An 86,916-nucleotide genomic window follows, 5' to 3' on the forward strand; every position below is an offset into this window, starting at 1 on the left:
CACCGGCACGCCGGCCAATTCGAAATCGACCACATAAAGCCCGGCGGGACGTGGCGGGGTGAACGCCCGACACATCTCGCTGTAGGCCTGACGCAAGCCGGGGAGGCTGGCGTCAGTGCTGTTGAAGCTGACGGTTTTCTCGACGAACGCCGTCATCTGCGCGGATAAAGGATAAGCCGTCATCAGGGTTTCAAACTGGCCTGAACGGTGGCGACGCCATCCTTGCCATCGAGACTGGTGACACCTGACAGCCAGCGCGAAAGATCTTGCGGATGATCGCGTAGCCACTGCTTTGCAACGTCCTGAGGCGTCTTGCGCTCCATGATCGGCACCATCAACTGGCTTTCCTGGGCGGCGGTGAAGGTCAGGTTTTCCAACAGTCGATACACGTTCGGGCAGCGTTGGGCATAGTCCGGTGCGGTCACGGTGGAGACCGTCGCGGCGCCTTCATTCGGGCCATAGACGTCTTCGCTGCCGGTCAGGTAGGTGATCTTCATGTTGATGTTCATCGGGTGCGGGGTCCAGCCGACGAACACCACGAATTCCTTGCGGTTGACCGCCCGTTGCACGGCGGCAAGCATGCCGGCCTCACCGGACTCGATCAGTTTGAAATCCTTCAAGCCGAAGTGATTGGTCTCGATCATGGTTTTGATCGTGGTGTTGGCGCCACTGCCCGGTTCGATGCCGTAGATCTTGCCGCCAAGCTTGTCTTTGAACTTGGCGATGTCGGCAAAGGTTTTCAGCCCCGCCGCCGCGACGTAATCCGGCACAGCGAGCGTTGCCTGGGCGTCGGCCAGGCTCGGTTTGTCCATGACCTTCAACTGATTGGCGGCCACGAACGGAGCGATGTTCTTGTCCATCGCCGGTTTCCAGTAGCCCAGAAAGATATCCAGGCGCTTGTCGCGGATGCCGGCGAAGATGATTTGCTGCACGGCACTGGTTTGTTTGCTTTCGTAGCCCAGTCCGTTCAGCAGCACATCGGCCATGCCACTGGTCGCGATGACGTCGGTCCAGTTGACCACGCCCATGCGCACAGCCTTGCAGGAGGCGTCGTCGCTGGCCAGGACGCTGGTGCTCAGCAGAGCGGTGCCGCAGAGGATCGAGAGACAGCGGGTGAACAGTCTTTTCATCGGTAGGATCTCGTGCGGCAGATTATTGTGAGGTCGGTGTCTTCATGCACCGTGCCCAGAACATTACGCAGCGTCGAGAGGAGAAAAGCGAACTGTGGCGACCGAGATTTGCACGGTGGCGACTGTTCCATGTGGGAGCGAGCCTGCTCGCGATAGCGGTGGGTCAGACAACACTTGCGTCGACTGACACCCCGCCATCGCGAGCAGGCTCGCTCCCACAGGGGTTATGCGTTGTAGTGCTTCTGGCCCCAGGCTAGCAGACCTTGCAGCAATTCCTTGAGCACCACTTGCGTGGGCTCAGCCAGATCCGGGCGATAACGGAACGGCTCGAATTCTTCCATGTACGTGCACTGACCCAGTTCCAGCTGCACCGCGTGGATGTTTTCAGCCGGGTTGCCGTAATGCCGGGTGATGTGGCCGCCCTTGAAGCGACCATTGAGCACGTGGCTGTAATCGGTGTGCCTGGCGCAAATCGCTTCCAGTTGAGTGGCCAGCTGAGGATCGCAACTGGCACCGTTGAAGGTGCCCAGGTTGAAGTCCGGCAGCTTGCCGTCGAACAGGTGCGGGATGATCGAACGGATCGAGTGCGCATCAAACAGCAGCGCGTAGCCAAATTCGGCTTTCAGTCGCGCCAACTCGTTCTGCAGAGTGCTGTGATACGGCGTCCAGACCTGCTCCAGATAGGTCGCACGCTCAGCCGCCGACGGCTCCATGCCCTCGCGGAACAACGGAATGCCGTCGAACAGCGTCGCCGGGTACAGGCCCGTCGTCGCGCCGACATACAAAGGCTTGTCGTCGGACGGCCGGTTCAGGTCGATGACAAACCGTGAGTATTCGGCAGCCAGCGTGCTGGCGCCGAGTTCGGCGGCAAATTCGTAAAGCTTCGGGATGTGCCAGTCAGTGTCCGGCAGGCTTTTCGCGTCGGGGATCAACCCGGCTTCGACCGCAGGAGTCAGACGCAGCCCCGCGTGCGGCATGCTGATCAGCAGCGGCACGCGGCCTTGTTTGAAGTTCAGAACCTTATCCACAACTGTTCTCCTAAACGCTCGTTTCGACGCCGTGACGCACGACGCGTTTTTCCAGGTCGCCGCCCAGCCAGTACGACAGGTCGGCGGGACGATCGATTTGCCAGGCGACGAAATCCGCGACCTTGCCGACTTCCAGCGAACCGTGAGTGTCGGCCATGCCCAGCGCGGTGGCGGCATGAATGGTTGCACCGGCCAGCGCTTCTTCCGGGGTCATGCGAAAACAGGTGCAAGCCATATTGAGCATCAAGCGCAACGACAGCGCCGGCGAGGTGCCGGGATTGAGGTCGCTGGCGATGGCGATTTTCACGCCGTGCTTGCGCAGGGCCTCCATCGGCGGCAATTGCGTTTCACGCAGGAAATAGAATGCACCGGGCAACAACACCGCAACGGTGCCGGACTTGGCCATCGCGATGGCGTCGTCTTCGGTCATGAATTCCAGGTGGTCGGCGGACAGCGCGTGGTAACGCGCCGCCAGGCTTGAACCGTGCAGCGACGACAGTTGCTCGGCGTGCAGTTTGACCGGCAAACCGAGTTCCTGCGCGGTGATAAACAGTCGCTCGACCTGCGCCGGCGAAAACGCCAGGTATTCACAGAACGCGTCCACAGCGTCCACCAACCCTTCGGCGGCGAGGGCCGGGAGCATTTCAGCGCAGATGTGTTCGATGTAGGCGTCGGCGCGATCCGCGTATTCCGGCGGCAAGGCGTGAGCGGCCAGGCAGGTGCTGCGCACGCTGACCGGCAACTCGGCGCCGAGACGACGAGCGACCCGCAGCATTTTGCGTTCGTTGGCCAGGTCCAGGCCGTAACCGGACTTGATCTCAACCGTGGTAACACCGTCGCGCATCAAGCTTTTCAGGCGTTTGGCGGCGCTGGCGAACAGTTCATCTTCGCTGGCCGCGCGAGTGGCGCGCACGGTGCTGGCAATGCCACCACCAGCGGCGGCGATTTCTGCGTAGCTGACACCTTGCAGGCGCTGTTCGAATTCACCGCTGCGGTTACCGCCGAACACCGTGTGGGTGTGGCAGTCGATCAGGCCCGGAGTGACCCAGGCCCCTTTCAAATCGTTGACGGCCGGGTATTCGCCCGCCGGCAATTTATCGCGCGGGCCGACCCACTCAATGTGCGCACCGGACGTCACGATGGCCGCGTCCTCGATGATCGAGTAGACGCCTTGCGCCATGGTTGCGACGTGGCAGTGTTGCCAGAGAGTTTTCATCCCGAATTCCTCGTCTTTGATCGTTCCCACGCTCCGCGTGGGAATGCCTCTAGGGACGCTCTGCGTCCAGTGACGCGGAGCGTCACGGGCTGCATTCCCACGCAGAGCGTGGGAACGATCGGTGTGGTGGGGTTTAGAGGCTAGGCAGCAACTTCGCCGTAACCAACTCGCTCAGGCAGCGCGTAGCCAGCAACTCGGTCGCCGCATTGATGTCCGGCGCAAAGAACCGGTCCTTCTCATAGAACGGCACTTCATTACGCAAGATCGCCCGGGCCTTTTCCAGTTTCGCCGAGGTCTTCAGGCCTTCGCGCAGGTCCAGCCCTTGTGCTGCAGCCAACCACTCCACCGCGAGAACGCCGCGAGTGTTTTCGGCCATTTCCCACAAACGCTTGCCGGCGGCCGGCGCCATCGACACGTGGTCTTCCTGGTTCGCCGACGTCGGCAAGCTGTCCACCGAATGCGGATGGGACAGCGCCTTGTTCTCGCTGGCCAATGCCGCCGCCGTCACCTGGGCAATCATGAAGCCGGAGTTCAAGCCACCATTGGCCACCAGGAACGGCGGCAGTTGCGACATGTGCTTGTCCATCATCAGCGAAATGCGGCGCTCGCTGAGGGAACCGATTTCAGCGATGGCCAGTGCCATGTTGTCAGCGGCCATGGCCACGGGCTCAGCGTGGAAGTTGCCGCCGGAGATCACGTCGCCTTCAGCGGCGAATACCAGCGGGTTATCGGAAACGGCGTTGGCTTCCACCGCCAGCACTTCGGCGGCCTGGCGGAACTGGGTCAGGCAGGCGCCCATGACTTGCGGCTGGCAGCGCAGGGAGTACGGGTCCTGGACCTTTTCGCAGTTCTGGTGCGAATCGGACACTTCACTGCGCTCGCCCAGCAAATCGCGATAAGCAGCAGCGGAGTCGATCTGGCCTTTCTGGCCACGGGCGGCGTGGATGCGCGCGTCGAACGGGGAGCGCGAGCCCAGTACCGCTTCGACCGTCAGGGCACCAATCGCTACAGCACCAGCGAACAGGTCTTCGCCTTCGAACAAGCCACGCAACGCGTAAGCGGTCGACACTTGTGTGCCGTTGAGCAGCGCCAGGCCTTCTTTCGCGGCCAGGGTCAGAGGTGTCAGGCCGGCGATTTTCAGCGCTTCGGTCGCTTCCATCCATTCGCCCTTGTAGCGAGCCTTGCCTTCGCCCAGCAGCACCAGCGACATGTGCGCCAAAGGCGCCAGGTCACCGGATGCACCGACCGAACCTTTCAAGGGGATGTGCGGGTAAACCTCGGCATTGATCAGCGCGATCAGCGCGTCGATCACGACGCGACGGATGCCGGAGAAACCACGGCTCAGGCTGTTGACCTTGAGCACCATGACCAGGCGCACCAGGGCGTCACTGATCGGCTCGCCGACACCGGCGGCGTGGGACAGCACCAGCGAGCGCTGCAGGTTTTCCAGGTCTTCGCTGGCAATGCGGGTCGAGGCCAGCAGGCCGAAACCGGTGTTGATGCCGTAGGCGGTGCGGTTTTCGGCGAGGATCTGTTCCACGCAGGCAACGCTGGCTTCGATCTGGGCCGAGGCGCTGTTGTCGAGGGTGATTTTGACCGGGTGCTGATAAACATCACGCAGTTGGGCAAGGCTCAGTTGGCCGGGAATCAAATTAAGCGCAGTCACATCATTCTCCTTTTGAGAGTTTTTATTAACTAACCAGACGCTCCGGAGATTTCCGTTGTCCGTCGCTTCCCGACTTTTTGAGAGGGGCTGGCGCCTTGGCACGCTGGTGTTGTGGATTTCAGTTCAGGTTCGGTAACGCTTTGTGCAACAAAATCGGGTCTTTCAACACGCCGGCCGCAGCGGCGATATCGGGCGCCAACCAGCGGTCCTGGTCGTAGGCCGGAACACGCTCGCGCAGCAGACGCCACGCCGCATCGGTGCCAGCGCCGAAGCGTTGCTCTTTCAAGAATTCAAACGCCTGGGCCGCCAGCAGGTACTCGATGGCGAGGATCTGCGTGCAGTTTTCCAGCGCGCGATGCAGCTTCAGCGCGGCGTTGGTGCCCAGGCTCAAGTGATCTTCTTGCAGGCCCGAGGTGACGTAGTTGTCGAGCACGGCCGGTTGCGCCAACTGGCGGTTTTCCGCGCACAGAGAAGCGGCCACATACTGGACGATCATCATCCCGGAGTTAACCCCCGGATTGGCCACCAGGAATGCCGGCAAACCGCTGACGTGAGGGTTGATCAAACGGTCGAGGCGGCGTTCGGCGATGGAGCCGATTTCCGCCATGGCGATCGCCAGCAAGTCCGCCGCCAGCGCGACCGATTGGCCGTGCGGGTTGGCCTGGGACATCACGCGGAAGTTGTCCGGCGTGCCCAGCAGCAAAGGGTTGTCGGTGCAGCTGTTGAGTTCGGTTTCGATCTGTTGGGTCGCGTGCGCAAGCTGATCGCGAGCAGCGCCGTGAACCTGCGGGATCGAACGAATGCTCAACGCATCCTGCGTGCGGATGCCTTTGCTCGTCGCAATCACTTCACTGCCATCGAGCAGCGCGCGCAAATTGATCCCGACTTGCTGCATGCCCGGATGCGGCTTGAGCGCAATGATTTCGGCATCGAACGCCGCGATCTGACCGCGCTGGGCTTCGAAACTCATGGCGCCAATCACGTCGGCCCACTGCACCAGGCGCGTGGCGTCGGCCAGTGCCAGGCAGCTCAGGCCGGTCATGCACGGTGTGCCGTTGACCAGGCACAGGCCATCTTTGGCGCCGAGCTGAACCGGTTGCAGGCCTTCTTCAGCCAAGGCTTGTTGCGCAGAAACGATCTGCCCGCGATAGCTCACATTGCCGACACCCAGCAAGGCGATGCTGATGTGAGCCATGTGGGTCAGGTAACCCACCGAGCCCTGAGACGGCACTTGCGGGGTGATGCCGCGGTTGAGCAACGCCAACAGGGCTTCAACCACCCGACGATGAATGCCGGATTTGCCGTGACTGTAATTGCGGATCGCCGCACACATGATCGCGCGGGTCTGCTCATCGGCCAGTGGAGCACCGACGCCACAGGCGTGACTGAGCAGGGTATTGCGCGACAGTTGGCTGAGTTGTTCGTCCTTGAGCGAGACGTTGCACAAGGCACCGAGGCCGGTGTTGACGCCATAGGCACGCTCGCCGCTGACGACGATGCGCTGGACAATGGCCTGCGCATTGTCGATCCGCGCCCAAGTCTGGGTCGACAGCTCAAGCTGTGCGCCATGACGGGCGACGGCCACCACATCCTGCCAACGCAACGGGGCGTCGGCGATAACGATTTTTTCAGCCTGGGACATCATTGACCTCTTGAAGTTGATCGTTCCCACGCTCTGCGTGGGAATGCCGCCTGGGACGCTCCGCGTCCCGTTGTCAGCGCAAGGCTCAAGCCCTGCGCATGGGTGACGCGGAGCGTCACGGGATGCATTCCCACGCAGAGCGTGGGAACGATCGACTGTTAAACCACCGCAGCCCGACGCTGCACGAACCGATCGACATACTCATCCGCTGGCGAATGCAGAATCTCTCGTGGGGTGCCGACCTGGATCAGGCGCCCGTCCTTGAGGATCGCAATGCGATTGCCGATGCGCACGGCCTCATCGAGGTCGTGGGTGATGAAGACGATGGTCTTGTGCAGGGTCTTTTGCAGCTCCAGCAACTGGTCCTGCATCTCGGCGCGAATCAGCGGGTCGAGGGCGCTGAACGCTTCGTCCATCAGGATGATGTCGGTGTCCGCTGCCAGGGCGCGGGCCAGGCCCACACGCTGACGCATGCCGCCCGAGAGCTGATGCGGGTATTTGTTTTCGTAGCCTTTGAGGCCCACGGTGTTGATCCAGTGCAGCGCGCGCTCCGAGCACATTTGCTTGCTCTCGCCACGCACTTTCAAGCCATAGGCAACGTTATCCACCACGGTCTTGTGTGGCAGCAGGCCGAAGCTCTGGAACACCATGCTGATTTTATGACGGCGAAATTCGCGCAGGGCTTCCATGTCGTATTGCAGGATGTCCACGCCATCCACCAGGATCGCGCCGCTGGTCGGGTCGATCAGGCGATTGAAATGGCGCACCAGGGTCGATTTACCGGAACCGGACAGGCCCATGATCACGAAGATCTCACCGGTACCGATGCTCAGCGACAGGTCGTTCACGCCGACCACGCAGCCGGTTTCGGCCAGCACCTGATCCTTGGTCTTGCCCTGGCCAATCATGCCCAGCGCTTCCTTGGAACGGTTACCGAAAATCTTGAAGACGTTTTTGACTTCGATTTTGCTGATGGCTTGGTTGTTCATTTGCTCACCTCATGCCGTGGCCGACCATACGCCTGAGTAATGCGGTCGATCACCACTGCCAGAATCACGATCGCCAGACCGGCTTCAAGGCCACGTCCGACGTTGAGGGTCTGAATCCCCACCAGTACGTCTTCGCCCAGGCCACGCGCACCGATCATCGAGGCAATGACTACCATCGACAGGGCCATCATGGTGGTCTGGTTGATCCCGGCCATGATGCTCGGCAGGGCCAGCGGCAATTGCACGCCGAACAGTTGCTGCCAGCGGTTGGCACCGAAGGCGTTGATGGCTTCCATCACTTCACCGTCAACCTGGCGAATACCCAGGTCGGTCAGGCGAATCAGCGGTGGAGCCGCGTAGATCACCGTGGCGAAAATCGCCGGCACCTTGCCCAGGCCGAACAGCATCAGCACCGGGATCAGGTACACGAAGCTCGGCATGGTCTGCATGATGTCCAGCAACGGCATCAGCACCGAACGCAAGCGATTGCTGCGCGCCGAGAGGATGCCCAACGGAATGCCGATCAGCACCGAAATGACCGTCGCCACCATCATCAGCGCCAGGGTCTGCATGAGCTTGTCCCAGAGGCCGACTGCACCTACTAAAAACAGCAGGCCGACGATTACGGCGGTGGTCACGACTTTGCGGGTCGCGTGCCAGGCTACGCCCGCCACGATTGCCAGCATCAGCCACCAGGGCGCTGCACGCAGCAAACCTTCAAGATTGACGATGGCCCACAACAGGGTGTCGGAGATGTGCCGGAACACATCGCCATAGTTGGTGACCAGCGAATCGACCCAACCGTTGACCCAGTCGGCGATGGAAAAGGTAAAGCTTTCGGGAAACATAAGAGACTCTCAATCAAGGGGTTGCGATTCAGCGTGCGACTGCCGCTGACGGCAGTCGCAGAGGCTCAACCTACAAGGCCGCGTCGATTTTCTTGGCTGCGTCTTCGCTCACCCATGCGTGCCAGACTTCAGGATGTTCCTTCAAGAAGATCTTGGCCAGTTTTGGCGACTCGATCCGCTCTTTGGTCATGCGCCCAAGGTTCTGGTTCAGCAAGTCGATCGGCAGGTTGACCTTTTCCAGCACCGCCACCAGTTCCGGGGCTTGCTCGTGGAAGACCTTGGACAGGCCGACCTTGATGGTCACGGTCTTGTCCACGCCTGGTTTCTCTTCGAGTTTGACGGCGTCGATCTGACCCATCAGCGGAGTTGGCGACCAGTAGTAGAACAGGATCGGCTCGCCACGCTTGTAGCTCGACAGCACGGCCGCATCCAGCGCCGGACCGGTACCTGGGCGGAAGTTGGTGTAAGTGCTTTCCAGACCATAGCTTTTCAGCATTTCGCTGTTGTCCAGCTCACAGGTCCAGCCGGCCGGGCAGTTGTAGAAACGGCCCTTGGATGGCTCTTCCTGATCCTTGAACAAGGCGGAGTATTTAGCCAGGTCGGCAATGTTTTTCAGGTCCGGCGCCTTCGCTTCCAGCTTGCGCTTGGCGTCGCCTTCAATCACGTAGCGCGGCACGTACCAGCCTTCGACTGCGCCAACAACCGGAGCACCAACGCCGACGACTTTGCCGGCCTTCTCGGCCTTGTTCCAGACTTCGCTGCGCCCGACCCACTCTTCGGCAAACACTTGAATGTCATTGCTGCTCAGGGCGTTTTCCATAGTGATGGAGTTGCCCGGCAGGCTGTCGGTCTTGCAGTCGTAGCCTTTCTCCAGCACGACTTGCAGCACGTCAGTCAGCAGCATGGCGCTTTCCCAGTTCAGACCGGCAAATTTCACCGTTTTGCCCGACTCGCACCAACCGGCAGCCTGAGTGGCGCCGGCACTGGCCAACAGGCCCATGGAAAGCAGTGTGGTCAGCAGGGTCTTGTTCGATTTCATTGTTGTGACGCTCCTAATCATGAATTGGCTTACGGCAGTCAAGAGGCATCCAGCCCTGTCCACGTCCAATCAGGCCTGCGCAGCAGTTGCGCGGCCAGCCCCACTTGTTTTTGGTGCTGTGACGCTGTCCTGCTCGATTGGCAGAATCAAGCGATCGGGTACGGCGCTGTGCCATTTTTTTGCGCACACGTAGTACACGGCTGCGGGAAGCACCAGGCCGATGATCCAGGAAATATCCACATCGCCCAGGGCCGCCACCATCGGACCGGTATAGAACTTGGTAGAGATGAACGGCAGCTGTACCAGCACACCGAACACATAGACGCTGATACCGAGGATATTCCAACGGCCGTAGCGACCGTTCGGATCGGCCAGCGCCGGTACGTCATAGCGCTCGCGAGTGATGCAGTAGTAGTCCACCAGGTTGATCGCGCTCCATGGCGTAAAGAACGCCAGCAGGAACAGGATGAAGGACTTGAACGCACCGAGGAACGAGTGCTGGCCGAGCAACGCCATCAGGGTCGCAGCCCCGACGATGACCAGCACGAACACCAGACGCTGCAAGCGCGATACTTTCAGGTCTCCACGGAAACCGCTGATGATGGTCGCGATGCACATGAAGCTGCCGTAGGAGTTCAGCGTGGAGATGGTGACCTTGCCGAACGCGATGCTGAAGTACAGCAACGCAGCGGTGGCACCGGTACCGCCCAGACCCACGATATAGGCCACTTCGTGACCGGCGAATTGCCCATTGGCCGAGGCCGCGGCAAATACACCGAGGACCATCGCCACTTGTGCGCCAATGACCGAACCCGCGCCTGCGGCGAAAAAGGTTTTCACCGAGGAAATCTTGCTCGGCAGGTAGCGTGAATAGTCAGCCACGTAGGGGCCGAAGGCGATCTGCCAGGACGCCGCGAGCGACACTGCAAGCAGGAAGCTGCTCCAGCTGAAGTGACGGATTTGCAGCAGTGCGCCAACGTCAGTCTGACTCATCAGACGAGCGAACAGATAGACGAAGGCAATCACACCGATGACGCTGGCGATACGGCCAATCCAATGGATTACCCGATAACCGAGCACTGTCACCAGTACGATGACGCTGGCAAAAATAAGGATACCGACGCTGTCGCTGACGCCAAACAACTGGCCCAGCGCCTGGCCGGAAAGCACGGTGCCCGTCGCGGTAAAACCCAGGTACATCAGGCAGACCAGTACGATCGGGATGGCCGCGCCATAAACGCCGAACTGCACGCGACTGGAGATCATCTGCGGCAGACCGAGCTTGGGACCTTGCGCGGCATGCAGCGCCATCACGCCGCCGCCGAGCAATTGACCGATCAGCAGACCGATCAACGACCAGAACACATCACCACCCAACACCACGGCCAGGGCCCCGGTGACAATTGCGGTGATTTGCAGGTTGGCACCCATCCACAGGGTGAACTGGCTAAACAGACGACCGTGTCTTTCCGCTTCCGGGATGTAGTCGATCGAGCGTTTCTCGATCAACGGTTTACTGCCTGCACGATCGCTGTTAACAGCCATGATTCAACCTCTGTGGATTGTTAATGAAATTACTGTCTGCATGAGATCCCTGTGGGAGCGAGCTTGCTCGCGATGAGGTCGGCACATCCAACATCTACATTGGCTGACACATCGCTATCGCGAGCAGGCTCGCTCCTACAGGGCAAGCATTACTTGCCGGTAATCATCGGCAGGTTCAGACCCTGTTCCTTGGCGCAATCAATCGCGATCTGGTAACCCGCATCGGCGTGACGCATGACACCGGTCGCCGGGTCGTTGTGCAGCACGCGAGCAATACGCTCAGCCGCTTCATCAGTACCGTCGCAGACAATCACCATGCCCGAGTGCTGGGAGAAGCCCATGCCGACACCGCCGCCGTGGTGCAGGGAAACCCAGGTCGCGCCGCTCGCAGTGTTGAGCAGGGCGTTGAGCAGAGGCCAGTCGGACACAGCGTCGGAACCGTCCTGCATCGACTCGGTTTCGCGGTTCGGGCTGGCTACCGAACCGGAGTCCAGGTGGTCGCGGCCGATAACGATTGGCGCGGACAATTCACCGCTGCGCACCATTTCGTTGAACGCCAGGCCAAGCTTGGCGCGCAGACCCAGGCCAACCCAGCAGATACGCGCCGGCAGACCCTGGAAGCTGATGCGCTCACGGGCCATGTCCAGCCAGTTGTGCAGGTGGGCGTCGTCCGGGATCAGCTCTTTGACTTTGGCGTCGGTCTTGTAGATGTCTTCAGCGTTGCCCGACAGTGCAGCCCAACGGAACGGGCCGATGCCACGACAGAACAGTGGACGGATGTAGGCCGGTACGAAACCTGGGAAATCGAAAGCGTTTTCCACGCCCTCTTCCTGAGCCATCTGACGGATGTTGTTGCCGTAGTCGAAAGTCGGGATGCCCATTTTCTGGAATTCGAGCATCGCTTTGACGTGCACAGCCATCGATTGCTTGGCGGCTTTAACCACGGCAGCAGGCTCGGTCTTGGCACGAGCGCGGTACTCTTCCCAGGTCCAGCCAGCCGGCAGGTAACCGTTGAGCGGGTCGTGGGCGCTGGTCTGGTCGGTAACCATGTCCGGGCGCACGCCGCGCTTGACCAGTTCCGGCAGGATTTCAGCCGCGTTGCCCAGCAGCGCGATGGAAATCGCCTTGCCTTCTTTAGTGTATTTGGCGATGCGGGCCAGTGCGTCGTCGAGGTCGGTAGCCTGCTCGTCGACATAACGGCTGTTCAGGCGGAAATCGATGCTGACCTGCTGGCATTCAATGTTCAGCGAGCAAGCGCCGGCCAGGGTGGCAGCCAGTGGTTGAGCGCCGCCCATGCCGCCCAGGCCTGCGGTCAGGACCCAACGACCTTTCAGGTCATCGTTGTAGTGCTGGCGACCGGCTTCGACGAAGGTTTCGTAGGTGCCCTGGACGATGCCCTGGCTGCCGATGTAGATCCAGCTGCCGGCGGTCATCTGGCCGTACATGGCCAGGCCTTTGGCGTCCAGTTCGTTGAAGTGTTCCCAGCTCGCCCAGTGTGGCACCAGGTTGGAGTTGGCGATCAGTACGCGCGGGGCGTTGGTGTGAGTCTTGAACACGCCGACCGGTTTGCCGGATTGCACCAGCAGGGTCTCGTCGTCGTTCAGGTTGGTCAGGCTTTCGACGATCTTGTCGTAGCATTCCCAGTTACGCGCTGCACGACCGATACCACCGTAAACCACCAGTTCTTTAGGGTTCTCGGCAACTTCCGGGTCGAGGTTGTTCATCAACATGCGCAGCGGCGCTTCAGTCAGCCAGCTCTTGGCGGTCAGCTTGTTACCACGTGCGGCACGGATTTCTACGTTGCGGTACTTGGTAGGTTTCTGGGTATTGTCAGTCACGAAAAAGACTCCTCAGCGATCAATTCAAACCAACCCTGGCGGTGGGCAAGCCAGCCTGTGCGCGTCAACGCGCCACAAGCGAATCAGTGGACGCTGCGGAGAGTCTCGATCAACTCATACGCATACGTCTTTACTTGTACATACAAGCATATGCAATCAAGCGGCCAACTTGCTGGATGGGTGTTCAAGAAAAATTCTTGAGCGGGGTGGAAAGCCTGTAGATCAAGGGTTCTGACGCAGAGGAAATTTTTCAGAGGGGATTTGCGGGGTAGGTTGCAGGAGCGTGGCGGCTGTTACTTGAGCGTGTTTTTGCGCCACGCTGGGGCGTTCGGTAACAAATTGGTGCGCATTGGGGAACGCATTCACGGCAACGAAAAGCATCGCGGGCAAGCCCGCTCCCACAGAATCTTCACTGGACCTGTGGGAGCGGGCTTGCCCGCGATAGTGTCGCTTGAGTTCTGGATCAGCGTGCAGTCAGTTCAATCACACAGCACGGGCCATTAGTGGAGACTTCCAACAGGCCAGCATTACCGTCAAGTTGCAGGCAATCGTGACGCCCCAGTTGCGCGTCACTGTTACCGGCCTTCACTTCAAGCCGCTCGGTGACACTGAACACCAACACCGTACCCGCCGAACTGAAAAACCGCTGCTCGCCGTCAAGCCACTGCAGCCGCGCGTTGTAGCGCAGTGGCGCATAAATCAGGTTGAAGTCGCGAATTGGTCCGCCGAGCAACGTGCAGGACACCTGGCTCTCACCGCTGAAGGCAAACGGGTCCAGCGGTAACAACGGCCGCGTGTCCTGGCCATCAACGCGCAAGGTCATGCCCTCGCCTTGCAGCACGGTAATCACTCGCTCGTAACCGGCGAATGTGGAAAACCCGCCCGACTCGCCAATATCGGCAATCGACAGGCGCCAGCCGAACCCTTCCAGGCCAGTGCCTGCATCACGGGTGATTTCTTCAGTGCTGCCACCGCCGTTTTTCCACGGCATGCGTGGGTAGTCTTTTGCGCGTAGAACCTTCGTTACATTCATTTATGGCTCTCTATTTATGAAACCGACCTTCCAGACGATGACGGGAACCGGGGTGGATCAAACGGGCGGCGGTCACCGGCTGACGGCCGGACCAGGTGCGGCGGCGAATCAGCAGGCACGGCTCGCCCTTTTCAATCTGCAGCAACTTGCACTCGGACGCCTCGGCCAGAATCGCCTCGACCACGTGCTCGCCTTCGGTCAGCGGCGCGACCTGATTCAGGTAGGCGTACGGCGTTTGCAGGGTGAAATCCTGCTTGAGGTAGTCCGGCGCCACCAGCGCATTGACGAAACGGTCTTCGATTTGCACCGGGATGTCGTTTTCGAAATGCACGATCAGCGAGTGGAACACCTTCTGGCCTTCGCGCATGTCCAGGGCCAGTGCGCGCTCCGAGCCGGCAGCCTCTTCTTCGAGGGTGATCACCTTGCAGGTGTGGCGATGGCCGCGGGAGGCGATTTCGTCGGCGATGTTGTGCACTTCAAACAGAGCGGACTGGCTTTTAGGCTCGGCGACGAAGGTGCCGACACCCTGCATTCGCACCAACAGACCGTCGGCGGTCATCTCCCGCAAGGCACGATTGATGGTCATGCGACTGAAACCCAGCTGGTTGACCAGTTCACTTTCCGACGGAACGCGGTAGTGCGGCGGCCAGTTTCCACTGTCGATTTGCTGGGTGATCATCTGTTTGACGCGGGCGTACAAGGGCGCCGGACTGTCGCCCATGTTCGCGGCCAACGGTGACACTGGGGGCGGAGTCGGCACGGTTAATCCTTGGTCGTTTAGTAATAGTTGCTAGCTTGCCGGAGTTTACCGAGCAGGCAAACGTCTGTATATGTATATACAAATAACACACGATGGGGTGCTGAACCATGTCCGCCTTCTTTGCCGAACGCGCACTGCTGCCTAGTGGATGGGCCAATAATGTACGTCTTGAAGTCAGCGCCGACGGCGTCTTGACCCAAATCCAGGCCGATTCTCATGCAGATGGCGCCGAACGGCTAAGCGGTCCGCTGCTGCCGGGCATGCCCAATCTGCACTCCCACGCGTTCCAGCGGGCGATGGCAGGGCTGGCCGAAGTGGCGGGTAATCCGAACGACAGTTTCTGGACCTGGCGCGATTTGATGTACCGCCTCGTCGGAAAAATCAGCCCGGACCAACTCGGCGTGATCGCGCGTCAGCTGTACATCGAAATGCTCAAGGCCGGTTACACTTCGGTCGCGGAATTTCATTATGTGCATCACGACATCAACGGCCAGCCTTATGCAGATCCGGCCGAACTGGCGCTGCGCATCAGCCAGGCCGCCAGTTCCGCCGGTATCGGCTTGACCCTTCTGCCCGTGCTTTACAGCCACTCCGGTTTCGGCGGCCAGGCCCCGAACGATGGCCAGCGGCGCTTTATCAACAGCACCGAAAACTACCTCAAGCTTCAGACGCGTTTGCAGCCGATCCTGGCGCAGCAACCGGCGCAATCGCTGGGCCTGTGCTTCCACTCGTTGCGCGCGGTCACACCGCAGCAGATCAGCGAAGTGCTGGCCGCCAGCGACAAGCAGTGCCCGGTGCACATTCACATCGCCGAACAGCAGAAGGAAGTCGATGACTGCCTGAGCTGGAGTGGCCGCCGTCCGCTGCAATGGCTGTACGAAAATACCGAAGTCGATCAGCGCTGGTGCCTGGTCCACGCGACCCACGCCAACCCGGAAGAAGTCACGCTGATGGCCAAGAGTCGCGCCATCGCCGGCCTGTGCCTGACCACCGAAGCCAACCTTGGCGACGGGATTTTCCCGGCGGTGGACTTCCTCGCTCAGGGCGGGCGTATGGGCATCGGTTCCGACAGCCATGTGTCATTGAGCGTGGTCGAAGAATTGCGCTGGCTGGAATATGGTCAGCGTCTGCGCGATCAGCGGCGTAACCGTTTGTATGGCGCGGATCAGCCGATGGTTGGGCGCACACTGTTTGACGCAGCACTGGATGGCGGCGCTCAGGCGCTGGGGCAACAGATCGGCGCGCTGCAAGTGGGCAAGCGTGCGGATTGGCTGGTGCTGGACGGCAACGATCCGTATCTGGCGACCGCCAGTGGCGACGGGATTCTCAATCGTTGGCTGTTTGCCGGCGGCGACCGTCAGGTTCGCGACGTGCTGGTCAATGGTCAGTGGGTCGTGCGGGATGGGCGTCATGCCGGCGAAGAGGAAAGCAATCGCGCATTCACCCAAGTCCTGCGCGATCTCCTGGGCTGACGCAAACTAAATGACTGATCGTTCCCACGCTCCGCGTGGGAATGCCTCAATGGACTCTCTGCGTCCGCTTGGGACGCGGAGCGTCCCGGGCTGCATTCCCACGCGGAGCGTGGGAACGATCATGCAGTGTCGTCAGTTAGAAGTCTTGGCCATCTGTTTATCCGATGCGCGCCAGATCAATCGCGTCGTGTCGTAACCCTGCTGACGCGCCTTGCTCAGCAGTTCTTCACGCACCACACCATTAACCGTCGGCGTGCGAGACAACAGCCACAGATACTTACGGCTTGGGTCACCGACGATGGCGGTCTTGTAATCGTCGCTGACGTACAGCACCCAGTATTCCCCCTTCGCCACGCCTGGCAGCAATCGCGAGAACCAGGTATCGAACTCGACCCACAATTTGTCGGTCTTGCCCGGTACCTGTGGATAAGCCGTGCCCTTGGCCTCTTCCCACTCCCAGTCCGCCGTCAGGCAGCGATTCAACACCTGGATGTTGCCATCAGGCTTGAGCGTGTAATGAGCTTCGGATTGCGCACAGTTGCGCTGAAAATACATCGGCAGGCGGGCCAACTCGTACCAGGTGCCCTGGTATTTCTTGAGATTGACGCTGTTGACGGTCTTCGGTGCCAGTGGATCTTCGCCAGAAGTGGCGCAGCCGGCCAATACCAGGCCGGCAAAAAGCAGGATCAATAAACGCTTCATTATTTTTCTCCCGTGGGCGTATTGCCCCGGTTTACTTCAGGCCTTGGCCAGAAAACATAAGCACTTTGTCACCGGCGTACTGCACGCTGATAAAGCTGTTCTTGTCACCCCAGGTGCAACTGGACATGCCGAGCGCGCCCGAGCAATCAGTGGCTTTACCCAGCAAGGCTTCAACCTCTGCCTTGGGCATGCCGGCCGACAGCTTCGAGTAGTTTTCCTGATTAATCTTGCTGCAAGCGGCCAACAGCACGCAGAACGAAAGCAAGGCGATAGATCGCAGCGACATGGTGTAGCTCCTGGAACGAAGGGGGATGGCATAGCTGCCAAGCAGAAGCTTAGAAGAGAAAACCCCTATCTGGTTCCCCGAGCTCTTGCCTATTTATCGAGCCGCTCGTCTGCCTGTTTTTTTTGAAAAATCAGCCACTTTCTCTGGCTATTGGGTATTTCGTCGGCTTTCGCAAAAAGACCCCTAATCTTTGGCGCTGCCCAGTCGACATAGAAGCAGCGCAAAGCCCCTAGTGTGGCAAATTGACGCCCCCTCGCTGACCAGCCCCTCCGCGGTAGTGCACTCAATGACCAGAAACATGAAATTCAGCCACAAGATCCTGCTGGCAGCCGCCCTCGTGGTCGCCGTTGCGTTCGCCTGCTTTATCTTGTTCAACGACTACCGCCAGCGCCAGACCCTGCGCAGCAGCACCGAGTCTTCGATGCAGGAACTCGGCAGCCTGACCACCAGCAACATCAAGACCTGGCTCGAAAGCCGTATTCAGTTACTGCAATCGCTGTCCCAACAGATCGCCGTGGACGGCAGTGCCCAAGCCAACCTCAAACGCGCCATCGACTTGCCGGCCTACACCAGCAACTTCCAGCTCAGCTATTTCGGTGGCACTGATGGCGTGATGTTCTCGGTCCCGGCCGGCAATCGCGCCGCGGATTACGATCCCCGCGCCCGTGGCTGGTACAAGGCCGCCAACAGCGCGCAACAGACCATCGTTACCGAGCCGTACATCGCCGCCTCCTCCGGCAAACTGGTGATCACCGTGGCCACACCGGTGCAGCATCAGGGCCAGATGATCGGCGTTGCCGGCGCGGACATCGACCTGTCCAACGTCAGCGCGATCATCAACTCGTTGAACTTCGGCGGTCACGGTCACGCATTTATCGTCAGCGCCGACGGCAAGATCCTGATCCACCCAGACAGCAAACTGGTGCTCAAAAGCCTCGCCGATGCCTATCCGAACGGCGCACCGAACGTTAGCCCAGGCATGAAAGAAGTCGAACTCGACGGCAAGACGCAATTCATCTCCTTCACCCACGTCAACGGCGTGCCGTCTGCGGACTGGTACGTGGCACTGGTGCTGGATCAAGACACTGCATTCTCGATGCTCAGCGAGTTCCGTACTTCAGCGATCATCGCCATGGTCATTGCCGTGGTCATCATCATTGCGCTGCTGGGCATGCTCATCAGTTTCCTGATGCAGCCGCTGCTGACCATGGGTCGCGCCATGCATGACATCGCCGAGGGAGAAGGCGACCTGACCAAGCGCCTGACCATCCATGGTCACGATGAATTCGGGGCGTTGGGCATGTCGTTCAACCGCTTTGTGGAGCGTATTCACACCTCGATCCGTGAAGTCGCCTCGGCCACCGGCCAGGTCAATGAAGTCGCGCTGCGCGTGGTGGCTGCGTCGAACTCGTCGATGTTCAACTCTGATCAACAAGCTTCGCGCACCAGCAGCGTGGCAGCCGCCATCAACGAACTGGGCGCCGCGGCTCAGGAAATCGCCCAGAACGCCGCCCTCGCCTCCCAGCATTCGAGCGACGCCCGCGAATTGGCCGAAGATGGCCAACAAGTGGTGGATAAAACCATCGCGGCGATGCACCAGCTCTCGGCGAAGATCAGCGATTCGTGCGGCAACATCGAAACGCTCAACAGCAATACCGTGAACATCGGGCAGATTCTGGAAGTGATCACCAGCATCTCGCAGCAGACCAACCTGCTCGCGCTGAACGCTGCCATCGAAGCGGCCCGCGCCGGTGAAGCCGGCCGTGGTTTTGCCGTGGTGGCGGATGAGGTGCGCAACCTCGCCCACCGCACTCAGGATTCGGCGCAGCAAGTGCAGAAGATGATCGAGGAACTGCAAGTCGGCGCCCGCGAAGCGGTCAGCACTATGACCGACAGCCAGCGTCAGAGTGAAAGCAGCGTTGGCATCGCCAATCAGGCGGGCGAGCGCCTGAGCAGCGTGACTCAGCGCATTGGCGAGATCGACGGGATGAACCAGTCGGTGGCCACCGCGACCGAAGAGCAGACCGCTGTCGTGGAGTCGATCAACGTCGACATCACCGAGATCAACACGCTGAACCAGGAAGGCGTGGAGAACCTGCAGGCGACCTTGCGGGCGTGCTCGGATCTTGAGCAGCAGGCGGCGCGGTTGAAGCAGTTGGTGGGTAGTTTCCGGATATAAGCTGCTTTCACTGACCCCATCGCCAGCAGGCTGGCTCCCACAGGGGATTTGTGAACCACACAAACCAAATGTGGGAGCCAGCCTGCTGGCGATAGCGGCATCAGCTACAGCAGAAAACTAAAAGCGAGACCCAGGCCCCGAAAGAAACTCGATTTCCTCAGCCGTAGACTCCCTTCCCAACACCGAATTGCGATGCGGAAACCGTCCAAACTGCGCAATCACTTGCTGATGCTTCTCGGCATAGTTCAGGTAATCGGTAAACAGCGCCTGATCGGCCTCAGGCTGCTGCGCCACCAGATCGATAAACCGCGAAACGGCCTCGTTCTGCACCGCCAGATTCTCGCAATGCTCAAACACCAGGTAGATAAACACCCGCTGAATCGGCCGCAACTGTCGATCGAAATCCGCAGCAATGCCTTGCGCCACGAGCTTTTGGGCTCGTAGATCACCAGAGAACGATGTGGGAGTGTCGCGATAGATCATGCGCGGGAGCTGATCGAGCAGCAGCACCAGGGCCAGCCAACCTTCGGGGCGTTGCGCCCAGTCAGTCAAACCGCCGGCCAGTGCCTGCTCGACCCAGTCCCCGAAACGCTCGCGCGCTTCGAGGTCCTGGCTGTCGCGCTTGCCGAACCATAACCTGCCCTTTTCTGCCGCTATCTCGCTGGGGGATTCGAAGTTTCCGAACCACCAGTCGAGCAACGGCTGCCAGGGCGCGGTCATGGTTTATTCCTTGTGGTAAGCCGTGATGCGTGCGACTTCTTCTTTCGAGCCGAGGAATACCGCGACACGCTGGTGCAAGCCATCAGGCTTGATGTCGAGGATGCGCTGATGGCCATCGGTGGAAGCGCCGCCAGCCTGTTCCACCAGGAACGACATCGGGTTGGCTTCGTACATCAAGCGCAGTTTGCCCGGCTTCGACGGCTCGCGGCTGTCGCGTGGGTACATGAACAGACCGCCACGGGTCAGGATACGGTGCACGTCGGCGACCATCGCGGCGACCCAGCGCATGTTGTAGTTCTTTTTCAGCGGACCTGCATCGCCCGCCAGCAGTTCGCTGACATAGCGCTGTACTGGAGCTTCCCAGTGACGCTGGTTCGACGAGTTGATCGCGAATTCCTGCGTGGATTCCGGGATCGTGATGTCTTCATGAGTCAGCACGAAGCTGCCCATTTCACGGTCGAGGGTGAAGCCTTTCACGCCATTGCCCAGGGTCAACACCAGCATGGTCTGTGGACCGTAAATCGCATAACCGGCGGCAACCTGCTGAGTGCCTGGCTGCAGGAAGGCCTTTTCGTTCAAAGGCTCGTTCTGGGTCAGGTATTCATTCGGGCAACGCAGTACCGAGAAGATCGTACCGACCGGCGCGTTGATGTCGATGTTCGACGAACCGTCCAGTGGGTCGAATACCAGCAGGTAGGCGCCTTTCGGGTATTTGCCCGGAATCTGGTAGGCATTGTCCATTTCTTCGGACGCCATGCCGGCCAGGTGACCGCCCCATTCGTTGGCTTCGAGCAGGATGTCGTTGGACATCACATCAAGCTTCTTCTGCACTTCGCCTTGGACGTTTTCAGTGCCCATGCTGCCCAGAACACCGCCCAGGGCGCCTTTGGAAACGGCGTGGCTGATTTCCTTGCAAGCACGCGCCACCACTTCGATCAGGAAACGCAGATCGGCAGGGGTGTTGTTGCTGCGGGTCTGCTCAATCAAATAGCGACTCAGGGTAACGCGGGACATGGAAGGCTCCGGTGGAATTGGGGGCTAAAAAACCCGCGCAGTTTAACGCGAGTCGAGGCGCATTTCCTCCTATCAGACGTGATCCGCCCAATAGAGTTCATGCGCCCGGTTGAGCGTAGTTCGAAACGGGCATTTTTACCGTCAGCTATACCGCTATCGCGAGCAGGCACGCTCCCACAGGAGTTCGCATTCCCCTGTGGGAGCGAGCCTGCTCGCGATCGGGTGCGCAGCACCGGCTTTCAGGGTTTTACGGGTGGCTTGCGCAGCAAACTGAACGCCATCGCCGCCAGGAAAAAAACGCCCAGCAACAACACCGCCCACAACCCGAACTTCTTCCAGTTGGGGTCAGTCGTCGCTGCCGCTGTCGCCGTGGAGGTGCTGTTCACCACTGCCGCGCCTTCAACCGAAGCCTTGCCCAACGCAGCAAACTTCGCGGCGCTGTAATCGGGAACCAGTGTCGACAACGGCAGGTTCGCGGCCTTCACCGTCGCGTTGCCCAGCGCCAGCGTGTAAGGCCCGGCGCCACGAGCCAGGAACACCACCTGCGTCGAGCGCACGGCAAACTTCAACGTTGGCGCTTGTGCACCAAAGCCACCGCCGCGTTCGTCCACGTCTAGCTTCAGTTGCTGTACGGTTTGCCCCGACAGCTGCAATTCGTTCTGCACCACGTCCTGGCCATTCTGGGTCAGGCGATAGAGCAATCCGCTGCTCAGGGACTGCCACGGCAGGCTGCTCTCGCGCCGCCCGGACAACGTCACCGGCGCCAGGCTGTTGGGCTGACTCACTTCGACCTGCACGCGCTCGACATTCAGTCCCATCGGCAATTGCCAGGTGTATTCACCGCTCTTCACGCTGCTGCCGGCCAACGGTTGCGACCAGACCAACGGCAGCGGCAGGCTGCGGATACTGGCACTTTCCAGTTGCGCCGACGTCAGCGTCGGCGCCGATTGCGATGAATTCCACAGCAAGCGCAGATACCGCGCCGATTGCCCCGGCAGGCCCACCTCATGTTGCTCAACCCGTTCGTCGGCAAACGTCAGGCGCGCCACCTGCCCTTCGCCCCACGACTGCCAATGCTGCAAGTCGTCGCTGGCTTCGATGCTGAAACGCTGGAAGCCATCGCGCTCGCTGGTCCAGTCAAGGACCAACTGCTGCAACGGCGCCTTGATGCCGCTGGCGTCGAGCAACCAGCCGCGCAGCACTTCCTCGCCCGCCTCCAGCTCAGTGGAGGGCTGCACTTCGACCAACGTGCCGTTCGCGTTCGATTGCACGCGTATGCCCGGTGCGCGCTCCGTGGCGTCCGCTGAGTTGTACAGCGGGAACCATTTCACGTCGTTCAGTGTGCGGCTCTCGCGGGTTGACGCTATTTCGCGGGCCAAGGCGTAGGCCTGGGCCTCGCCAGCGGCGTTGAACACGCGAACATCGCTGAGATCCGTTTGCCGCGCATTGAGCTGCACGGCCAAGGGCAATTCAAGGCGATACCACGGCCCTTCGCCACTCACCGACAACGGCACTTGCGTGGCGAAGTCCGCCGGTTTGTCCTGGGCGTTGGCCGACAGCGCCACACCCAGCGCAACAGCGCCCAACCAGCCCAGGTTCAGCTTATGACTCAAGACGACACTCCTTCGGTTTGCGGGGCCGGTTTTTCAGCATCCGGTGTAGCCTCGGCACGCTTGGGCGGCAGCGGAGCGAAATAGCCCACCACCAGCAGCAAGACGCCGACGCCGATAAACGACACGATCCGCGCCAGGCCGCCGCGGTTACTCAGTTCGACAAAGAACAGTTTGGCCACCACCACGCCGATCAGCGCGGCGCCGATCAGCCAGACTTCGCGGCGATGACGCAGATGGCCGCCGATCATCAGGCTCAGCGCCATCAGGGTCCAGACGATCGACAAACCGGCCTGTACCAGCATCGATTCGAGCAAGGCATCCAGCTCGAACGGCACGCCGCCCCAATGGTGGGCGGTGCGCATCACCAGCGCGGTGAAGAAGGCAAACAAAGAGACACCGGCGATCAGTTGCGTGGCCTGTTCGGCGTAGTCCTTGCGTATCGCCAGTTGCGCCACGGCACTGCGGGACCAGACATACACACCGAACAGGGCAAACAGCAGGCCCAGCTCCAACGGGTTGATCAGCGGCACATAGGGCAGCGGCTCGGCGGTGCCGTCACTGGCGATGTTCGCCAGCCAGAACCAGCCAAGCATCAGCAACGCCAGCGGTGCCGCAGCGTAGACACGATACTCGCGGGCGTAGGTCGACACCGGCCAAGGCCAATTGCGCGGCGCAGCCATCAGCACCAGATACAGGCTCGGCAGGATCGCCCAGCCCAGCCAGCGCCAGGCGTTGTACTGCTCGGACAACAGCAGCAAACCGTAACGCAGCTCCAGCGCCAGCACGCCGATCAACAGCCAGGCTCCGAGCACATGGGCGGTGCTCAGAGCGCGCGCCGGCAGCATTGGCGCCAAGCGTCGCAGGGAGACGAAATGCACGGCGAATACGGCCGTCCACACCAGCCAGCCAAAGTCGGCGGCCGGGTGATAACGTGAATGCCACGCGGCGAGCAGCACAAGCGCGGCGGCGGGTATCAGTAAGGTGCAGAGCAGGCCGAGGGACGGCCATTTCAGGCGCAATGCCAGCGCCGCCCACAGCGCCACGCTCACGGCCGCGACCGCCAGTAGCAACGTCGCTTGCAGATTCAACGGCGCAAAGCGCAACACTTCGCTGATCCACGCCAGCGCCCACCAACCCGCGCCCCACACCAGCAACACTTCAGATAAGCGCTGCAAACTCAGCGCATCGAACGCCGAGCCGTGATTGCCAAGTTGCAAGCGCCAAGCCCCGACCAACGCTGCCAGGCCCAACACCAATGGCGTCCAGAAACCGCTGTGCGCCAGCGGCCTCAGACCTTCGCTGGCCAGCGGGCCGAGCAGTTCCGGCCCGGCCAGCAGAAACGCGCCGCCGCCGATAACCTGCAACAGCAAGCCGAAGACAAAACTCACCCGCTGCTTGAGGTACAGACTGAGCCAAATGATGAACAAACCGCTCGCCGCCCACACCGCACTCGCGGTTTGCCAAGGCAGCACGAACAGCACGGCCAGATTGATCAGCACCAGACCGGCAAGCAGCACCACCGACAGGCCACGCAACAGTCGAACGTCGTTGCGCACCATGTCGTCACGCGCGGCGAGCAACATGCCGGCGATCAGTGCCAGGCCGATCAGGGACGCGCTGAGCAAGCCGCTCCAGCCCGCGCTGAACACGGCGCCGGACTCACCGCCAGCGCCCTGCAATCGCAGCAGGAACAACGCACCGCCGAGCAACTGCACGGCGAATGCGGTGAACAGGAACGTGCGCGATTGCAGACGCAGGCCGACAAACAAGGTCGCCAAGCCCGCCAGCGCCCAACTGATTGCAGTGCCTTGGGTGAAAAAGAACAACGGCGCCAGCAAATAGAGGAACGTCAGACCAAGACACGCCAGGACCGGCAATCCTTTGCGCTCCCAGTCCGACGTTTGCTCGGGCAAGGCTTTGCGCAATTGGTAGAAGCTAAACAGCAAGGCCGCCCCGAGCATCAACGCACCCAGCGGAGCGCCGTCGAGCAGGCTGCCTTCGCCCGTGCGCAGTTCACTGAGAAACGCCAGCGCCGAACCGAGTTGCAGCAGTAAGGCAAATGCACGGGCCAGCGGTCGATGCTGACGCAGGCCAAGCCAGAAAATCCCCGCCCCTTCTACAGCCCAAGCGGCTGAAGTCCAGCGAGCGTCGAGCCCCAGTGGAATCGCCAGGCTGGCGAAGATCACGCCCAGCGCCAGACAGGTTTCCGCCAGCAGCAACGCCCGTCCGCCCATCAGCAGACGAGCGAGCCCCATGTAGATCATGCCTAACGCCAATGCGCTGAACGCCGCGGTAAATTCCAGATGCTGAACCAGTGCGAACTGCAAACCGAAGCCCACCAGCGGCGGGCCGAACAACATGGTTCCGTCGACGTAATCACCCTTGCGCGCCGACCAGCGCAGCAGCGCCTCGCGGCTGTCGTCCTCGGGCGCATCGCTCATTTCCAGCAGTTTGCGCCGGGTGAACAGCAGGCCGATGGCCAGGTACATCAGGAAGAACAGAATCAGGAACGGCTCGGTGCTCCATAGCAATTCCGGCGTGTAGGAGCGCAGCCCCCAGGCTAAGCCGATGCCGAAGGTGCCGACAAAGCCGATCAGGTTGAGCAGCCGCCAGGCCTTGAACCAGGCGATGGCGAGGATGCCGGCATTGAGCAAGGCGAAATAGCTGAACAGCGCAACATGGTTGCCGGCGCCGGTCGACGTCAGGATCGGCGCAGCGAAACCGCCCAGTGCGGCGACGCACGCCAGCGCCAGGGAATCCTGGGTGATTGCCAGAATCGCGGAGAACACGGTCACCGCCACCAACAGGCCCAGGGCTGCCGTGGGATCGAGCAGCGGATGCAGACGCATGGCGGCGAACACCGTCAGGTACAACACGGCAATCCCGGTGCCTTGCAGCATCAGTGCGTAATTATTATTGCGATGGCGCAGCCACCAGCCCAACCCGAGCAAGCCCAGCGCAGCCGCTGCCACCCCGGCGTAACGCAGTTCGATCGGCACCACCATGCCTTCAGTGGCGTAACGCAACAGGAAGGCCAGGCCGAGAAACAACAGCACCACGCCGACGCGCAGCACGGTGTTGCCGCCGAACAGCCAGTTACGGGCGCCGCTGATGGCTCGGTCAATGAAATTGGGGCCACGGGGGATGGCGGGTTGTTGCGGCTCGCGTGCGACCGGTTCGGGCTTCCAGACATCGACTGGCAGCGGGCGACTGGTTTCAGTGGCTGCGGCAGTGATCGGCTGGAGTTCGGGTGGGAGGTCCCAGATCAGCTCCGGGGTCTCGACGGGGATTTCGTCGAGTGTAAATTCAGCTGTCGGGGCCGGTTCGCTGACCGCCGAATCGCTGGCCTCAGGCGCCTTGACGCCAGACACTTCGAGCAATGCCAGGCGTTGCTGCACGGCATTGAGCGCAACCTGTGCCTGCTCCAGAAGAACGCGCTGCTCGGCGGTTTGTGAGCCCAAGCGAGCGATACGGATGGCCTGGCCAATACCCAACCCGAGCAACGCGCCCAACAGCGCATCGCTGAACGACTCGTCAAGTATCCAGCCCAGCACCAGCCCAATCAGCATGAAAATCCATTGCATGGTCGATATCCCTAAGCGGCCCATTGCCTTGTAGCGCCTACGCTGACGCCATCGCGGGCAAGCCACGCTCCCACAGGTCATATGCGATCTTGCGACCCATAAACATCCTGTGGGAGCGTGGCTTGCCCGCGATTGAGCGCGCAGCGCTCACTGAAACTGGTGCTTAGTATATCGATCAGGCCCAACAGCCGTCGGGCCTTACTCGCAATTATTGCTAAAAGTTACTCCAGAGCTTTCCAAATCTCCGTGGCGTACTCGCGAATGGTCCGGTCGGAAGAGAACCAACCCATCCGCGAAGTGCTCAAGACTGCCGAGCGCCACCAAGCCTGGGAGTCGTGCCAATGGGCTTCCACGCGCATCTGCGCTTCCCAATAGGAGTCGAAATCGGCGCAGACCAGGAAGCGGTCGTAGTCGATCAGCGAATCGATCAACCCTGTGTAACGGGCCGGATCATCCGGCGAGAACACCCCGCCACGAATCGCTTGCAGCACATCGTTCAGACGGTGGGACGCGGCAATATCTGGCGTCGCGTTGAACTCGTGGTTCTGCTTGCGCGCCTCAACCTGCTGGGCGCTGAGGCCGAAAATGAACATGTGCTCGGCGCCAATGCGCTCACACATTTCCACGTTGGCGCCATCGAGGGTGCCGATGGTCAGCGCGCCGTTGAGGCCGAACTTCATGTTGCTGGTGCCCGAGGCTTCGAAACCAGCGGTGGAAATCTGCTCCGACAAATCCGCCGCCGGGATGATGCTCTCCGCCAGGCTGACGTTGTAGTTGGGCAGGAACACCACTTTGAGCAAACCACGCACAGTCGGGTCGTTGTTCACCACACGCGCAATGTCATTGGTCAGTTTGATGATCAGCTTGGCCTGGTGATAACTGGCCGCTGCCTTGCCGGCGAAGATCTTCACCCGCGGCACCCAGTCGATTTCCGGCTCGGCGCGAATCGCCTGATACAACGCCACGGTGTGCATCAAGTTGAGCAACTGGCGTTTGTATTCGTGAATCCGTTTGACCTGCACGTCGAACATCGCCGCCGGGTTGACCGCGATACCCAGCCGTTCATGAATCAGGTAAGCCAAGGCTTTTTTGCTGTGCAAACGCTGTTCGGCGAACGCCTTGCGGAACGCGGTTTTTTCGGCGAAAGGCTCCAGGCCCGCCAAGCCTTGTTCCGGGTCGTCCAACAGTTCCGGGCCAAGGGCGTCGACCAGCATCGACGTCAGTTCAGGGTTGGCCTGGTAGAGCCAGCGGCGGAAGGTGATGCCGTTGGTCTTGTTGTTGATCCGCTCCGGGTAGAGCTTGTGCAGTTCCGAGAACACGGTTTTGCGCATCAACTGCGTGTGCAGCGCGGACACGCCGTTGACGCTGTGGGAACCCAGGAACGCGAGGTTCCCCATGCGCACCCGGCGGCCGTTGTCTTCTTCGATCAGCGACACCGCGCGCAGCACGTCAAAGTCGTGAATGCCTTTGGCGCGCAGCGAGTCGATGTGCTGGGCGTTGATCAGGTAGATGATCTGCATGTGCCGCGGCAGCATGCGCTCCATCAAACCGACCGGCCAGGTTTCCAGCGCTTCGGGCAGCAACGTGTGGTTGGTGTACGAGAGCGTGTCGACGGTGACTTGCCATGCCGCATCCCACGCGACGTCGTAGACGTCAACGAGTTGGCGCATCAGCTCGGCCACGGCAATCGAGGGGTGAGTGTCGTTGAGCTGGATTGCGGCGTGATCGCCCAGTGTCAGCACGGAGGTGTGCATGTTGCGGTGGCGGCGCAGCAAGTCCTGCAAGGACGCGGCGACGAAGAAGTATTCCTGGCGCAGACGCAGTTCCTGGCCGGCTTCGGTACTGTCGGCCGGGTAGAGGACGCGCGAAATACTTTCCGCCCGGGCAACTTCCGCTACCGCGCCCAAGTGGTCACCGGCGTTGAAGCGCTCCAGGTGCAAATCTTCCACCGCCCGGGCACGCCACAGGCGCAACGTATTGACGCTCGCTCCGCGCCAGCCGACCACCGGTGTGTCGTAGGCAATGGCGCGAACGGTTTCCACCGGCGTCCAGACCTGCTTGGTCTTGCCGGCTTCGTCGGTGACGGTTTCAACACTGCCGCCAAAACCGATCGGGTAAACGACCTCTGGCCGTTCAAATTCCCATGGGTTACCGAAATCCAGCCAGTGCTCGGTTTGCTCCTGCTGCCAGCCATCGACGATGGCCTGACGGAACAAACCGTGTTCATAACGAATGCCATAGCCATGGCCGGCGATACCCAGGGTCGACATGCTTTCCATAAAGCACGCCGCCAGGCGACCGAGGCCACCATTGCCAAGGGCCGCGTCGGGCTCCAGCAGGCGAATGCGTTCAAGGTCGACGCCCAGTTCGGTCAGGGCTTCGCGGGCGACATCCAGCAGGCCGAGGTTGCTCAGGCTGTCGTAGAGCAGCCGGCCGATGAGAAATTCCAGGGAGAGGTAGTAAACCCGTTTCTGACCTTTGCGGTAGATCTGCCGGGTGTGATCCATCCAGTGCTCGACCATGTGATCGCGCGCTGCCAATGCAATCGCTTCGAACCAGTCGTGGTCAAACGCGTGATCCGGGTCTTTGCCCACCGCGTAGGTGAGTTTCGTCAAGACGGCATCGCGGAATGCGGCCACCTCTGCTTCGCGAACAAGTGGTTCTTGAGTCATCGATAGGACCTCGAGCGAGCGTGAAGTTGTTGAGCCTAGACGGTCTGACCGGCCGCGGGGGCTCTGGTTCGGCAGTTTTTCCTGATAGTGCGAGATAGGTCGACATTACATTGTCATGTGCCTTAATCAATGCAGGGCCCGTGCCGGATTAACGGTGCCATCGGGCGGTTGTCGAAAAAAACTGGCGAAAGGTTGTTCAAAAATCCACCAGTCCCGGTATGATCGCGCGCCCTGATGCACACGCTGGTAACAACCGATGATGAAGTCCAACCTGATCGCTGCCGCCGAGATCGATCGCCTCGACACCTGGGCCAAATATTCTGCGCCAATGTGCGGCTCCTGTGTGTCCAGCTGCTGCACGCTGCCGGTCGAGGTCAAGATCAAGGATCTGATCCGTATCGGCATCGTCGACGAGTTCGAGCGCGGCGAACCGGCGAAAAACATCGCCAAGCGCCTGCAGAAGGAAGGGATCGTCGAGCGCTATAACCAGAAATCCGAAATTTTCACGCTCCAGCGCATGAGCAACAACGATTGCCTGTACCTGGATCGTAAAAGCCGTCTGTGCACTATTTATGAAAAGCGCCCGGACACTTGCCGCAATCACCCGAAGATCGGCCCGCGTCCGGGTTACTGCGCTTACAAGCCTAAAGAAGTGGCGCGTGAGAGCAGCGAGAGCCGCCGGCCGCTCGATAAATTCTGATCCGCAATCTCGTTGCCCTATAGGGCCTCATCGCGAGCAAGCTCGCTCCCACAGTGGATCTTCAGTGTTTGCACTATCGAGTGAACACCATAAATCCCTGTGGGAGCGAGCTTGCTCGCGATGAGGCCAGCACAAACACCGCACAAACCCCAGACAAACAAAAACGCCCCCGACCTTGCGGTCGGGGGCGTTTTTTTTGCAGCTAACTAAATGACTTAGTTACCAGCTTTTTTCGCAGCGCGGGTACGCTCGCTTTCGCCCAGGATCTTCTTGCGAAGACGGATGGACTTAGGAGTGACTTCGCACAATTCGTCTTCTTGAACGAATTCCAGAGCCTGCTCCAGGGTGAAGCGGATAGGCGGAACCAGAGCGATGGTTTCGTCTTTACCCGAAGCACGCATGTTGTCGAGCTTCTTGCCTTTGGTTGGGTTGACGCCCAGGTCGTTGTCGCGGCTGTTGATGCCGACGATTTGACCTTCGTACACGTCTTCACCGTGACCCAGGAACAGTTTGCCGCGAGCTTGCAGGGTTTCCAGCGAGTAAGTCAGAGCCTTACCGGTAGCAACCGAAACCAGCACGCCGTTCTGACGGCCGGACATGTCGCCGGACTTCATCACATCGTAACGGTCGAAGATCGAGGTCAGGATGCCTGCACCGGAGGTCAGGGTCAGGAACTCGTTACGGAAACCGATCAAGCCACGAGCCGGGATGTTGTACTCAAGGCGCACACGGCCCTTGCCATCCGGAACCATGTTGGTCAGGTCGCCTTTACGGATACCGATCTGTTCCATGATCGAACCTTGCGATTCTTCCGGCAGGTCGATGGTCACGTTTTCGTACGGTTCGTGCTTGACGCCGTCAACCATGCGGATGATCACTTCAGGACGACCAACACCCATTTCGAAGCCTTCGCGACGCATGGTTTCGATCAGTACCGAGAGGTGCAGCTCACCACGGCCGGATACTTTGAACTTGTCGGCGGAGTCGCCTTCTTCAACGCGCAGAGCAACGTTGTAGAGCAGTTCCTTGTCCAGACGTTCCTTGATGTTACGGCTGGTGACGAACTTGCCTTCACGACCGCAGAACGGCGAGTCGTTAACCTGGAAGGTCATGGAAACAGTGGGTTCGTCAACGGTCAGCGGCTTCATCGCTTCGACGTTCAGTGGGTCGCACAGAGTGTCGGAGATGAACAGCTGGTCGAAGCCGCTGATGCAGACGATGTCGCCGGCAGCTGCTTCGTCAACGTCGATACGGTGCAGACCGTGGTGACCCATCAGCTTCAGGATACGACCGTTACGGCGCTTGCCGTCGGCGTCGATAGCCACAACTTGAGTGTTCGGCTTGACGCGACCACGGGCGATACGGCCAACACCGATAACACCCAGGAAGCTGTTGTAGTCCAGTGCCGAGATTTGCATCTGGAACGGACCGTCACGGTCGACTTTTGGAGCCGGCACGTGGTCAATGATCGCCTGGTACAGCGGGGTCATGTCTTCAGCCATGTCGGTGTGTTCCAGACCGGCAATGCCGTTCAGGGCCGAGGCGTAGACGACTTTGAAGTCCAGCTGTTCTTCGGTAGCACCGAGGTTGTCGAACAGGTCGAAGATCTGGTCCAGAACCCAGTCCGGACGCGCGCCTGGACGGTCAACCTTGTTGATGACCACGATTGGACGCAGGCCGGCTTCGAAAGCCTTCTTGGTCACGAAACGGGTTTGCGGCATAGGGCCGTCTTGAGCGTCAACCAGCAGCAGAACGGAGTCAACCATCGACATTACGCGTTCAACTTCGCCGCCGAAGTCGGCGTGGCCCGGGGTGTCCACGATGTTGATGTGGTGGCCGTTCCAGTTGATGGCGGTGTTTTTCGCCAGAATGGTAATACCGCGTTCTTTCTCCTGGTCGTTGGAGTCCATCACGCGCTCGTCGTTGAGCTCGTTGCGCTCCAGGGTGCCGGATTGACGCAAGAGTTTGTCTACCAGGGTGGTTTTACCATGGTCAACGTGAGCAATGATGGCGATGTTGCGTAGATTTTCGATCACTTGTGTATCTCGATCAGAGGATTCGGTGTGCTGACAAGTCTTGGCAGCGATTTACAGTAGAGTCAGGCCTTGCCGTTACAGCTTGACGGCAGAGTCGGGGGGCCGGTGACGCAGGCCACAGGCATACAGCCCCGGGCTCTTAGCTCGGTCGATAAACGCGCACATTGGCATGCCCCTCACTGAGCAAATGGTGGGCATGCAGGCGACTCATCACGCCTTTGTCGCAATACAGCAGGTACTGGCGAGTAGGGTCCAGTTCCTTGAAACGAGCGTTCAATGCATAAAACGGCATCGTTTGTACCTCAATGCCAGCAAGCTCCAGCGGGTCGTCTTCAGCGGCATCCGGATGACGGATATCGATGATGATTTGCCCCGCCAGCGCTTCGCTGACTTCTTCGATCTGCAAGTCCTGGCCCAATTCGTCGATCACGCGATCGATCGGCACCAGCTTGGCATTCTCGAGCGCACGCTCAAGGACTGCCATGTCGAACTGTTGTTCTTCGTACTCCACGCGCGGTCGCTTGGCGTGGGTTTTCGGGTTCACCGAAATGACCCCGCAATATTCCGGCATGTGCTTGGCGAAGTCGGCGGTACCGATTTCGTTGGCCAGATCAATGATGTCCTGCTTGTGACTAGCGATCAGCGGACGCAAGACCAGCTTGTCGGTCACGCAGTCGATCACGGACAGGTTCGGCAATGTCTGGCTCGACACCTGGGAAATCGCTTCGCCGGTGACCAGCGCTTCGATCTCCAGCCGATCAGCAATACGGGAAGCAGCGCGCAACATCATACGCTTCAAAACTACGCCCATATGACTGTTATCGACTTTACCGAGAATTTCTCCCAGTACTTCCTCGAACGGCACACTCACAAATAACACGCGTTGGGAGCTGCCGTACTTCTTCCAGATGAAGTGCGCGACTTCCATGACGCCCAGTTCATGGGCACGTCCGCCCAGATTAAAGAAGCAGAAATGGCTCATCAGCCCGCGGCGCATGATCTGGTACGCGGCAACGGTGGAATCGAAGCCGCCGGACATCAGTACAAGCGTCTGTTCCAGGGCTCCCAGCGGATAACCGCCGATGCTGTTGTGCTGGCTGTGGATCACGAACAACCGTTTGTCGCGAATTTCGATGCGAACTTCGATTTGCGGCTCTTTCAGCGAGATTCCGGCGGCACCGCACTGACGACGCAGTTGACTGCCGACGTATTTCTCGACATCCATCGAGCTGAATTCATGCTTGCCGGCGCGCTTGCAGCGCACCGAAAAAATCTTCCCGGCCAGCGCATCACCGAAGTGCTGCTTGCACTTGGCGACGATGTCGTCGAAGTCGCCCAGCGGGTATTCATCGACCTGCAGGAAATGCGCAATGCCGGGCATGCAGCTCAGGCGCTCGGTCATCTCCTTCAGGGCCTTGGGCTCGCTGACGCGGGTTTCCAGCTCGAGATTGTCCCACACACCGTTCACCACCACAGCCGGGTCCAGGTCACGGAGCACGGTACGGATATTTTTGGCCAATTGGCGGATGAAACGCATCCGTACCGGGCGGCTCTTGATGGTGATCTCGGGAAAGACTTTTACGATTAATTTCATGAAAACAGCGCGCGCAGGCCCAGCCGAAAAAGGGGGGCGCGGATTATAGCGGAAATTGCTCAAGGTTTAACCAGTTAATGTGCAGAAGGTTTCGCGCGCACCAAAACAGGTCATTTAGCGAATTAAGCGCTACATTACAGGGCGCAATTTTCGGCTTTGCGCCGCTTTGTACCTTTATAAGCGTGAAATTGGGGCAAAAAACCCATGGTGGGGCACTGGCATGCAATTTGCTCCCTTGTGAGGCAGGTTGCCTTGGCAGAGTATTCGCGCCGGCATCACCCACATTCTAAGGGCATCCACTACTAAGCCCGAAGCCACCCGGAGGACACTATGTCGAAGTCGGTTCAACTCATCAAAGATCATGACGTCAAGTGGATTGATCTGCGCTTCACGGACACCAAAGGCACTCAGCACCACGTGACCATGCCGGCTCGCGACGCGCTGGATGAAGCTTTCTTCGAAGAAGGCAAAATGTTCGACGGTTCCTCCATCGCTGGCTGGAAAGGCATCGAAGCTTCCGACATGATCCTGATGCCGGACGACAGCACCGCTGTCCTCGACCCGTTCACCGAAGAACCAACCCTGATCCTGGTTTGCGACGTGATCGAGCCTTCGACCATGCAAGGCTACGATCGTGACCCACGTGCGATCGCCAAGCGTGCCGAGGAATACCTGAAGTCGACCGGTATCGGCGACACCGTATTTGTTGGCCCAGAGCCAGAATTCTTCATCTTCGACGAAGTGAAGTTCAAGTCTGATATCTCCGGCTCCATGTTCAAAATCTACTCCGAACAAGGTTCGTGGATGTCCGACCAGGACGTGGAAGGCGGCAACAAAGGCCACCGTCCAGGCGTCAAAGGCGGCTACTTCCCGGTTCCGCCGTTCGACCACGACCACGAAATCCGTACCTCCATGTGCAACGCCATGGAAGAAATGGGCCTGGTCATCGAAGTTCACCACCACGAAGTGGCCACTGCCGGCCAGAACGAAATCGGTGTGAAGTTCAACACCCTGGTTGCCAAGGCTGACGAAGTTCAGACCCTGAAATACTGCGTACACAACGTTGCTGATGCATACGGCCGCACCGCGACCTTCATGCCTAAGCCGCTGTACGGCGACAACGGTTCGGGTATGCACGTCCACCTGTCCATCGCCAAAGATGGCAAGAACACCTTCGCTGGCGAAGGCTATGCCGGCCTGTCCGACACCGCCCTGTACTTCATCGGCGGCATCATCAAGCACGGTAAGGCACTGAACGGCTTCACCAACCCGTCGACCAACTCCTACAAGCGCCTGGTCCCAGGTTTCGAAGCTCCAGTAATGCTGGCTTACTCGGCTCGCAACCGTTCCGCTTCGATCCGTATTCCTTACGTGTCCAGCCCTCGCGCTCGCCGTATCGAAGCACGCTTCCCGGATCCAGCAGCCAACCCATACCTGGGCTTCGCTGCACTGTTGATGGCTGGCCTGGACGGCATCCAGAACAAGATCCACCCTGGCGACGCAGCTGACAAAAACCTGTATGACCTGCCGCCTGAAGAGGCGAAAGAGATCCCACAAGTTTGCGGCAGCCTGAAAGAAGCCCTGGAAGAGCTGGACAAAGGTCGTGCGTTCCTGACCAAAGGCGGCGTTTTCAGCGACGACTTCATCGACGCTTACATCGCCCTGAAAAGCGAAGAAGAAATCAAGGTTCGTACCTTCGTACACCCACTGGAATATGAGCTGTACTACAGCTGCTAATCCGGTAGCTCCGCGTCACGCGGCGTGAAAAAGAGAGGCCTCCTTCGGGAGGCCTTTTTTTTGGAGCCATTTCCGACAACGACTTTCCCCATCTCCTCGGGCATTCACAGCATCGTCCGGCATAAACCTTTTTGAGTAGCTCGTAGCCTTGGGGCTTCTTTCACTCAAAGGATGGGACAATGAATAACTATTCGCTCAAGGCATTACTTCTCGCTCTCGTGCCCCTGGCACTGCAGGCATGTACCACTCCCTCCGCACCGACAGGGATAGAACGCAGCCTGTTGCTTCAAAGCAGCACTTCCTGGGACGGCACGCGTTACGCTCACTACCCCGATACCGCGCCAGAACTGTCCCTGCTCAAACTCAAGATACCGGCCAACACCGAACTTCAATGGCACACTCACCCCATCCCTAATGCGGCGTACATTCTTGCCGGTGAGCTGACCATTGAAAGCAGGGACAGCGGCCAGACTCGACGCTACAAGCGAGGCGAAGCATTGGCCGAAATGGTCAACATTACTCATCGCGGGAAAACCGGTGACGAGCCGGTCGAACTTATTGTGTTCTATGCTGGCAGCCAGGGTATTCCATTATCGGAGTAATCCTCGCTGTCCACAGGGAGTCTGAATGCGGCCATTTTTTATGTTTATGCTGCTGTCTTTGGCTTTTCCCGTGATGGCCCAGATTTACAAATACACCGATGCCGACGGCAACACCGCCTATAGCAATCAGCCGCCTGATGGCGTCGCAGCGCAGGCGGTCGAGCTGCCACCGCTTAACAGCGTCGAGCCTCAGCGCCCTTCTGTGCCGCCCAGCGAGGCCTTGAGCCGAGAACAGCCCCATAGCGCTTACGAGGTGCTGGAGCTGACCAACTTGCCCACCACCGAAGCGTTGCGCGCCAATAACGGCACTTTCACCGTCAGCGTCATGATCAAACCGCGGCTTCAAGCGCCGCATCTGCTGAGGTTGCTGCTTGATGATCAGCCCTACGGCCAATCGAGCAACGTGCCGATCCTGCAACTGGTCAATATTGATCGCGGCACGCACAGTCTCGCAGTGCAGGTCATCGACGGAGAAAACATCGTGCAGCAAAGTCCCGGCGTGACCTTCACCGTGCAACGGGTGCACAAGCCGTGAGGTTATGGCTTCTGGTCGCCTGCTTGTGTGCCCTGCCGGCGGCGGCCGAGGTTTTCACCTACGTCGACGCCCAAGGCAATCGTGTCTACACCGACCAGCCAGGCTCCGGCAGCGCCAAACGCGTGCCGCTGGCGACAGGCAACCGTATGTCCGCCAAACCTGGCGGCGGTGCAGCACCGGTGATCGCTGACAAGAAGACTGAAACAAAGGCGCTGTTCCACTACGACATGCTCAGAATACTGGTGCCAGAGCCCGACGCCACGGTTCGCAACAACGCTGGCGAGCTGATCGTCAGCGTCACCAGCGAACCCGGCCTGCAACGCGGGCATCGCTACCGTTTGCTTCTCGATGGTCAACCCACCGCCGAACCGGGGCCGAGCCCGGTTTTCGCGCTGAATAACATCGACCGTGGCAGCCACAATCTCTCAGTGGAAATCCTCGACGAGCAAGGTCGCACTGTCGAACGCACCGCCAACCAGCCCTTCCACATGCTGCGTATCTCCCTGGCGCAAAAACGCCAAGTCAAACCCTGCGTCCTCGCCGACTACGGCCAACGGCCGGAATGTCCGCTCAAGGACAAGCCTGAAGAAGAAAAAAGTCCCTTCTGGCGTTTCTTCTAACCTCGTTCAGGTTTGCGCACTATATTGGTGCAATAGATTGCACCGTACTCACATCGCATCCCATTTTGGTTCGAAACTACCCGCAAAAGCTGGCAGAACGCCACGCAAACGAGCGTCAAACGCCCGTTTCAGGCCTTAAACGCTTCTTTTCGGAGCCTTGGTTTGGTTTTTGCATTTTCCTCGTATCGGCGCGTTATTCATGCGCATGCCCTGCTCCAAAAGAGGTCCTGATGACCATTAGCGACGCACTGCATCGACTGCTACTCGACAACCTGACCACCGCCACCATCCTGCTCGACGCCGACCTGCGCCTCGAGTACATGAACCCGGCGGCGGAGATGCTCCTGGCCATCAGCGGCCAGCGTAGCCATGGGCAGTTCATCAGTGAGTTGTTCACCGAATCCACCGAAGCACTGAATTCATTGCGCCAGGCGGTGGAGCATGCGCACCCCTTCACCAAGCGCGAAGCGATGCTCACCGCCCTCACCGGCCAGACACTGACCGTCGACTATGCGGTGACGCCAATCCTGGCCAACGGCGACACCATGCTTCTGCTTGAAGTCCATCCCCGTGACCGCTTGCTGCGGATCACCAAGGAAGAGGCGCAGCTGTCCAAACAGGAAACCAGCAAGATGCTGGTGCGCGGCCTCGCCCACGAAATCAAGAATCCACTGGGCGGCATTCGCGGTGCGGCGCAATTGCTCGCCCGTGAGCTGCCCGAAGAAAGCCTGCGCGACTACACCAACGTGATCATTGAAGAGGCCGACCGTCTGCGCAATCTCGTAGACCGCATGCTCGGCTCCAACAAACTGCCGTCGCTGGCCATGTGCAACATCCACGAAGTGCTGGAGCGCGTCTCTCATCTGGTGGAAGCCGAAAGCCAGGGCTGCATCACGCTGGTGCGCGACTACGACCCAAGCATTCCCGACGTATTGATCGATCGCGAACAAATGATCCAGGCGGTCCTGAACATCGTGCGCAACGCGATGCAAGCCATCAGCAGCCAGAACGAGCTGCGCCTGGGGCGCATCAGTTTGCGCACCCGCGCCATGCGCCAGTTCACCATCGGCCACGTACGCCATCGCCTGGTGACCAAGATCGAAATCATCGACAACGGTCCCGGCATTCCCGCGGACCTGCAGGAAACCATCTTCTTCCCCATGGTCAGCGGCCGCCCGGACGGTACCGGGCTGGGCCTGGCCATTACCCAGAACATCATCAGCCAGCACCAGGGCTTGATCGAGTGTGACAGCCACCCAGGCCACACCACCTTCTCGATCTTTCTGCCACTGGAACAAGGAGCCACATCGACATGAGCCGTAGTGAAACCGTGTGGATCGTCGATGACGACCGTTCTATCCGTTGGGTCCTGGAAAAAGCCTTGCAGCAAGAAGGCATGACCACGCAAAGCTTCGACAGCGCCGATGGCGTGATGAGCCGCCTGGCGCGCCAGCAGCCGGACGTGATCATTTCCGACATCCGCATGCCGGGCGCCAGCGGCCTGGACCTCCTGGCACGGATTCGCGAGCAACACCCACGGTTGCCGGTGATTATCATGACCGCGCACTCCGACCTGGACAGCGCTGTCGCGTCCTATCAGGGCGGCGCGTTTGAATACCTGCCAAAGCCGTTCGACGTTGACGAAGCGGTCTCTCTGGTCAAACGTGCCAACCAGCACGCCCAGGAACAGCAAGGCCTGGAAGTCCCGGTCGCCCTGACCCGCACCCCGGAAATCATCGGTGAAGCTCCGGCAATGCAGGAAGTGTTTCGTGCCATCGGGCGCTTGAGCCACTCCAACATCACCGTGCTGATCAACGGCGAGTCCGGGACCGGTAAAGAGCTGGTGGCCCACGCCCTGCACCGCCACAGCCCACGCGCGGCGTCGCCTTTTATTGCCCTGAACATGGCGGCGATCCCCAAGGATCTGATGGAGTCCGAGTTGTTCGGCCATGAAAAAGGCGCGTTCACCGGTGCGGCGAACCTGCGTCGCGGTCGCTTTGAGCAGGCGGACGGCGGCACCCTGTTCCTTGATGAAATCGGCGACATGCCGGCCGACACTCAGACCCGTTTGCTGCGCGTACTGGCCGATGGCGAGTTCTACCGCGTCGGGGGCCATGTACCGGTGAAGGTCGATGTGCGAATCATCGCCGCAACCCACCAGAATCTGGAAACCCTGGTGCACGCCGGGAAATTCCGTGAGGACTTGTTCCACCGTCTCAACGTGATCCGCATTCATATTCCAAGGCTGTCGGACCGTCGCGAAGACATCCCGACCCTCGCCAAGCACTTCCTCAGCCGCGCCGCGCAGGAGCTGGCGGTGGAGCCGAAGCTGCTCAAAAGCGAAACCGAGGAATACCTGAAGAACCTGCCGTGGGGCGGCAACGTTCGCCAGTTGGAAAACACCTGCCGCTGGATCACGGTGATGGCATCGGGTCGCGAAGTGCACATCAGCGACCTGCCGCCAGAGCTGTTGAACCTGCCGCAGGATTCGGCGCCTGTGACCAACTGGGAGCAAGCGCTGCGCCAGTGGGCTGACCAGGCATTGGCTCGCGGTCAATCGAGTCTGCTCGACAGCGCCGTGCCGACATTCGAGCGAATCATGATCGAAACCGCTCTCAAACACACCGCCGGCCGCCGCCGCGACGCCGCCGTCCTGCTGGGCTGGGGACGCAATACCCTGACGCGCAAGATCAAGGAACTGGGGATGAAGGTCGATGGCGCGGATGATGATGAGGGGGAAGAGGGTTAATCACCCCTCAGATCTTCGCTGACGGTTACATCCAATCGCGGGCAAGCCCGCTCCCACAGAGGACTTCGGTGTCGTCACAATTTGTGAACACCTTTGAACCTGTGGGAGCGGGCTTGCCCGCGATGCTTTTGGGGCCGGCGTGCACCGCCTGAATGCACCGTGAACCGCAATCGCGCACGGCTACTGACCTTGAATCCCGCCTGCTTTCGCTATCAAACCCTTATCTAAAAAACGCGAAAGCCCCGTAATACGGGGCTTTCAGCGTTTCAGCGCGACTTTCTGTTTCAACTTGTTAAGACCTGGCACGCCCCCTGCAATAGTCCATTCAGTGATTCAGTTCACTACCCGGTTTCGGGGACCTTGGTACAGGCAGGCCGGGGATTCCCCTCTTTACATCGGGCTCACACCGCACACAGCGACGAGCCCACCCCGTTTTGGGGCCCTTGATACAGGCAGGTCAGGGGTTCCTTCTTTACACCGGGCTTGCGACGCAATGCGCAAGCCCTGCCGTTTTGGGAACCTTGGTACAGGCAGGCCGGGGATTCCCTCTTTTATTGCTCTCGGAGATGGATCTCCAGCCGCCAGCGGCCATCGACCTCGCTGCCGGCCCACTCACCCTGCAGTGGCCGGGCCGCCACTACCGTCAACAGCAACCCTCCATCACTCAAACGCGTACGCCAGTTCACAACCTTGTCGTTGAGCTTGAGCTGACCTTTCTGCGCCTTGCCTTCGGCCTCGAACAGCAATGCGAGGCTGCCGTCCACGAACTCGCCGTGGGACTTGGGTTCGTTGTTGAACCACACCACCAGGCCGTCGCTCGTTACTTCAACCTGTTGGAGTTCGCAGGGGTCGGGCGTCGTCAGACGGCCAATCATCAACCCCACCATCAGTCCGACAATTGCCAGCGAAGCCATCACGCGCGGGAATAGTTTCGAACGTGTGTCGGTTGGCGGCGTAGAATGCCGCTCATCTTTACCTTCGGAGCCGTGCATGTTTCACGTCATCCTTTTCCAACCAGAAATTCCGCCGAATACCGGCAACGTTATCAGGCTGTGCGCCAACAGCGGCTGCCACCTGCATTTGATCGAACCGCTGGGCTTCGAGATGGACGACAAGCGTCTGCGCCGGGCGGGCCTCGATTACCACGAGTATGCCACCTTGCAACGCCATGCCGACCTTGCCAGTTGCCTGGAGAGCCTTGGCCATCCTCGCTTGTTCGCGTTCACCACCAAAGGCTCGCGACCATTCCACGATGCCAGTTTTGCAGAGGGTGACGCCTTCCTGTTCGGCCCGGAAAGCCGTGGTTTGCCAGCCGAGGTGCTCGATGCCCTGCCCGGCGAACAACGCCTGCGCCTGCCGATGCGCGAAGGCTGCCGCAGCCTGAACCTGTCGAACACCGTGGCGGTTGCCGTGTATGAAGGCTGGCGCCAGCTTGGCTTCAAATAACGCGGCATAAAAAAATGTGGGAGCGAGCTTGCTCGCGATGGCGGTGTGTCAGCCAACATTAATGTTGAAGCTGATGACCTCATCGCGAGCAAGCTCGCTCCCACATTGGAACGCTTACTGAACGGTTGGAGTTTCGCCCGCGGCCTGCATGCGTTGCAGTTCTTGTGCGTACAGCGCGTCGAAGTTCACCGGCGCCAGCATCAGGGCCGGGAACGAACCGCGGGTCACCAGGCTGTCCAGGGTCTCGCGAGCGTACGGGAACAGAATGTTCGGGCAGAACGCGCCGAGGGTGTGGCTCATCGAAGCGTCGTCCAGGTTCTTGATCAGGAAGATCCCGGCCTGTTGCACTTCGGCGATGAACGCGACTTCGTCACCGTTTTTCACGGTCACGGACAAAGTCAGCACCACTTCGTGGAAGTCGCTTTCCAGCGCCTTCTGGCGGGTGTTCAGATCCAGACCGACGCTCGGTTCCCACTGCTGGCGGAAGATTGCCGGGCTTTTCGGGGCTTCGAAGGACAAGTCACGTACGTAGATGCGCTGCAAGGAGAATTGCGGTGCGGTTTCTTCTTCGCTAGCTGCAGTGTTCTGTTGGTCAGTCATCTCAGATCCTTTCTGATCTTGGGGTCTTATAGGGAAGGCGTTCAGGCCTTGAGCATGGCGTCGAGCTTACCGGCGCGCTCAAGCGCAAACAAATCATCACAACCGCCGATATGGCGTTCGCCGATCCAGATTTGCGGCACGGACGTACGTCCGGCCTTCTGGGCCATGGCGGCACGCACCTGCGGCTTGCCATCGACCTTGATCTCTTCGAAGGCCACGCCTTTGTTCTCGAGCAGGTACTTGGCTCGCGAGCAGTAAGGGCAGTAATCGCTGGAATAGACGATGACGTTGCTCATATCACTTCACCAACGGCAGGTTGTCGCCTTTCCAGCTGGAAATACCGCCGGACAGCTTGGCGGCGGTGAAGCCGGATTTCATCAGTTCGCGGGCGTGGGTGCCGGCAGTCTGGCCCAGGGCGTCGACCAGGATGATGGTCTTGGCCTTGTGCTTTTCCAGTTCGCCGACGCGTGCCGCCAGTTTGTCGTGCGGAATGTTCAACGCGCCAACAATGTGACCGGCGGCGAAATCCTTGACCGAACGAATATCGACCACAATGCCCGCGTCCTTGTTGACCAGGCCGGTCAGCTCACCGGTACTCAGGCTGCGGCCGCCGCCTTGCATCTGATAGGCCAACAGCAAGGCCGCCAGTACGACGAAGATACCCACGAGAATGTAGTGGTTGGTGGCGAATTGAATCAGATGATCAACCATCGAAGGAGGTTCCAGGGCGTTAAAATGTCGGCCAGTATACACAGCCCCTATGGTGGGCCAAACCCCGTCCGGCGGTGACGCCGCAGGAACTTCGCTTTAAACTGCCACTCCCTTTTCCATCGCCCTCTTTTAATTCAGCCACGAGTGGAATCCATGACTACCACGCCTAAACCTTTGGTCCTGATTATTCTCGACGGCTTCGGTCACAGTGAGAGCCCTGAATCCAACGCCGTGTTTGCGGCGAAGAAGCCCGTACTGGACCGCTTGTGGGCCACCGTGCCGAACGGCCTGATCTCCGGCAGCGGCATGGACGTCGGCTTGCCGGACGGCCAGATGGGCAACTCCGAAGTCGGCCACATGAACCTCGGCGCCGGCCGCGTGGTGTATCAGGACTTCACGCGCGTGACCAAATCGATCCGTGACGGTGAGTTTTTCGAGAACCCGACTATCTGCGCCGCCGTCGATAAAGCCGTCGCCGCCGGTAAAGCCGTGCACTTCATGGGCCTGCTGTCCGATGGCGGCGTTCACAGTCACCAGGACCACCTGGTGGCCATGGCCGAACTGGCTTTCAAGCGCGGAGCTGAAAAAATCTACCTGCACGCCTTCCTCGATGGCCGCGACACGCCGCCGAAAAGCGCGCAGTCGTCCATCGAACTGCTCGACGCGACCTTCCAGGCGCTGGGCAAAGGCCGGATCGCCAGCATCATTGGTCGTTATTTCGCCATGGACCGTGACAACCGTTGGGATCGCGTGGCCCAGGCCTACAACCTGATTGTCGATGGCAACGGCGAATTCAACGCCGCCACCGCCCAGGAAGGCCTGCAAGCAGCGTACGAGCGTGGCGAGAGCGACGAATTCGTCAAAGCCACTTCCATCGGCGAACCGGTGAAAGTCGAAGACGGCGACGCCGTGGTGTTCATGAACTTTCGCGCCGACCGCGCCCGTGAGTTGACCCGCGTGTTCGTTGAAGACGACTTCAAGGAGTTCGAGCGTGCACGCCAGCCGAAACTGGCTGGCTTCGTCATGTTGACCCAATACGCCGCCAGCATTCCTGCGCCATCGGCCTTCGCTGCCGGCAGCCTGGAAAATGTGCTGGGCGATTACCTGGCGAAGAACGGCAAGACTCAGCTGCGCATCGCCGAAACCGAGAAATATGCCCACGTAACCTTCTTCTTCTCCGGCGGTCGTGAAGAACCGTTCCCGGGCGAAGAGCGCATCCTGATCCCATCGCCGAAAGTCGCCACCTATGACTTGCAGCCCGAGATGAGCGCCCCGGAAGTCACCGACCGCATCGTCGATGCCATTGAAAATCAGCGTTACGACGTGATCGTGGTCAACTACGCCAACGGCGATATGGTCGGCCACAGCGGTGTGTTCGACGCAGCCGTCAAAGCCGTTGAATGCCTGGACCTGTGCGTTGGCCGCATCGTCGATGCCCTGGAGAAGGTTGGCGGCGAAGCGCTGATCACCGCCGACCACGGCAATGTCGAGCAAATGTCCGACGCCTCCACCGGTCAGGCCCACACCGCCCACACCACCGAGCCGGTGCCGTTCATTTATGTCGGCAAGCGTGATTTCAAGGTGCGCGATGGCGGCGTGCTGGCGGATGTCGCACCGACCATGCTGATGTTGATGGGCCTGGAGAAGCCGGCTGAAATGACCGGTACGTCGATTCTGGTGTAAGAGATCCCCTCAAACACCACCAAACCCTGTGGGAGCAGCTTGCTCGCGATGGCGTCCTGACAGTCAACATCATTGTTGAATGTTAAGACGCTATCGCGAGCAAGCTCGCTCCCACAGTAGTTTTGGAGTGTTTTCAGAGGCAACGCTGCTCCGGTTATCACACAGCCCCAATTGGGCATTTTTTTTGCGGCGCTTGGCGGGCATACTAGGCCGTCCCTTTCCCTGGTATCACCCGCCTCTATGCTTCGCGCCCTGATAGCCCTCGCTCTGACCTGCCTGCTCCAACCGGCCTTTGCTGACGAGCGCGCGCAAACCCAACAACAGTTGGACGCCACGCGTCAGGACATTGCCGAGCTGAAAAAAATGCTGGGCAAGCTGCAGGAAGAAAAATCCGGTGTGCAGAAGGACCTCAAAGGCACCGAGACCGAGATGGGCAAGCTCGAGAAGCAGGTCGAAACCCTGCAAAAAGAGCTGAAGAAAAGCGAATCCGAGCTGCAGCGACTCGATGGTGAGAAAAAAAAACTCCAGAGCGCACGCGTTGAACAGCAACGACTGATCGCCATTCAGGCTCGAGCGGCCTATCAGAACGGCCGCCAGGAGTACTTGAAGCTGCTGCTCAACCAGCAGAATCCGGAAAAATTCGCCCGCACCCTCACCTATTACGATTACCTGAGCCAGGCTCGCCTGGAGCAGCTGAAGAATTTCAACGAAACCTTGCGCCAGCTGGCCAATGTCGAAAAAGACATCAACCTGCAGCAGGCGCAATTGCTGGTGCAGAAAAGCAGCCTGGACAGCCAGCGCGATGAGCTCGACAAGGTTCGCAAAGAACGCCAGCAAGTCCTGGCCAAGCTCAGCGACGACGTGAAGGCGCGCGATCAGAAACTCGCCGCACGCGAGCAAGATCAGGCAGACCTGTCTAAAGTCCTTAAAACCATCGAAGAAACCCTGGCTCGCCAGGCTCGAGAGGCTGAAGAAGCGCGACAAAAAGCGCTGATCGCCCAGCAGGAAGCCGAAAAAAAGCGTTTACGTGAGGCCCAGGCGGCTGCAGACGCAGAGACCACCGACGCCCCACGCAAACCTGTTAAATCAACACCTGGCGCGCTGGTTTCAAGTTCAGGCGAAACCTTTGGCGGTCCTTTTGCGTCCTCCCGGGGAAAACTTCCCTGGCCTGTTGATGGTCGACTGTTGGCACGCTTTGGCGAAACCCGTGGCGACGATGCCCGGACCAAGTGGGACGGCGTGATGATCAGCGCTCCCGCCGGTAGCCAAGTGCATGCCGTGCATGGCGGTCGTGTGGTGTTTGCCGATTGGCTGCGGGGCGCCGGGCTGCTGGTGATCCTCGACCACGGCAACGGATTTTTGAGTCTTTATGGTCACAACCAGACGCTGCTCAAGTCTGCGGGTGACGTGGTAAAAGCCGGTGAGTCCATCTCCACTGTCGGCAACAGTGGCGGGCAGGACACGCCAGCGCTGTATTTCGCTATTCGTCAGCAGGGTCACCCGAGTGATCCGGCGCAATGGTGCCGCGCGCAAGGATAGGCGTTGAGTCACCTACATTAGGAGTTCGTTCGACATGCTGCATTTGTCCCGCCTTACCTCGCTGGCCCTGACGATCGCCCTGGTGATCGGCGCGCCTCTGGCGTTCGCCGCTCAACCTGCCCCGGCTGTCGCGCCTGCGGGCACCGCTGCGACCACCAAGGCGCCATTGCCTCTGGAAGAGTTGCGCACCTTTGCCGAGGTCATGGATCGGATCAAGGCAGCCTATGTCGAACCGGTGGACGACAAGACCCTGCTGGAAAACGCCATCAAGGGCATGCTCAGCAATCTCGATCCGCACTCCGCCTACCTGGGTCCGGAAGACTTCGCTGAATTGCAGGAAAGCACCAGCGGCGAATTCGGCGGCCTGGGCATCGAAGTCGGCGCCGAAGACGGCTTCATCAAAGTGGTTTCGCCCATCGATGACACCCCGGCCTCCAAGGCTGGCATTCAGGCGGGCGACTTCATCGTCAAGATCAACGGCCAGCCGACCCGCGGCCAGAGCATGACCGAAGCCGTGGACAAGATGCGCGGCAAGATCGGCCAGAAAATAACCCTGACCCTGGTTCGCGACGGCGGCACGCCGTTCGACGTGGTCCTGACTCGCGCGATCATTCAGGTGAAGAGCGTGAAGGCCCAACTGCTGGAGTCGGGCTACGGCTACATCCGCATCACTCAGTTCCAGGTCAAGACCGGCGAAGAGGTCTCCAAGGCCCTGGCCAAGTTGCGCAAGGAAAACGGCAAGAAGCTCAACGGCATCATTCTCGACCTGCGCAACAACCCGGGCGGCGTGCTGCAAGCGGCGGTGGAAGTGGTCGACCATTTCATCACCAAGGGCCTGATCGTTTACACCAAGGGCCGCATCGCCAACTCCGAGCTGCGCTTCTCCGCCACTGGCAAAGACGAAAGCGAAGCCGTACCAATGGTTGCGCTGATCAACGGCGGCAGCGCCTCGGCCTCGGAAATTGTTGCCGGCGCCTTGCAGGATCAGAAACGCGCAGTGGTCATGGGCACCACCAGTTTCGGCAAGGGCTCGGTGCAAACCGTGCTGCCGCTGAACAACGACCGCGCACTGAAAATCACCACGGCGCTGTACTACACGCCGAACGGCCGCTCGATCCAGGCTCAGGGCATCGTCCCGGACATCGAAGTGCGCAAGGCCAAGATCACCAGCGAACAGGACGGCGAGTATTTCAAGGAAGCCGATCTGCAAGGTCACCTGGGCAATGGCAACGGCGGCGCCGACAAACCGACCAGCTCCGCCAGCAAAGCCAAGGCCATGCCGCAGGATGATGACTACCAACTGGCTCAGGCTTTGAGCCTGCTCAAAGGGTTGAGCATCACCTCCGGCCGCTGAGATGCGCCTGCGGTTGCTAATCGGTCTGTTGTGCTGTCTGGCGGGTGTTGCTCACGCAGCGCCCGCCCCTCAAAAGGCCTACATCACTCTGATCATCGATGACCTGGGGCAGAACCTGCCCCGGGATCGCCGTGTGCTGGCCCTGCCTGGCCCTGTGACCACGGCAATCATGCCCGACACTCCCCACGCCACCGAGTTTGCCCGCGAGGCCTATCGCGCCGGCAAGATCGTCATCCTGCACATGCCCATGGACCCGGCCACCGGCCCGTTCGCCTGGCACCCCGACCTGCCCATCGACGAGCTGGAAAAACGCCTGAACGCAGCATTCAAGGTCGTGCCCTACACCGCTGGCATCAACAACCACATGGGCAGTCGCATGACGGCACAACCGGCGGCCATGGCCTGGCTGATGGCGGACTTGCAGCGCCGGCACAAGTTCTTTGTCGACAGCCGCACCAGCGCGCAGACAGTGGGGGCTGCCGAGGCACAGAAGATCGGATTGGCGAGCGTTTCGCGGGATGTGTTTCTGGACGATGAGCGAACTGAAGCGGCGATCCTGACGCAGTTGCAGACGGCGATCAGTTTGGCGCACAAGCAGGGTTCAGCGGTGATGATCGGGCATCCGTATCCGCAGACGCTGGCCGTGCTGGAACGCGAGTTGCCCAGGCTGAAGGCTCAAGGGATTGAGTGGATCGACATCAAGCAGATGATCAGCGTGCGCAGCAATCGCGCGACGGCTGCGCATGGAAAGGACGGCGTGTACCGCTAATCGCTAGACATTAAAATCAAACGTGGGAGCGAGCTTGCTCGCGATGAGGACATAACATTCAACCTCTGCGTTGGCTGTCAGACCGCAATCGCGAGCAAGCTCGCTCCCACATGGATTTGTGCATGACACAGGTTCGGCGTTCGTTTTAGAGATACCGCGCCATGATGTCATCCACTACGCCTTCCTTGCGCAGTTGATCCAGCGCCGCCTGAAGCTTGGCCACCAGTTCATCCGGTACATCCTTGTTCAAGGCCAGGTAAAGCTCCGCGCTGTTGAAGCGCAACACCGTCTTGAGGCCGTTAACCCCTTCCTGACGCGCCAGATAACGCCCGGCCGGGTCACCCGTCGCCCACAAATCAATCTGGCCACTCTCCAGCTTTTTCGCGTTGTCCTGATCGCGCAGCACCACGATCGGCTTCAACCCTTGCTTGGCCAGCGTCTCGGCGATTGCGTCACCCTTGTACGCGCCGATCTTGTATTTGCGCGCCTGTTCGAGCGACTCGATGCTGATCTTGCTGTCGGCCTTGGCCAACATGATCCAGTCATCCGGGCCTATCGGGCCGACCCACTTGAAGAGCTTTTCACGGTCCGGCAAGCGCGCCATCACGAACACGCCATAACCGGGCCTTTCGAGGGCGAGTTTGTAGATTCGCTCCCAAGGAAAACGCAGCGTCAGGCTGTAGGAGACTTTGGCACGCTTGAACATCGCACGGACAATGTCGACGGCGATGCCATTGATGTTCTCGTCCTGAGCGAAATTCTTGCCGTTCTTCGCCATGTTGTACGGCGGGAAATTTTCCGTCAGCAGCACCAGGTCGGTGGCGGGACTTTCTTCAGCATGCACGCCATTGATGAGCAATAGCGAAGCACTGGCGAGGGCAAGAAGCAGGCGTTTGATCATGTCGGGCTACCGAAATCCATGGCGTGCCCAAGAGTGCCTTGAGCCTGCGATGATGTCTACTGGCCCTTTGATAACACTGCTACCCGAACTGCAAATCACAAGAGCTTCGTTGAGGTAAATAGTTACCGCCACTCCTGACCCTGTCCCTGATTAATTAGTGATGACCGGCAACAGTCTGGTTTTTCAATCACGTCATCAGAGGCACCTGGCAATGAACTCGATCCCTGGCATGCTTTTCGGCACTTTGTGCTTGCTGTGTACACCCTGTTTTGCAGGCAGCCACGATTATGGCGAAGGGTTGCAAAACCTGTCCTCTTCCAGAGTCCTCGACAATGGCAACGGGTCGCATGACCACTGGCAAGGCATCGGGCGCCTGGCAATCAACCAAGGCAGCTGCACCGCATCGCTAATTGATACACGCGATGAGACCGCCTCTGAACCTACTCCCGCTTACGTACTGACCGCAGGACACTGCGTAGAGTTGAGCAATGGAAACATTGTGACCGACAGCCCCTTCAGTGGAACCATGGATTTCAATTACTTCGCCGATGTTTCCACGTTCAAGCGTTATCCATTGAAGACCGTGACATGGCGGAGCATGCAAGGCGTTGATATGGCGATTATCGAACTCGACGCCAGCATTCAAAAGCTCATCGATGAGGGCATACAACCCTTGAAGCTGGCTCGCGACATACCACCATACGATACGGATATGTTGATCGTGGGTGCCCCCAAGGGCTTTGACCAGATTACGTTGCGCATGGCGGCGTGCACGCTACAGCCGGCCAAGGAGATTGTTGAAGGGGCATGGGTATGGCGAAACACCTTTATGACGCGCTGCCAGGATGTTCGGGGCGGTGGGTCCGGAAGTCCTGTACTCGAACGCTATACCAACGAGATCATCGGCATTATAGGCACGGGAAATTTTGAGGAGGGCATTGTTCCGTGTCTCGACAGCGCGCCATGTACACCGATTGGCGATACCTTTCAGGCTGTGCCGGGGAACGTGTATGGCAACGCTACGACGCTTCTAAACGGATGCTTCTTGCAAGGTCGTATTGCTACAAATCCGCCGTCGTCCTGCCAGCTCTACCCAACCTTTACCATTGAAAGCACGAATCATCTGGAAAGCTACAAAAGGGCCAAACAGCTGGATGACCGTTCGTTTGTCGTACCGACCTGGAATTATCGATTTTCGATCAGCACCGCGTTTTATCGCTTTAAATCTGTTCGCAGCGCAATGGAGTGCGAGAGCACACAACACTATAGCGATGCCATCAGTGCCACGGACGCGTTCATCAACGCGCAGATAGGAACGACACCCGGATTCTATTTTCTGTGCATCGTCGGTGTAGATTCTGCGACACAACGGCCTGAAGCGGGCCTGCTTAAAAACGCTTTATCGTTACCAATAGAGATATTGGATAACAAGCCAACAGCGCCGCCTGATTTGTCGATCGAGGCCGAAGTCTTTGTAAAACTGGCGGAAGCCGAAGCGCCATATCGGACCTATTCGATTAAATATGGTCCTGTGGAAACCACCGATTGTCATGCGCCCGATAAATACATTGAGAACATGCCAATGGATTTCTTTATTGCGAATGACAAGCTTCCGGGAAAACTTTGCGTCATCGCTTATGACAAGTCGGGACAAGCGTCCGAACCCAGGATTGACGTGTTCAACCGCGTGATTGGGGCGCAACAGGCCACATCAGCCCAGGCCGATACGGCTCGTTGACAACGGCCCGGAGGGGCCGTTGACCCGTTATCGCATGACGATGCCCCGATGCGCCATGTAGGCCTTGGCTTCCTGCACGGTGTATTCGCCGAAGTGGAAAATACTCGCCGCCAACACCGCGCTGGCGTGGCCTTCGAGGATGCCGTCAGCCAAGTGCTGCAGGTTGCCGACGCCGCCGGAGGCAATCACCGGGATGCCAAGCGCGTCGCTGATGGCGCGGGTAACGCCCAGGTCGAAACCGTTTTTCATGCCGTCCTGGTCCATGCTGGTCAACAGGATTTCGCCGGCACCGAGGCCTTCCATTTTCTTCGCCCACTCAACGGCATCGAGGCCGGTAGGTTTGCGACCGCCGTGTGTGAAGATCTCCCAGCGCGGGGTTTCACCCGGTCCAGAGACCTTCTTCGCGTCAATGGCGACGACGATGCACTGCGAACCGAAATGCTGGGCAGCCTCGCCAACGAATTCCGGGTTGAACACCGCCGCGGTATTGATCGAGACCTTGTCCGCGCCAGCATTGAGCAGGTTGCGGATGTCCTGCACGGTGCGTACGCCACCGCCCACGGTCAGCGGGATGAACACCTGGCTGGCCATGCGCTCGACGGTATGCAGGGTGGTGTCGCGACCGTCGACGCTGGCGGTGATGTCGAGGAAGGTAATCTCGTCGGCACCTTGCTCGTCGTAGCGACGGGCAATTTCCACCGGGTCGCCGGCATCACGAATGTTCTCGAACTTGACGCCCTTGACCACCCGGCCGTTGTCCACGTCCAGGCAAGGGATGATGCGTTTGGCCAGCGCCATGGTCAGTCCTCAGCCTTTGTACGAATCGCAGAAAGCTTGCGCTTCAGCGACGTCGAGGGTGCCTTCGTAGATCGCCCGGCCGGTGATTGCGCCGATGATGCCTGGCGCCTTGGCGTCGAGCAGCGATTTGATGTCACCCAGATTGTGGATACCGCCGGAAGCGATCACCGGAATGCGCGTGGCAGCGGCCAGCGCAGCCGTGAACGGAACGTTGCAGCCCTGCATCATGCCGTCTTTGGCGATGTCGGTATAAACGATCGCGGACACGCCATCGGCTTCGAATTGCTTGGCCAGGTCGATCACCTGAACGGTGCTGATTTCAGCCCAGCCGTCGGTAGCGACGAAGCCGTCCTTGGCGTCCAGACCAACGATCACCTTGCCCGGGAACGCGCGGCAGGCTTCGGCAACGAAGGCCGGATCTTTCACGGCTTTGGTGCCGATGATGACGTAGCTCACGCCCGCTTTGACATAGTGCTCGATGGTTTCCAGGGAACGGATACCGCCGCCGATCTGGATCGGCAGGTTCGGGTAGCGCTTGGCAATCGCGGTAACGACTTCGCCGTTGACCGGCTGGCCTTCGAATGCGCCGTTCAGGTCGACCAGATGCAGACGGCGGCAACCGCCTTCCACCCACTTGGCAGCCATGCTCACCGGGTCATCGGAGAACACTGTGGAATCTTCCATGCGGCCCTGGCGCAGACGAACACAGGCACCGTCCTTGAGATCGATAGCGGGAATAATCAGCATCTGGCAAACCTTCAAATTCGAGTGTTCAGCTTCGCTCGGAAATCAGTTTTTCTCGAGCGCCCACAAGTCGCTTTCGATGCTTTCGAACCTCTCTTTGAGGTGCGTCTGCACATCGAAAATCGCCCTGTTGTAATAATGCGGCGCAATTTCACGGGTAAACAGCTCAAGGATTTCAGCCGCTTCGAACGAACCCAGGTCCAGTTCGAAGCGATCTTCCATGAAGCGTTTGATCTTCTGGTTCGCCTCGTTCTCCTGTTCGGGAGTGAGGGTCAGGATCGGTGGCTTCTTCTTGACGGCCATTTACCAGCGACCATCCCACGCGGCGAAGTTCTGCAGCAATTGCAGGCCATGGGTATGGCTCTTCTCCGGGTGGAACTGCACGGCGAAACGCGAGCCATCGGCCAGCGCTGCGGCGAAATCGACACCATAGTGACCGCCACCCACCACCTGCCGCGCATTGCCGGCGGCGATGTAGTAGCTGTGCACGAAGTAGAAACGCGCCAGGTCTGGAATGTTGTGCCACAGCGGGTGACTCACCGTCTGCTTCACTTCGTTCCAGCCCATGTGCGGGACTTTCAGGTGTTCGCCGTCTTCATGCAGGTCTTTGCCGAAGAACTTCACCGCGCCCGGGAACAGTCCGATGCAATCGACGCCATCGTTCTCTTCACTGCTGTCGAGCAAGGCTTGCATGCCGACGCAGATGCCGAGGAACGGGCGGTCCTGGCTGACTTCGCGCACCAGCGCATCGAAGCCCAGGCGACGGATCTCCGCCATGCAATCGCGAATCGCGCCGACACCGGGAAAAACCACCCGGTCGGCTTCGCGAATCACATCGGCATCGCTGGTGATCAGCACCTTGCCGGCACCGACGTGCTCGAGGGCCTTGGCCACCGAGTGCAGGTTGCCCATGCCGTAATCGATAACCGCGACCGTCTGCATTACAGAACGCCTTTGGTCGAGGGCATCTGACCGGCCATGCGGTCATCGAGCTCGACGGCCATGCGCAGCGCGCGGCCGAAAGCCTTGAACACGGTTTCGATCTGGTGGTGGGTGTTGGTGCCGCGCAGGTTGTCGATGTGCAGGCTCACGAGCGCATGGTTGACGAAGCCCTGGAAGAATTCCTGAAACAGGTCAACGTCGAAGCCGCCAACGGTGGCGCGGGTGTAGGGAACATGCATCTGCAGGCCAGGACGGCCGGAAAAGTCGATAACAACGCGCGACAGCGCTTCATCGAGCGGCACATAGGCGTGACCGTAACGACGGATGCCTTTTTTGTCGCCGATGGCTTTGGCAAAGGCCTGACCCAGGGTGATACCGACGTCTTCCACGGTGTGGTGGTCGTCGATATGCAGGTCGCCCTTGCTGACAATATCCAGGTCGATCAGCCCGTGACGGGCGATCTGGTCCAGCATGTGCTCAAGAAAAGGAACACCGATATCAAATCGGGCCTTTCCGGTGCCATCCAGGTTGATCGAGGCTTTGATCTGGGTTTCCAGAGTGTCGCGCTCGACTGACGCCTTACGTTCGGCCATCACCAGCTCCGCAAAAATCATTGGGCGAAAAAGGCAGCCATTATAGGGGGGCGGGCGCGAAACAGAAACACGAGAGGTGATATGACTGACGGAGTGAATTCCGTGCTGTCGGGGATAGACATGTCCATACAAGCGGAATTGAAGGCACCTCAAACAAATGTGGGAGCGAGCTTGCTCGCGATGAGGCCATCACATTCAACATTTCTGTCGATTGTAAGACCGCTATCGCGAGCAAGCTCGCTCCCACAGGTTATGCGTTAGGCAGGCGACTTAGTGGAACAGGACCGCAGTTTTCTGCAGGGTGACCCAGACACCCCACGCCAACGGAATGCCCACCACCAGCCACGCAGCGATCGCAAGCGGCTTGGTGCCTGGCGCGGCTTTCCATTCAAGAACGGTGGTCGCATCGGCACCCTTGTCGTGACCCAGCGCCTGTTCAGCAGCGAGTTCAGCGTCGCTCATGAAGTACTTATCGGCTACCGGGCGCACCATCAGGTTGCACAGGAAACCCAGCACCAGCAGCCCTGCGAGGATGTACAAGGTGATGTCGTAAGCCGCGGCACGTTCAACGCCGATGCTCAGCTGATATTCACGCAGGTAGTTCACCAACACCGGACCCAATACGCCCGCCGCCGCCCACGCGGTCAACAGACGACCGTGGATCGCGCCAACCATTTGCGTACCGAACAGGTCTGCCAGGTAAGCCGGCACCGTCGCAAAACCACCGCCGTACATCGACAGGATGATGCAGAACGCCGCCACGAACAGCGCAACGTTGCCCAGGTGACCGAGGTTGGGGATCAGCGCATACAGTGCGAAACCGAGGGCGAAGAACACGAAGTAGGTGTTTTTGCGACCCAGGTAGTCCGAGAACGAAGCCCAGAAGAACCGGCCACCGATGTTGAACAGGCTCAGCAAACCGGTGAAACCGGCAGCAATCGCCGCAATCGAGGCCAGTTGCGCAGCGTCCAGCTGACCGAACGTTAGATTGTTGCCCAGCAATTTACCGGCAAACACTTCCTGCAACAGCGGCGACGCCATGCCAAGGATGCCGATACCGGCGGATACGTTCAGGCACAGCACCAGCCACACCAGACGGAACTGCGGGGTTTTCCACGCCACATTCACGTGGACGTGACGATGAGTGATCATCGCGTTCGACGCTTTTTTCGCCGGGACGGTCCAGCCTTCAGGCTTCCAGCCGGTAGGCGGAACGCGGTAGGACAGTGCGCCGCCGATCATGAACACGAAGTAGATCGCGGCCATCACCAGGAAGCTCTGCCACACGCCGACGCTGGTTGGCGAAGCGAAGTGGCCCATCAGGGCCGCGGCCAGCGGAGCACCGACCATCGCACCACCACCAAACCCCATGATCGCCATGCCGGTGGCCATGCCACGCTTGTCCGGGAACCACTTGATCAAGGTCGAGACGGGCGAGATGTAACCCAGGCCCAGGCCGATACCGCCAATGACCCCGGAGCCGATCCACATCAACCAGATCTGGTGGGTATAAACCCCCAGCGCGGAAATCAGCAGACCGCCACACCAGCACAGCGCCGACACGACGCCAGCCTTGCGCGGCCCGGCATGTTCCAGCCAGCCGCCCCAGATTGCTGCCGAGCAGCCCAGGAAGATGAAAAACAGGGTGTAGATCCAGCCGAGCATCGAGATCGGCCAGTCACATTGCGACGAGAAAACCTGCGAGATGAAGCTCATGTCCGGCGCGCAAGCCACTGGAGCGGTCACACCCAGGGCTTTGGACAGTGGCAACCAGAACACCGAAAAGCCGTAGGCCATGCCGATGCAGAGGTGGATGGCCAATGCGGCAGGTGGCACCAGCCAACGGTTGAAACCGGGCTTGGCGATGATGCGTTCCTTGGACAGGAACGCGGGCTGATCGGCGCTGAGGCCGTCCGCCGTGATGCTCGTTGTCATTGTGTATCCCCCAATTATTAGTAGAGTTCGCCAGCCATTCTTCCCCCTCAGCCTTTATGCGCACGCATGGCTGTTTTTTCGGGGAAGCTCCCTTTTGGTGCGACATCACGCCGCGGAAGGACGGACGAACTGAGAGAGGTTAACATCTGTACGTGACAGAAAAACCAAAGTGATATCACCTTTTGTCTGTCATCTGTTCTCGTACCACTGAAGGAACCACCATGCCGATCATTGTCGAGCTGCTGAACGAAGCCACTTATCAGGATCAGCAAGATCTGCAGAAGATCTATCGCGATGCCCCGGACTGGCTGTTTGCCCCGTTTTCAGGGGACATGCAGTTGATTGAAGGCTGCCTGCGCGACGGTTCACTGATTGCCGGACGTTTCAATGATCGGCTGCTCGGCGCGGCTCGTTTGCAACGGCACCCTGGTGTCTGGCACCTGTCCCAATTATGCGTACGAAAAATTACCCGTCGTCGCGGTGTGGCCGAACGTCTGGTGAATGAAGCACAGAAAATGGCGGCGCAATCAGGTGCGGTCCTGCATTTGCTGGCACCGGCCGGGCATCTCGAAGTAAAAGCGCTGGCCGCCAAGCTGAAGGTTGCGCTCGATGAACTGCCGGTGTGATCGCTGACCGGTCGTGCGCTTTGGAGCGCTATACTCCCCGGCTAAATTTCGAATTCGACTAAATACAAGGACTCGCCCATGAAAGCGTTCGGCAAAATCCTGGGTCTGGTACTTCTCGGGCTGTTGCTGATCATTGTGGCGCTGGGCTTTGCCCTGACCCACCTCTTCGATCCCAACGACTACAAAGACGAGATTCGCCAGATTGCCCGCGACAAGGCCCACATCGAGCTGACGCTCAATGGCGATATCGGCTGGAGCCTGTTCCCGTGGCTGGGGCTGGAACTGCACGAAGCCAGTGTCGCGACCCTGGCCAAGCCCACCGAGCCGTTCGCTGACTTGCAGATGCTCGGCCTCTCTGTCCGGGTTTTGCCGCTGCTGCGCCGTGAGGTGCAGATGAGCGATGTGCGCGTCGAAGGCCTGAACCTGCGCCTGAACCGCGACAAGGATGGCCATGGCAACTGGGAAGACATCGGCAAAGTCCCGTCCGCCGTGCCGGCCACACCACCAGCCACCTCTGACCAGTCCGCCCCTGCCCCGCAAACCACCGTCCAGGTAGAAAAGCCGCCGCAGCCGGCGCGCCTGGACATCGACAGCCTCACCGTGAACAACGCCCGCGTTGAATACAACGATGAGAAAACCGGCAAGCAGTTCAGCGCCGAAAGCATCCAGTTGAGCACCGGCCCGGTCCATGACTCGACCAACATCCCGGTCAAACTCACAGCATTCCTGGGCACTAACCAGCCGGTCTTGCGTGTCCGTACCGAGCTCAATGGCGAGTTGCGCTTCGAGCGCGCACTGCAGCGCTACAAATTCGAAGACATGAAGCTCTCCGGCGAAGTCGCTGGCGATCCACTGCAAGGCAAAACCATGACCTTCGCCGCCCAGGGCCAGTTGCTGCTGGACAAAGCCGCTAACGTCGCCGAGTGGACCGGCATCAAGATTTCCGCCAACCAGTTGCGAGCGCTGGGTGAGTTGAAGGTCAACGACCTCGACAAGACCCCGCAGATCAATGGGGCCATCTCGATTGCCCAATTCGACCTGGCAAAATTCGTTGACAGCATCGGCCAGAAACTTCCAACCATGGCCGATGGCAGCCTGAGTAAAGTCGAGCTGGTCAGCCGTGTGGCAGGTACGCCGACCAGCGTGTCCTTCGACAATATCAACCTGAAAGTCGATGACAGCAGCTTCAGTGGCCGCATCGCCGTCGAGGATTTCGCCAAGCAATCACTGCGCGTAGTGCTCAAGGCTGACACCTTCAACGCCGACCGCTACCTGCCGCCCAAATCCGCCGAAGCCAACAGCGCGACGCAGGTGCGTCAGGCCGAAGTGGCCAACACCGAAGCCAGCGCCATGGCCGGTGCCGGCAGCACCCCGCTGCCCGAAGCACCGACCAAAACCGCGTGGAGCACCGAACGCCTGTTGCCGGTAGAGCGCTTGAGCAAACTCGACGTGGACGCTGATCTGACCTTCGGCGAGTTGACCCTCGACAAACTGCCGATCCGCAACGCAGCACTCAAGGCCACCGGCCAGGGCGGCTTGCTGACGCTGGAGAACCTGCGCGGCGATCTGTACGACGGCAACTTCGAAACCAAGGGCACGCTGGACGTGCGTCAGGAAGTGCCGGCGCTGGCCATGCAAACGCGCATCACCCGAGTACCGGTGGAACAAATCCTCGAAAGCCAAGGCAAGAAGCCTCCGGTCAAGGGACTGGTGACGCTCAACAGTGCGTTGACCGCCAGCGGCAATAGCCAGAAAGCGCTGATCGAGAGCCTCAACGGCAACGCCGGTTTTGTCATCAACAATGGCGTATTGCTCAACGCCAACCTTGAGCAACAACTGTGCAAAGGCATCGCCACCCTGAACCGTAAAACCCTCAGCGGCGAGCCGAAGGGCAAGGACACTCCGTTCCAGGAACTCAAAGGCAACCTGACCTTGCATAACGGCGTGGCCAGCAACCCGGACCTGAAAGTGCGCATCCCGGGCATGACCGTCAACGGCAACGGCGACGTCGACCTGCGAGTGCTGGGCATGGATTATCGAGTGGGCATCGTCGTCGAAGGCGACACCAGCGCCATGCCCGATCCGGCCTGCCAAGTGGGTGAAAAGTACGTCGGCATCGAGTGGCCGCTGCGCTGCCGTGGCCCGCTGGAACTGGGCGCCAAGGCCTGCCGCGTGGACAACGAACGCATGGGCCAGGTCGCCGCCAAACTGGCTGGCGAAAAGCTCAGCGACAAAATCGACGAGAAGCTTGGCGACAAAGTCAGCCCCGAACTGAAAAACGCACTGAAGGGGCTGTTCAAGCGATGAAAGCCGAGCAGTTTTCATCGGCGGTGCTGGATTGGTACGACCGCCACGGCCGCCACGATTTGCCCTGGCAACAGGGGATCACCCCGTACCGGGTGTGGGTCTCGGAAATCATGCTGCAGCAAACCCAGGTCAGCACCGTACTGAACTACTTCGACCGTTTCATGGCTTCGCTGCCAACGGTCGAAGCCCTGGCCGCCGCACCGGAAGACGAAGTGCTGCACCTGTGGACCGGCCTTGGTTACTACACTCGCGCGCGCAATTTGCAGAAGACCGCGAAGATTGTCGTCGCCGAGCACGGTGGCGAGTTTCCGCGCGATGTTGAAAAGCTGGTTGAGCTGCCGGGCATCGGCTTGTCCACGGCGGGCGCGATTGCCAGCCTGAGCATGGGCCTGCGGGCGCCGATCCTCGACGGCAACGTCAAACGGGTGCTGGCGCGGTTTACGGCACAAGAGGGTTATCCGGGCGAGCCGAAGGTTGCTAAACAGCTGTGGGCGAACGCCGAGCGCTTCACGCCGCATGACCGGATCAACGCCTACACCCAGGCGATGATGGACCTGGGCGCCACGCTCTGCACCCGTAGCAAACCAAGTTGTCTGCTTTGCCCGCTGGAAAAGGGCTGCGAAGCACACATGCTCGGCCTGGAAACCCGCTACCCGATCCCCAAGCCACGCAAAGCGGTGCCACAGAAGCGCACGCTGATGCCAATGCTCGCCAATGGCGAAGGCGCGATTCTGCTTTACCGTCGCCCTTCCACGGGCTTGTGGGGCGGTCTCTGGAGCTTGCCGGAACTCGACGACCTCGATGACCTGCAACACCTGGCCTCGCAGCACTCGCTCGAGCTGGGCACCCAACAGGCACTGCCGAGCCTGGTGCACACCTTCAGCCATTTTCAATTATCCATCGAACCCTGGCTGGTTCAGGTCCAGGAGGCCGGCCACCACGTGGCCGAGGCCGACTGGCTCTGGTATAACCTCGCCACCCCGCCGCGCCTGGGCCTTGCCGCCCCGGTCAAAACCTTGCTCGAACGCGCGGCCGCCGTATTGAACGCAGGAGAGTCGTCATGACCCGCACCATCATGTGCCGCAAGTACAAAGAAGAATTGCCCGCTCTGGAGAAAGCCCCCTTCCCGGGCGCAAAAGGTCAGGACATTTTTGACCATGTCTCGGCCAAGGCCTGGGCTGACTGGCAAAAGCACCAGACCCTGCTGATCAACGAAAAACGCCTGAACATGATGAACGCCGAAGACCGCAAATACCTTCAGGGCGAGATGGACAAGTTCTTTTCCGGCGAGGAATACGCCAAGGCTGACGGCTACGTCCCACCTGCTCAATAATTGATCAAAATCCGGGGTCGACACGTAAGCGACGGTAATAATTAAATATTTTTTGAAAACTTGCTTGACGACCCCCTGAAAAACCCGTTTAATGCGCCCCGTTGCCCAGATAGCTCAGTCGGTAGAGCAGGGGATTGAAAATCCCCGTGTCGGCGGTTCGATTCCGTCTCTGGGCACCAAATACCGAAAACCCTGAATCGCAAGATTCAGGGTTTTTTTATGCCCGGGATTTGATCAGGCCCGGGATTTGGGCCGAGCCGCCCTCCCCCGCGGAAATCGGCAGACGCATCTGACACCTACAAAAAAACCGCTTCCTGCGGTTTTTTTGTATGACTGCATTTTTGAAGTTATTAGCCCGAGACATATTGCTGGCCTGTCCAGTGAAGGTTCAGGTCACGGGCCGGACCGCTTCCGATGTCCACGGTATTGCGCCGTTCCTGGCCGTTACGCGTGGTGACTACCGTGTACTTGCCCGGAGGAAGCTGCACGTACACCAAGGGGCCGGCCTGATCCAGGCTGAACACAGGATGTCCTTGTGCGTTCTGAACGACCACATTCACGTCGGGCAGAAATTCGTTTGCAGGTCCGATGGAGAAACTCATGTGCAAGTTGTACCCATGAGATTGTTGAACGAAGCGTGCCTCATCCTCACCAATGCCTCCTGACAGGTATCTGATTCCATTCTGCTGTTCTGGCTGAATCTGCACACCGGCGGTGTCAACAGGTCCCGGCTGTATTGCCGGAGCCATGGAGGGAAACATCAACACACCGACAGCAGCGATGGGCAGTATCAATGAATGGATGTGTTTCATGATGACGACTCCCGGGTTCTACAGAACCCTATCGTTACGTCATTTAGATTTCTGACGGGACGTTCAAGTTTTATATCGATTAGTACTGTGATGAGCCTCAAATAGGACTACACGACGTATTCCAAGGGAGCGTGCCTAGAGGCAACTCATCCTGCGTGGCCAAACGACGCAAGCCTGATCAACTTGGCCAGAGGCAGTGCCGACGGACTGCCACCGTCACTCATCACCCTTCCAGTTGAACACCAGATTACGCACGTTATCCTTGCCGACATCTGTCGTGTCGCGCTTTGTCTCACCGTGACGGGTGGCGACCACGGTGTACTTGCCAGCAGGTAACTGGACATAAACCAGCGGCCCTGCCTGACTGAGTGTCAGCACTGATTGACCTTGCGTACTCTGGATAACCAATTCCACATCCGGCACATATTTGCCTTCCGACCCAGTAGTAAAGGTCATGTGCAGGTTGTAGCCGGTCGTTTGCTGAATGGCCTTCGTTTCATCCTCGCCAATACCGCCGGACAGATAGGCAATCCCATTCTGTTCCTGCCGCTGAATTTGCACGCCTGTGCTGTCGATGGGCTCGATGCTGGCGGGCCACGTCATGGAGGGAAACATCAGCACACCGACAGCGGCGATGGGCAACATGAGGGAATGGATGGACTTCATGATGGCGACTCCCGGGCTCCACGGAACCCAATCGTTAATCCATTTAGATTTCTTGTTGAATGCTCAAGTTTTAGATTGATTGGTACTTGGGCTCACTGCGAATCGGACTACACGTTGTATTCCTGAATCACGTGCTGCAGTCGGTTGGTTCCTGCAAAACGAATCCACCCCTTCCTTCCGCTTTTCCAGCCGCGCCCTGCATCGCCGACGAGTGCTTACTTGTCATTCTCTTTCGCCTGACTCTCCAGCTGCGGAAGACTCCATGAGCCTCGTCAAACCCGATAACACTCAAGATCCACAACTCACTTCACTGGTGGGCAATCTCGGCGAACTGATACGCCAGGCACGCCTTACGGTGCTTCGGGCGGTCGATACCGCTCAAGTGCACACCTGCTGGCAGATCGGGCGGCATATTGTCGAGTTCGAGCAGGAGGGGGCTCGGCGGGCCGAGTACGGCAAGCGCTTGCTTCCAACACTCGCCAAAGCCCTCACGGCACAGTTTGGAAAAGGCTTTGATGAGCGCAACCTGCGATATATGCGGGATTTCTATCAGACCTTTCGAATTTGGGACGCACTGCGTTCCGAATTGAGCTGGACCCACTACCGCAGGCTACTGCGTGTCGATAACGAACACGCACGCCACTGGTACATGAACGAATCGGCCATCCAGAACTGGTCAAGCCGCGCCCTGGAGCGCCAGATCAATACCTTGTATTACGAACGACTGCTGGCAAGTCGTGATCGCCCCGCCGTCAAACAGGAAGCAGCAACCAACCTTCAGAACATGAACGCGCATCCTCGGGACTTCATCAGGGATCCGGTGATGCTGGAGTTTCTTGGATTACCCAATGCGGGGCTGACCCAGGAAACCGATCTCGAACAAGCACTGATCCATCAGCTTCAAGCGTTCCTGCTTGAACTGGGCAAAGGCTTTGCCTTCATTGCCCGCCAACAACGCATCAGCACCGAAAGCAAAGATTTCTACATCGACCTGGTGTTCTACAACTACCTGCTCAAATGCTTCGTCATCTTCGATCTCAAACGCGGCGAACTGACTCACCAGGATGTAGGGCAGATGGACATGTACGTGCGCATGTACGACGACCTCAAACGCGGGCCGGAAGATGGCCCGACCGTCGGCATCATCCTTTGTGCGCAGAAGGACGACTCCGTGGTGCGGTACTCGGTGCTAGAGGGAAATGAACAGCTGTTCGCCAGCAAATACAAACTGGTGCTGCCGAGCGAGGAGGAACTTCGAGCGGAAATGGATCGGGAGCGGGCAGCTTTAGAGGTGCGACTGTCGAATCAGAAGCTCCGATAAATACGCGCGGATTGTCCATTAGCGAGGCGAAGACTATCGTTAGCAGCTACCCGCAAAGGTCCGGAAAAGATGAATCTGCAGGACACGTCCGCACTGCCGTCCGCTCAGATCGAGTCGCCATTGCCTACGGCCACTCCCGGCGAACCCTTCAAGGAAGCGGCCGCTGACGGTTTCATCCTTGGCGGTTTTACCTGGCAGCACGCCTTGCTGGACACAACCCGCCCGGTAGTCATCATCAACGCCGCCACTTCCGTGCGTTGCCGTCACTACTCGCGTTTCGCTGATTACCTGTTTGCCAACGGCTTCGACGTGATCACGTTTGACTACCGAGGCATCGGTGAATCACGCCCGGCATCGCTCAAGGAACTCGACGCCTCATGGACCGACTGGGGATCGCTGGACTTTGAAGCGATGCTCAGGCGCGCTCAGCGTGAATTCCCCGGACAACCCATCGATGTCGTCGGCCACAGCTTTGGCGGCTGCGCAGCAGGCCTGGGAGCCTCAGGACATGTAATCCGGCATTTGGTCACCGTAGGTGCCCAGTTTGCTTACTGGCGCGACTATGCGCCCGCCCATCGCTGGAGAATGTTCGGCAAGTGGCACCTGGTAATGCCTCTCGTCACGATGATTTACGGCTATTTCCCCGGCAAACGCCTCGGCTGGCTGGAAGATACACCCGCTGGCGTCGTCCGTGACTGGAGCACGCCCACCGATCGCTACGAGAAGCGCCCCAGCGGCCGCCTGGCCCACACAACACACGGCCAACTGCCGTTCGCCAGGGTCAGCGCAAAAACCCTCGCCATCAGCATCAGCGACGATCCTTACGGCACCATCGCGGCCATCGAGCGTCTGCTCGATTACTTCACCCACAGCACAAATACTCACTTGCGAATCGAGCCACATGACATCGGCGAAGAAGAAGTCGGACATTTCGCCTTTTTTCGCAGCGCATACCAAGCCACACTATGGCCCATTGCATTGTCCTGGCTGCAGACCGGCGAACTGGCCCCCGACACACCCGGGCGGCGAGTGCCACGCAGCTGACGCCTGTGCCCACTCAACGAATTACGGAACGACGCTCATGGCCTCCGCCAACAAGCAGAACAAACGCGCCACCCGCGCCAAAGCCAAGGCCAAGCAGAACCGCACCCAACGGGCTGCCGCACCGGTCGAGCTGGACCCGAACGATGATCGCATCGACTTCGAATCGGTGGACCTGACCGAACTGTTCAAGAAAATGATCGACGCCGAGAAAACCAGCCAGCAAGCGATGTGCGTGGCCTTCCTCGAAGACCCGCTGCTGGAACTGGTGTACGAACAGGAAGGCGAAGAAGGCGCGATGGACTTTATCCTCGCGGCGCTGATCGAATATCGCCAATGGTCCACCGAAGTCGATGAAGCCGGCGCCCTGGCGTGGATTGAATCACCAGCCTTCCAGGCTGACTACGTGGCGGCGTCCGACGCCATCGCAGCCCAAACCCAACAGAAACCGAACTGAGTTCCCATGGCCTCCCTGAACAAACAGCAAAAACGCGCCAAACGCGCCAAGATCAAAGCCAAGCAAATCAATATCCACGGCCGCAAACCTGCCGCACTGGACGATGACCTGGGGGAAATCGGCGAGCCGATCCCGGAATACACCCTGGCGATGTTCAGCAAAATGCGCGACGCGGAAGCCATCAGCCGTGGCGACATGCTGAAGATCCTGCTGTCGGACCTCGCCGGGATCATCAGCGACCATCCAGAATTGCTGGACATGGAAAACGCCGACAACGAAGCCATGGCCGCCACTCACCTGGCCGCCGACATGCTGATCGACTACCGCATGTGGACCGATGGCATGGACCGCGATACCGCACAGGCCTGGCTGACCGATCCACAGTTCATCACCGACTTCGGCGATGCGCTGGACAGCTATCGCCAGGCGCTGGATGCGCAGGAAGAAAAGGCCGAGTAAGTACTCGCCTTCGCAAACAAAAACGGCCGCTTGTCATCACTGACAGCGGCCGTTTTTTTTGTAACTTTCAACACCACAATCAGGCAGCAACACCTTCCAGACGCGGGATTTCAAAACCCAGTTTGGCGCTGGCATAACCCAGTTCGCCTTTAGCGATGGACTGAGCCTTGAAGCCTGCAGCGATCAGGTCCTGCACATACAGCCTGTTGTAGATGAACATGAAAACGAGGTTGCTGAGGCTGAACGTGAAGCAGGCAATAACGAACATGATCGCCGCCCACTTGATGTCACCGCGGAACAATGCCGGGAAAAAGCCGAAGAAAAACACGGTCCATGAGAAGCCGATTGGCGCTTCTTTCATGGCTCCGTTTTGAGGGTTTTTGAATACAACCGACGTAAACGCCATGCCTGACTCCTTGATGCCCCGATGGGTTGGCTGAATGACCGGGCTAGCTCCATGCAGCTCTTTAAACGGCAAACACACGCAAATGCATCGTGACTGACGTCAGATGAGAGAGCAGGCAAGGAAGGGTCGAGGGCTGTAGCCAGGGAAGGCTGGTGGTGTCGAACAATCCATGTCCTGAAACTCCATCGCATCCCGCAACAGCGAGATACACATTCGACGAGAAGGCTACTATCTCGCCATCATCGTGTCCATCAGATAGCCAGACGATCAATCGACTGATTGAAAGCAAAAACGACCGCGATCATTGCTGAAGGCGGTCGTTTTTGATGTTTCACCCGCACCAGGGTGCGTTTAGATCACTCAGCGAACTACCGCTGCAATCAACTGCTCGTTGCGACGACGGCGGGCGACAAACAAGCCCGCAGCCACGACCAGCAAGCTCAGCAGGCCGGTCGCGAGGATTTCCACGCGATGGGCTTCCTGGAACAGCATGATGGTCAGTGCGCCAACGATGAACACGATCACCGCGTAGGTCAGGCCCGGGAACAGCCACATGCTGAAGGCGATTTTCTCGCCGCGCGCCATGCGCTGCTTGCGCATACGCAGTTGCGAGAAGGCGATCACCAGGTACACCAGCAACGCGATTGCGCCGGAGCTTGCCAGCAGGAATTCGAACACGGCAGCCGGGGCCACGTAGTTCGCAAACACGGCCAGGAAGGCTGCGCCGGTGGACAACATGACGGCCCAGTACGGCGTGCCGCTCTTGTTGGTGCGTTGGGAAACGGCCGGTGCATCACCGCGCTTGCCCAGGGAGAACATCATGCGCGAAGCGGTGTACAGCGCCGAGTTCAGGCAGCTGGTCACAGCAACGAGTACGACGATGTCGACGATCAGCTTGGCGTTCGGGATGCCCATGCGCTCAAGGACGGTCTGGTACGAACCGACGCTGGCCAGAATCGGGTCGTTCCATGGCACCAGGGCCACAACGATGAAGATCGACACGAGGTAGAACAAGCCAATCCGCCAGATCACCGAATTGGTGGCCTTGGAGATTTGCTGGCCAGGGTTCTTCGACTCGGCGGCCGCGATGGTCACAATCTCAGTGCCCATGAACGAGAACATGGTCGTCAGAATCGCGCCCAACACCGCGCCCATGCCGTTTGGCAGGAAGCCCTGAGTGTCGAACAGATGCGAAACGCCGCTGACCTGGCTGTTCGGCAGGAAACCGAAGATCGCCATAATGCCGAGACCGATGAAACCGATGATCGCGATGACTTTGACCAGGGCGAACCAGAACTCGAACTCACCGTAGTTCTTCACGCTGAACAGGTTGGTCACCGTCAGCAGCAAGGTGATGATCAACGTGAACGCCCAGATGGCCACGTTGGGGAACCAGGCATGCAGGATAGTCGCGGCAGCGTTGGCCTCTAGCGGGATGACCAGGACCCAGAACCACCAGTAGAGCCAGCCAATGGTGAAGCCGGCCCAGTGACCGATCGCGCGATCGGCGTAAGTCGAGAAGGAGCCGGTGTCCGGAGAAGCTACGGCCATTTCGCCGAGCATGCGCATCACCAGTACCACCAGGGCACCGGCGGCAGCGTAGGCCAACAGCACGGCTGGGCCTGCAGCGGCGATGGCGTGGCCCGAGCCGACGAACAGGCCGGCGCCGATAACACCGGCGATCGACAACATAGTCACATGACGCGGTTTGAGCCCCTGTTCGAGGCCATTAGAGCTTTGGGTACTGCTCATTGAAACTACCTTTGTAAGGGAAAGCGATTTGCATACATCCCGCTCGGTGATCCTTCTCGTAAAAAGAAACCAACGGGGCGTTTCGAAATCTGCACGCAATATTTGCGCCAAAATGTTTCAAAACCGTCTACCACGGTGATCTCGTCTTGACCGGACAGTCATCGCAAGTCATTGAGAATAATGGCAATTCGCCAGAACGTTACCCTGCGACTCACTTTAAAGAGCGAGCTGGCGCACCGGAAACACACCCAAAAATCTCCTGATGCACAATAAACGTGCACAGGAGGAACGTTTGGCCGGTTAGCGCTTCCAACACCCCGCCAAAGCTGGCAACATCGCGCCCTTTTTTGGGACAGCCCCGCCCTTTTTATCAACAGGCAGGGTTCAAACGGCTGTTCGGTTGATAGCAGCGCGACAGTCTGCTGTACCGATGCGACAACCTGCCATACGCCACCCGTTTACCGCCCGAAGCGCTGTTGGCTGCCATTCAGACGCTATGCTAGCTTGGCCGCCTCGCCAGGAAGGCCACCAACAGCAGGAGCGAAACACTATGAGGAACGCACATGGCTGAGGCCACGCCCGCGCTTGAAATTCGCAACTTGCACAAACGCTACGGACAGCTTGAGGTGCTCAAAGGCATCTCGCTGACCGCCCGCGACGGCGACGTGATCTCGATCCTGGGTTCTTCCGGTTCCGGCAAGTCCACGTTCCTGCGTTGCATCAACCTGCTGGAAAATCCGCACCAGGGCCAGATCCTGGTAGCCGGCGAAGAACTCAAGCTCAAAGCCGCCAAGAACGGCGAACTGGTCGCCGCCGACGGCAAGCAGATCAATCGCTTGCGCAGCGAGATCGGTTTTGTATTTCAAAACTTTAATCTCTGGCCGCACATGAGCGTGCTCGACAACATCATCGAAGCGCCGCGCCGCGTACTCGGCCAGAGCAAGGCCGAAGCCATCGAAGTCGCCGAAGCCTTGCTGGCCAAGGTCGGCATCGCTGACAAACGCCACGCCTACCCGGCGCAACTGTCCGGCGGCCAGCAGCAACGCGCCGCCATCGCCCGCACACTGGCGATGCAGCCCAAGGTGATCCTGTTCGACGAACCAACCTCCGCCCTTGACCCGGAAATGGTCCAGGAAGTACTTAATGTCATCCGCGCACTGGCCGAAGAAGGCCGCACCATGCTGCTGGTCACCCATGAAATGGGCTTCGCCCGTCAGGTTTCCAGCGAGGTGGTGTTCCTCCACCAGGGCCTGGTAGAAGAGCAAGGATCGCCACAGCAGGTGTTCGATAACCCGCTTTCGGCACGCTGCAAACAATTCATGTCCAGCAACCGCTAACGGAGCTACCCGCATGCAGAACTACAAAAAGGTCTTCCTGGCCGCCGCCGTCACCCTGGCCTTCAGCGCCGGTGCCATGGCCGAAACCTTGAAGATGGGCATCGAAGCGGCCTACCCGCCGTTCAACAACAAAGATGCCAGTGGCAATGTCGTCGGCTTCGACAAAGAAATTGGCGACGCCCTGTGCGCCAAGATGAAAGTCGAGTGCACCGTGGTCACGTCCGACTGGGACGGCATCATCCCGGCCCTGAACGCCAAGAAGTTCGACTTCCTGATCTCCTCGATGTCGATCACCGACGAGCGCAAGCAAGCGGTGGACTTCACCGACCCGTACTACTCCAACAAGCTGCAATTCATCGCGCCGAAGGACAAAGAGTTCAAAACCGACAAGGAATCCCTGCAAGGCAAAGTGATCGGCGCACAACGTGCGACCCTCGCTGGCACCTGGATGGAAGACCACATGCCCGGCGTTGAAGTCAAACTCTACGACACCCAGGAAAACGCTTACCTGGACCTGACCTCCGGTCGTCTGGACGGCATCCTGGCGGACAAATACGTCAACTACGAGTGGCTGAAAAGCGACGCCGGCCGTTCGTATGAGTTCAAGGGCGACCCGGTGGAAGAAAGCGACAAGATCGGTATCGCTGTACGTAAAGGCGACACCTTGCGTACGAAGCTGAACCTGGCCCTGAAAGAAATCGTTGAAGACGGCACTTACAAGAAGATCAACGACAAGTACTTCCCGTTCAGCATCTATTGATTCTGACCTGCCGGACCGGCGCCGTACTTTAACGGCGCCAGTCCCCGGCATTGCCTGCCGCGATTTGAAAAGAAATCCATGACTATCGATCTCTACGGATTCGGCCCGGCGCTCGCCGCTGGCGCGCTGATGACTGTGAAACTGGCACTCTCGGCCCTGTGCCTGGGGCTGGTGCTCGGTCTGCTCGGCGCCTTGGCCAAGACCTCCCCGTACAAGCCGTTGCAATGGCTTGGCGGCACTTATTCGACATTGGTTCGCGGCATCCCGGAATTGCTCTGGGTGCTGTTGATCTACTTCGGCACGGTCAACCTGATGCGTGCCCTGGGCGAGTTCTTCGGCAATCCCGACCTCGAACTGAATGCCTTCGCCGCCGGCGTGATTGCGCTGGGGCTGTGCTTTGGCGCGTACGCCACGGAAGTGTTTCGTGGCGCGATCCTGGCGATTCCCAAAGGGCACCGTGAAGCCGGCGTGGCCCTGGGCCTGTCGAAATTTCGCATCTTCACTCGACTGATCATGCCGCAGATGTGGCGCATCGCCCTGCCCGGCCTCGGCAACCTGTTCATGATCCTGATGAAGGACACCGCGCTGGTGTCGGTGATCGGCCTGGAAGAAATCATGCGTCACGCGCAAATCGGTGTGACCGTGTCCAAGCAACCGTTCACCTTCTATATGGTGGCCGCGTTCATGTACCTGGGCCTGACCGTGCTCGCCATGAGTGGCATGCACTTGATGGAAAAACGCGCCGCTCGCGGCTTCGCGAGGAGCACCCAATGAACTGGGAAATCATCATCAAATGGCTGCCGAAACTGGCCCAAGGTGCAACACTGACCTTGGAACTGGTGGCCATCGCCGTGATCGCCGGCTTACTGCTGGCAATTCCACTGGGCATCGCACGTTCGTCGCGTCTGTGGTGGGTGCGAGCATTTCCCTACGGCTACATCTTCTTTTTCCGTGGCACACCGTTGCTGGTTCAACTGTTCCTTGTCTATTACGGCTTGGCCCAGTTCGATGCGATCCGTAACAGCTCGATGTGGCCGTACCTGCGCGATCCGTTCTGGTGCGCCACCGCGACCATGACCCTGCACACGGCGGCGTACATCGCCGAGATCCTGCGCGGGGCGATTCAGGCGATCCCGCCGGGTGAGATCGAAGCGGCGCGGGCGCTGGGCATGTCCCGGGCCAAAGCACTGTTCTACATCATCCTGCCGCGTGCTGCGCGCATCGGCCTGCCGGCCTACAGCAACGAAGTGATCCTGATGCTCAAGGCCAGCGCCCTGGCCAGCACCGTGACCCTGCTGGAACTCACCGGCATGGCCCGCACCATCATTGCCCGGACCTACCTGCCAGTGGAGATCTTCTTCGCCGCGGGCATGTTCTATCTGCTGATGGCTTACGTGCTGGTGCGCGGCTTCAAGCTGCTGGAGCGCTGGTTGCGCGTCGATGCCTGCCAAGGGCGCTGATTCCCACGTGCTGACGGGCGAGGCCCTACTCGCCCGTTTCGCTGCGCTGGATGCTTTTCTGATTGAGCATCAGGCGCTGTGGAAACCTCGACCGTTTACTTATTTGCACCTTCCTTGGGAAGCGTCCTACCCGGAGTTGGCGCTTTGGCTACGCGGTCGGTCGCTGGAGGACGCGGAAAGCAGCCATAACGAACCGTGTTTGCTCGATGCGCCGCAGCCGTTTGCAACATTGGCGGCACTGTCGCTTGAGCTGAGTTCGGTGGGGGAACTGCCCGCTCATACACTAGAAGCCGCCGGGCACCGCTTGAATGTCGATGTGCCGGGCCGTAAGTGGCAGCAGATCGAAGCCTTCGCCAGTCGCTTGTCATTTGCCGCGCCACCGAAGCATTGGCTGGATTGGTGCTCGGGCAAGGGGCACTTGGGCCGACGCCTGCTGCAAACAGGGCAACAACTGACCTGCCTCGAATACGACCCGGCGCTGGTTTCCAGCGGCGAAGCGCTCAGCCAACGCCATCACCTGCATGCGCTGCATGTCGAACAGGATGTGCTCGCGCCAGACGCCACTTCTTTATTGAAGGCTGATCACACCCCCGTCGCATTGCATGCCTGTGGGGATCTGCACGTACGGTTGATCCAGCTCGCCAGCGCAGTAGGTTGTAAACAACTGGCCATTGCGCCGTGCTGCTATAACCGGATCAGTCTTGCTGCTTACCAGCCACTTTCCTCGGCCGGTGTGCGATCCGACCTACAACTTTCCCTCGACGATCTCTCACTGCCGATGAGCGAAACCGTCACCGCTGGTGCACGTGTCAGACGTCAGCGCGACAGCTCCATGGCCCGGCGCCTGGGTTTCGACCTGCTGCAACGGCAACTGCGCGGCATTGACGAATATCTGCCAACCCCTTCCCTGCCCAGCGCCTGGCTGGATAAATCCTTTGCCGATTACTGCCATCATCTGGCCGCACTCAAAGAGTTATCCACAATCGGCCCGCAAGATTGGTCAGGACTGGAAGCCGCAGGCTGGCAACGCCTGGCCGAAGTGCGCAATCTGGAGCTGCTGCGCGGCCTTTTCCGACGCCCGCTGGAGCTTTGGCTGGTGCTTGATCGGGCACTTTTCCTAAGCGACCAGGGTTACACCGTTCGCCTCGGCACCTTCTGCGAAACCCCGCTCACGCCGCGCAATTTCCTGCTGCTGGCGGAACGTCCTTAAATAATCGCAGCCTGTGGATAACTCTGTTGATGAAATTATCGTGGATCCAAGATAACCGCCTGTTTCAGCGCTGAAACGCAGTGTTCATTTTTCGTACACATTGCTAAAAAAATCGAAAAAACAGGTATTTGCGGATAAATGAGAACGGCTCCACAAAAAGCGTAATGAAGGCAGCAAGCCACCGCGCCCGTTGTGCATAAGCGTTCAATGCAAAGGACATAAGTGCCTAATCCGGGACGCCACTGGCGGAAAATTGCGCCGCTTCGCCACTCTTGTTATACAAACAGCCAACAGCGCCGACACCGCGGCCACGAACAAGAAAATCCGACCGACAGGATGCGACAGTGACGTTTATTTCCTACGCACAGAATTTCGAAGACATACGCCTGTGGCGCGCCCTCAAAACCGTTGAAAACGGCTTTTATATCGACGTCGGCGCCAACCACCCCACACACGACTCCGTGACCAAAGCCTTCTACGACCGTGGCTGGACCGGCATCAACGTCGAACCGATGCCCAATTACTACGAAGCCCTGCGCCAGGAACGTCCCAAAGATACCAACCTGCAATGCGTGGCCGGCGAAAGCGCCAACGACCTGACCTTTTACGGCATCGCCGGCACCGGCCTCTCAACGCTCGACCCGACCATTGCGCAAATGCACAAAGACGCCGGCATGGACGTGCGCAGCCAGACCGTCCAGTCCCGCACCCTGACCTCCATCTGCGAAGAACACGCCCAGGGCCGCCCGATTCACTTTCTGAAAATCGACGTCGAAGGCCACGAAGAAACTGTCCTGCGCGGCATGGACTTCACCCAATGGCGGCCGTGGGTCATCCTCATCGAAACCCCATGGGATCGCGACCAGACTTGGGAAACCCTCGTCACCGGCGCCGGCTACCACTCCATCCTGTTCGACGGCATCAACACCTACTACCTCGCCGAAGAACACCTGAACCTCAAACCCGCCTTCGACATCCCGCCGTGCAACCTGGACGAGTTCCAGTTCTGCAAAGGCCACAACTTCAGCCACCCCGTCAGCGACGCCGAACACCAGCTCGCCGCCGCCCTGCAACGCGCCGAACAGGCCGAAGCACAGCTGCGCGCGATGCAAAATAGTCGAGCCTGGAAAGCCATTCAGAAACTCAAGAAAACCCTGCTTGGCGCCTGACTTGAAGGCTGCGTAAAAATAGTCTGAATTCAGGGGTTTACAGAACCAATCCAATCGCTATAATCGTCGCCCTAACACGCCGGTATAGCTCAGTTGGTAGAGCAACTGACTTGTAATCAGTAGGTCCCGGGTTCGACTCCTGGTGCCGGCACCATACAAAACAAAGCCCTCGTAAAAATACGAGGGCTTTGTTGTTTCTGGGGGTTCGGAAACACGCCCCTGAAGGCCGCCACATTGCTGCGATAAGGCTAGTGTTCATCGGCAAATCAAACATTGCTGGTACGCCTACCCGTTACAATTTCACGTCAGCGCAACGTTGACGGGCTCTCACACCGACCTATAATGCACCCCAACACACCCGCCAAGCCTAGGTTGACTCAGTCAGCAAGCTCAAATCGTGCGGGTTTTTTTTGCCTGGAGAAAAGCTACATGAGGTCCTTCGACAAACCGGCCCTCAGCGTAGAACAGCAATTGGAACTGCTAAAGCAACGAGGCCTGAAAGTCGCCAATAACGACCGGGCCATGCGCTTCCTTGAAGTGGTCACGCTGTTTCGCCTGAGCCCTTACATGCGTCCCTTTCAAGAGCAAGGGCCTGAACACACCTTCAAACCCGGTAGCACTCTGAAAGCTGTGGTCGACATCTACCGATTCGATGGCTCGTTGCGTCGCATAACCATGGATGCCATCGAGCGAGTCGAGGTCGCCATACGAGCAAGTATCAGTAGCCATATGTGCCCCAAGTACGGGCCCGACTGGATTGCAGATGCCTCCGTATTTTCCTCTTCCTATTCGCATGCCGAACTTTTACGTCCCCTTCGGGAGCAATTGAGCAAAGAACGAAATAAATTCGGACGTGAAATGGATCGCATCAAAAAAGGTCGACGGGACGACGGCCTTCAGCAGCAGAGGATCGAAAACCGCATGCGTGATAACTATTTTCGATACTACGGCGCGACCTATACCCTCCCCGAATTGCCGCCCGCATGGGCGATTCTTGAAGAACTCAGCCTCGGAACGGTATCCACCCTCTTCAATGCCATAGGCAGAAGTGCCGACAAGAAAGCTATTGCGGCCAGATTCGGTCTGCCTTTCGATGTATTGGCTTCGTGGCTTCACACTCTGACCTTCATACGAAACTGTTGCGCGCATCATTCGCGGTTATGGAACAGAGAACTCTCGATTCGTCCCTCTCTACCCAAAGAGTGGAATATCCCAAATGCAGCCGCTAACAGGCCTCAGCCGAAGCAACGGCTTTATGTTGTATTGACGATGCTGGCATATCTAACCGATTTGATCAGTCCAGACAGTCGGTGGAAACCTCGCCTCGAAGAAATCATGAACCATCTAGAATCAACGAATTTGGGCCTGATGGGCTTTCCTATCGATTGGAAACGTCAACCGCAATGGCTCCTGGAATGAAACTCCTGAGCGAAAAAAAGGCCCTCGTAAAAATACGAGGGCTTTGTTGTTTCCGGTGTTTTGATTTTTATAAAGCAGGCACCAATCAATCAAACCCCATAGAAACCGAAAGCCCCTCCCAAGCATCAATCTCCCCCTGCAACCACGCAATCTTTTCCCGCACCAACCTCACCGCATCCTCACCCAGCAACAGATGAACCGGCGGCTTTTCCGCAGCCACCAAAGTCAGCAACGCCTGCGCAGCCTTGTGCGGATCGCCAGCCTGCCTACCACTCTTCTCTTCCCGCGCCTTGCGCACTGGATCGAACACCGCATCATAGTCACCCAAGGTGCGACCGGAACGGATCATCGAGCGCCCTGCCCAGTCGGTACGAAATGAGCCCGGAGCCACGGCGGTCACGTGGATGCCCAGGCTTTCGACTTCTTTGGCCAGCGCTTCGCTGATGCCTTCCAGGGCGAATTTGCTGCCGCTGTAGTAAGCGATGCCCGGTAAGGTGATGAACCCGGCCATGGAGGTGATGTTGACGATATGCCCGCTGCGTCGTTCGCGCATGCCGGGCAGCACCGCTTTGATCATTGCCACCGCGCCAAACACGTTGACGTCAAACTGCCGCTGCATTTCAGCCAGCGGCGATTCCTCGAGAATGCCTTCGTGACCATAGCCGGCGTTGTTTACCAGCACGTCTATCTGCCCCACTTCGCGCAGGATGTCAGCCACCAGCGGTTCGATTGCCGGGAAATCGGTGACGTCGAGCACGAACGCTTTAGCTCGATGGGCGTCCAGCGCTTCGAACGCGGCACGCTCGGATTCGCGCCGCACCGTGCCAACCACTGTGTGCCCTGCCGCCAGCGCTGCTTGCGAAAAGGCCAGGCCGAAACCTGAACTGACGCCGGTGATCAGGAAAACCTTGTGAACGTGGGTGTTCATGCTGCGTTCTCCAATAAAAACGCCGTCGATAGTGATCGACGGCGCTGTGGACAAGCTAACTCTGGTCTTAGTGACCGGCGCTCTGGCCGCCATCGACGTGCAGGATTTCGCCGGTGACGAAGTTGGCATTGTCCAGATACACGACCGCCTGAGCGATGTCGCTGATTTCGCCCATGTGGCCGACCGGGTGCAGATTGCCCAGCGCTTCATGGGTTTCTTCGCCGTGCATCGGGGTTTTGATGATGCCAGGGGAAACCGCGTTCACCCGAATCCCGCGCTTGGCGTACTCAATCGCCAGGGATTTGGTCGCTGCGTTCAAACCACCTTTGGTCAGCGAGGCCAGTACCGACGGCACACCGTCAATTGCGTGGTCTGTCAGGCTGGTGGTGATGTTGACGACGTGGCCTTTGCCCTGTTTTTCCATCTCGTTGATCGCGAGTTGGGTGATGTAGAAGAAGCCGTTCAGGTTCACCGACAGCACGTTGGCGTAGTCCTCGGCGGTGTACGCGGTGAACGGTTTGGCGATGAAGATACCGGCGTTGTTGACCAGCGTGTCGATGCGGCCAAAACGTGCGATGGCTTCACGGATGACTTGCTGTGCGACTTCCGGGTTGCCGATGTCGCCCGCCACGGTGAGGATGTCCGGGTCGGTGGACGGTTTGATCGAACGCGAAGTGGCGACAACTTTGTAATCCAGATCGCGGAAGGCTTTGACCATACCGGCGCCGAGGCCTTGGGATGCGCCAGTGATAACGATGACTTTTTTCGAATTGCTCATGATGAACCTCTACTCATTAATAATGGTTTGAAAAAGTAAGTAAAAATCAGGCTTCGGCGGGGGCCTTGGCCATTTGTCTCAACATTTGTTCGTAGTACTCGACCGACTGCGAACCAGACACCAGGTGACGACCGTTAAGCACCATGGCCGGGACCGAGTTAATGCCGTGCTGGCGGTAAAACGCTTCAAGCTCACGCACTTCTTTGGCAAACGCGCCGGACGCCAACACCTCTTGAGCAGCCGCCGCAACCAGTCCCGCTTCAGCCGCCAGACGAACCAGCGTCTCGCGATCACTCGGGTTCTGGCCGTCGGTGAAGTAAGCGCGGAGCAGGATTTTCTTGAGAGCGACCTGCCGCCCTTCCTGCAACGCCCACAACAGCAGCCGATGCGCATCAAACGTGTTGTAGAAGTGGGTGCGCTTCTCCAGATCGAACTTGAAACCGATGGCCGCGCCACGTTCGATCTGCATCGCTTTGCCGGCGGCGACGTCTTGGGCGGTTCGTCCATATTTGCGCATCAAATGCTCGACCGCTTTCTCACCGACCGCCGGCATGTCCGGGTTCAACTCGAAAGGCTTGTAGGTCAACTCCACCGAAATTTCGCCAGCCACGTTCTCGATCGCTTGCTCCAACGCCGTCGCGCCCAATGCGCACCACGGGCACACCACGTCGGAGATGAAATCGATGGAGACGGACGCGGTCATGACTTGCCCTCCGCCTCAGCCAGCTGCTTTCGATACTTGGTGGTGGTGATGCCGGCGTAGCCCCAGTTATCGGTGTCGACTTCTTCGATCACGATGTGGGTCAGGTGCGGATCCTTCTTCAGGACGCGTTCCAGGGTTTCAGTGATTTCAGCGATCACCTGAGCTTTCTGCTCAGAGGTAACGCCATCGCGAGTGATGCGTACGCTTACGAAAGGCATGAGGAATCTCCAAGTGACCTTCCCTTCGGAATGAATGGGTCGGCGTTGGAGCTCAATGTATGGAGTTCGCTGGAGGGGATAAAGGTGGGGGCGGGAACATCATTAGTTACTTGGTGTAATGGGTGCATCGGCACTGGAACAAAAAAGGTTTGCATCAAAAATGATGAGTCGCTAACCTCCATTTATCGTAAATTTTAGATATCAGCCGAAAAGGTGGATGCTCATGGCAATTCAATTCTTCGACAGCCCGTTCCATGTCACGCATGACGAGGAGGTCGCCAGCAAAATGGCTCTGAAAATGGAGCTGTCGATCTTCATCACTGACTGCATCAAAAAACTGGGCCTCAAACAGAGTGAGGCCGCAGCCAGGTTGAACGTCACCCAGTCACGCGTTTCAGAGCTCACCACTGGCAAGATCGAGAAATTCACGATCGATGCAATGATGGACATGCTGGATAAACTCGGCTTTCGCACCACGTTTACCTTGCCATCCAACGATGCCGACGCGTTACCTCAAATCGTCATTTCACAAGTTCACGCCTGCTAGACATTACATCCCATTTTCCGAAGCTCTCTTTTGAGCTCCTTCAAACGATCTTCTGCAACAGCCATTGCGTGACGATCAGTTCGATTGGTCGCTTTCACAAACAAACGAATTAAGGAAGAAACTGGTGTCCGTCTACTTCGTAATTATGCTTAGGGCATGAGAGTCAACTAACGGATAAAAGAGCAGGAGGAACTCCGAGATAGTATATCCAAGTCAGCACAGTCAATAGAAGCACATAATAAAATCCAAACCTGGCATAGTAGTTTAAATTTTCTTTAGAACATATTTTTTTAGGAGCCACAACTTTATTAAAATCGACATCCAGATGATTTTCATACTTAGCGAGTATAGAATAGTATTTTTTTACACTGTCGTTGTATTCATCATCTGACAACTCAATATCCCATTTGTTTTTCAAATAAGTAACCAGCTCATTAAGCTCCATACCGCAATCATGTTGTTTAGATGATTTCAAACTGAAATCACTCATAGTAATAGCTATAGAAAAACACAGCACAAGTATTGACAAAAATAGCTGACCAATATTTACCACATAATCACTAACAGCAAATTTCAAACCCACTGCTTGAACCATTGAGACAAGGATCAGCAGGATAGAAAATAAAGTAATGCTAAACAACGAAAGATTATTATGCAGAGTCAAACGGCGACTCGCTTGAAACCTTGATGCAACTGTTTTGGAAATCATTTGCCTTAAAGCATTACTATTGATATCTTTCATAAATAAAATTCTCTCGGCTACGGCTAACAAGGAGTGGTAATGTGATCGAGTCACCGTACACAGTTAGCAATATCATTAGATTCATCGCTAAATACCACCAAACAAATGTAGCCAAGCATAAAATAGAATATGAGAAAACCGCAAGAGAAATATTAAAGTCCATTGAAGAAAATTCCATTTTCATTAAAGCTACGAGCCGCTTCACTTTAAATGGAAAAGAAGTATCTAGCTACACTAGTGAGCATGCAGCCGTAACATCAAAACTCATCATAAGAAATCTAAAGCTAAATGCCAGACTTAGATTACCAAATCGCAGTGAAATAGTCGCCTCACTGATATCCTCTCTCCGGGACGGGGTTCCTTACAAGGTATATAGATACGACATCATCAGTTTTTACGAAAGTATAGATAGAGCCCGACTTTATAATCTTCTCGAAAAAAATTCATTATGCTCACACAAAACTTTGAGGTTAATAAAAAGCCTTTTTGAAATATTTCGCCATGAAGGAATAAAGGGGCTTCCAAGAGGACTTGATATCAGTGCATATTTATCAGAAATTTATCTGATGGAATTTGATGAGAGCATCAAAAAGCTGAGTCATGTTAGCTTTTACGCTAGGTTTGTAGATGACATTGTAATCATCACGAATAATATCTCAGATGAAGACATCACCCCAAACGTAAAAAGCATCTTGAGCCCTGAACTAACTCTTCATGATGAAAATGAGTACCAAAAACACAGTCATATTTTCCTAGAAAAATGCAGAGACTATTCGCTTTCAACCACAACATTCCAGCCTCTTAACTATTTAGGCTATTCGCTCAAGATATTCAATCACTACTGCTCCGATTCTGACTTCAGGTCTAAACGAAACATTGAAGTAGACATATCCACGAACAAAGTCACCAAAATAAAATCGCGAATATCTAGTTCACTGCTCTCCTATTGCTCATCAAAAAAAACGGAAACCGATTACAAGCTGCTTTTGAAAAGAGTTAAGGCCTTAACTGGCAACTATGAAATACATGCATCAGGCACCAATATCAAAATCAAAACTGGCATATATTATAATTATTTCCACAAAACACAAAAACCTAGGTGTGCTCTTAAAGAACTAGATAATAGTTTTAAACGGATATTATTCTCAAGAAGCCACCCTCTCTTCAATAAAATATCTCATGCCATAAGTTTGCAGCAAAGACGAGAGCTTTCAAAATTTAGCTTTTTTAACGGATTTCATGACAAAATTTATTACTCATTCAGTTATCAAGAATTGAATGAAATACGTAAAAACTGGAAATAACTATCGTGACTAAAAAAATCAAGCGAGTGAGAAAAACTGATTATGATCGCGTGGTTTTAACAGAGACATGTCCTTATGAAGTTCCTATAATTTTTGAAAACGTTGGAATCTATTCAATATTTAAAATTGCAACTGGAAAGATAGAAACCGGGCACCGCCTTACAAAAGATTTGATAGGAGCAATTATCAATAAAGACTTATCAGTTTTTACAACGCCCATGTCTTACAAAATAAGGAAAGATAGCACTTCTTTTAGGGAGCTTTCACTTCTTCATCCCGCCTCCCAATATGAAGCGGTTAAATTCTATGAAGAATTTCAACATAAAATAATACATCTTTGCAGCATGAGCGATTTTAGTATTCGGGCACCAAAAAAAATCGCAGGAAAATACTATAAAAAAAATAACGCCCAGATGGCTAACGAATTCAAAAGCGACAAAATGGTTGATTCGAAAAATGAAATCAACTACAAACATTTAACCTCATACTTTTCTTATCATGGATATAGACGCCTATATAACTTTTTTGACTCCTATGAGTTTATGCTGCTGGAACGCAAGTTTTCAGTCTTCTGGTCTCTAGATATAAGTAAGTGCTTCGATAGCATCTATACAGAATCAATAAACTGGTCAGTTCAAGATAAAGATTTCTTTAAGTTTAATTCAGATATAAAAAACACTTTCAGCTCAGTTTTTAGCAAGCTTATGGAGACGGCTAATTACGATGATTCATCAGGAATTTTAATAGGACCTGAAGTTAGCCGTATATTTGCAGAGATCATTTTCCAGAAAATTGATTGCAACATCAAAGAAAGCTTGGCCTCAAAGGAGTTGGAACAAGGTCGCGACTACGAAATCCGCAGATATGTGGATGACATTTACCTTTTCACGATGAGTGAAAGCACCTCTCAAATAATCCATAACACCATTGAGGAAAACGTTAAAGAATATAAACTGAGCTTAAACAAAGCCAAAACAATAAAAGTAAATCGACCCTTTGTAACAAAACAAACCCAAACAATGATGGAGGTAAAGTCAAAGCTAAGATCGCTAGAAAAACGATTAATTGAAAAGAAAATTAGTGAATTAAAACTATTCCCTAAAAGACTAATAAAGAAAAACTCTATAACAATCTCTTTTGCAAATGCGATTAAGTCGCTTTGCCTGGACGATTCAGCGTCTTACACTATGTCGTGTAATTTTCTTATTAAAGCGATGACAAATTTAATCGTTAGATTTTGCAGAAAAAATAAGAAACGCGAAATTGAAAGCAATCAACTGGTACTTTTTTCTGATTTTTTCTTAGTCATACTTGATTTGACATTTCACTTTTTTACGGTAAATCCGAGTCACTCTGGCGCAATTCAGCTTTGTAAAATGACTCATTTTATCGTTGATTTTTGTGACAATAAACTTGCAGATGAATCAGCATTAATAAAAGGTCAAATCCATAGTAAATGCCTAGAGTTTTTCCAAAGTAGCGAATTCTCCAAAATATCAAGAATTTACTCCGATACGACTTCAATCGAAACTTTAAATATTCTCATCGTATCAAGCTGCTTAGGAAAAGATTACTTACTCACGCAGAAGGAACTGATATCAATACTAAATATAAATACCAGCCGCAAGTTAAGTTACTTCGAAATAATTGTGCTGCTATACTACATAAAGCGAGACGAGGAATATTCTCTAATATACATAACGGTCGTAAGCGCCATAAAAGAGCACCTTAAAGATCTTTCCGATATAAAAACCTCCACGCACAAAGCTTATCTCTTCTTTGAATCGATAGCGTGCCCGTACATAGAATATGGCGAAAAGGTTAACTTCATGATCTGCGCCCTGGAAAACCTTAATTTAAGTAACAGCATGACTGTAGGTTACGATGCAATCCAGATCGTGGAAGATCTAGAGCCGTTGTCATTTTGCGGATCTTGGGATAAAGCCGCTATGATGAGTCTTCTAGAGAAAAAGGCATTGCAAAAAGGTTATTGATCGGGCAGGATTCACTTGCGCTCGCTGACTTTATTTTGAGCTTGGGCTTGCCCAAGATAAAAGATCGTAAGGTAGGAAAATTTCTATCTTACCCACTTCGGTGACCACACACTACAGTCAGCGCAGCGCATCCAGTTAACAAGAACATATTTCGAAAAAACTCGTATAAAGTGATATTCGTAAAATTCGTACTTTGACTCGATTTTAATAAAACTCGTACCCTTTCAATCCTAGTAACAACTTTCCCTACGCGCCATTTACCGGAATAATTCTACTTTCCATATTTGCAATGGGTTTCGCCGCTCTGACAATGATGCCAACATATGGGAAATAGATGTCTCTATCGGAAAACAGTTTTAGACACAAAAGTTAATTTATATACAAACCCCTGAAAGTCCTCGCCCAGTTATCAGCCATACTGATATTTCTTTCCCTCCGACTCGATAGTTAACGGTTTTTTTGAGATTGGGGCTTATGCCGATACAATGATTATTGACCAAACATAAAAATCCTTAAAGCTATGATCGTAGCCAGTACTTTGCCACGCTTGCAGCCACCTCCGTCACACGCTAACCTTCTTTCGTCGCTGCCAAATCAGCGACCGGGTGTAGGAACCCGAGTTAATCAAGGCGCAACAGCGCCTCACCAACGATTGCAGGCGCTTTTTTGTGTCTGCGATATCGTGCAATGGTGGCTGTGCGCGGGACACCTTCGGGTGTGCCGGGTGCCTTGATTCCCGGTTTTCCTACCCCGCGTACGGCCGCCACCCAATCCCGTAGGAAAGGACGGTAGCGGCTCCCGACAGTCAAGGAGCTAGACAATGCACACAATCAATCCGTACAAAATCAGTATCCCCACTACCCTCGCTATAATTCCGCAAGTCCCCACCGACGACTGCCAAGCAGCTGGAGGTGCCCAATGACCAACCCCAAAGACCTCAAAACCATCGGCCTGACCCCCTTCTCCTACCACGCTAACGAACCGCTCTTTCGCATCAACGCCGGCGTCCCGGTGATCGAAGCCCTGTCCCATGCCTCCGACCTGCTCCACGTCGCCAAACTACTCGCCTCGGACGCGGCCATGGTTCGCGATACCGACCGGCATGCCTGGGCATCGCATTATTTGCAGGATATGAGTAAGGCGATCATTGATGATGTGGTGAAGGTGCTCGATGCACCGTGTAACAACCAAGCCACTAACGCCGTAACCTGATCTAAATCGCACGCATAAAAAAGCCCCGAATCAATCGGGGCTTTTTGTTGCGGTCAGGAAAGAGGCGCAGAGACTCGGCGCGCAGGAGATCGCCAAGATCGCAGCCTTCGGTAGCTCTTACATTGACTGGGTATCGACCGTTTCCACGGTGATCTGCTTGTTCGCCCGAAACGGCGCAAGCGCCGCCTCATCCGCCGAAGCCCCGGTAATCAACCGCCACTCCCGCTCAATCGGCGTCCAATGCTGTTGCCTGGCTCGCCCAAGCTTGTCCGTGTCGGCGAGGACAACTATCTGCGCCGCCCGCTTGATGATGCATTCCTTCAAATACGCCTGCTGCGCACTCGCCTCACACAACCCAAACTCCGCAACAACACCATCCGCACCCAAAAAGGCCTTGTCGACACTCAACCGGCTCAACGTTAGTTCCGCCAACGGCCCTAACGTGCTCATGCTCGAACCGCGCAAATCGCCGCCGATCAACGTCAGGCGTACGCCCGGCGCATTGGCCAAGGTCATCACCGCCAGCAGGTTATTGGTCACCACATGCACGTCTTGTCGCGAGCACAAGTGATGGGCCAGCGCAGCGCACGTGGTGCCGCCGTCGAGCAGGACGGTATCGCCGTCCTGGACGTGCGCCGCTGCTGCCTGGGCGATGGCGTCTTTTTGTTCCCACTGAGAGGTTTTGCGTTCTTCAAGCGAAGCTTCCGGCTCATGTACGCCGATCACCGCAGTCGCGCCGCCATAGGTGCGCACCAGGTGCCGCTGTTTGGCGAGCATGGTCAGGTCGCGTCGCACCGTGGCTTCCGAGACTCCGAGCGCCGCGCTCAATTGCTCGACGTTGGCATCGCCAATACGTACGAGATCGAGGATGGCGCGGTGGCGTTCGGAGGCTTTCATGGCGGGTCTCGTTGTGTGGACGGTGGTCGATCTTACACGACCACGCCCCTGCGCCTCATCCCCGTCGCGTGGCAAGCTCGGCGCCTTGGCGCAGTGCTTCGAGCAGGCTGCGTTCATCGGCGATGCCTTTGCCGGCGATATCAAATGCAGTGCCGTGGTCGACCGAGGTGCGGATCACGTCCAGACCCACGGTGACGTTTACGCCCGCTTCCAGACCGAGCACTTTGACCGGGCCGTGACCCTGGTCGTGATACATCGCCACCACCAGATCGAAGTCGCCGCGTCCGGCGCGGAAGAACAGCGTGTCGGCGGGCAATGGGCCGGTGACGTCGAGGCCGCGTTCCTGCAACAGCTTCACCGCCGGGATGATTTTTTCTTCTTCTTCGCCATAACCGAACAAGCCGTTTTCACCGGCATGCGGATTTATCCCGCACACGCCGATGCGTGGCTTGGCGATGCCAGCCTTGATCAGTGTCTCGTTGCCGCGCTCGATAGTGCGCTGGACCAAGCCCGGCTCGATCTTGCGGATCGCGTCGATGATGCCGATGTGAGTCGTAACGTGAATAACGCGCAGTTGCGGCGCCACGAGCATCATCGAGACTTCGTCGACGTTGGTCAGGTGCGCGAGCATTTCGGTGTGGCCGGGGTATTTGTGGCCGCCGGCGTGCAGCGCTTCCTTGTTCAGCGGCGCGGTGCAGATCGCATCGATCTGGCCAGCCTCGGCGAGTTGCACGGCACGGGCAATGTATTGATAAGCAGCGTCGCCGGCGATAGGCGACAACACGCCGAACGGCAGGTCGTCGGGAATCAGGTCGAGATCGATGCAGTCAATGGTGCCGGCTTCGTACAAGGCTTGGGAGGCGTCTTCAATGCGGCGCACTTTGGCGCTGCCGCCGACGATGACGTTGGCTTGTTCGAGGCGACGGGCATCGCCGATCACCAGCGGCCGGCATTGTTGGTAGACGATGTCATGAGTCAGGCTCTTGACGATGATTTCCGGGCCAACACCGGTGGCGTCGCCCATGGTGATGCCGATGACAGGCAGGTAGTTAGTCATAGTGTTCATTGGAGTCCTTGGATTCGTGTGCGTGTGGGCGGGGAGCGATCGGCGCAGTCGCTCAGGTGTTGCCATGCCGCATACAAGGCGTGATCGGTGCCGAACGCGCCTGCCTTGGTAACGATGCCGGGACGATGCCCTTGCCGGGAAACGGTCGGGCGGGCGAAGGCGACGCCGGCTTCGATTTCCGTTAGCAGTTGCAGGCTGTCGATGCCGACGGTAGTCAATATTGCTCGCGCGGTTTCGCCGCCGGTGGCGATCAGGCCGCCGACCTTGGCGAAGTGCGGTTCAACCAGCACAGCCAGCATGGTCGAAAGTTGTGCGCCCTCTTGGGGATCGAAGGCTTCATCGCGGCCGATGCGCAACAGCAGATCACTCCAGCCGTCCAGTTGTTCGCCGATGCGCGATTGCCACATCGACCAATCGCCATGGGTTGTGCCCTGGCGAAGGACTTCTGGCGGGACAACCAATTCGCTGACGCCGCCACGTTCTTTGAGCAACGCGCACTGGCGCTCGCAGACACCGGAAAGGCTGCCGACGAGAATCAGGATCGGCGCCTGGCTTTTTTCCAGGGCTGCGGGTTCGACGGCCGTGAACCGTGCTTCGCAGAAGTCCGGAAGACTGGCGATTTCCCGTGCAAGGCCACCTGAGCCGATCCAGAACAGCGGCTGATCCATCGATGCGGTCAGGCGAGCGAGAGTCAGCAGGTCGTCTTCTGTTTGTGCGTCGACGATCAACGCTTGCGTGCCGCTGCGGGCGACCTCGGCAATGTGTCGGGTCAAGGCATGTTCATCGCCGCGCAGGGTGTCGAGGTTCAGTTTCGCCGTGCTCAGGCCTGCAGCGACCAGCATCGCTTCGACATCGGCCGGGCGGTCGGCGTTTTCCAGTTTCCAGGTGTCGGTGGTCTCCAGCGGCTGACCATTTACGAACACCCGGCCACCCAGCAACGTACGCCCGGTGGCGGGAAACGCCGGGGCGACGATGGCCAGGCCCGCCAGCGGTTGCAGGGCGGCGACTTCAGCCGCCCAATTGCCGCGCAGCGTCGAATCGATTTTTTTGTACAGCCGTTGCCCGGGTTGATGCAGCACTTTGAACGCGGCGACGGTACGTTCGGCGGCCCGCGCCGGTGAAAGGCGCCGGGTGTCCGTGTCGGCGGCAATCACTTGGGCGTCAGCCTTGTCATTCAAGGGGTCGAGGGTGACGACGGTTTCCATCCCCATGCTGGCAAAGCCGATGGCGCAATCCGCTGCGCCGGACAGATCGTCGGCGATGATCAGCAGCCTCATCGCAAGATCTCCTGCTTATGAGGTTCGAGTGCGGGCTCCGGGATGACGACAGGTTTACGTTGCTGCACGCGTTTGGCGACGGCGGCGGTAAGCAGTGGCGCGAGAATCGCGGTGACCACGACGCAAGCGGCCACCAGAATGGTCGCGCTCTTGGCCGCTTCGGCGTACACCGGATTGGCTGCGGCTATCAACGCAGGCACGGCGGCCGCGTTCCCGGCGGTAGTGGCTGCGGCAACACCGGCGACGCCCGTGCCACCGGTCAGGCGGTCAGCGAAGAACAGCGGGATACCGGTCACTACGACCACCGCCACGCCCATGCCCAGACCCAGCAAACCGGCCTGCCAGACATTATGCAGATCCAGGCTGGCGCCCAATGCCAGGGCGAAAAACGGAATCATGACCGGAACAGCCTTGGCCAGGAAATCGCGCATGTCACGGTCGAGATTGCCCAACAGCATGCCAAAGGCAAGCGGCAGGATACTGCCCACCAGCGTCGGCCACGGGAACGCCGACAGGCCGGCGATACCCAGTGTGACCATCGTCAGAAAGGGCCCGGACTCCAGCGACATCACCGAATAGGCGCCGACGTCTTCAGATCGACCGTATTGCCCCATCAGCGCCATGTACAAGCCGCCGTTGGTGTCGTTCATCGCGGCAACCACCGCCAGGGTCGATACACCAGCGAAGAGACCCGATGAAATCGGCTGCTCGCCCAAAAAGTGCCCAAGCACAATACCAATCAGAACGGCGATGCCGACTTTCGTCGCCAACAGCGTACCGCCCTTCTTGAGCAGGTAAGGCGTGGCCTTGATATTGATGCTCGCGCCCATGCAGACATAGAACACCGCGAGGATGGGTAACGCCCCGGTGAACAGTGCATTGGTGAAAGAGCCGAAAAACTTCGGTGTGTCGGGAAGGAAGGTAGCCACCAGCGAACCGATCAGCAGCGGGACAATCATCATGCCGCCAGGGATGCGTTCTATGGTGCGCTTGATAGGGATCTGGGCCACGAGGGTCTCCTTTTATAATTGTTTGGTAAGACGTTTGTCACCTCGAACTGACTGAACCGATCATTTTGTGATTGGTTTAGTCAAAATAATCTTAGGCGCTCGGTACGAATTGCGCAAACCAATCATTCAAATGATCGTTTTGATCATTTGTGGAAGGACTGATGTGACAGGCTGCTCATTCCCTCCCTTTATAGGAAGCGCATTGAAACAAGCATCATCGATACAGAGAATCGACCCAAGAGCGCGAAACCGACTGCCTTCAGGTGGCGAAAGTCGGCGTTAGGAACCCCGTTGATGACTTGAATATCAGCGCTAGGGTTAGACCTCTTTGAAAAGCAGCCTTTAAGGCTGCTTTTTTATTGGCGAAAAAAAGCCCCAATCAGTCGGGGCTTTTTCTGTATGT

General features: G+C 57.9%; 80 protein-coding genes, 2 tRNA genes and 1 pseudogene (1 of these 83 cut by a window edge). 37 read left to right on the forward strand and 46 right to left on the reverse strand.

What is annotated here, in order from left to right; translation table 11 throughout:
• From ACM6I0_RS02900 to hutC, 13 genes are all read right to left on the reverse strand, one after another.
• Positions 1 to 183 carry the beginning of an alpha/beta hydrolase gene (locus tag ACM6I0_RS02900; RefSeq protein ID WP_414921400.1) on the reverse strand. It extends 744 nt beyond the left edge of the window, so 183 of the gene's 927 nt are visible here — the first part of the coding sequence; the start codon lies at positions 181 to 183; its stop codon lies off the left edge, out of view.
• Positions 183 to 1,130, reverse strand: a complete 948-nt coding sequence (locus ACM6I0_RS02905; protein ID WP_285433527.1) for a choline ABC transporter substrate-binding protein — start codon at positions 1,128 to 1,130, stop codon at positions 183 to 185. Before ACM6I0_RS02905 ends, ACM6I0_RS02900 begins: the two co-directional genes overlap by 1 nt.
• 224 nt (positions 1,131 to 1,354) lie before the next feature.
• Positions 1,355 to 2,158, reverse strand: a complete 804-nt coding sequence (gene hutG, locus ACM6I0_RS02910) for an N-formylglutamate deformylase (RefSeq protein ID WP_414921401.1) — start codon at positions 2,156 to 2,158, stop codon at positions 1,355 to 1,357.
• Between the two features lie 10 nt (positions 2,159 to 2,168).
• Entirely contained in the window at positions 2,169 to 3,374 is a 1,206-nt protein-coding gene (hutI, locus tag ACM6I0_RS02915; RefSeq protein ID WP_414921402.1) for an imidazolonepropionase, read from the reverse strand.
• A 133-nt stretch (positions 3,375 to 3,507) separates the two neighbouring features.
• Positions 3,508 to 5,040 (reverse strand): histidine ammonia-lyase, encoded by a 1,533-nt coding sequence (gene hutH, locus ACM6I0_RS02920; RefSeq protein ID WP_414921403.1) that lies wholly within the window; start codon positions 5,038 to 5,040, stop codon positions 3,508 to 3,510.
• Between the two features lie 118 nt (positions 5,041 to 5,158).
• Complete coding sequence (hutH, locus tag ACM6I0_RS02925) at positions 5,159 to 6,682, reverse strand: histidine ammonia-lyase (RefSeq protein WP_285433520.1); 1,524 nt, start codon at positions 6,680 to 6,682, stop codon at positions 5,159 to 5,161.
• 158 nt (positions 6,683 to 6,840) lie between these two features.
• The gene (locus ACM6I0_RS02930; protein ID WP_208670465.1) at positions 6,841 to 7,671 is read right to left on the reverse strand and encodes a quaternary amine ABC transporter ATP-binding protein; all 831 of its coding nucleotides are present in this window, start codon (positions 7,669 to 7,671) and stop codon (positions 6,841 to 6,843) included.
• Positions 7,668 to 8,519: an ABC transporter permease gene (locus ACM6I0_RS02935; protein WP_010464518.1), complete on the reverse strand. Its 852-nt coding sequence runs from the start codon at positions 8,517 to 8,519 to the stop codon at positions 7,668 to 7,670. Before ACM6I0_RS02935 ends, ACM6I0_RS02930 begins: the two co-directional genes overlap by 4 nt.
• Positions 8,520 to 8,589: 70 nt before the next feature.
• Positions 8,590 to 9,558 (reverse strand): ABC transporter substrate-binding protein, encoded by a 969-nt coding sequence (locus ACM6I0_RS02940; protein WP_414921404.1) that lies wholly within the window; start codon positions 9,556 to 9,558, stop codon positions 8,590 to 8,592.
• A gap of 69 nt (positions 9,559 to 9,627) precedes the next feature.
• Positions 9,628 to 11,103: a purine-cytosine permease family protein gene (locus ACM6I0_RS02945; protein ID WP_285433515.1), complete on the reverse strand. Its 1,476-nt coding sequence runs from the start codon at positions 11,101 to 11,103 to the stop codon at positions 9,628 to 9,630.
• A 149-nt stretch (positions 11,104 to 11,252) separates the two neighbouring features.
• Complete coding sequence (gene hutU / locus ACM6I0_RS02950) at positions 11,253 to 12,941, reverse strand: urocanate hydratase (protein ID WP_090176693.1); 1,689 nt, start codon at positions 12,939 to 12,941, stop codon at positions 11,253 to 11,255.
• A 463-nt stretch (positions 12,942 to 13,404) separates the two neighbouring features.
• Positions 13,405 to 13,974: a HutD family protein gene (locus tag ACM6I0_RS02955; protein ID WP_414921405.1), complete on the reverse strand. Its 570-nt coding sequence runs from the start codon at positions 13,972 to 13,974 to the stop codon at positions 13,405 to 13,407.
• Positions 13,975 to 13,984: 10 nt separating this feature from the next.
• Positions 13,985 to 14,695: a histidine utilization repressor gene (gene hutC / locus ACM6I0_RS02960; protein ID WP_177326944.1), complete on the reverse strand. Its 711-nt coding sequence runs from the start codon at positions 14,693 to 14,695 to the stop codon at positions 13,985 to 13,987.
• A gap of 146 nt (positions 14,696 to 14,841) precedes the next feature.
• On the opposite strand from hutC, the gene ACM6I0_RS02965 reads away from it, so the two are divergent.
• The gene (locus ACM6I0_RS02965) at positions 14,842 to 16,206 is read left to right on the forward strand and encodes a formimidoylglutamate deiminase (RefSeq protein ID WP_414921406.1); all 1,365 of its coding nucleotides are present in this window, start codon (positions 14,842 to 14,844) and stop codon (positions 16,204 to 16,206) included.
• Between the two features lie 132 nt (positions 16,207 to 16,338).
• Here ACM6I0_RS02965 and ACM6I0_RS02970 read toward each other — a convergent pair whose 3' ends face one another.
• Both ACM6I0_RS02970 and ACM6I0_RS02975 read right to left on the reverse strand, forming a co-directional pair.
• On the reverse strand, positions 16,339 to 16,908 hold the full coding sequence (locus ACM6I0_RS02970) for a lipocalin family protein (protein WP_414921407.1): 570 nt from the start codon (positions 16,906 to 16,908) through the stop codon (positions 16,339 to 16,341).
• A 31-nt stretch (positions 16,909 to 16,939) separates the two neighbouring features.
• A complete protein-coding gene (locus ACM6I0_RS02975) occupies positions 16,940 to 17,194 on the reverse strand; it encodes a hypothetical protein (protein ID WP_090176709.1) in 255 nt (84 codons plus the stop codon).
• Positions 17,195 to 17,492: 298 nt separating this feature from the next.
• Between ACM6I0_RS02975 and ACM6I0_RS02980 the strand changes: the two are divergent.
• A pseudogene (locus tag ACM6I0_RS02980) lies at positions 17,493 to 18,515 on the forward strand (cache domain-containing protein); the annotation flags it as partial.
• A 93-nt stretch (positions 18,516 to 18,608) separates the two neighbouring features.
• A complete protein-coding gene (locus ACM6I0_RS02985) occupies positions 18,609 to 19,373 on the forward strand; it encodes a methyl-accepting chemotaxis protein (protein WP_414921444.1) in 765 nt (254 codons plus the stop codon).
• A gap of 117 nt (positions 19,374 to 19,490) precedes the next feature.
• On the opposite strand, the gene ACM6I0_RS02990 is transcribed toward ACM6I0_RS02985, so the two are convergent.
• From ACM6I0_RS02990 to ACM6I0_RS03010, 5 genes are all read right to left on the reverse strand, one after another.
• Entirely contained in the window at positions 19,491 to 20,093 is a 603-nt protein-coding gene (locus ACM6I0_RS02990; protein WP_414921408.1) for a DUF924 family protein, read from the reverse strand.
• 3 nt (positions 20,094 to 20,096) lie between these two features.
• Positions 20,097 to 21,107, reverse strand: coding sequence for a class 1 fructose-bisphosphatase (locus tag ACM6I0_RS02995; protein ID WP_414921409.1), 1,011 nt, complete (start codon positions 21,105 to 21,107; stop codon positions 20,097 to 20,099).
• A 239-nt stretch (positions 21,108 to 21,346) separates the two neighbouring features.
• Positions 21,347 to 22,720, reverse strand: a complete 1,374-nt coding sequence (locus ACM6I0_RS03000; protein ID WP_414921410.1) for a DUF3999 domain-containing protein — start codon at positions 22,718 to 22,720, stop codon at positions 21,347 to 21,349.
• A complete protein-coding gene (locus ACM6I0_RS03005) occupies positions 22,717 to 26,304 on the reverse strand; it encodes a DUF2339 domain-containing protein (protein ID WP_414921411.1) in 3,588 nt (1,195 codons plus the stop codon). The genes ACM6I0_RS03000 and ACM6I0_RS03005 overlap by 4 nt, the downstream gene beginning before the upstream one ends.
• A gap of 221 nt (positions 26,305 to 26,525) precedes the next feature.
• Positions 26,526 to 28,976, reverse strand: coding sequence for a glycogen/starch/alpha-glucan phosphorylase (locus ACM6I0_RS03010; RefSeq protein WP_285433500.1), 2,451 nt, complete (start codon positions 28,974 to 28,976; stop codon positions 26,526 to 26,528).
• Between the two features lie 259 nt (positions 28,977 to 29,235).
• Here ACM6I0_RS03010 and ACM6I0_RS03015 point away from each other — a divergent pair, with 259 nt between their 5' ends.
• A complete protein-coding gene (locus ACM6I0_RS03015; RefSeq protein WP_285433647.1) occupies positions 29,236 to 29,676 on the forward strand; it encodes a YkgJ family cysteine cluster protein in 441 nt (146 codons plus the stop codon).
• A 215-nt stretch (positions 29,677 to 29,891) separates the two neighbouring features.
• On the opposite strand, the gene typA is transcribed toward ACM6I0_RS03015, so the two are convergent.
• Both typA and thiI read right to left on the reverse strand, forming a co-directional pair.
• Positions 29,892 to 31,712: a translational GTPase TypA gene (typA, locus tag ACM6I0_RS03020; protein WP_208670478.1), complete on the reverse strand. Its 1,821-nt coding sequence runs from the start codon at positions 31,710 to 31,712 to the stop codon at positions 29,892 to 29,894.
• 139 nt (positions 31,713 to 31,851) lie between these two features.
• A complete protein-coding gene (thiI, locus tag ACM6I0_RS03025) occupies positions 31,852 to 33,306 on the reverse strand; it encodes a tRNA uracil 4-sulfurtransferase ThiI (protein ID WP_285433497.1) in 1,455 nt (484 codons plus the stop codon).
• A 330-nt stretch (positions 33,307 to 33,636) separates the two neighbouring features.
• Between thiI and glnA the strand changes: the two genes are divergently transcribed.
• From glnA to ntrC, 6 genes are all read left to right on the forward strand, one after another.
• Complete coding sequence (gene glnA, locus ACM6I0_RS03030) at positions 33,637 to 35,043, forward strand: glutamate--ammonia ligase (RefSeq protein ID WP_010464555.1); 1,407 nt, start codon at positions 33,637 to 33,639, stop codon at positions 35,041 to 35,043.
• A 179-nt stretch (positions 35,044 to 35,222) separates the two neighbouring features.
• Positions 35,223 to 35,645: a cupin domain-containing protein gene (locus ACM6I0_RS03035; RefSeq protein ID WP_414921412.1), complete on the forward strand. Its 423-nt coding sequence runs from the start codon at positions 35,223 to 35,225 to the stop codon at positions 35,643 to 35,645.
• Between the two features lie 25 nt (positions 35,646 to 35,670).
• The gene (locus ACM6I0_RS03040) at positions 35,671 to 36,180 is read left to right on the forward strand and encodes a DUF4124 domain-containing protein (RefSeq protein ID WP_414921413.1); all 510 of its coding nucleotides are present in this window, start codon (positions 35,671 to 35,673) and stop codon (positions 36,178 to 36,180) included.
• Complete coding sequence (locus ACM6I0_RS03045) at positions 36,177 to 36,800, forward strand: DUF4124 domain-containing protein (RefSeq protein WP_414921414.1); 624 nt, start codon at positions 36,177 to 36,179, stop codon at positions 36,798 to 36,800. Before ACM6I0_RS03040 ends, ACM6I0_RS03045 begins: the two co-directional genes overlap by 4 nt.
• A 230-nt stretch (positions 36,801 to 37,030) precedes the next feature.
• Positions 37,031 to 38,116, forward strand: a complete 1,086-nt coding sequence (gene glnL / locus ACM6I0_RS03050; protein ID WP_285433492.1) for a nitrogen regulation protein NR(II) — start codon at positions 37,031 to 37,033, stop codon at positions 38,114 to 38,116.
• The gene (gene ntrC, locus ACM6I0_RS03055; RefSeq protein ID WP_414921415.1) at positions 38,113 to 39,549 is read left to right on the forward strand and encodes a nitrogen regulation protein NR(I); all 1,437 of its coding nucleotides are present in this window, start codon (positions 38,113 to 38,115) and stop codon (positions 39,547 to 39,549) included. Before glnL ends, ntrC begins: the two co-directional genes overlap by 4 nt.
• 551 nt (positions 39,550 to 40,100) lie before the next feature.
• Here the strand turns inward: ntrC and ACM6I0_RS03060 are convergent.
• Positions 40,101 to 40,541, reverse strand: a complete 441-nt coding sequence (locus ACM6I0_RS03060; protein WP_414921416.1) for a hypothetical protein — start codon at positions 40,539 to 40,541, stop codon at positions 40,101 to 40,103.
• On the opposite strand from ACM6I0_RS03060, the gene ACM6I0_RS03065 reads away from it, so the two are divergent.
• Positions 40,540 to 40,995: a tRNA (cytidine(34)-2'-O)-methyltransferase gene (locus ACM6I0_RS03065; RefSeq protein ID WP_007949025.1), complete on the forward strand. Its 456-nt coding sequence runs from the start codon at positions 40,540 to 40,542 to the stop codon at positions 40,993 to 40,995. The two genes, ACM6I0_RS03060 and ACM6I0_RS03065, sit on opposite strands and share 2 nt — an antisense overlap.
• Positions 40,996 to 41,109: 114 nt before the next feature.
• Here ACM6I0_RS03065 and secB read toward each other — a convergent pair whose 3' ends face one another.
• The 3 genes from secB to ACM6I0_RS03080 are packed head-to-tail and all read right to left on the reverse strand — an operon-like array spanning position 41,110 to position 42,306.
• Positions 41,110 to 41,595, reverse strand: coding sequence for a protein-export chaperone SecB (gene secB / locus ACM6I0_RS03070; RefSeq protein ID WP_150702707.1), 486 nt, complete (start codon positions 41,593 to 41,595; stop codon positions 41,110 to 41,112).
• Positions 41,596 to 41,636: 41 nt separating this feature from the next.
• Positions 41,637 to 41,891: a glutaredoxin 3 gene (gene grxC / locus ACM6I0_RS03075; protein ID WP_222589389.1), complete on the reverse strand. Its 255-nt coding sequence runs from the start codon at positions 41,889 to 41,891 to the stop codon at positions 41,637 to 41,639.
• Position 41,892: 1 nt separating this feature from the next.
• Entirely contained in the window at positions 41,893 to 42,306 is a 414-nt protein-coding gene (locus ACM6I0_RS03080; RefSeq protein WP_414921417.1) for a rhodanese-like domain-containing protein, read from the reverse strand.
• 153 nt (positions 42,307 to 42,459) lie between these two features.
• Between ACM6I0_RS03080 and gpmI the strand changes: the two genes are divergently transcribed.
• The 4 genes from gpmI to ACM6I0_RS03100 all read left to right on the forward strand — a co-directional run bounded on the left by gpmI (position 42,460) and on the right by ACM6I0_RS03100 (position 47,651).
• Entirely contained in the window at positions 42,460 to 43,989 is a 1,530-nt protein-coding gene (gpmI, locus tag ACM6I0_RS03085) for a 2,3-bisphosphoglycerate-independent phosphoglycerate mutase (protein WP_414921418.1), read from the forward strand.
• 240 nt (positions 43,990 to 44,229) lie between these two features.
• Positions 44,230 to 45,528, forward strand: a complete 1,299-nt coding sequence (locus ACM6I0_RS03090) for a murein hydrolase activator EnvC family protein (RefSeq protein WP_414921419.1) — start codon at positions 44,230 to 44,232, stop codon at positions 45,526 to 45,528.
• A 34-nt stretch (positions 45,529 to 45,562) separates the two neighbouring features.
• Entirely contained in the window at positions 45,563 to 46,882 is a 1,320-nt protein-coding gene (locus tag ACM6I0_RS03095) for a S41 family peptidase (protein WP_285433481.1), read from the forward strand.
• Between the two features lies 1 nt (position 46,883).
• Positions 46,884 to 47,651: a divergent polysaccharide deacetylase family protein gene (locus ACM6I0_RS03100; protein ID WP_414921420.1), complete on the forward strand. Its 768-nt coding sequence runs from the start codon at positions 46,884 to 46,886 to the stop codon at positions 47,649 to 47,651.
• 145 nt (positions 47,652 to 47,796) lie between these two features.
• On the opposite strand, the gene ACM6I0_RS03105 is transcribed toward ACM6I0_RS03100, so the two are convergent.
• Entirely contained in the window at positions 47,797 to 48,552 is a 756-nt protein-coding gene (locus tag ACM6I0_RS03105; RefSeq protein ID WP_285433478.1) for a substrate-binding periplasmic protein, read from the reverse strand.
• A 211-nt stretch (positions 48,553 to 48,763) separates the two neighbouring features.
• Between ACM6I0_RS03105 and ACM6I0_RS03110 the strand changes: the two genes are divergently transcribed.
• Positions 48,764 to 50,290, forward strand: a complete 1,527-nt coding sequence (locus ACM6I0_RS03110; RefSeq protein ID WP_414921421.1) for a trypsin-like serine peptidase — start codon at positions 48,764 to 48,766, stop codon at positions 50,288 to 50,290.
• Between the two features lie 27 nt (positions 50,291 to 50,317).
• Here ACM6I0_RS03110 and hisF read toward each other — a convergent pair whose 3' ends face one another.
• The 6 genes from hisF to ACM6I0_RS03140 all read right to left on the reverse strand — a co-directional run bounded on the left by hisF (position 50,318) and on the right by ACM6I0_RS03140 (position 55,302).
• Positions 50,318 to 51,088 carry an imidazole glycerol phosphate synthase subunit HisF gene (gene hisF, locus ACM6I0_RS03115; RefSeq protein WP_007897430.1) on the reverse strand — a complete coding sequence of 257 codons (771 nt, stop codon included), beginning with the start codon at positions 51,086 to 51,088 and terminating at the stop codon, positions 50,318 to 50,320.
• Positions 51,089 to 51,097: 9 nt separating this feature from the next.
• Entirely contained in the window at positions 51,098 to 51,835 is a 738-nt protein-coding gene (gene hisA, locus ACM6I0_RS03120) for a 1-(5-phosphoribosyl)-5-[(5-phosphoribosylamino)methylideneamino]imidazole-4-carboxamide isomerase (RefSeq protein ID WP_017336056.1), read from the reverse strand.
• Positions 51,836 to 51,877: 42 nt separating this feature from the next.
• Positions 51,878 to 52,135 carry a DUF2164 domain-containing protein gene (locus ACM6I0_RS03125; protein WP_050682512.1) on the reverse strand — a complete coding sequence of 86 codons (258 nt, stop codon included), beginning with the start codon at positions 52,133 to 52,135 and terminating at the stop codon, positions 51,878 to 51,880.
• Positions 52,136 to 52,774, reverse strand: a complete 639-nt coding sequence (hisH, locus tag ACM6I0_RS03130; protein WP_414921422.1) for an imidazole glycerol phosphate synthase subunit HisH — start codon at positions 52,772 to 52,774, stop codon at positions 52,136 to 52,138.
• Positions 52,774 to 53,367 (reverse strand): imidazoleglycerol-phosphate dehydratase HisB, encoded by a 594-nt coding sequence (gene hisB, locus ACM6I0_RS03135; RefSeq protein ID WP_003218037.1) that lies wholly within the window; start codon positions 53,365 to 53,367, stop codon positions 52,774 to 52,776. The genes hisH and hisB overlap by 1 nt, the downstream gene beginning before the upstream one ends.
• A 270-nt stretch (positions 53,368 to 53,637) precedes the next feature.
• Complete coding sequence (locus ACM6I0_RS03140; RefSeq protein ID WP_414921423.1) at positions 53,638 to 55,302, reverse strand: OFA family MFS transporter; 1,665 nt, start codon at positions 55,300 to 55,302, stop codon at positions 53,638 to 53,640.
• A 221-nt stretch (positions 55,303 to 55,523) separates the two neighbouring features.
• Here ACM6I0_RS03140 and ACM6I0_RS03145 point away from each other — a divergent pair, with 221 nt between their 5' ends.
• From ACM6I0_RS03145 to ACM6I0_RS03165, 5 genes are all read left to right on the forward strand, one after another.
• Complete coding sequence (locus tag ACM6I0_RS03145; protein WP_414921424.1) at positions 55,524 to 55,928, forward strand: acetyl-CoA sensor PanZ family protein; 405 nt, start codon at positions 55,524 to 55,526, stop codon at positions 55,926 to 55,928.
• A 78-nt stretch (positions 55,929 to 56,006) separates the two neighbouring features.
• Positions 56,007 to 58,235 (forward strand): AsmA family protein, encoded by a 2,229-nt coding sequence (locus ACM6I0_RS03150; RefSeq protein WP_414921425.1) that lies wholly within the window; start codon positions 56,007 to 56,009, stop codon positions 58,233 to 58,235.
• Positions 58,232 to 59,299 carry an A/G-specific adenine glycosylase gene (gene mutY, locus ACM6I0_RS03155; protein ID WP_414921426.1) on the forward strand — a complete coding sequence of 356 codons (1,068 nt, stop codon included), beginning with the start codon at positions 58,232 to 58,234 and terminating at the stop codon, positions 59,297 to 59,299. Before ACM6I0_RS03150 ends, mutY begins: the two co-directional genes overlap by 4 nt.
• Complete coding sequence (locus ACM6I0_RS03160) at positions 59,296 to 59,568, forward strand: oxidative damage protection protein (RefSeq protein ID WP_090176790.1); 273 nt, start codon at positions 59,296 to 59,298, stop codon at positions 59,566 to 59,568. Before mutY ends, ACM6I0_RS03160 begins: the two co-directional genes overlap by 4 nt.
• Before the next feature lie 103 nt (positions 59,569 to 59,671).
• Positions 59,672 to 59,747 (forward strand) — tRNA-Phe (locus tag ACM6I0_RS03165).
• A gap of 171 nt (positions 59,748 to 59,918) precedes the next feature.
• On the opposite strand, the gene ACM6I0_RS03170 is transcribed toward ACM6I0_RS03165, so the two are convergent.
• Both ACM6I0_RS03170 and ACM6I0_RS03175 read right to left on the reverse strand, forming a co-directional pair.
• Positions 59,919 to 60,380 (reverse strand): carboxypeptidase regulatory-like domain-containing protein, encoded by a 462-nt coding sequence (locus tag ACM6I0_RS03170; RefSeq protein ID WP_285433463.1) that lies wholly within the window; start codon positions 60,378 to 60,380, stop codon positions 59,919 to 59,921.
• Between the two features lie 216 nt (positions 60,381 to 60,596).
• Entirely contained in the window at positions 60,597 to 61,046 is a 450-nt protein-coding gene (locus tag ACM6I0_RS03175) for a carboxypeptidase regulatory-like domain-containing protein (RefSeq protein ID WP_285433461.1), read from the reverse strand.
• 262 nt (positions 61,047 to 61,308) lie between these two features.
• Here ACM6I0_RS03175 and ACM6I0_RS03180 point away from each other — a divergent pair, with 262 nt between their 5' ends.
• From ACM6I0_RS03180 to ACM6I0_RS03195, 4 genes are all read left to right on the forward strand, one after another.
• Positions 61,309 to 62,367 (forward strand): PDDEXK nuclease domain-containing protein, encoded by a 1,059-nt coding sequence (locus ACM6I0_RS03180; RefSeq protein ID WP_414921427.1) that lies wholly within the window; start codon positions 61,309 to 61,311, stop codon positions 62,365 to 62,367.
• Positions 62,368 to 62,436: 69 nt separating this feature from the next.
• Complete coding sequence (locus ACM6I0_RS03185) at positions 62,437 to 63,411, forward strand: alpha/beta fold hydrolase (RefSeq protein WP_414921428.1); 975 nt, start codon at positions 62,437 to 62,439, stop codon at positions 63,409 to 63,411.
• A gap of 37 nt (positions 63,412 to 63,448) precedes the next feature.
• Complete coding sequence (locus ACM6I0_RS03190) at positions 63,449 to 63,865, forward strand: hypothetical protein (RefSeq protein ID WP_222589373.1); 417 nt, start codon at positions 63,449 to 63,451, stop codon at positions 63,863 to 63,865.
• Between the two features lie 6 nt (positions 63,866 to 63,871).
• A complete protein-coding gene (locus ACM6I0_RS03195; RefSeq protein ID WP_090176806.1) occupies positions 63,872 to 64,324 on the forward strand; it encodes a hypothetical protein in 453 nt (150 codons plus the stop codon).
• A 79-nt stretch (positions 64,325 to 64,403) separates the two neighbouring features.
• On the opposite strand, the gene ACM6I0_RS03200 is transcribed toward ACM6I0_RS03195, so the two are convergent.
• Both ACM6I0_RS03200 and gabP read right to left on the reverse strand, forming a co-directional pair.
• Entirely contained in the window at positions 64,404 to 64,730 is a 327-nt protein-coding gene (locus ACM6I0_RS03200; protein WP_414921429.1) for a hypothetical protein, read from the reverse strand.
• Positions 64,731 to 65,090: 360 nt separating this feature from the next.
• Positions 65,091 to 66,482, reverse strand: a complete 1,392-nt coding sequence (gabP, locus tag ACM6I0_RS03205; protein ID WP_285433455.1) for a GABA permease — start codon at positions 66,480 to 66,482, stop codon at positions 65,091 to 65,093.
• Positions 66,483 to 67,045: 563 nt separating this feature from the next.
• Between gabP and ACM6I0_RS03210 the strand changes: the two genes are divergently transcribed.
• The 8 genes from ACM6I0_RS03210 to ACM6I0_RS03245 all read left to right on the forward strand — a co-directional run bounded on the left by ACM6I0_RS03210 (position 67,046) and on the right by ACM6I0_RS03245 (position 73,837).
• Entirely contained in the window at positions 67,046 to 67,819 is a 774-nt protein-coding gene (locus ACM6I0_RS03210) for an ABC transporter ATP-binding protein (protein ID WP_027922189.1), read from the forward strand.
• Positions 67,820 to 67,832: 13 nt separating this feature from the next.
• Positions 67,833 to 68,579, forward strand: a complete 747-nt coding sequence (locus tag ACM6I0_RS03215; protein WP_222589371.1) for an ABC transporter substrate-binding protein — start codon at positions 67,833 to 67,835, stop codon at positions 68,577 to 68,579.
• A gap of 78 nt (positions 68,580 to 68,657) precedes the next feature.
• Positions 68,658 to 69,353 carry an ABC transporter permease gene (locus ACM6I0_RS03220; protein ID WP_090176818.1) on the forward strand — a complete coding sequence of 232 codons (696 nt, stop codon included), beginning with the start codon at positions 68,658 to 68,660 and terminating at the stop codon, positions 69,351 to 69,353.
• Entirely contained in the window at positions 69,350 to 70,039 is a 690-nt protein-coding gene (locus tag ACM6I0_RS03225; RefSeq protein WP_208670505.1) for an ABC transporter permease, read from the forward strand. Before ACM6I0_RS03220 ends, ACM6I0_RS03225 begins: the two co-directional genes overlap by 4 nt.
• Positions 70,020 to 71,249, forward strand: a complete 1,230-nt coding sequence (locus ACM6I0_RS03230; protein WP_414921430.1) for a methyltransferase — start codon at positions 70,020 to 70,022, stop codon at positions 71,247 to 71,249. The genes ACM6I0_RS03225 and ACM6I0_RS03230 overlap by 20 nt, the downstream gene beginning before the upstream one ends.
• Before the next feature lie 344 nt (positions 71,250 to 71,593).
• Positions 71,594 to 72,418, forward strand: a complete 825-nt coding sequence (locus tag ACM6I0_RS03235; protein ID WP_285433452.1) for an FkbM family methyltransferase — start codon at positions 71,594 to 71,596, stop codon at positions 72,416 to 72,418.
• Positions 72,419 to 72,496: 78 nt separating this feature from the next.
• A tRNA-Thr gene (locus tag ACM6I0_RS03240) sits at positions 72,497 to 72,572 on the forward strand.
• A gap of 275 nt (positions 72,573 to 72,847) precedes the next feature.
• On the forward strand, positions 72,848 to 73,837 hold the full coding sequence (locus ACM6I0_RS03245) for an Abi family protein (protein ID WP_414921431.1): 990 nt from the start codon (positions 72,848 to 72,850) through the stop codon (positions 73,835 to 73,837).
• Positions 73,838 to 73,922: 85 nt separating this feature from the next.
• Here ACM6I0_RS03245 and ACM6I0_RS03250 read toward each other — a convergent pair whose 3' ends face one another.
• From ACM6I0_RS03250 to ACM6I0_RS03265, 4 genes are all read right to left on the reverse strand, one after another.
• Positions 73,923 to 74,765, reverse strand: a complete 843-nt coding sequence (locus ACM6I0_RS03250) for an oxidoreductase (protein ID WP_414921432.1) — start codon at positions 74,763 to 74,765, stop codon at positions 73,923 to 73,925.
• 67 nt (positions 74,766 to 74,832) lie between these two features.
• Positions 74,833 to 75,543, reverse strand: coding sequence for an SDR family NAD(P)-dependent oxidoreductase (locus ACM6I0_RS03255; protein ID WP_414921433.1), 711 nt, complete (start codon positions 75,541 to 75,543; stop codon positions 74,833 to 74,835).
• 46 nt (positions 75,544 to 75,589) lie between these two features.
• A complete protein-coding gene (locus ACM6I0_RS03260) occupies positions 75,590 to 76,246 on the reverse strand; it encodes a DsbA family oxidoreductase (RefSeq protein ID WP_414921434.1) in 657 nt (218 codons plus the stop codon).
• On the reverse strand, positions 76,243 to 76,464 hold the full coding sequence (locus ACM6I0_RS03265) for a tautomerase family protein (RefSeq protein ID WP_027922199.1): 222 nt from the start codon (positions 76,462 to 76,464) through the stop codon (positions 76,243 to 76,245). The genes ACM6I0_RS03260 and ACM6I0_RS03265 overlap by 4 nt, the downstream gene beginning before the upstream one ends.
• Before the next feature lie 223 nt (positions 76,465 to 76,687).
• Here ACM6I0_RS03265 and ACM6I0_RS03270 point away from each other — a divergent pair, with 223 nt between their 5' ends.
• A complete protein-coding gene (locus ACM6I0_RS03270; protein ID WP_414921435.1) occupies positions 76,688 to 77,011 on the forward strand; it encodes a helix-turn-helix domain-containing protein in 324 nt (107 codons plus the stop codon).
• A 163-nt stretch (positions 77,012 to 77,174) separates the two neighbouring features.
• On the opposite strand, the gene ACM6I0_RS03275 is transcribed toward ACM6I0_RS03270, so the two are convergent.
• Entirely contained in the window at positions 77,175 to 77,753 is a 579-nt protein-coding gene (locus ACM6I0_RS03275) for an SLATT domain-containing protein (protein WP_414921436.1), read from the reverse strand.
• Between the two features lie 41 nt (positions 77,754 to 77,794).
• On the opposite strand from ACM6I0_RS03275, the gene drt3a reads away from it, so the two are divergent.
• From drt3a to ACM6I0_RS03290, 3 genes are all read left to right on the forward strand, one after another.
• Entirely contained in the window at positions 77,795 to 79,057 is a 1,263-nt protein-coding gene (gene drt3a / locus ACM6I0_RS03280) for an antiviral reverse transcriptase Drt3a (RefSeq protein WP_414921437.1), read from the forward strand.
• 5 nt (positions 79,058 to 79,062) lie between these two features.
• A complete protein-coding gene (drt3b, locus tag ACM6I0_RS03285) occupies positions 79,063 to 81,051 on the forward strand; it encodes an antiviral reverse transcriptase Drt3b (RefSeq protein ID WP_414921438.1) in 1,989 nt (662 codons plus the stop codon).
• Positions 81,052 to 81,969: 918 nt separating this feature from the next.
• Positions 81,970 to 82,263, forward strand: a complete 294-nt coding sequence (locus tag ACM6I0_RS03290; protein WP_222589359.1) for a DUF3077 domain-containing protein — start codon at positions 81,970 to 81,972, stop codon at positions 82,261 to 82,263.
• Positions 82,264 to 82,380: 117 nt separating this feature from the next.
• On the opposite strand, the gene ACM6I0_RS03295 is transcribed toward ACM6I0_RS03290, so the two are convergent.
• From ACM6I0_RS03295 to ACM6I0_RS03310, 4 genes are read right to left on the reverse strand one after another with little or no spacing between them, the layout of a single operon-like run.
• Positions 82,381 to 83,160 carry a DeoR/GlpR family DNA-binding transcription regulator gene (locus tag ACM6I0_RS03295; protein WP_414921439.1) on the reverse strand — a complete coding sequence of 260 codons (780 nt, stop codon included), beginning with the start codon at positions 83,158 to 83,160 and terminating at the stop codon, positions 82,381 to 82,383.
• 55 nt (positions 83,161 to 83,215) lie between these two features.
• Entirely contained in the window at positions 83,216 to 84,217 is a 1,002-nt protein-coding gene (gene pdxA / locus ACM6I0_RS03300) for a 4-hydroxythreonine-4-phosphate dehydrogenase PdxA (protein ID WP_222590323.1), read from the reverse strand.
• A gap of 5 nt (positions 84,218 to 84,222) precedes the next feature.
• Positions 84,223 to 85,503 (reverse strand): four-carbon acid sugar kinase family protein, encoded by a 1,281-nt coding sequence (locus ACM6I0_RS03305; protein WP_259157278.1) that lies wholly within the window; start codon positions 85,501 to 85,503, stop codon positions 84,223 to 84,225.
• Positions 85,500 to 86,513 (reverse strand): 2-keto-3-deoxygluconate permease, encoded by a 1,014-nt coding sequence (locus tag ACM6I0_RS03310; protein WP_414921440.1) that lies wholly within the window; start codon positions 86,511 to 86,513, stop codon positions 85,500 to 85,502. The genes ACM6I0_RS03305 and ACM6I0_RS03310 overlap by 4 nt, the downstream gene beginning before the upstream one ends.
• Between the last annotated feature and the right edge of the window lie 403 nt (positions 86,514 to 86,916).

Origin of the sequence: Pseudomonas sp. IT-P294 (assembly GCF_949767865.1) — a bacterium.
Taxonomy (GTDB): Bacteria; Pseudomonadota; Gammaproteobacteria; order Pseudomonadales; family Pseudomonadaceae; genus Aquipseudomonas.

Bases quoted from the DNA above. Each gene is read 5' to 3' on its own strand.
- ACM6I0_RS02905 (WP_285433527.1), bottom strand. From the start codon at position 1,130: ATGAAAAGACTGTTCACCCGCTGTCTCTCGATCCTCTGCGGCACCGCT.
- hutI (WP_414921402.1), bottom strand. From the start codon at position 3,374: ATGAAAACTCTCTGGCAACACTGCCACGTCGCAACCATGGCGCAAGGC.
- hutH (WP_285433520.1), bottom strand. From the start codon at position 6,682: ATGTCCCAGGCTGAAAAAATCGTTATCGCCGACGCCCCGTTGCGTTGG.
- ACM6I0_RS02930 (WP_208670465.1), bottom strand. From the start codon at position 7,671: ATGAACAACCAAGCCATCAGCAAAATCGAAGTCAAAAACGTCTTCAAG.
- ACM6I0_RS02935 (WP_010464518.1), bottom strand. From the start codon at position 8,519: ATGTTTCCCGAAAGCTTTACCTTTTCCATCGCCGACTGGGTCAACGGT.
- ACM6I0_RS02940 (WP_414921404.1), bottom strand. From the start codon at position 9,558: ATGAAATCGAACAAGACCCTGCTGACCACACTGCTTTCCATGGGCCTG.
- ACM6I0_RS02945 (WP_285433515.1), bottom strand. From the start codon at position 11,103: ATGGCTGTTAACAGCGATCGTGCAGGCAGTAAACCGTTGATCGAGAAA.
- ACM6I0_RS02955 (WP_414921405.1), bottom strand. From the start codon at position 13,974: ATGAATGTAACGAAGGTTCTACGCGCAAAAGACTACCCACGCATGCCG.
- hutC (WP_177326944.1), bottom strand. From the start codon at position 14,695: ATGGGCGACAGTCCGGCGCCCTTGTACGCCCGCGTCAAACAGATGATC.
- ACM6I0_RS02965 (WP_414921406.1), top strand. From the start codon at position 14,842: ATGTCCGCCTTCTTTGCCGAACGCGCACTGCTGCCTAGTGGATGGGCC.
- ACM6I0_RS02970 (WP_414921407.1), bottom strand. From the start codon at position 16,908: ATGAAGCGTTTATTGATCCTGCTTTTTGCCGGCCTGGTATTGGCCGGC.
- ACM6I0_RS02975 (WP_090176709.1), bottom strand. From the start codon at position 17,194: ATGTCGCTGCGATCTATCGCCTTGCTTTCGTTCTGCGTGCTGTTGGCC.
- ACM6I0_RS02985 (WP_414921444.1), top strand. From the start codon at position 18,609: ATGTTCAACTCTGATCAACAAGCTTCGCGCACCAGCAGCGTGGCAGCC.
- ACM6I0_RS02990 (WP_414921408.1), bottom strand. From the start codon at position 20,093: ATGACCGCGCCCTGGCAGCCGTTGCTCGACTGGTGGTTCGGAAACTTC.
- ACM6I0_RS02995 (WP_414921409.1), bottom strand. From the start codon at position 21,107: ATGTCCCGCGTTACCCTGAGTCGCTATTTGATTGAGCAGACCCGCAGC.
- ACM6I0_RS03005 (WP_414921411.1), bottom strand. From the start codon at position 26,304: ATGCAATGGATTTTCATGCTGATTGGGCTGGTGCTGGGCTGGATACTT.
- ACM6I0_RS03010 (WP_285433500.1), bottom strand. From the start codon at position 28,976: ATGACTCAAGAACCACTTGTTCGCGAAGCAGAGGTGGCCGCATTCCGC.
- ACM6I0_RS03015 (WP_285433647.1), top strand. From the start codon at position 29,236: ATGAAGTCCAACCTGATCGCTGCCGCCGAGATCGATCGCCTCGACACC.
- thiI (WP_285433497.1), bottom strand. From the start codon at position 33,306: ATGAAATTAATCGTAAAAGTCTTTCCCGAGATCACCATCAAGAGCCGC.
- glnA (WP_010464555.1), top strand. From the start codon at position 33,637: ATGTCGAAGTCGGTTCAACTCATCAAAGATCATGACGTCAAGTGGATT.
- ACM6I0_RS03035 (WP_414921412.1), top strand. From the start codon at position 35,223: ATGAATAACTATTCGCTCAAGGCATTACTTCTCGCTCTCGTGCCCCTG.
- ACM6I0_RS03040 (WP_414921413.1), top strand. From the start codon at position 35,671: ATGCGGCCATTTTTTATGTTTATGCTGCTGTCTTTGGCTTTTCCCGTG.
- glnL (WP_285433492.1), top strand. From the start codon at position 37,031: ATGACCATTAGCGACGCACTGCATCGACTGCTACTCGACAACCTGACC.
- ntrC (WP_414921415.1), top strand. From the start codon at position 38,113: ATGAGCCGTAGTGAAACCGTGTGGATCGTCGATGACGACCGTTCTATC.
- ACM6I0_RS03065 (WP_007949025.1), top strand. From the start codon at position 40,540: ATGTTTCACGTCATCCTTTTCCAACCAGAAATTCCGCCGAATACCGGC.
- ACM6I0_RS03060 (WP_414921416.1), bottom strand. From the start codon at position 40,541: ATGCACGGCTCCGAAGGTAAAGATGAGCGGCATTCTACGCCGCCAACC.
- secB (WP_150702707.1), bottom strand. From the start codon at position 41,595: ATGACTGACCAACAGAACACTGCAGCTAGCGAAGAAGAAACCGCACCG.
- grxC (WP_222589389.1), bottom strand. From the start codon at position 41,891: ATGAGCAACGTCATCGTCTATTCCAGCGATTACTGCCCTTACTGCTCG.
- ACM6I0_RS03080 (WP_414921417.1), bottom strand. From the start codon at position 42,306: ATGGTTGATCATCTGATTCAATTCGCCACCAACCACTACATTCTCGTG.
- gpmI (WP_414921418.1), top strand. From the start codon at position 42,460: ATGACTACCACGCCTAAACCTTTGGTCCTGATTATTCTCGACGGCTTC.
- ACM6I0_RS03090 (WP_414921419.1), top strand. From the start codon at position 44,230: ATGCTTCGCGCCCTGATAGCCCTCGCTCTGACCTGCCTGCTCCAACCG.
- ACM6I0_RS03095 (WP_285433481.1), top strand. From the start codon at position 45,563: ATGCTGCATTTGTCCCGCCTTACCTCGCTGGCCCTGACGATCGCCCTG.
- ACM6I0_RS03100 (WP_414921420.1), top strand. From the start codon at position 46,884: ATGCGCCTGCGGTTGCTAATCGGTCTGTTGTGCTGTCTGGCGGGTGTT.
- ACM6I0_RS03105 (WP_285433478.1), bottom strand. From the start codon at position 48,552: ATGATCAAACGCCTGCTTCTTGCCCTCGCCAGTGCTTCGCTATTGCTC.
- ACM6I0_RS03110 (WP_414921421.1), top strand. From the start codon at position 48,764: ATGAACTCGATCCCTGGCATGCTTTTCGGCACTTTGTGCTTGCTGTGT.
- hisF (WP_007897430.1), bottom strand. From the start codon at position 51,088: ATGGCGCTGGCCAAACGCATCATCCCTTGCCTGGACGTGGACAACGGC.
- hisA (WP_017336056.1), bottom strand. From the start codon at position 51,835: ATGCTGATTATTCCCGCTATCGATCTCAAGGACGGTGCCTGTGTTCGT.
- ACM6I0_RS03125 (WP_050682512.1), bottom strand. From the start codon at position 52,135: ATGGCCGTCAAGAAGAAGCCACCGATCCTGACCCTCACTCCCGAACAG.
- hisH (WP_414921422.1), bottom strand. From the start codon at position 52,774: ATGCAGACGGTCGCGGTTATCGATTACGGCATGGGCAACCTGCACTCG.
- hisB (WP_003218037.1), bottom strand. From the start codon at position 53,367: ATGGCCGAACGTAAGGCGTCAGTCGAGCGCGACACTCTGGAAACCCAG.
- ACM6I0_RS03140 (WP_414921423.1), bottom strand. From the start codon at position 55,302: ATGACAACGAGCATCACGGCGGACGGCCTCAGCGCCGATCAGCCCGCG.
- ACM6I0_RS03145 (WP_414921424.1), top strand. From the start codon at position 55,524: ATGCCGATCATTGTCGAGCTGCTGAACGAAGCCACTTATCAGGATCAG.
- ACM6I0_RS03150 (WP_414921425.1), top strand. From the start codon at position 56,007: ATGAAAGCGTTCGGCAAAATCCTGGGTCTGGTACTTCTCGGGCTGTTG.
- mutY (WP_414921426.1), top strand. From the start codon at position 58,232: ATGAAAGCCGAGCAGTTTTCATCGGCGGTGCTGGATTGGTACGACCGC.
- ACM6I0_RS03160 (WP_090176790.1), top strand. From the start codon at position 59,296: ATGACCCGCACCATCATGTGCCGCAAGTACAAAGAAGAATTGCCCGCT.
- ACM6I0_RS03170 (WP_285433463.1), bottom strand. From the start codon at position 60,380: ATGAAACACATCCATTCATTGATACTGCCCATCGCTGCTGTCGGTGTG.
- ACM6I0_RS03175 (WP_285433461.1), bottom strand. From the start codon at position 61,046: ATGAAGTCCATCCATTCCCTCATGTTGCCCATCGCCGCTGTCGGTGTG.
- ACM6I0_RS03180 (WP_414921427.1), top strand. From the start codon at position 61,309: ATGAGCCTCGTCAAACCCGATAACACTCAAGATCCACAACTCACTTCA.
- ACM6I0_RS03185 (WP_414921428.1), top strand. From the start codon at position 62,437: ATGAATCTGCAGGACACGTCCGCACTGCCGTCCGCTCAGATCGAGTCG.
- ACM6I0_RS03190 (WP_222589373.1), top strand. From the start codon at position 63,449: ATGGCCTCCGCCAACAAGCAGAACAAACGCGCCACCCGCGCCAAAGCC.
- ACM6I0_RS03195 (WP_090176806.1), top strand. From the start codon at position 63,872: ATGGCCTCCCTGAACAAACAGCAAAAACGCGCCAAACGCGCCAAGATC.
- ACM6I0_RS03200 (WP_414921429.1), bottom strand. From the start codon at position 64,730: ATGGCGTTTACGTCGGTTGTATTCAAAAACCCTCAAAACGGAGCCATG.
- gabP (WP_285433455.1), bottom strand. From the start codon at position 66,482: ATGAGCAGTACCCAAAGCTCTAATGGCCTCGAACAGGGGCTCAAACCG.
- ACM6I0_RS03210 (WP_027922189.1), top strand. From the start codon at position 67,046: ATGGCTGAGGCCACGCCCGCGCTTGAAATTCGCAACTTGCACAAACGC.
- ACM6I0_RS03215 (WP_222589371.1), top strand. From the start codon at position 67,833: ATGCAGAACTACAAAAAGGTCTTCCTGGCCGCCGCCGTCACCCTGGCC.
- ACM6I0_RS03220 (WP_090176818.1), top strand. From the start codon at position 68,658: ATGACTATCGATCTCTACGGATTCGGCCCGGCGCTCGCCGCTGGCGCG.
- ACM6I0_RS03225 (WP_208670505.1), top strand. From the start codon at position 69,350: ATGAACTGGGAAATCATCATCAAATGGCTGCCGAAACTGGCCCAAGGT.
- ACM6I0_RS03230 (WP_414921430.1), top strand. From the start codon at position 70,020: ATGCCTGCCAAGGGCGCTGATTCCCACGTGCTGACGGGCGAGGCCCTA.
- ACM6I0_RS03245 (WP_414921431.1), top strand. From the start codon at position 72,848: ATGAGGTCCTTCGACAAACCGGCCCTCAGCGTAGAACAGCAATTGGAA.
- ACM6I0_RS03250 (WP_414921432.1), bottom strand. From the start codon at position 74,765: ATGAACACCCACGTTCACAAGGTTTTCCTGATCACCGGCGTCAGTTCA.
- ACM6I0_RS03255 (WP_414921433.1), bottom strand. From the start codon at position 75,543: ATGAGCAATTCGAAAAAAGTCATCGTTATCACTGGCGCATCCCAAGGC.
- ACM6I0_RS03260 (WP_414921434.1), bottom strand. From the start codon at position 76,246: ATGACCGCGTCCGTCTCCATCGATTTCATCTCCGACGTGGTGTGCCCG.
- ACM6I0_RS03265 (WP_027922199.1), bottom strand. From the start codon at position 76,464: ATGCCTTTCGTAAGCGTACGCATCACTCGCGATGGCGTTACCTCTGAG.
- ACM6I0_RS03270 (WP_414921435.1), top strand. From the start codon at position 76,688: ATGGCAATTCAATTCTTCGACAGCCCGTTCCATGTCACGCATGACGAG.
- ACM6I0_RS03275 (WP_414921436.1), bottom strand. From the start codon at position 77,753: ATGAAAGATATCAATAGTAATGCTTTAAGGCAAATGATTTCCAAAACA.
- ACM6I0_RS03290 (WP_222589359.1), top strand. From the start codon at position 81,970: ATGACCAACCCCAAAGACCTCAAAACCATCGGCCTGACCCCCTTCTCC.
- ACM6I0_RS03295 (WP_414921439.1), bottom strand. From the start codon at position 83,160: ATGAAAGCCTCCGAACGCCACCGCGCCATCCTCGATCTCGTACGTATT.
- pdxA (WP_222590323.1), bottom strand. From the start codon at position 84,217: ATGACTAACTACCTGCCTGTCATCGGCATCACCATGGGCGACGCCACC.
- ACM6I0_RS03305 (WP_259157278.1), bottom strand. From the start codon at position 85,503: ATGAGGCTGCTGATCATCGCCGACGATCTGTCCGGCGCAGCGGATTGC.